The 113,567-nt window shown below is 55.3% G+C and carries 113 protein-coding genes, 2 tRNA genes and 1 other RNA gene (1 of these 116 cut by a window edge); 57 read left to right on the forward strand and 59 right to left on the reverse strand.

Features of this window, described 5'->3' with window-relative positions:
* Positions 1–62: 62 nt before the first annotated feature.
* Together V6940_RS13405 and V6940_RS13410 are read right to left on the reverse strand one after the other, a co-directional pair.
* Complete coding sequence (locus V6940_RS13405) at positions 63–1,616, reverse strand: peptide MFS transporter (RefSeq protein ID WP_333496199.1); 1,554 nt, start codon at positions 1,614–1,616, stop codon at positions 63–65.
* 450 nt (positions 1,617–2,066) lie between these two features.
* Positions 2,067–2,831, reverse strand: coding sequence for a siderophore-interacting protein (locus V6940_RS13410; protein ID WP_333496200.1), 765 nt, complete (start codon positions 2,829–2,831; stop codon positions 2,067–2,069).
* A 236-nt stretch (positions 2,832–3,067) separates the two neighbouring features.
* Between V6940_RS13410 and V6940_RS13415 the strand changes: the two genes are divergently transcribed.
* Positions 3,068–3,640: a PadR family transcriptional regulator gene (locus V6940_RS13415; protein WP_442910820.1), complete on the forward strand. Its 573-nt coding sequence runs from the start codon at positions 3,068–3,070 to the stop codon at positions 3,638–3,640.
* Here the strand turns inward: V6940_RS13415 and V6940_RS13420 are convergent.
* Positions 3,637–5,157 carry a methyl-accepting chemotaxis protein gene (locus tag V6940_RS13420; RefSeq protein ID WP_333496201.1) on the reverse strand — a complete coding sequence of 507 codons (1,521 nt, stop codon included), beginning with the start codon at positions 5,155–5,157 and terminating at the stop codon, positions 3,637–3,639. The two genes, V6940_RS13415 and V6940_RS13420, sit on opposite strands and share 4 nt — an antisense overlap.
* A 365-nt stretch (positions 5,158–5,522) precedes the next feature.
* Here V6940_RS13420 and ygjG point away from each other — a divergent pair, with 365 nt between their 5' ends.
* Positions 5,523–6,914, forward strand: coding sequence for a putrescine aminotransferase (gene ygjG, locus V6940_RS13425; RefSeq protein ID WP_333496202.1), 1,392 nt, complete (start codon positions 5,523–5,525; stop codon positions 6,912–6,914).
* A gap of 144 nt (positions 6,915–7,058) precedes the next feature.
* Entirely contained in the window at positions 7,059–9,077 is a 2,019-nt protein-coding gene (locus V6940_RS13430) for an NADPH-dependent 2,4-dienoyl-CoA reductase (protein ID WP_333496203.1), read from the forward strand.
* Between the two features lie 156 nt (positions 9,078–9,233).
* On the opposite strand, the gene rlmG is transcribed toward V6940_RS13430, so the two are convergent.
* On the reverse strand, positions 9,234–10,370 hold the full coding sequence (gene rlmG / locus V6940_RS13435; protein WP_333496204.1) for a 23S rRNA (guanine(1835)-N(2))-methyltransferase RlmG: 1,137 nt from the start codon (positions 10,368–10,370) through the stop codon (positions 9,234–9,236).
* A gap of 83 nt (positions 10,371–10,453) precedes the next feature.
* Here rlmG and V6940_RS13440 point away from each other — a divergent pair, with 83 nt between their 5' ends.
* From V6940_RS13440 to sstT, 4 genes are all read left to right on the forward strand, one after another.
* Positions 10,454–10,954 (forward strand): M48 family metallopeptidase, encoded by a 501-nt coding sequence (locus tag V6940_RS13440; protein WP_333496205.1) that lies wholly within the window; start codon positions 10,454–10,456, stop codon positions 10,952–10,954.
* A 72-nt stretch (positions 10,955–11,026) separates the two neighbouring features.
* Positions 11,027–12,013: a Gfo/Idh/MocA family protein gene (locus V6940_RS13445; protein ID WP_333496206.1), complete on the forward strand. Its 987-nt coding sequence runs from the start codon at positions 11,027–11,029 to the stop codon at positions 12,011–12,013.
* Between the two features lie 273 nt (positions 12,014–12,286).
* Positions 12,287–13,255 (forward strand): TerC family protein, encoded by a 969-nt coding sequence (locus V6940_RS13450; RefSeq protein ID WP_185667880.1) that lies wholly within the window; start codon positions 12,287–12,289, stop codon positions 13,253–13,255.
* A gap of 282 nt (positions 13,256–13,537) precedes the next feature.
* Positions 13,538–14,788 (forward strand): serine/threonine transporter SstT, encoded by a 1,251-nt coding sequence (gene sstT / locus V6940_RS13455; RefSeq protein WP_333496207.1) that lies wholly within the window; start codon positions 13,538–13,540, stop codon positions 14,786–14,788.
* Positions 14,789–14,807: 19 nt separating this feature from the next.
* Here the strand turns inward: sstT and V6940_RS13460 are convergent, their stop codons facing one another.
* The 3 genes from V6940_RS13460 to uxaC form a co-directional block, all read right to left on the reverse strand.
* Positions 14,808–15,359, reverse strand: a complete 552-nt coding sequence (locus tag V6940_RS13460) for a YgjV family protein (protein ID WP_333496208.1) — start codon at positions 15,357–15,359, stop codon at positions 14,808–14,810.
* An 81-nt stretch (positions 15,360–15,440) separates the two neighbouring features.
* Positions 15,441–16,928 (reverse strand): UxaA family hydrolase, encoded by a 1,488-nt coding sequence (locus V6940_RS13465; protein ID WP_333496209.1) that lies wholly within the window; start codon positions 16,926–16,928, stop codon positions 15,441–15,443.
* Between the two features lie 14 nt (positions 16,929–16,942).
* Positions 16,943–18,355: a glucuronate isomerase gene (uxaC, locus tag V6940_RS13470; RefSeq protein ID WP_333496210.1), complete on the reverse strand. Its 1,413-nt coding sequence runs from the start codon at positions 18,353–18,355 to the stop codon at positions 16,943–16,945.
* 475 nt (positions 18,356–18,830) lie between these two features.
* Between uxaC and V6940_RS13475 the strand changes: the two genes are divergently transcribed.
* The 11 genes from V6940_RS13475 (at position 18,831) to V6940_RS13525 (ending at position 26,065) form a co-directional block, all read left to right on the forward strand.
* Positions 18,831–20,135, forward strand: a complete 1,305-nt coding sequence (locus V6940_RS13475) for an MFS transporter (protein WP_333496211.1) — start codon at positions 18,831–18,833, stop codon at positions 20,133–20,135.
* Between the two features lie 129 nt (positions 20,136–20,264).
* Complete coding sequence (gene exuR, locus V6940_RS13480; RefSeq protein WP_333496212.1) at positions 20,265–21,041, forward strand: transcriptional regulator ExuR; 777 nt, start codon at positions 20,265–20,267, stop codon at positions 21,039–21,041.
* A gap of 305 nt (positions 21,042–21,346) precedes the next feature.
* Entirely contained in the window at positions 21,347–22,009 is a 663-nt protein-coding gene (gene yqjA, locus V6940_RS13485; protein WP_333496213.1) for a DedA family general envelope maintenance protein YqjA, read from the forward strand.
* Position 22,010: 1 nt separating this feature from the next.
* Positions 22,011–22,391 carry an EnvZ/OmpR regulon moderator MzrA gene (gene mzrA, locus V6940_RS13490; RefSeq protein ID WP_333496214.1) on the forward strand — a complete coding sequence of 127 codons (381 nt, stop codon included), beginning with the start codon at positions 22,011–22,013 and terminating at the stop codon, positions 22,389–22,391.
* Positions 22,392–22,538: 147 nt separating this feature from the next.
* Positions 22,539–22,907, forward strand: coding sequence for a DUF1090 domain-containing protein (locus tag V6940_RS13495; RefSeq protein ID WP_185667871.1), 369 nt, complete (start codon positions 22,539–22,541; stop codon positions 22,905–22,907).
* Positions 22,908–22,933: 26 nt separating this feature from the next.
* Complete coding sequence (locus V6940_RS13500; protein ID WP_185667870.1) at positions 22,934–23,239, forward strand: DUF883 family protein; 306 nt, start codon at positions 22,934–22,936, stop codon at positions 23,237–23,239.
* Between the two features lie 2 nt (positions 23,240–23,241).
* Positions 23,242–23,640, forward strand: coding sequence for a phage holin family protein (locus V6940_RS13505; protein ID WP_333496215.1), 399 nt, complete (start codon positions 23,242–23,244; stop codon positions 23,638–23,640).
* Complete coding sequence (locus V6940_RS13510; protein WP_333496216.1) at positions 23,637–23,927, forward strand: YqjK-like family protein; 291 nt, start codon at positions 23,637–23,639, stop codon at positions 23,925–23,927. Before V6940_RS13505 ends, V6940_RS13510 begins: the two co-directional genes overlap by 4 nt.
* A 193-nt stretch (positions 23,928–24,120) precedes the next feature.
* Positions 24,121–24,513 carry a DoxX family protein gene (locus V6940_RS13515; RefSeq protein WP_064542109.1) on the forward strand — a complete coding sequence of 131 codons (393 nt, stop codon included), beginning with the start codon at positions 24,121–24,123 and terminating at the stop codon, positions 24,511–24,513.
* 70 nt (positions 24,514–24,583) lie between these two features.
* Positions 24,584–25,570: a glutathione S-transferase family protein gene (locus V6940_RS13520; protein WP_220440909.1), complete on the forward strand. Its 987-nt coding sequence runs from the start codon at positions 24,584–24,586 to the stop codon at positions 25,568–25,570.
* Positions 25,571–25,699: 129 nt separating this feature from the next.
* Positions 25,700–26,065, forward strand: coding sequence for a DUF805 domain-containing protein (locus V6940_RS13525; RefSeq protein WP_185667866.1), 366 nt, complete (start codon positions 25,700–25,702; stop codon positions 26,063–26,065).
* A gap of 116 nt (positions 26,066–26,181) precedes the next feature.
* Here the strand turns inward: V6940_RS13525 and V6940_RS13530 are convergent, their stop codons facing one another.
* Positions 26,182–27,078, reverse strand: a complete 897-nt coding sequence (locus tag V6940_RS13530) for a LysR family transcriptional regulator (RefSeq protein WP_185667865.1) — start codon at positions 27,076–27,078, stop codon at positions 26,182–26,184.
* A gap of 104 nt (positions 27,079–27,182) precedes the next feature.
* Between V6940_RS13530 and V6940_RS13535 the strand changes: the two genes are divergently transcribed.
* Positions 27,183–27,884, forward strand: coding sequence for a pirin family protein (locus tag V6940_RS13535; RefSeq protein ID WP_185667864.1), 702 nt, complete (start codon positions 27,183–27,185; stop codon positions 27,882–27,884).
* A gap of 26 nt (positions 27,885–27,910) precedes the next feature.
* On the forward strand, positions 27,911–28,072 hold the full coding sequence (locus tag V6940_RS13540; protein WP_333496217.1) for a hypothetical protein: 162 nt from the start codon (positions 27,911–27,913) through the stop codon (positions 28,070–28,072).
* A 33-nt stretch (positions 28,073–28,105) separates the two neighbouring features.
* Here V6940_RS13540 and V6940_RS13545 read toward each other — a convergent pair whose 3' ends face one another.
* From V6940_RS13545 to V6940_RS13575, 7 genes are all read right to left on the reverse strand, one after another.
* Positions 28,106–29,410 (reverse strand): L-cysteine desulfidase family protein, encoded by a 1,305-nt coding sequence (locus V6940_RS13545; RefSeq protein ID WP_333496218.1) that lies wholly within the window; start codon positions 29,408–29,410, stop codon positions 28,106–28,108.
* Between the two features lie 19 nt (positions 29,411–29,429).
* A complete protein-coding gene (locus tag V6940_RS13550) occupies positions 29,430–30,755 on the reverse strand; it encodes a hypothetical protein (protein WP_333496219.1) in 1,326 nt (441 codons plus the stop codon).
* Between the two features lie 545 nt (positions 30,756–31,300).
* Positions 31,301–31,681: RNase P RNA component class A (gene rnpB, locus V6940_RS13555), an RNA gene on the reverse strand.
* Positions 31,682–31,713: 32 nt separating this feature from the next.
* On the reverse strand, positions 31,714–32,859 hold the full coding sequence (gene garK, locus V6940_RS13560) for a glycerate 2-kinase (protein ID WP_333496220.1): 1,146 nt from the start codon (positions 32,857–32,859) through the stop codon (positions 31,714–31,716).
* A 95-nt stretch (positions 32,860–32,954) separates the two neighbouring features.
* Positions 32,955–33,845 (reverse strand): 2-hydroxy-3-oxopropionate reductase, encoded by an 891-nt coding sequence (garR, locus tag V6940_RS13565; RefSeq protein WP_333496221.1) that lies wholly within the window; start codon positions 33,843–33,845, stop codon positions 32,955–32,957.
* A 30-nt stretch (positions 33,846–33,875) separates the two neighbouring features.
* Entirely contained in the window at positions 33,876–34,646 is a 771-nt protein-coding gene (garL, locus tag V6940_RS13570) for a 2-dehydro-3-deoxyglucarate aldolase (protein ID WP_220440907.1), read from the reverse strand.
* A gap of 26 nt (positions 34,647–34,672) precedes the next feature.
* Positions 34,673–36,013 (reverse strand): MFS transporter, encoded by a 1,341-nt coding sequence (locus tag V6940_RS13575; protein WP_185667857.1) that lies wholly within the window; start codon positions 36,011–36,013, stop codon positions 34,673–34,675.
* 413 nt (positions 36,014–36,426) lie between these two features.
* On the opposite strand from V6940_RS13575, the gene garD reads away from it, so the two are divergent.
* The gene (gene garD, locus V6940_RS13580) at positions 36,427–37,998 is read left to right on the forward strand and encodes a galactarate dehydratase (RefSeq protein WP_333496222.1); all 1,572 of its coding nucleotides are present in this window, start codon (positions 36,427–36,429) and stop codon (positions 37,996–37,998) included.
* A gap of 62 nt (positions 37,999–38,060) precedes the next feature.
* Here garD and V6940_RS13585 read toward each other — a convergent pair whose 3' ends face one another.
* Positions 38,061–38,876 carry a DeoR family transcriptional regulator gene (locus V6940_RS13585; RefSeq protein WP_333496223.1) on the reverse strand — a complete coding sequence of 272 codons (816 nt, stop codon included), beginning with the start codon at positions 38,874–38,876 and terminating at the stop codon, positions 38,061–38,063.
* 250 nt (positions 38,877–39,126) lie between these two features.
* Between V6940_RS13585 and kbaZ the strand changes: the two genes are divergently transcribed.
* The 6 genes from kbaZ to nagA are packed head-to-tail and all read left to right on the forward strand — an operon-like array spanning position 39,127 to position 44,154.
* Positions 39,127–40,416, forward strand: a complete 1,290-nt coding sequence (kbaZ, locus tag V6940_RS13590; RefSeq protein WP_333496224.1) for a tagatose-bisphosphate aldolase subunit KbaZ — start codon at positions 39,127–39,129, stop codon at positions 40,414–40,416.
* 26 nt (positions 40,417–40,442) lie between these two features.
* The gene (gene agaV, locus V6940_RS13595; RefSeq protein WP_333496225.1) at positions 40,443–40,916 is read left to right on the forward strand and encodes a PTS N-acetylgalactosamine transporter subunit IIB; all 474 of its coding nucleotides are present in this window, start codon (positions 40,443–40,445) and stop codon (positions 40,914–40,916) included.
* Between the two features lie 10 nt (positions 40,917–40,926).
* Positions 40,927–41,706, forward strand: coding sequence for a PTS N-acetylgalactosamine transporter subunit IIC (gene agaW, locus V6940_RS13600; RefSeq protein ID WP_333496226.1), 780 nt, complete (start codon positions 40,927–40,929; stop codon positions 41,704–41,706).
* Positions 41,696–42,574, forward strand: a complete 879-nt coding sequence (gene agaE, locus V6940_RS13605; protein WP_333496227.1) for a PTS N-acetylgalactosamine transporter subunit IID — start codon at positions 41,696–41,698, stop codon at positions 42,572–42,574. Before agaW ends, agaE begins: the two co-directional genes overlap by 11 nt.
* 15 nt (positions 42,575–42,589) lie before the next feature.
* The gene (agaF, locus tag V6940_RS13610; protein WP_333496304.1) at positions 42,590–43,024 is read left to right on the forward strand and encodes a PTS galactosamine/N-acetylgalactosamine transporter subunit IIA; all 435 of its coding nucleotides are present in this window, start codon (positions 42,590–42,592) and stop codon (positions 43,022–43,024) included.
* Entirely contained in the window at positions 43,021–44,154 is a 1,134-nt protein-coding gene (gene nagA / locus V6940_RS13615; protein ID WP_333496228.1) for an N-acetylglucosamine-6-phosphate deacetylase, read from the forward strand. The genes agaF and nagA overlap by 4 nt, the downstream gene beginning before the upstream one ends.
* On the opposite strand, the gene V6940_RS13620 is transcribed toward nagA, so the two are convergent.
* Positions 44,143–44,436, reverse strand: coding sequence for a hypothetical protein (locus V6940_RS13620; RefSeq protein WP_333496229.1), 294 nt, complete (start codon positions 44,434–44,436; stop codon positions 44,143–44,145). The genes nagA and V6940_RS13620 overlap by 12 nt on opposite strands.
* A gap of 18 nt (positions 44,437–44,454) precedes the next feature.
* Between V6940_RS13620 and V6940_RS13625 the strand changes: the two genes are divergently transcribed.
* Complete coding sequence (locus tag V6940_RS13625) at positions 44,455–45,609, forward strand: SIS domain-containing protein (RefSeq protein ID WP_333496230.1); 1,155 nt, start codon at positions 44,455–44,457, stop codon at positions 45,607–45,609.
* Between the two features lie 12 nt (positions 45,610–45,621).
* A complete protein-coding gene (gene kbaY / locus V6940_RS13630; RefSeq protein ID WP_333496231.1) occupies positions 45,622–46,500 on the forward strand; it encodes a tagatose-bisphosphate aldolase subunit KbaY in 879 nt (292 codons plus the stop codon).
* An 82-nt stretch (positions 46,501–46,582) separates the two neighbouring features.
* Here kbaY and rsmI read toward each other — a convergent pair whose 3' ends face one another.
* Positions 46,583–47,446: a 16S rRNA (cytidine(1402)-2'-O)-methyltransferase gene (rsmI, locus tag V6940_RS13635; protein ID WP_035891050.1), complete on the reverse strand. Its 864-nt coding sequence runs from the start codon at positions 47,444–47,446 to the stop codon at positions 46,583–46,585.
* Positions 47,447–47,508: 62 nt separating this feature from the next.
* On the opposite strand from rsmI, the gene V6940_RS13640 reads away from it, so the two are divergent.
* The 4 genes from V6940_RS13640 to dolP are packed head-to-tail and all read left to right on the forward strand — an operon-like array spanning position 47,509 to position 51,141.
* On the forward strand, positions 47,509–49,602 hold the full coding sequence (locus V6940_RS13640) for a penicillin-binding protein activator (RefSeq protein ID WP_333496232.1): 2,094 nt from the start codon (positions 47,509–47,511) through the stop codon (positions 49,600–49,602).
* Entirely contained in the window at positions 49,560–49,949 is a 390-nt protein-coding gene (locus V6940_RS13645; RefSeq protein WP_333496233.1) for a YraN family protein, read from the forward strand. Before V6940_RS13640 ends, V6940_RS13645 begins: the two co-directional genes overlap by 43 nt.
* A gap of 16 nt (positions 49,950–49,965) precedes the next feature.
* The gene (gene diaA / locus V6940_RS13650; protein WP_035891056.1) at positions 49,966–50,556 is read left to right on the forward strand and encodes a DnaA initiator-associating protein DiaA; all 591 of its coding nucleotides are present in this window, start codon (positions 49,966–49,968) and stop codon (positions 50,554–50,556) included.
* 9 nt (positions 50,557–50,565) lie between these two features.
* Positions 50,566–51,141 carry a division/outer membrane stress-associated lipid-binding lipoprotein gene (gene dolP, locus V6940_RS13655; protein WP_333496234.1) on the forward strand — a complete coding sequence of 192 codons (576 nt, stop codon included), beginning with the start codon at positions 50,566–50,568 and terminating at the stop codon, positions 51,139–51,141.
* A gap of 24 nt (positions 51,142–51,165) precedes the next feature.
* Here dolP and V6940_RS13660 read toward each other — a convergent pair whose 3' ends face one another.
* The 5 genes from V6940_RS13660 to V6940_RS13680 all read right to left on the reverse strand — a co-directional run bounded on the left by V6940_RS13660 (position 51,166) and on the right by V6940_RS13680 (position 58,053).
* Positions 51,166–51,804, reverse strand: coding sequence for an NAD(P)H-binding protein (locus tag V6940_RS13660; protein ID WP_333496235.1), 639 nt, complete (start codon positions 51,802–51,804; stop codon positions 51,166–51,168).
* A 105-nt stretch (positions 51,805–51,909) separates the two neighbouring features.
* Positions 51,910–55,053, reverse strand: coding sequence for a CusA/CzcA family heavy metal efflux RND transporter (locus tag V6940_RS13665; RefSeq protein WP_333496236.1), 3,144 nt, complete (start codon positions 55,051–55,053; stop codon positions 51,910–51,912).
* 10 nt (positions 55,054–55,063) lie between these two features.
* Positions 55,064–56,299, reverse strand: coding sequence for an efflux RND transporter periplasmic adaptor subunit (locus V6940_RS13670; RefSeq protein ID WP_333496237.1), 1,236 nt, complete (start codon positions 56,297–56,299; stop codon positions 55,064–55,066).
* Positions 56,299–56,643, reverse strand: coding sequence for a copper-binding protein (locus tag V6940_RS13675; protein WP_333496238.1), 345 nt, complete (start codon positions 56,641–56,643; stop codon positions 56,299–56,301). Before V6940_RS13675 ends, V6940_RS13670 begins: the two co-directional genes overlap by 1 nt.
* Before the next feature lie 24 nt (positions 56,644–56,667).
* Complete coding sequence (locus tag V6940_RS13680) at positions 56,668–58,053, reverse strand: Cu(I)/Ag(I) efflux RND transporter outer membrane protein (protein WP_333496239.1); 1,386 nt, start codon at positions 58,051–58,053, stop codon at positions 56,668–56,670.
* Between the two features lie 509 nt (positions 58,054–58,562).
* Here V6940_RS13680 and V6940_RS13685 point away from each other — a divergent pair.
* From V6940_RS13685 to V6940_RS13695, 3 genes are all read left to right on the forward strand, one after another.
* Positions 58,563–59,849, forward strand: a complete 1,287-nt coding sequence (locus V6940_RS13685; RefSeq protein WP_333496240.1) for an ABC transporter substrate-binding protein — start codon at positions 58,563–58,565, stop codon at positions 59,847–59,849.
* Positions 59,850–59,981: 132 nt separating this feature from the next.
* The gene (locus V6940_RS13690; protein ID WP_185667834.1) at positions 59,982–60,665 is read left to right on the forward strand and encodes a copper/silver response regulator transcription factor; all 684 of its coding nucleotides are present in this window, start codon (positions 59,982–59,984) and stop codon (positions 60,663–60,665) included.
* Positions 60,655–62,100, forward strand: coding sequence for a Cu(+)/Ag(+) sensor histidine kinase (locus tag V6940_RS13695; RefSeq protein ID WP_333496241.1), 1,446 nt, complete (start codon positions 60,655–60,657; stop codon positions 62,098–62,100). Before V6940_RS13690 ends, V6940_RS13695 begins: the two co-directional genes overlap by 11 nt.
* Here V6940_RS13695 and V6940_RS13700 read toward each other — a convergent pair.
* Positions 62,097–62,522, reverse strand: coding sequence for a YhbP family protein (locus V6940_RS13700; RefSeq protein ID WP_185667832.1), 426 nt, complete (start codon positions 62,520–62,522; stop codon positions 62,097–62,099). The two genes, V6940_RS13695 and V6940_RS13700, sit on opposite strands and share 4 nt — an antisense overlap.
* A 54-nt stretch (positions 62,523–62,576) precedes the next feature.
* On the opposite strand from V6940_RS13700, the gene V6940_RS13705 reads away from it, so the two are divergent.
* Entirely contained in the window at positions 62,577–62,861 is a 285-nt protein-coding gene (locus V6940_RS13705) for a GIY-YIG nuclease family protein (RefSeq protein WP_333496242.1), read from the forward strand.
* Here the strand turns inward: V6940_RS13705 and V6940_RS13710 are convergent.
* Both V6940_RS13710 and ubiT read right to left on the reverse strand, forming a co-directional pair.
* A complete protein-coding gene (locus V6940_RS13710; protein WP_333496243.1) occupies positions 62,848–63,351 on the reverse strand; it encodes a GNAT family N-acetyltransferase in 504 nt (167 codons plus the stop codon). The two genes, V6940_RS13705 and V6940_RS13710, sit on opposite strands and share 14 nt — an antisense overlap.
* Positions 63,345–63,869, reverse strand: a complete 525-nt coding sequence (ubiT, locus tag V6940_RS13715) for a ubiquinone anaerobic biosynthesis accessory factor UbiT (RefSeq protein WP_333496244.1) — start codon at positions 63,867–63,869, stop codon at positions 63,345–63,347. The genes V6940_RS13710 and ubiT overlap by 7 nt, the downstream gene beginning before the upstream one ends.
* Before the next feature lie 219 nt (positions 63,870–64,088).
* On the opposite strand from ubiT, the gene ubiU reads away from it, so the two are divergent.
* The 3 genes from ubiU (at position 64,089) to V6940_RS13730 (ending at position 67,114) form a co-directional block, all read left to right on the forward strand.
* Complete coding sequence (gene ubiU, locus V6940_RS13720; protein WP_220440893.1) at positions 64,089–65,084, forward strand: ubiquinone anaerobic biosynthesis protein UbiU; 996 nt, start codon at positions 64,089–64,091, stop codon at positions 65,082–65,084.
* Between the two features lie 8 nt (positions 65,085–65,092).
* On the forward strand, positions 65,093–65,971 hold the full coding sequence (locus V6940_RS13725; RefSeq protein ID WP_333496245.1) for a U32 family peptidase: 879 nt from the start codon (positions 65,093–65,095) through the stop codon (positions 65,969–65,971).
* Between the two features lie 135 nt (positions 65,972–66,106).
* Positions 66,107–67,114 (forward strand): luciferase-like monooxygenase, encoded by a 1,008-nt coding sequence (locus V6940_RS13730; RefSeq protein ID WP_185667826.1) that lies wholly within the window; start codon positions 66,107–66,109, stop codon positions 67,112–67,114.
* Positions 67,115–67,252: 138 nt separating this feature from the next.
* On the opposite strand, the gene mtr is transcribed toward V6940_RS13730, so the two are convergent.
* The 12 genes from mtr to V6940_RS13790 all read right to left on the reverse strand — a co-directional run bounded on the left by mtr (position 67,253) and on the right by V6940_RS13790 (position 81,123).
* Entirely contained in the window at positions 67,253–68,497 is a 1,245-nt protein-coding gene (gene mtr / locus V6940_RS13735; RefSeq protein ID WP_333496246.1) for a tryptophan permease, read from the reverse strand.
* Between the two features lie 145 nt (positions 68,498–68,642).
* Positions 68,643–70,613 carry a DEAD/DEAH family ATP-dependent RNA helicase gene (locus V6940_RS13740; RefSeq protein ID WP_185667824.1) on the reverse strand — a complete coding sequence of 657 codons (1,971 nt, stop codon included), beginning with the start codon at positions 70,611–70,613 and terminating at the stop codon, positions 68,643–68,645.
* On the reverse strand, positions 70,606–70,686 hold the full coding sequence (gene yrbN, locus V6940_RS13745) for a protein YrbN (RefSeq protein WP_100249910.1): 81 nt from the start codon (positions 70,684–70,686) through the stop codon (positions 70,606–70,608). Before yrbN ends, V6940_RS13740 begins: the two co-directional genes overlap by 8 nt.
* Positions 70,687–70,791: 105 nt before the next feature.
* Positions 70,792–71,676 (reverse strand): lipoprotein NlpI, encoded by an 885-nt coding sequence (nlpI, locus tag V6940_RS13750; protein WP_185667823.1) that lies wholly within the window; start codon positions 71,674–71,676, stop codon positions 70,792–70,794.
* Positions 71,677–71,786: 110 nt separating this feature from the next.
* Positions 71,787–73,922 (reverse strand): polyribonucleotide nucleotidyltransferase, encoded by a 2,136-nt coding sequence (gene pnp, locus V6940_RS13755; RefSeq protein ID WP_333496247.1) that lies wholly within the window; start codon positions 73,920–73,922, stop codon positions 71,787–71,789.
* 357 nt (positions 73,923–74,279) lie between these two features.
* On the reverse strand, positions 74,280–74,549 hold the full coding sequence (rpsO, locus tag V6940_RS13760) for a 30S ribosomal protein S15 (RefSeq protein WP_035891092.1): 270 nt from the start codon (positions 74,547–74,549) through the stop codon (positions 74,280–74,282).
* A 152-nt stretch (positions 74,550–74,701) separates the two neighbouring features.
* Positions 74,702–75,646, reverse strand: coding sequence for a tRNA pseudouridine(55) synthase TruB (gene truB, locus V6940_RS13765; protein ID WP_185667821.1), 945 nt, complete (start codon positions 75,644–75,646; stop codon positions 74,702–74,704).
* Positions 75,646–76,050: a 30S ribosome-binding factor RbfA gene (gene rbfA / locus V6940_RS13770; RefSeq protein ID WP_185667820.1), complete on the reverse strand. Its 405-nt coding sequence runs from the start codon at positions 76,048–76,050 to the stop codon at positions 75,646–75,648. The genes truB and rbfA overlap by 1 nt, the downstream gene beginning before the upstream one ends.
* A gap of 101 nt (positions 76,051–76,151) precedes the next feature.
* On the reverse strand, positions 76,152–78,845 hold the full coding sequence (infB, locus tag V6940_RS13775; RefSeq protein ID WP_333496248.1) for a translation initiation factor IF-2: 2,694 nt from the start codon (positions 78,843–78,845) through the stop codon (positions 76,152–76,154).
* A 24-nt stretch (positions 78,846–78,869) separates the two neighbouring features.
* Positions 78,870–80,357 (reverse strand): transcription termination factor NusA, encoded by a 1,488-nt coding sequence (nusA, locus tag V6940_RS13780; RefSeq protein ID WP_202217112.1) that lies wholly within the window; start codon positions 80,355–80,357, stop codon positions 78,870–78,872.
* A 28-nt stretch (positions 80,358–80,385) separates the two neighbouring features.
* On the reverse strand, positions 80,386–80,838 hold the full coding sequence (gene rimP / locus V6940_RS13785) for a ribosome maturation factor RimP (RefSeq protein ID WP_333496249.1): 453 nt from the start codon (positions 80,836–80,838) through the stop codon (positions 80,386–80,388).
* 208 nt (positions 80,839–81,046) lie between these two features.
* Positions 81,047–81,123 (reverse strand) — tRNA-Met (locus tag V6940_RS13790).
* 334 nt (positions 81,124–81,457) lie between these two features.
* Between V6940_RS13790 and argG the strand changes: the two genes are divergently transcribed.
* Entirely contained in the window at positions 81,458–82,801 is a 1,344-nt protein-coding gene (argG, locus tag V6940_RS13795; protein ID WP_333496250.1) for an argininosuccinate synthase, read from the forward strand.
* 123 nt (positions 82,802–82,924) lie between these two features.
* Here argG and V6940_RS13800 read toward each other — a convergent pair whose 3' ends face one another.
* Positions 82,925–83,830 carry an AraC family transcriptional regulator gene (locus V6940_RS13800; RefSeq protein WP_333496251.1) on the reverse strand — a complete coding sequence of 302 codons (906 nt, stop codon included), beginning with the start codon at positions 83,828–83,830 and terminating at the stop codon, positions 82,925–82,927.
* Positions 83,831–83,946: 116 nt separating this feature from the next.
* On the opposite strand from V6940_RS13800, the gene V6940_RS13805 reads away from it, so the two are divergent.
* Positions 83,947–84,483: a carboxymuconolactone decarboxylase family protein gene (locus tag V6940_RS13805; protein WP_333496252.1), complete on the forward strand. Its 537-nt coding sequence runs from the start codon at positions 83,947–83,949 to the stop codon at positions 84,481–84,483.
* A gap of 107 nt (positions 84,484–84,590) precedes the next feature.
* Here the strand turns inward: V6940_RS13805 and V6940_RS13810 are convergent.
* The 6 genes from V6940_RS13810 to rlmE form a co-directional block, all read right to left on the reverse strand.
* Positions 84,591–84,677 (reverse strand) — tRNA-Leu (locus V6940_RS13810).
* 13 nt (positions 84,678–84,690) lie between these two features.
* Positions 84,691–85,023, reverse strand: coding sequence for a preprotein translocase subunit SecG (gene secG / locus V6940_RS13815; protein WP_333496253.1), 333 nt, complete (start codon positions 85,021–85,023; stop codon positions 84,691–84,693).
* A 225-nt stretch (positions 85,024–85,248) separates the two neighbouring features.
* Positions 85,249–86,586: a phosphoglucosamine mutase gene (glmM, locus tag V6940_RS13820; RefSeq protein WP_185667812.1), complete on the reverse strand. Its 1,338-nt coding sequence runs from the start codon at positions 86,584–86,586 to the stop codon at positions 85,249–85,251.
* Entirely contained in the window at positions 86,579–87,427 is an 849-nt protein-coding gene (folP, locus tag V6940_RS13825) for a dihydropteroate synthase (protein WP_333496254.1), read from the reverse strand. Before folP ends, glmM begins: the two co-directional genes overlap by 8 nt.
* Positions 87,428–87,522: 95 nt before the next feature.
* Positions 87,523–89,454, reverse strand: coding sequence for an ATP-dependent zinc metalloprotease FtsH (gene ftsH, locus V6940_RS13830; RefSeq protein ID WP_220440886.1), 1,932 nt, complete (start codon positions 89,452–89,454; stop codon positions 87,523–87,525).
* 103 nt (positions 89,455–89,557) lie between these two features.
* Positions 89,558–90,184 (reverse strand): 23S rRNA (uridine(2552)-2'-O)-methyltransferase RlmE, encoded by a 627-nt coding sequence (gene rlmE, locus V6940_RS13835; RefSeq protein ID WP_035891117.1) that lies wholly within the window; start codon positions 90,182–90,184, stop codon positions 89,558–89,560.
* Between the two features lie 126 nt (positions 90,185–90,310).
* On the opposite strand from rlmE, the gene yhbY reads away from it, so the two are divergent.
* The gene (gene yhbY, locus V6940_RS13840; protein WP_185667939.1) at positions 90,311–90,604 is read left to right on the forward strand and encodes a ribosome assembly RNA-binding protein YhbY; all 294 of its coding nucleotides are present in this window, start codon (positions 90,311–90,313) and stop codon (positions 90,602–90,604) included.
* A gap of 154 nt (positions 90,605–90,758) precedes the next feature.
* Here the strand turns inward: yhbY and greA are convergent, their stop codons facing one another.
* Entirely contained in the window at positions 90,759–91,235 is a 477-nt protein-coding gene (gene greA, locus V6940_RS13845; protein ID WP_220440885.1) for a transcription elongation factor GreA, read from the reverse strand.
* Between the two features lie 246 nt (positions 91,236–91,481).
* On the opposite strand from greA, the gene dacB reads away from it, so the two are divergent.
* Positions 91,482–92,915 carry a serine-type D-Ala-D-Ala carboxypeptidase gene (gene dacB / locus V6940_RS13850; RefSeq protein ID WP_333496255.1) on the forward strand — a complete coding sequence of 478 codons (1,434 nt, stop codon included), beginning with the start codon at positions 91,482–91,484 and terminating at the stop codon, positions 92,913–92,915.
* 124 nt (positions 92,916–93,039) lie between these two features.
* Here the strand turns inward: dacB and cgtA are convergent, their stop codons facing one another.
* From cgtA to rplU, 4 genes are all read right to left on the reverse strand, one after another.
* Positions 93,040–94,215: an Obg family GTPase CgtA gene (gene cgtA, locus V6940_RS13855; protein ID WP_220440883.1), complete on the reverse strand. Its 1,176-nt coding sequence runs from the start codon at positions 94,213–94,215 to the stop codon at positions 93,040–93,042.
* A 15-nt stretch (positions 94,216–94,230) separates the two neighbouring features.
* Positions 94,231–95,196, reverse strand: a complete 966-nt coding sequence (locus V6940_RS13860; protein ID WP_333496256.1) for a DMT family transporter — start codon at positions 95,194–95,196, stop codon at positions 94,231–94,233.
* Between the two features lie 113 nt (positions 95,197–95,309).
* Positions 95,310–95,567, reverse strand: coding sequence for a 50S ribosomal protein L27 (gene rpmA / locus V6940_RS13865; RefSeq protein ID WP_035891128.1), 258 nt, complete (start codon positions 95,565–95,567; stop codon positions 95,310–95,312).
* 19 nt (positions 95,568–95,586) lie between these two features.
* Positions 95,587–95,898, reverse strand: coding sequence for a 50S ribosomal protein L21 (gene rplU / locus V6940_RS13870; RefSeq protein ID WP_003025032.1), 312 nt, complete (start codon positions 95,896–95,898; stop codon positions 95,587–95,589).
* A 256-nt stretch (positions 95,899–96,154) separates the two neighbouring features.
* Here rplU and ispB point away from each other — a divergent pair, with 256 nt between their 5' ends.
* The gene (gene ispB, locus V6940_RS13875; RefSeq protein ID WP_333496257.1) at positions 96,155–97,126 is read left to right on the forward strand and encodes an octaprenyl diphosphate synthase; all 972 of its coding nucleotides are present in this window, start codon (positions 96,155–96,157) and stop codon (positions 97,124–97,126) included.
* A gap of 194 nt (positions 97,127–97,320) precedes the next feature.
* Positions 97,321–97,596: a DNA-binding transcriptional regulator SfsB gene (gene sfsB / locus V6940_RS13880; protein ID WP_333496258.1), complete on the forward strand. Its 276-nt coding sequence runs from the start codon at positions 97,321–97,323 to the stop codon at positions 97,594–97,596.
* A 56-nt stretch (positions 97,597–97,652) separates the two neighbouring features.
* Here the strand turns inward: sfsB and murA are convergent, their stop codons facing one another.
* From murA to mlaF, 7 genes are all read right to left on the reverse strand, one after another.
* Positions 97,653–98,912 carry a UDP-N-acetylglucosamine 1-carboxyvinyltransferase gene (murA, locus tag V6940_RS13885; protein WP_333496259.1) on the reverse strand — a complete coding sequence of 420 codons (1,260 nt, stop codon included), beginning with the start codon at positions 98,910–98,912 and terminating at the stop codon, positions 97,653–97,655.
* A gap of 65 nt (positions 98,913–98,977) precedes the next feature.
* Positions 98,978–99,232 carry a BolA family iron metabolism protein IbaG gene (ibaG, locus tag V6940_RS13890; RefSeq protein ID WP_035891140.1) on the reverse strand — a complete coding sequence of 85 codons (255 nt, stop codon included), beginning with the start codon at positions 99,230–99,232 and terminating at the stop codon, positions 98,978–98,980.
* A 138-nt stretch (positions 99,233–99,370) separates the two neighbouring features.
* Positions 99,371–99,661, reverse strand: coding sequence for a lipid asymmetry maintenance protein MlaB (gene mlaB, locus V6940_RS13895; protein ID WP_185667803.1), 291 nt, complete (start codon positions 99,659–99,661; stop codon positions 99,371–99,373).
* Complete coding sequence (gene mlaC, locus V6940_RS13900; RefSeq protein WP_185667802.1) at positions 99,661–100,296, reverse strand: phospholipid-binding protein MlaC; 636 nt, start codon at positions 100,294–100,296, stop codon at positions 99,661–99,663. Before mlaC ends, mlaB begins: the two co-directional genes overlap by 1 nt.
* An 18-nt stretch (positions 100,297–100,314) precedes the next feature.
* Complete coding sequence (gene mlaD, locus V6940_RS13905; protein WP_185667801.1) at positions 100,315–100,869, reverse strand: outer membrane lipid asymmetry maintenance protein MlaD; 555 nt, start codon at positions 100,867–100,869, stop codon at positions 100,315–100,317.
* 4 nt (positions 100,870–100,873) lie between these two features.
* The gene (gene mlaE / locus V6940_RS13910; RefSeq protein ID WP_185667800.1) at positions 100,874–101,656 is read right to left on the reverse strand and encodes a lipid asymmetry maintenance ABC transporter permease subunit MlaE; all 783 of its coding nucleotides are present in this window, start codon (positions 101,654–101,656) and stop codon (positions 100,874–100,876) included.
* A 7-nt stretch (positions 101,657–101,663) separates the two neighbouring features.
* A complete protein-coding gene (mlaF, locus tag V6940_RS13915; RefSeq protein WP_185667799.1) occupies positions 101,664–102,476 on the reverse strand; it encodes a phospholipid ABC transporter ATP-binding protein MlaF in 813 nt (270 codons plus the stop codon).
* A 188-nt stretch (positions 102,477–102,664) separates the two neighbouring features.
* On the opposite strand from mlaF, the gene V6940_RS13920 reads away from it, so the two are divergent.
* From V6940_RS13920 to npr, 11 genes are read left to right on the forward strand one after another with little or no spacing between them, the layout of a single operon-like run.
* Positions 102,665–103,639, forward strand: coding sequence for a calcium/sodium antiporter (locus tag V6940_RS13920; protein ID WP_333496260.1), 975 nt, complete (start codon positions 102,665–102,667; stop codon positions 103,637–103,639).
* Positions 103,640–103,653: 14 nt separating this feature from the next.
* Entirely contained in the window at positions 103,654–104,640 is a 987-nt protein-coding gene (gene kdsD, locus V6940_RS13925) for an arabinose-5-phosphate isomerase KdsD (RefSeq protein ID WP_333496261.1), read from the forward strand.
* A gap of 15 nt (positions 104,641–104,655) precedes the next feature.
* Entirely contained in the window at positions 104,656–105,222 is a 567-nt protein-coding gene (kdsC, locus tag V6940_RS13930) for a 3-deoxy-manno-octulosonate-8-phosphatase KdsC (protein WP_333496262.1), read from the forward strand.
* Complete coding sequence (lptC, locus tag V6940_RS13935; protein WP_333496263.1) at positions 105,219–105,794, forward strand: LPS export ABC transporter periplasmic protein LptC; 576 nt, start codon at positions 105,219–105,221, stop codon at positions 105,792–105,794. Before kdsC ends, lptC begins: the two co-directional genes overlap by 4 nt.
* On the forward strand, positions 105,763–106,317 hold the full coding sequence (gene lptA / locus V6940_RS13940; protein WP_035891165.1) for a lipopolysaccharide ABC transporter substrate-binding protein LptA: 555 nt from the start codon (positions 105,763–105,765) through the stop codon (positions 106,315–106,317). The genes lptC and lptA overlap by 32 nt, the downstream gene beginning before the upstream one ends.
* 6 nt (positions 106,318–106,323) lie before the next feature.
* Positions 106,324–107,049, forward strand: coding sequence for an LPS export ABC transporter ATP-binding protein (gene lptB / locus V6940_RS13945; protein ID WP_035891167.1), 726 nt, complete (start codon positions 106,324–106,326; stop codon positions 107,047–107,049).
* 45 nt (positions 107,050–107,094) lie between these two features.
* Positions 107,095–108,528 carry an RNA polymerase factor sigma-54 gene (gene rpoN / locus V6940_RS13950; protein WP_333496264.1) on the forward strand — a complete coding sequence of 478 codons (1,434 nt, stop codon included), beginning with the start codon at positions 107,095–107,097 and terminating at the stop codon, positions 108,526–108,528.
* Between the two features lie 22 nt (positions 108,529–108,550).
* The gene (hpf, locus tag V6940_RS13955; RefSeq protein ID WP_185667793.1) at positions 108,551–108,838 is read left to right on the forward strand and encodes a ribosome hibernation promoting factor; all 288 of its coding nucleotides are present in this window, start codon (positions 108,551–108,553) and stop codon (positions 108,836–108,838) included.
* A 55-nt stretch (positions 108,839–108,893) separates the two neighbouring features.
* Entirely contained in the window at positions 108,894–109,382 is a 489-nt protein-coding gene (gene ptsN, locus V6940_RS13960; protein WP_035891171.1) for a PTS IIA-like nitrogen regulatory protein PtsN, read from the forward strand.
* A gap of 33 nt (positions 109,383–109,415) precedes the next feature.
* On the forward strand, positions 109,416–110,270 hold the full coding sequence (rapZ, locus tag V6940_RS13965) for an RNase adapter RapZ (protein ID WP_035891172.1): 855 nt from the start codon (positions 109,416–109,418) through the stop codon (positions 110,268–110,270).
* Complete coding sequence (gene npr, locus V6940_RS13970; protein WP_185667791.1) at positions 110,267–110,539, forward strand: PTS phosphocarrier protein NPr; 273 nt, start codon at positions 110,267–110,269, stop codon at positions 110,537–110,539. Before rapZ ends, npr begins: the two co-directional genes overlap by 4 nt.
* A 110-nt stretch (positions 110,540–110,649) precedes the next feature.
* Here the strand turns inward: npr and mtgA are convergent, their stop codons facing one another.
* Together mtgA and arcB are read right to left on the reverse strand one after the other, a co-directional pair.
* The gene (mtgA, locus tag V6940_RS13975; protein WP_333496305.1) at positions 110,650–111,369 is read right to left on the reverse strand and encodes a monofunctional biosynthetic peptidoglycan transglycosylase; all 720 of its coding nucleotides are present in this window, start codon (positions 111,367–111,369) and stop codon (positions 110,650–110,652) included.
* A gap of 225 nt (positions 111,370–111,594) precedes the next feature.
* A protein-coding gene (arcB, locus tag V6940_RS13980) for an aerobic respiration two-component sensor histidine kinase ArcB (protein WP_333496265.1) crosses the window boundary here: on the reverse strand, positions 111,595–113,567 show its 3' portion. The gene runs 367 nt beyond the window's last position; the window shows 1,973 of its 2,340 coding nt (coding positions 368–2,340); its start codon lies off the right edge, out of view; the stop codon is at positions 111,595–111,597.

The following is a 113,567-nucleotide window of genomic DNA, read 5'->3' on the forward strand; positions in this document are numbered from 1 at the left end:
CGGTGCACGCTGCGCAAAAAAAAGCCGGTACAGCATGTACCGGCTCAGCACTCAGAACGGGATTACGCGTTGGTGACTGGCTTTTGCTCCGCGCTGGATTTGGCGTTTTCCAGCATCCGGCGAACCGGCACAATCAGCACACATAGCACCGCCGCACAAATCAGCAGCGCGATAGAACAGCGGGCGAACAGGTCCGGCAGCATATCCAACTGGTCAGCCTTCACGTGGCCACCGATCAGACCCGCCGCCAGGTTACCCAGCGCACTGGCGCAGAACCACAGACCCATCATCTGGCCGCGCATTCTCTCCGGTGCCAGCAGCGTCATGGTCGCCAGGCCAATCGGGCTCAGGCACAGTTCGCCGAGCGTCAGCATCAGGATGCTGCCCACCAGCCACATTGGCGATACGCCAGCGCCGCCGTTACTCAGCACGTTTTGCGCCGCCAGCATCATCAGGCCAAAGCCTGCCGCCGCACACAGAATACCGATAACGAACTTGGTGATACTGCCTGGACGGACGTTTTTACGCGCCAGCGCAGGCCAGGCCCAGCTAAAGACCGGCGCCAGCAGAATGATAAACAGGGCGTTAATCGACTGGAACCACACCGCAGGGATCTCAAAATCACCGATCATGCGGTTGGTATAGTCGTTGGCAAACAGGTTAAAGGACGTTGGCTTCTGCTCGAAGGCCGACCAGAAGAACGCGGCGGAGACCAGCAGAATAAAGCACACCAGCAGACGCGCGCGCTCTTTACGGCTCAGGCCCGCGAAGGCAAACAGGTAGATGAAGTACAGCGCAACGGAAGCCGCAATCACGTACACCAGCACGCTGGCAACCGCCACTGGGTTAATCACAATGATGCCCTGGGCAATCAGCGTGATAATCACCGCCACGCCCACCGCTAACGCCAGCAGCCACGCGCCGACGCCGTTTTTCTTCGCCACCGGGCTGTTCCAGGTGGAGTCCAGACCCACTTCGCTGTCGTAGCGTTTCATCGCCGGTACGGCGAACACGCGGAAGATAACCAGCGCCACCAGCATCCCGATACCACCGATGCCAAAGCCCCAGTGCCAGCCGTGGGATTTAATCAGCCAGCCGGAAATCAGCGGCGCGATAAATGACCCCATGTTGATACCCATATAAAACAGCGAGAAGCCGCCGTCACGACGCGCATCGCCCTTTTTATACAGCGTACCGACCATTACCGAGATACAGGTCTTGAACAGACCAGAGCCCAGCACGATAAACATCAGGCCGATAAAGAACAGGTTGTCGCCCATAAAGGCCGACAGCGCGATCGACAGGTGGCCGAGCGCAATCAGGATGGAGCCGTACCACACCGCCTTTTGCTGGCCAAGCCAGTTATCGGCCAGCCAGCCGCCCGGCAGCGCCGCCAGGTACATGGTCCCCGCGAAGATCCCTACAATCGCCGAGGCGTTTTCACGCGCTAAGCCCATGCCGCCGTCATAGACGGTTGCCGCCATAAACAGAATCAGTAACGGGCGGATACCGTAAAACGAGAATCGCTCCCACATTTCGGTAAAGAACAGCGAACCCAACGGGTACGGGTGACCGAAAAAGGTTCGGCTTTCGTTTTTATTAACAGAGGAATGCATAGTTTCTCCAGAGAAGGTGCGTCGTAACGCAGGTAAGTCGTGTATGCGGGCTAACCATTTTTTAATTTTGTCGATGATTAACATCTGACGCGGTATTTTTTAACCATTTGATAACCATTAAGTGGTCGTGTCTAGCCCTGGACCCGGTATTTTTAGACGAAAAGTCGACAAAGTTCTAGTTTTACAGATTTTGTATTGGAAAACCGAATGTGGTGATTGACATCACATAATCATAGGTTTATGCAACAATAATCATTTAAAAACAATTAATTAGATAAAAATCAATCGCTAAATAAAGCCCTAATAACGGGGCAAAATAATCGCATAAAAAGTATGGAAAATGGGGGGTTCATCATAATGATGATGGGAGATCTAGATAAATCATGAGGAGAGAGATGGCAGGAAGAAGGTCGCGCTATCACATCATCGTATAGCGCAACCGGAATGCTGTTATTTCGCGTGCCAGTAGGCGCTTGAACGCACTAGCTGCGGGTCGATAGCGTCGGTCACAAAACCGTCGGTCAGATTTTTTACCGCCTTCCCTTCGCCGGTCAGCCAGATAAAGTAATCAGACTCCGGCACCGTGAGCTGTGCCAGGCGCGCGGCGACAGTGGCAGCATCGTAGCCAGCGATCCACTCGATATTAAAGCCATCAAACCCAGCCAGATAAGCGGTGTCCGCTTCGTCTTTTACCATCACCAGCGCCGTTACCTGCGGGCGCTCCGCTAGCGTCTGCAGCGCTTCCAGACGGCGACGCAGCGCTGGCATACCGGTTTCATCGCAAACATACAGCTGCCAGGCGTAATCTTCCGGCACCACCAGTGAACCACGCGGGCCGCCGATAAGCAGCGTATCACCTGCTTTTGCCTCCATTGCCCACTGGCTGGCAACGCCGCCATCGTGGATAAAGAAATCGTAGGCCAGCTCATGGCGTTCGGCGTTGTAAAGCGGCGTGTAGTCGCGAGCCTGCGGGCGCACACCTTCAGCCCACACAATGCCTTCGTCGGTCATCGTCGGTGGCGTCAGAGTGCTGCCAGCCTGCGGGAAAAACAGCTTGGTGTGATCATCAAAGCCACGTGAACTAAAACCATCCAGCGCCTCGCCACCCAGCACCACGCGCTGGAAAGCGTCGCCAATGCGCTCAACGCGCAGGACGGTCAGTTCGCGGAAACGGAGTTCATTGCGCACGCGCTGAGGGTATTTTTTCTCTTTCATTTGGCGTCTCTCTCACAAATAGATATATCTAAATCATTTGCAAATGATAATGATTGCCAATTAAGCAGAAAGCAAGCTATTTTTAAGATATATGAATAACGGCGCACAAAAAACTCACATCAAAAACAAAAATCCTTTAATATCAATCAATTAATAATTTTCTCACTTTCGATATTGCTAAAGATATAACTTTAGATATAAGTTAGATATATCTAAAAAACGTAAGGATAAACATCATGAGACCTTTCTCTGATTCTGAACATCGTGGCCGTGGTGGTCGCGGACATCGCGGTGAGTGTGAACATCGTGGCGGGCGTGGTGAAGGCCACGGCGGCGGCGGACGTCGCCAGCGCTTTTTCGGCCACGGCGAACTGCGCCTGGTGGTCCTCAGCATCCTGAAGGATAACGCCAGCCACGGCTATGAACTGATTAAAGCCATTGAGGCGCTAACCCAGGGTAACTACAGCCCAAGCCCGGGCGTTATCTACCCGACGCTTGACCTGCTCCAGGACCAGGGGCTAATTACCGTGCACGAAGAGGATGGCGGGCGTAAAAAAATCGCCATTACCACAGAAGGCATCCAGACGCTGGAAGAAAATCAGGAACCGCTGGAGCATATTCAGGCACGTCTGAAGTCCAGGATGGTCGGGCATGAGCTGCGCAAAAACCCGCAAATGAAGCGGGCGCTGGATAACTTTAAGGCAGTACTCGACCTGAAGGTGAATCAGGGCGAGATCGGCGACGCGCAGCTGAAGCAGGTGATCGGCATTATCGACCGCGCGGCGCTGGAGATCTCGCAGCTGGATTAATGCAGGACGGTGACCGCATCCTGTAAACGGCTGGCACGCTGTTTTACCATCGCCGACACGTTGGCGCTTTCCGCCACCAGTCCGGCATTTTTCTGGGTGATCTCATCCAGCTTCGCTACGGCACGCGTTAAATCAGACAGCCCCGTGGCCTGTTCAGACGTAGATTGACTAATCTGCGCAATCAGCTGGGTGACATTCTTTACCTGCGAGACAATGTCATCCATTGTGCGCCCGGCAGCATGAACCTGCTCGGAGCCCGACTGCACCTTGCTGGCGCTGGCCTCAATCAGCTGACGAATTTCGTTTGCCGCCGTCGCGCTACGGCTCGCCAGATGGCGAACTTCCCCGGCGACCACGGCAAACCCTCTCCCCTGCTCGCCCGCGCGCGCCGCTTCGACGGCAGCATTCAACGCCAGGATATTGGTCTGGAACGCGATATCGTTAATCAAGGTCGTGATAGAACCGATGCGCTGCGTGCTGTCAGCGATATCTTCCATGGTCTGCACCACCCGGTGCATCGCCTGGCCGCCCTGCGCCGCCGCGCCGCTAGCCGCCAACGAGAGCTTATCGGCTTCCGCCGCCGTCTGAGAGTTATTCTGCACCGACGCCGCCATCTGGCTCATGGTCGCGACCGTTTGCTGCACGTTGACCACCGTTTCCTGAGTACGCTGATTCAGATCTTCATTGCCTCGGGCCAGCACATCGCTGCCGTCGCTCACGCTATTCACCTGCGTCGAGACATCGTTTATCAACCAGCGGCACATCAACCCGAGCTGGCCGACCGCGCGTAGCGTTAGGCCCAGCTCATCGCTGCGCGGCAGCGGATCAACGCTGTTACGTTCACCGGTTGCCACGCTAAGCGCCTGTCGCGCCACATTTTCCACCGGGCGAACAATCTGCCACTCCAGTACCAGCGTGGTCAGTAAGAGGATCATCGCCGACGCCAGCACCGCCAGAATCGGCGCGCTCAGGGCCAGCAGGCTCACCGCAAGCAGCAGGTAGAACCCCAGCATAATGCTTCTGACCCGCCAGCGCAGCGGGATAGTCGACAGCTTGCCCCACCAGCGTTTACTGATAACACGACCTTTATAGAGACGCTTATTACTGCGTTCTTCGCGAAGCGCCTGATACAGCGGCTCAACCGCCGCCACCTCTTCCTCGCTGGCTTTGGTACGAATCGACATATAGCCAATCGTTTTGCCATTACGCACCTGGGGGATAGCGTTCGCACGTACCCAGTAATGGCCACCGTGTTTCGGGCGATTTTTGACGATGCCGCTCCACGGCTCGCCCTGCTTCAGAGTGCGCCACATATCGGCAAAAGCGGCTTTTGGCATATCAGGATGGCGCACCATGTTGTGCGGCTGGCTGAGCATCTCGTGGCGGCTATAGCCGCTCACCTTTATAAAAGCATCATTTACGTGGGTGATATAGCTGTTGAGATCGGTGGTGGACATCAAAGTGGTGTGGTCGTCCAGAAGCGATTCGGACGAATTCAGGTCGGGCAGGGTAGACATACGAACATCCTTTTCAGGTGCAAAGAGAAATGTATTACAATTGTTATATCGGAGGATATTAAATTAACCTTAATTGTTAATTTTGCGTTAGATCGCAAAATCAACAAAAGCCCTACTTTCCCCACGTCATTTTTTGCTGCTCAGCCGTGGCGCAAAACCTGCCCTTTTGTAGGGCAATACGCCCAACCACAACGCACCTCAGCGTGACCGCTTTCACACTCTCTCGGTTCGCTGGACGATTAAATATTGTACAAGTGCGATTTCCCCTGGTGTTTATCCCGATTTTCACCACCAACGCTGAGGTGGCGTAATCCCTGCAATACTTAAATCAGTATCGTGTGATACGTGATCCCCAGGAGCTTATTTTGAACAGGTTACCTTCCAGCGCATCGGCTCTGGCCTGCAGCGCACACGCACTGAATCTCATTGAAAAGCGAACGCTTGATCATGAGGAGATGAAAGCTCTTAACCAGGAGGTCAGGGAATACTTCAAAGAACATGTGAATCCGGGGTTTTTAGAGTACCGAAAATCTGTAACTGCCGGTGGGGATTACGGAGCCGTAGAGTGGCAAGCGGGAGGGTTAAATACGCTTGTCGACACCCAGGGTCAGGAGTTTCTCGATTGCCTGGGCGGTTTTGGTATTTTCAACGTGGGGCACCGTAATCCAGTTGTGGTTTCCGCCGTACAGAATCAACTCGCGAAACAACCGCTTCACAGCCAGGAACTCCTCGACCCGCTACGGGCGATGCTCGCCAAAACGCTGGCGGCGCTGGCGCCGGGCAAGCTTAAATACAGCTTCTTTAGCAACAGCGGCACCGAGTCGGTAGAGGCGGCGCTAAAGCTGGCGAAAGCCTACCAGTCGCCGCGCGGCAAGTTCACTTTTATCGCCACCAGCGGTGCGTTCCATGGAAAATCGCTCGGGGCGCTGTCGGCCACCGCCAAGTCAACGTTCCGCAAGCCGTTTATGCCGCTGCTGCCGGGCTTCCGCCACGTGCCGTTCGGTAATCTCGACGCTATGCGCACGATGCTGAGCGAATGCCAGAAAACCGGCGATGACGTGGCGGCGGTGATCCTCGAGCCAATCCAGGGTGAAGGTGGCGTCATTCTGCCACCACAGGGCTACCTGCCCGCCGTGCGTAAGCTGTGCGATGAGTTTGGCGCATTGCTTATCTTCGACGAAGTGCAAACCGGCATGGGGCGCACCGGTAAGATGTTTGCCTGCGAGCATGAGAACGTTCAGCCGGACATTTTATGCCTGGCGAAGGCGCTCGGCGGCGGCGTGATGCCGATTGGCGCGACTATCGCCACCGAAGAGGTGTTCTCGGTGCTGTTCGACAACCCGTTCCTGCACACCACCACCTTTGGCGGTAACCCGCTGGCCTGTGCGGCCGCGCTGGCGACCATCAACGTGCTGCTGACTGAAAATCTGCCCGCTCAGGCGGAGCAGAAAGGCGATATTCTGCTGGACGGTTTCCGGAGCATGGCGCGCGAATATCCGGATCTGGTCCGTGAAGCGCGCGGCAGAGGCATGCTGATGGCCATTGAGTTTGTCGATAACGAAATCGGCTATAACTTTGCCAGCGAGATGTTCCGCCAGCGCGTGCTGGTTGCCGGGACGCTCAACAACGCCAAGACCATTCGCATCGAACCGCCGTTAACCTTAACGATGGAACAGTGCGACCAGGTGCTTAAGGCAGCGCGTAAAGCGCTGGCGGCCCTGCGCGTCAGCCAGAGTCAGGTTGCCACCGAGCAGTAAACTCACGCCCCCTACCCTTTGGTGGGGGGCGTTCTTTGAATCCCATCACAATCATCGCATTCCCCTTTTCCCTTTTTCCCGCCGACGGCTAAATTAGTAACTCATCCGACCACATAACAATAATTTCACATACTGGACATCCTTATGAGCTATCCGTCGCTGTTCGCCCCGCTCGATCTCGGTTTTACCCAGTTGAAAAACCGCGTGCTGATGGGTTCCATGCATACCGGGCTGGAAGAGTATCCCGATGGCGCCGAGCGTCTGGCGGCGTTCTACGCGGAACGCGCGCGTCACGGCGTGGCGCTGATCGTCAGCGGCGGCATCGCACCGGATGCCACTGGCGTCGGGATGGCGGGCGGCGCGATGCTGAACGATGTGAGTCAATTGCCGCACCACCGCACCATTACCGATGCCGTCCATCAGGAAGGCGGCAAAATTGCGCTGCAGATTCTGCATACCGGGCGCTACAGCTACCAGCCAAACCTGGTGGCCCCTTCCCCACTTCAGGCCCCCATCAACCGCTTTACGCCGCGCGAACTCACCCACGAAGGTATCCTTGCGCTGATTGACGACTTCGCCCGCTGCGCCCAGCTGGCGCGGGAAGCGGGCTACGACGGCGTGGAGGTGATGGGCTCGGAAGGCTACCTGATTAACGAATTTCTCGCTGCGCGCACCAATCTGCGTGACGATCAATGGGGCGGCAGCTATGACAACCGCATGCGCTTCGCGGTAGAAGTGGTGCGCGCCGTACGCCTGCGCGTCGGGAAAGACTTTATTATTATCTATCGCCTGTCGATGCTCGACCTGGTAGATAACGGCGGCACCTTTGATGAAACCGTACGCCTCGCCCAGGCTGTCGAAGCCGCGGGGGCAACGATCATCAATACCGGGATCGGCTGGCACGAAGCGCGGATCCCGACCATCGCCACGCCGGTACCGCGCGGCGCATTTAGCTGGGTGACGCGTAAATTAAAAGGTGTGGTCACCGTTCCGCTGATTACCACTAACCGCATTAACGATCCGCAGGTGGCGGACGATATTCTGGCGCGTGGCGATGCCGATATGGTGTCGATGGCCCGTCCGTTCCTTGCCGATGCCGAACTGCTATCAAAAGCTCAGGCGGGGCGCAGCGATGAGATCAACACCTGTATCGGCTGCAACCAGGCCTGTCTGGATCAGATCTTTGTCGGCAAGGTAACCTCATGTCTGGTCAACCCCCGCGCCTGCCATGAAACCAAAATGCCGATCCTCCCCGCCACCACGCGTAAAAACCTGGCGGTCGTCGGTGCGGGCCCGGCGGGGCTGGCGTTCGCGATCAACGCCGCCGCGCGCGGTCATCAGGTGACGCTGTTTGATGCCAGCGCGGAGATCGGCGGGCAGTTTAATATCGCCAAGCAGATCCCCGGCAAAGAAGAGTTTTACGAAACGCTGCGCTACTACCGTCGAATGATCGACGTTACAGGCGTCGCGCTGAAGCTCAACCAGCGCGTCAGTGCCGACGATCTCCTCGGCTTTGATGAAGTGATCCTATCAACCGGGATCGCGCCGCGTACCCCGCCGATCGACGGTATCGATCACCCAAAAGTACTGACCTATCTGGACGTGCTGCGTGATAAAGCACAGGTTGGGCAGCGCGTGGCGATCATCGGCTGCGGCGGCATCGGTTTTGATACGGCGATGTATCTCAGTCAGCCGGGCAACCCCACCAGCCAGAATATCGCTGAGTTTTGCGTAGAATGGGGCATTGATACCAGCCTTCAGCAGGCGGGCGGCCTACGTCCGGAAGGGCCACATCTGGCCCGCAGCCCACGGCAGATTGTGATGCTGCAGCGTAAAGCCAGCAAGCCGGGCGAAGGGTTAGGCAAAACCACCGGCTGGATCCACCGCACCACCCTGCTTTCGCGCGGCGTGAAGATGATCCCGGCGGTCAGCTATCAGAAAATAGACGACGAAGGACTGCACGTTGAGATAGGTGGCGAAGCGCAGGTGTTCGCGGTCGATAACGTGATTATCTGTGCCGGTCAGGAGCCAAACCGTACGCTGCAGGAACCGTTACAAGCGGCAGGTAAGATGGTGCATCTTATCGGTGGTTGTGATGTGGCCAGTGAGCTGGATGCTCGGCGGGCGATTGCGCAGGGGACGAAGCTGGCGCTAGAGATATAGGCTGGATGAGGGGGTTACGCCGCCATCCAGTACTCTGCTTCACCTTGCCTGATGGCGCTACGCTTATCAGGCCTACAGGATCGTGCAAAATGCCTTCTGTAGGCCGGATAAGACGGTGACGCCACCATCCGGCAATGTGAAACCGTGCGAGGTTAATTAACGACGACGACCCAGCTTCACCGCTTTGAGGATCACAAACTTGTTGTTGGTGGCGATGGTTTCGCAGTTACCAAAGATCTTCTTCAGCTTGTGGAAGTAGTCCAGATGACGGTTCGCCACGATATACAACTCACCGTTAATTTTCAGGCAACGGCGGGCGTGGTGGAACATCTCCCACGCGATGTTATCGGTCAGCGCATGCTTCTGGTGGAACGGCGGGTTGCAGAACACCGCGTTAAAGCGGAACGGTTCTACGCCGGAGAGCGCGTTGTTAATCATAAACTCGCTGCGATCCAGCGCGTCTGGCAGGTTGGTTTCCACGTTCAGGCGGCTGGAAGCGACCGCCATCGGTGATTCATCAACAAACACCACGCTGGCTTCTGGGTTCTTTGCCAGCAGCGTCATACCCAGCACGCCGTTACCACAGCCAAGATCGACAATCTCGCCTTCCAGGTTTTCCGGCAGATGCTCCATAAAGAAGCGCGCGCCGATATCCAGCCCGGTACGGGAGAAAACGTTCGCGTGGTTGTGAATGGTCCAGTCAGTGCCTTCCAGCTTCCAGCTCAGGGTCTGCGCGGTGTCAGCCAGCGCTGGCTTGGTAAAGGTGCCGTTAATCAGGCGCGCCTTTTTCCATGCCAGCGTGGTAGTGGTTGGGCCCAGCACTTTTTCAAACAGTTCAAGCGTAGAAGTATGGATATCACGCGCTTTCGCACCGGCGATAATGCGCGTTTCTGGCGTCAACACGTCGCGCAACGCGCGCAACTGCTGTTCCAGCAATGCCATGGTTTTCGGCAGCTTAATCAGTACGACGCCCGGCGCCTGCGGGTATTCCGCAGTGCTGTCGAGGAACTTCACGCTCGACTCGGCAATGTCGTTGTGACGCAGGTTTTCACGCGTCGCCAGCTCGCTTAGATACGAGTCGCCAATGCTGTACGGCGTATGTTCCGCCAGCGCGCAGGCCAGCGCACCGAAGGTATCATTCAGGATTAATACAGGGCCGCTAATCTCAGTATCGTCCAGCTGTTGCAGCAGATATTCATCGGCTGCTTCCCACGCCAGCAGTGGGTTAACGTCGTCCGTCTCCGGGAAACGTTTAAGTGTCAGTGAACGGAAACCGTTGTCTGTGTGGCTCATCGGCCCTCCTGAATGGTAAAATTTCGGCGTATCCCTGAAAAGGGTGCGTGAGTATACACTTTTTATGATTGGCATGGGCAAAGATGAACCAACTAACTTACCTCCAGGGCTACCCGGAGCACTTGCTTGCTCAGGTTCGCACATTGATTAACGAGCGACGTCTGGGGGCAGTACTGGAAAAACGCTATCCGGGCACCCACGATTTCGCCACCGATAAAGCCCTCTGGCAGTACACTCAGGATCTGAAAAGCCAGTTCCTGCGTAACGCGCCGCCCATCAATAAGGTGATGTACGACAACAAGATTCACGTGCTGAAGAACGCGCTCGGGTTGCACACGGCGGTATCTCGCGTGCAGGGCGGCAAGCTGAAGGCCAAAGCCGAGATTCGTGTCGCTACCGTATTTCGCAACGCGCCGGAGGCTTTTTTGAAGATGATCGTGGTGCATGAGCTGGCGCATCTGAAAGAAAAAGAGCACGACAAAGCGTTCTATCAGCTGTGCTGCTATATGGAGCCGCAGTACCACCAGCTGGAGTTTGATACCCGTCTGTGGCTGACGCACCTTTCGTTAAAGGAATCTGCGTAGTCGCCCACTGGCAATGTCATAAAGGCGTGTTACATTGACGAAAGAATCCCTTTATGGAGCCAGAAGGCGTTTATGATACGTTTCGCAGTGATTGGGACAAACTGGATCACCCGCCAGTTTGTCGATGCCGCGCATGAGACCGGCAAGTACAAGTTGACCGCCGTCTATTCCCGCAGCCTTGAGCAGGCACAGACCTTCGCCAACGATTATCCCGTCGAACATCTGTTTACGTCGCTGGACGCCATGGCGCAAAGCGAAGATATTGACGCGGTGTATATCGCCAGCCCAAACTCACTCCACTTCCCGCAGACAACGCTGTTTTTACAGCATAAAAAGCATGTGATTTGTGAGAAGCCGCTGGCCTCCAACCTGCATGAAGTCGAGCAGGCTATTGCCCTTGCGCGAGAAAACCAGGTGGTGCTGTTCGAAGCGTTCAAAACCGCCAGCCTGCCTAACTTCCAGATTTTGCAGCAGTCGCTGGAGAAAGTGGGCCCGGTTCGTAAGGCGTTTATCAACTACTGCCAGTACTCCTCGCGCTACCAGCGCTACCTGGACGGCGAAAACCCAAATACCTTTAATCCGGCCTTCTCCAACGGTTCGATTATGGATATCGGTTTCTACTGCCTGGCCTCCGCGGTAGCCCTGTGGGGCGAACCGAAGCAGGTACAGGCGTCTGCCAGCCTGCTGGATAGCGGCGTTGATGCGCACGGTATCGCGGTGCTCGACTACGGCGATTTCAGCGTGACGTTGCAGCACTCTAAGGTCAGCGACTCTACTCTGCCGAGCGAAATTCAGGGCGAAGCCGGTGCGCTGGTGGTGGAGAAAATCTCCGAGTGCCAGAAAGTCTCCTTCATCCCACGCGGCAGCAAAGCGCAGGATCTCAGCCAGCCTCAGCATATTAATACTATGCTGTATGAAGCCGAGGAGTTTGCGCGCCTGGTCGAAATCAACGAAGTGGACCATCCTGCCCTTGAAGTGAGCCGTATCACCGCGAAGGTTCAGACGGAAATTCGTCGCCAGACCGGCGTTGTTTTCCCGGCGGATGTCCCTGCCGCGTAAAACAACGTAAAGCACATGTTACAGGCCATTGACGAAATCAATGGCTTGTCATATTTTGTTACGTGCAAAGGGGAGTAACTTCCTTGTCGGTGGATCGTCATTACGATACGTGCAAAACCGTATCCGGTCGCCGAGCAACGGAAAACGAATGCGCCACCGCATTCGTTTTTAGTTGTAAGTGAGACCTTGCCGGAAGGCGAGGTCTATGCATAAAAAAGCAGCGGCTATCGTCTTCTGACGTTAGCCGTTTTTTTATGCGTAAGGAAAAAATCTATGAATACAGTCGGCACACCGTTGCTGTGGGGCGGATTCGCTGTCGTCGTGGTGATTATGCTCGCTATCGACCTGTTCCTGCAGGGCCGTCGCGGCGCGCACACCATGTCCATGAAACAGGCAGCAGCCTGGTCGCTGGTATGGGTCACCCTCTCATTACTGTTTAACGCCGCGTTCTGGTGGTATCTGGCGGAAACTCAGGGCCGCGCGGTCGCAGACCCGCAGGCGCTGGCCTTCCTCACCGGCTACCTGATCGAGAAATCACTGGCGGTAGACAACGTCTTCGTCTGGCTGATGCTGTTTAGCTACTTCTCTGTGCCTGCGGCGCTGCAGCGCCGCGTGCTGGTTTACGGCGTACTGGGCGCGATCGTGCTGCGTACTATCATGATCTTCGCGGGAAGCTGGCTTATCTCCCAGTTCGAATGGCTGCTGTATCTTTTCGGGGCATTCCTGCTGTTCACCGGGGTTAAGATGGCGCTGGCGAAGGAAGATGAAGGCGGGATTGGCGACAAACCGCTGGTGCGCTGGCTACGCGGGCATTTGCGGATGACCGACAAGATCGAGAACGAGCACTTCTTTACCCGTAAGAACGGCGTGCTGTTTGCTACACCGCTGCTGCTGGTGCTGATTCTGGTTGAGTTGAGCGACGTTATCTTCGCGGTCGACAGTATTCCGGCTATCTTTGCGGTCACCACCGATCCGTTTATCGTACTGACCTCTAACCTGTTTGCGATCCTCGGTCTGCGTGCGATGTACTTCCTGCTGGCTGGCGTGGCAGAGCGCTTCTCCATGCTGAAGTACGGGCTGTCGGTAATCCTGGTGTTTATCGGTATCAAGATGCTGATCGTCGATTTCTACCATATCCCAATCTCGGTATCGCTGGGCGTGGTCGGCGGGATCCTGGCATTCACCCTGATTCTCAACGCCTGGGTTAACCACCGAAACGACCTGAAAAAACAGAAGATGTAACCCCCTTCCCGGCCGAGCGCAGCGACGCCGGGAACGGCTCCGAGCCTCCCCGGGGTCGGCGTGAACGCCTCGCCCGGGCGACTTTCATACTTCAATCTACGTCACACAATGTAAATTATTGGTTAAAAAATATGATGTGTGGCGTAAATTCCAGCATTTTACACTTCCCCAAACCACGACTTTCCTTATACTCGATCGAGCAAACACTTTTTTACATCCAGACATAAACGTAACAAATAATACGTCGCTGGAAAGACACAACTCATCACGTTAAGGAATGCAATGATGACACAACAACCCGCATCATCTGGCTTCATGCGTCTTCTGACCCAGGGTAGTCTGGTTAAACAGATCCTGGTTGGACTTATCCTCGGTATTCTCCTGGCGCTGGTTTCGAAACCTGCCGCTATCGCTACCGGCCTGCTTGGCACGCTGTTCGTCGGCGCGCTGAAAGCCGTTGCGCCAGTGCTGGTATTAACGCTGGTCATGGCCTCAATCGCTAACCACCAGCAGGGCCAGAAAACCAATATCCGCCCCATTTTATGGCTCTATCTGTTCGGCACCTTTGCCGCAGCACTGACCGCCGTTGTCGTGAGCTTTATCTTCCCTTCCACGCTGCAGCTTTCCACTAGCGCAACGGATATCACGCCGCCAACCGGTATTGTGGAAGTCATGCATGGGTTGCTGATGAGCATCGTCGCGAACCCAATCCACGCGCTGATTAACGCCAACTACATCGGCATTCTGGTGTGGGCGGTCGGTCTGGGCTTCGCGCTGCGCCACGGCAATGAGACCACCAAAAATCTGGTCAACGACCTGTCAAACGCGGTTACCTTTATCGTGAAGGTGGTGATTCGTTTTGCCCCTATCGGCATCTTCGGCCTCGTCTCTTCGACGCTTGCCACTACGGGCTTCTCCGCACTGTGGGGCTACGCGCAGATTCTGCTGGTACTGGTTGGCTGTATGGCGGTCGTCGCGCTGGTGATTAATCCACTGCTGGTCTATTTGCAGATTCGCCGCAACCCGTATCCACTGGTGCTGATGTGCCTGCGCGAAAGCGGCGTGACCGCCTTCTTTACCCGCAGCTCGGCGGCGAACATTCCGGTCAACATGTCGCTGTGTGAGAAGCTGAATCTGGACCGCGATACCTATTCGGTTTCTATTCCGTTGGGGGCAACGGTGAATATGGCGGGGGCGGCGATTACCATCACCGTACTGACGCTGGCGGCCGTACATACGCTGGGTATTGCTATCGATCTGCCAACTGCGCTGCTGCTGAGCGTCGTGGCATCGCTCTGCGCCTGCGGCGCTTCCGGCGTGGCGGGCGGTTCACTGCTGCTGATCCCGCTAGCCTGTAACATGTTCGGTATCCCGAACGAAATCGCCATGCAGGTGGTGGCGGTCGGCTTTATTATCGGCGTGCTGCAGGACTCTTGCGAAACGGCTATTAACTCCTCCACTGACGTGATGTTCACCGCTGCCGTATGCCAGGCAGAGGATGCGCGTCTGGCGAAGAACGCCCTGCGTAGCTAACGCTCTGACCCCTTCGCCATCAGGCGGAGGGGTTCTCTTCCTGCACTTTCTTCTCGACCTTAAACGGGTCAATCCCTTTACGCTGCATCCGCCAGAAGCGAATGATGTTCAGGCCGTTCATCACCAGGAAGCTGCCCTCAATCATCGTGCCGCCAATCGAGCCAAGCCAGAAGTTATGGATAACCCAGCAAAGCGTGGAGCACCACATCACGCAGCGTACCGTCAGCCCCTGACAGCGGAACAGCGCCCAGGTACTGGCCACCGTGCCGGCGATCGGCAGCAGTTCCATTGCATGGTGTAGTTTGCTAAGCCCAAGAATCAGCGTCAGCGCAATAAAGACAAACATTACCCAGATCCGGCGCGTGTAGACCGAAATAATGGTTCGGATAACGTTCAGCTCGGCGCTCATCCCGGCGGGAATCGCCCCCATCAGGAAGAAGTGCACGCCAATGGTGGCGCTGTAGAGCGAGAGCTGGAACTTAAAGCGTCGTTCATCGCGGTTGATGAAGGTAGTGATACCGATGATAAATGCCAGAACGCCAACGCCCTGGGCCAGCCAATACGCCGTCATGAGAGGTCCTTGTTAAACAGCATAAAAAAACGGCGTTTCACACAATGAAACGCCGTTTTATCGTATCAGATCACATTTTTATTACAACGTGACGCCGCTCTTAAAGATAGCCAGCTCGCGGAAATCATTGCGCTCGTTGCAGGTCTGCTTGCCGTTGGCGAAGTCGACGATAACGTCAACAAACTCTTCCAACAGCTGAGGCATCGCTTTACCGTGAATCAGTTGGCCAGCATTGAAGTCGATCCAATGTTTCTTCTTCTCAGCCAGTTCGCTGTTGGTGGCAATTTTCACCGTCGGCACAAAACCACCGTAAGGGGTACCGCGACCGGTACTGAACAGCACCATATGGCAGCCCGCGCCCGCCAGGGCACTGGTGGCTACCGCATCGTTACCCGGTGCGCTGAGCAGGTTCAGACCGTGCGTCTTCAGGCGTTCACCGTAGCGCAGAACGTCAACCACTTTGCTGGAACCCGCTTTCTGCGTGCAGCCCAGTGATTTATCTTCCAGCGTAGTGATACCGCCCGCTTTGTTGCCCGGCGATGGATTCTCGTAGATTGGCTGGTCGTGGGCAATGAAGTACTGCTTAAAGTCATTGACCATGGTCACCAGCTTGCCGAAGGTCTCTTCGTCACGACAGTGGCTCATCAGCAGCTGCTCGGCGCCAAACATTTCTGGCACTTCAGTGAGCACGGTGGTGCCGCCATTGGCAATCACGTAGTCGGAGAAACGACCCAGCATCGGGTTGGCGGTAATGCCGGACAGGCCATCAGACCCACCGCACTCCAGACCAAACTTCAGCTCGCTCAGTTTACCCGGCTCGCGTTTGTCATTGCGCATCACGCTGTACAGCTGATGGAGATGTTCGATCCCTGCTTCCACTTCGTCTTCCTGGTGTTGGCAGACCATAAAGTGAACGCGTTCAGGATCGAACTCCCCTAAGGTTTCACGGAAGGCGTCAACCTGGTTGTTTTCACAACCCAGGCCTACCACCAGCACCGCGCCCGCATTCGGGTGACGCACCATGTTTTGCAGCATGGTGCGGGTGTTGATGTGGTCATCACCCAACTGAGAGCAACCGTAGGTGTGGCTGAAGAGATGAACGCCGTCGATACCTTCGGCATCGTTGGTCTCTTTCAGGAAACGGTTCTGCATCTGGCGAGCCATGGCGTTCACGCAGCCCACGGTCGGCAGGATCCAGAGTTCGTTACGCACGCCCACGTCACCGTTCGCACGGCGGTAGATCTGCACGTCACGATCGACGGGCTGGGCAACCTCTGCCTGGAAATCAGGTTGGTAGCTATACGTGTCCAGATCGCTCAGATTGGTGCGCGTGTTGTGAGCATGAATATGCTCGCCCGCCGCCACATCCACCAACGTATGACCAATAGGTAAACCGTACTTAATGACGTTTTCACCCTTCGCAATATTGCATAAGGCGAACTTGTGGCCACGCGTTACCGCCTGACGCAGGGTAATCACCTGCCCATCAACGGTGACGTCGGTTCCTTCGGCCAAATCAGCGAGCGCGACTGCGACGTTATCCAGCGCATGGATCTTGATGTATTGCATACCAACCCCAGACCTTAGTTCAGTTCAATGGCGAAGTAGTCACGCGCATTGTTAAAGCAAATGTTTTTCACCATCTCACCCAGCAGCTGGATGTCAGCAGGCGCTTCGCCCGCAGCAACCCAACGGCCGATCATCTGGCAAAGAATACGACGGAAGTATTCGTGACGGGTGTAGGACAGGAAGCTGCGGCTATCGGTCAGCATACCGACGAAGCGGCTCAGGAGGCCCAGCTGCGCCAGCTGAGTCATCTGACGTTCCATACCGTCTTTCTGATCGTTGAACCACCAGCCGGAACCGAACTGCATCTTGCCCGGCATACCTTCACCCTGGAAGTTACCGATCATGGTGCCCAGCACTTCGTTATCGCGCGGGTTCAGGCAGTACAGAATGGTTTTTGGCAGCAGATTCTGTTCGTTCTGTTTGCTCAGGAGCTTAGACAGCTCTTCAGCCATTGGGCGGTCATTGATGGAGTCAAAGCCGACGTCCGCACCCAGCAGTTTGAACTGACGCAGGTTGTTATTACGCAGTGCGCCGATGTGGTACTGCTGTACCCATTCGCGACGTGCGTACTCAGCGCCCAGGAAGACCAGTACGGCGGTTTTGAACTGGGCAACTTCGTGCTCGCTCAGGGTTTCACCCGCCAGGCGACGTGCCAGGATGCTATCCAGTTCCGCTTCGTTAGATTCCGCGAACAGAACAACGTCCAGCGCGTGGTCAGACACTTTACAGCCGTGAGCAGCAAAGTGATCCAGACGCTTAGTCAGCGCAGTCTGCAGGTCCGCAAAGCGACGGATGTCGGTGTCAGACACTTCACCCAGTTTCGCCATGTAGTCGTTGAAGGTAGCCAGTTCGATGTTGAAGGCTTTATCCGGGCGCCAGCTCGGCAGCACTTTCACGTCAAAGGAACCGTCTTTCGCTACGGCCGCATGATGTTCCAGAGAATCGATCGGGTCATCGGTGGTGCCGACCATTTTCACGTTCATCTGCTTCATGATGCCGCGTGCGGAGAATTTATCCTGAGCCAGCAGCTCGTTGCACTCATCCCAGATTTCACCAGCAGTAGTCGGTGACAGCAGTTTACCGGTGATGCCGAATGGGCGACGCAGTTCGAGGTGAGTCCAGTGGTATAACGGGTTGCCGATGGTGTGCGGCACGGTGGCAGCCCACGCGTCAAACTTCTCGCGGTCAGACGCATCGCCGGTACACAGGCGTTCAGCTACGCCGTTGGTACGCATTGCGCGCCACTTGTAGTGGTCGCCTTTCAGCCAGATGTCATACAGGTTTTTAAAACGATAGTCTTCCGCAACCTGCTGTGGTGGCAGGTGGCAGTGATAGTCGAAAATCGGCTGATCTTTTGCGTAGTCGTGGTACAGACGGCGGGCAAATTCGGTGTCTAACAGAAAATCTTCAGTCATGAACGGGGTCATTATCGTCTTCCTCTCAACGAGTGGGTCAGATGTTTATCTGTAATGCTGTCAAAGTTATCACACCAATTTCGTTCAACCGAAGATTTTTTCGTGAGTTAGATCAATAAACCTTGACAAAAAATGACAGAAAAAATGATGAAACGCCCCTGCAAGCCGCGCCGCGCCTGGCCTGGCCTATCTACCCCTTAAACCGTACGGAAAATACCTCTTTTGTGACGGTATTCACCTTTTAAAGTTGTATGACAAGTTATCTTGCACCCCGTCGAAACACATTGAACGACGGAATGCAGTCGACGTGGTCGATACAGACACCTGATTGAGCGGTACGGATACCGAATTCAGCACGCGTACTTACTGGCAAGTTCGGGCCGTACCGGGAAGTTTACTCCGGTAAGCCCCTTCGAGAATGACATCTTCCGGCAACACGGGAGGATGGCTGCAGGACTCGCAGTTATAACAACACGATGAGGTTTACATGCGTAAAATTAAAGGGTTACGTTGGTACATGATCGCACTGGTGACGATGGGCACCGTGCTGGGCTACCTGACACGTAATACCGTGGCGGCAGCTGCGCCGACTCTGATGGCTGAGCTGCACATTTCCACACAGCAATACTCTTACATCATCGCTGCTTACTCTGCAGCTTACACCGTGATGCAGCCGGTTGCCGGCTACGTTCTGGACATTCTGGGTACCAAAATCGGTTACGCCTTCTTCGCCGTTGCCTGGGCTGTTTTCTGCGGCGCGACTGCGCTGGCAGGCAGTTGGGGCGGTCTGGCCGTCGCACGTGGTGCGGTCGGTGCGGCTGAAGCAGCCATGATCCCTGCGGGTCTGAAAGCGAGCTCCGAATGGTTCCCGGCAAAAGAGCGTTCTATCGCAGTAGGTTACTTTAACGTCGGTTCATCTATCGGCGGCATGATTGCACCACCGCTGGTAGTCTGGGCAATCGTGATGCACAGCTGGCAGATGGCGTTCATTATCTCCGGTGCGCTGAGCTTCGTCTGGGCAATGTGCTGGCTCATCTTCTACAAACATCCACGCGATCAGAAAAAATTAACTGACGAAGAACGTGAATACATCATTGGTGGTCAGGAAGCACAGCACCAGACCAACAATGCGAAGAAAATGTCTCCATGGCAGATCATTCAGACCCGTCGCTTCTGGGGTATCGCCCTGCCGCGCTTCCTGGCTGAACCAGCATGGGGTACCTTCAACGCCTGGATCCCACTGTTCATGTTCAAAGTCTACGGCTTTGACCTGAAAGAGATCGCCATGTTTGCCTGGATGCCAATGCTGTTCGCTGACGTAGGCTGCGTACTGGGTGGCTACCTGCCGCCGCTGTTCCAGCGCTGGTTTGGCGTGAACCTGATTGTGTCCCGTAAAATGGTTGTCACCATGGGTGCACTGCTGATGATTGGCCCTGGGATGATCGGTCTGTTCACCAGCCCATACATTGCTATCGCCCTGCTGTGCCTCGGTGGCTTTGCTCACCAGTCTCTGTCTGGTGCGCTGATTACGCTCTCTTCTGACGTCTTCGGTCGTAACGAAGTGGCTACCGCGAACGGTCTGACCGGGATGGCGGCGTGGATGGCGAGCACCATGTTTGCTCTGGTCGTCGGTGCGCTGGCTGACACTATCGGCTTCAGCCCGCTGTTTGCCGTGCTGGCTATCTTCGACCTGTTAGGGGCGCTGGTTATCTGGACCGTCCTGCAGAATAAGCAGGCTGACGACGGTGAATCCGGCGCGAATCGCCCTACGCAACAGGCGACGCAAAACTAAACTGTAACGGATGTCCGTTTTCACAAAAGCCGCCTTGTTACAGGCGGCTTTTTTCATGTCATAATGTGGTTAGCTGCTCGTAAAAGTGGTATAACAAATTTAATCTGCCGTACCCTGCCTGGAGAGCATATGGAAATCGCCGACTCACGTCGCTTGTATCAGCAACTGGCCGCTGAGCTAAAAGAACGCATTGAGCAAGGCGTCTACCTTGTGGGCGATAAACTGCCTGCAGAGCGCTTTATTGCCGATGAAAAGAGCGTCAGCCGCACCGTGGTTCGCGAAGCGATTATCATGCTGGAAGTCGAAGGGTATGTTGAAGTCCGTAAAGGCTCCGGCATTCACGTCATTTCCAATCAGCCGAAATACCATCAGATGCCGGACGAAACGCTGGAGTTTGCCAACTACGGTCCGTTTGAGCTGCTGCAGGCACGTCAGCTGATTGAGAGCAACATCGCGGAGTTTGCCGCTACCCAGGTCACCAAGCAGGACATCATGAAGCTGATGGAGATCCAGGAAAACGCACGCAAAGAGCAGTGCTTCCGCGACTCCCAGTGGGATCTCCAGTTCCACGTGCAGGTTGCTCTGGCAACACAAAACACCGCGCTTGCGGCCATCGTTGAAAAAATGTGGACCCAGCGCGTGCACAACCCGTACTGGAAAAAACTCCACGACCATATCGACGCTCGCACCGTAGATAACTGGTGTGACGACCACGACCAGATCCTGAAAGCGCTGATTCGCAAAGATCCGCATGCGGCAAAAATTGCCATGTGGCAGCATCTGGAAAACACCAAGCTGATGCTGTTCAACGAAACCAGCGATGATTTTGAGTTCAATGCCGACCGCTACCTGTTTGCGGAAAACCCGGTCGTTCACCTCGATACGGTCGCTATCGGCGGCAAATAAGCGCCCTTGTCACTGCTCCAGGCTTACCTGACTTTTCACGTGGGTAAGCCTTTGTAAATCCCCTAGCCACTCCCCGCCCGAAACCGCAAAATCGTTCTGCAACAAATTGCAATTTCTATGACGGAAAACCGCGCCATTTGTTACAATTGCATGCATTTTGCCTTTTTGTTGTTCAGCAGTAGATTATTTTGCCAAAACAGGGACTGTTCAGCGCGTATTTACCGCGATGCTATTAAAATAGAAACAAGCAAAGACCGTCGCAGCGCGTTCAGGCATTACGTTAATCGATGTACCAGGAATCGTGAATGGAACTACTAACCCAACTCTTAAATGCCTTGTGGAGCCAGGATTTCGAAACCCTCGCTAATCCGTCCATGATCGGTATGCTCTATTTTGTCTTATTTATGATCCTGTTCCTTGAGAACGGTTTGCTGCCGGCTGCGTTTTTACCGGGCGATAGCCTGCTGGTGCTGGTCGGCGTACTGATTGCTAAAGGCGCAATGGGCTTCCCGCAAACGGTCCTTTTGCTGACCGTCGCCGCCAGCCTCGGCTGCTGGCTTAGCTATATTCAGGGCAAGTGGCTGGGCAATACCCGTATCGTCCAGAACTGGCTTTCGCATCTTCCTGCCCACTACCACCAGCGTGCGCACCATCTATTCCATAAGCACGGGCTCTCTGCGCTGCTGATTGGTCGCTTTATTGCGTTCGTTCGTACCCTGCTGCCGACCATTGCCGGAATTTCAGGCCTGAACAACGCGCGCTTCCAGTTTTTCAACTGGATGAGCGGCCTGCTGTGGGTGCTGATTCTGACCACCCTTGGCTATCTGCTGGGTAAAACCCCGGTATTCCAGAAATACGAAGACGCGCTGATGTCGTGCCTGATGCTGCTGCCGGTGGTCCTACTGGTCGTCGGCCTGATTGGTTCACTGGCCGTCGTATGGAAGAAGAAATACGGTAATCGGGGCTAAGATGGTAGCAAACCGCATTCTGCTACGTCGATTTGCCGTTAGTCTGGGCATGATGCTGGTGCTATGCCTCATGCTTTGGCTATGGGCTGCACTGCAGCGCGAAGAATCTACGCTGGCCATTCGCCCGATGAATCAGGCCAGCATGCCCGACGGCTTCTCCATTTCTCATCATCTGGACGCTAACGGCATTCGCTTTAAGAGCATCACGCCGAAGGATGATGCCTTATTGATTACCTTTGAATCCAGCGAGCAGAGCGCCGCAGCAAAGCGCGTGCTGGATAACACCCTGCCGCACGTCTACGTGATTGCGCTGCAGGATGAAGATAACGACCCGGCAAGCTGGCTGTCCCTTCTTCGTGATACCTCGCATCGATTTGGTTAGCCACTTCCAGGAATCCGAATACTTTCACCCGCTTTGGTGATTTTGTATTTTACTTACTATGCTTAGTATTGTGGGTGACGCAACGGCGCTACTCACATACCGGAAAAAGTACATGCCGATGTACTACGCACAATGGAAGGTTCATACATGAAATACCGCATCGTTCTTGCTCTTGCCCTCGCGTCTCTTAGTGCGAGCGCAGCAGCAACATCACTGTGTCAGGAAAAAGAGCAGGACATTCAGCGTGAGATTGGCTATGCCGAGAAGCATAACAATCAGCACCGTATCGACGGCCTGAAAAAGGCGCTGAGCGAAGTCCAGGCACACTGTACTGACAGCAAGCTTCGCGCCGATCATCAGGAAAAAATTGCGGAACAGAAGGATGAAGTTCGCGAGCGCGAGCAGGATCTGAAGGAAGCAGAGCAGAAAGGCGATGCGGATAAAGTGGCAAAACGCGAGCATAAGCTGCAGGAAGCCAAAAAAGAACTTAACGCGCTGGAATCCCGCGCATATTGAGTGGAAATCCTTAAAGGAGAGATACGATGGCTAAAGATTCGACATCAGATCAGTTACGCGCAGAGCTGAAGGCCCTGTCCGATACCCTGGAAGAAGTCCTGAATGCTTCCACCGACAAATCCAAAGAGGAGATGAGCAAGCTGCGCAGTAAAGCAGAGAGCGCGCTCAAAGAGAGCCGTGACCGTCTGGGCGAAGCGGGTGAAGTGCTGACGAAGCAAACGCGTGAAGCGGCGGCGAAGGCCGACGGCTACGTGCGTGAAAACCCATGGACCGGCGTCGGTATTGGTGCGGCTGTCGGGCTGGTGCTGGGCGTACTGCTGACGCGTCGCTAAGCATGAGTCAATCTCAACACGCGCCGGGGCCGGGAAAGAACATTCTCGGCATTGGCCAGCGCATCGTTACCCTCGTGGTTCAGATGGTCGAAACGCGGCTGCGCTTAGCGGTCGTTGAGCTGGAGGAGGAGAAAGCCAACCTCATCCAGATCCTGTTAATGGCCGGGCTTACCCTGCTGTTCACCGCGTTCGGCCTGATGAGCCTGCTGGTGCTGATCATGTGGGCAGTCGACCCGCAATATCGCCTTATCGTGATGGTCGCCACCACGGCAACGCTGCTGCTGCTTGCGCTGATTGGCGGCATATGGACCCTGCGCAAAGCCCGCCGTTCTACCCTGCTGCGCCATACTCGCCACGAGCTGGCTAACGATCGCGCCCTGCTGGAGGATGATGAACCATGAGTCCACGACAGGAGCGAGAGGAACGCAAAGCGTATTTGCTGCGGGAAATTCAACAGCAACGGCTGGATATGAGCGCCAGCCGTCGCGACTGGCTGGAGGCCACTCAGCCCTACGATCGCGGCTGGGACCGCCTGGTAAGTCTGCGCTCATGGGTGATGGTCGCCAGCAGCGCGATGGCGGTGGTTTCTCTACGTCATCCGCGTTTTCTGGTGCGCTGGGCCCGTCGCGGCCTGGGCGTCTGGAGCACCTGGCGCATGGTCAGAAATATCCTGCGCCGTTCCGTTTAGTCCTCCCTACTCTGCTTTTTCCGCTGCCATACATCATTGCTCAGATTCTTTGAAGAACTTCAACAGTTTTCCTTGCTAACAATTGTTATACGTCACAGTTATATTTCTCTCCATCGACAGCAACTACGCGCTATCAACGTGTAAACGCTCAATAAAACGGTTTAACTGCCCGCAAGGTTCTCTGGAGAGAAAGATGAAAAAATTAGAAGATATTGGTTTCCTGGTCGCACGTATTCTGATGCCGATTCTGTTTATCACCGCTGGCTGGGGCAAAATCACCGGGTATGCGGGTACGCAGCAGTATATGGAAGCAATGGGTGTCCCAGGTTTCCTGCTGCCACTGACCATTCTGCTTGAGTTTGGCGGCGGTCTGGCGATTCTGTTCGGTTTCCTGACTCGTACCACCGCGCTGTTCACCGCAGGCTTCACCCTGCTGACCGCCTTCATCTTCCACAGCAACTTTGCTGAAGGCATGAACTCGCTGATGTTTATGAAAAACCTGACCATCGCTGGCGGCTACCTGCTGCTGGGTATCACTGGTCCAGGCGCATTCAGCATCGACCGCGTGCTGAATAAAAAGTGGTAAGCGCACTATACTGAATGAATAAAAAAGCGAGGAGATATCTCCTCGCTTTTGCTATCTGGAGGAGAACATCATGGGACAATTGATCGATGGCGTCTGGCAGGACGTCTGGTATGACACCAAATCCACCGGTGGACGTTTCCAGCGTTCGGTTTCCGCATTTCGTAACTGGCTGACCGCCGACGGTGAACCGGGCCCGACCGGCAACGGTGGTTTCGCCGCCGAGAAAGATCGCTACCACCTGTACGTCTCTCTTGCCTGTCCGTGGGCGCACCGCACGCTGATCCTGCGTAAGCTCAAAGGGCTGGAGCCGTTTATTTCGGTTTCCGTCGTGAACCCGCTCATGCTGGAAAATGGCTGGACCTTCGACGCCGATTTCCCGGCTGCCACTGGCGATACCCTTTATCAGCATCAGTTCCTTTACCAGCTCTATCAGCATGCCGACTCCAGCTACTCCGGGCGCGTAACCGTACCGGTACTGTGGGATAAAAAGAATCAGACCATCGTCAGCAACGAATCTGCGGAGATCATTCGCATGTTCAATACCGCCTTTGATGCGCTGGGTGCCAAAGCGGGCGATTACTATCCGGTCGCGCTGCGTGAGCAGATTGACGAGCTGAATAGCTGGATCTATGACACCGTGAACAACGGGGTCTACAAAGCCGGCTTCGCCACCAGCCAGGCGGCCTATGATGATGCCGTCGAGAAAGTCTTTAGCTCACTGGATCGTCTGGAGAAGATCCTCGGCCAGCATCGCTACCTGACAGGTAACCAGCTCACCGAAGCCGATATTCGCCTGTGGACGACGTTGATCCGCTTCGATCCGGTCTACGTGACCCACTTTAAATGCGATAAGCATCGCATCAGCGACTATCTGAATCTGCACGGCTTCCTGCGTGATATCTACCAGATGCCGGGCATCGCTGAAACCGTCGATTTCGACCATATCCGCAACCACTACTTCCGTAGCCACAAAACCATCAACCCGACCGGGATTATCTCCATCGGACCATGGCAGGATCTGGACGAACCGCACGGCCGCGACGAGCGTTTCCGCTAAGCACACCGGGCATCGGTCCTCGATGCCCAATTAATTCACGCCATCAATATTTACCACCTTTTCATTCACGACTATCCTTAGCTTGATCGCTTTAAAAACAAGTGATTAATGGTCAACTGAGGCATAAAAATGGATTGGTATCTCAACGTTCTACGTAATTACATTGGGTTTGGCGGCCGCGCCCGTCGCAAAGAGTACTGGATGTTTATTCTGGTGAACGTCATTTTGACGTTCGTGCTGGGGGTGATAGACAAGATGCTGGGCTGGCAGCGCGCTGGCGGCGAAGGGATCCTTACCACTATTTACGGCATTCTGGTCTTTATTCCGTGGTGGGCTGTGCAGTTCCGCCGACTGCACGACACCGATCGCTCGGCGTGGTGGCTGCTGCTACTGATCATTCCGGTGATTGGCTGGATTGTGATCATCATCTTTAACTGCCAGAACGGAACGCCTGGCGACAACCGTTTCGGACCGGATCCGAAGCGTCTTTCCTGATCCCGGCATCGCTTCGCGACAGTTCGGGTCTTGTAGGCCTGATAAGCATAGCGCCATCAGGCAATTCGGTGCTGGTTGCCGGATGGCGGCGTAAACGCCTTATCCGGCCTACAACTCTATTTCGCGGTTAACAGCTTTTGAATCTCACGCAGACACCAGGACTTCGCTTCCCCCATGCTGTCGCGACGCCAGGCCATGATGATATCAATCTCGCTGGTATATTCCGGGCTCACCACGCGTAAGCGACCCTGCGCGATATCTTCTTCGACCATCGGATACGGCATGGTCGCTACACCCAGGCCGGCTAACAGCGCCTGACGCTTCTCTTCCATCGACGTGACCGTCAAACGCGGTTGCTTATCCAGTAGCTGTACCGTCAACACCGGACGTTCGCGGGCGGTATCGGCAATCGCCACGCCGCGATACTTCACGCGCGTCACTTCCGACAGCGGTTCGGCTTCCTGATGGATAGGGTGATCCGGCGCGGCGACATACACGTTCATCACCGAATAGAGCTTGCGGGAGTTAATCTCCGTCGATGAGCGGAAATGCATATCCGGTGCAATCACGATATCCGCTCGCCCCTGCTCCAGGCGCTCCCAGGCACCCGCCAGCACTTCGGTAATAATCGACAGTTGGGTATTGGATTTGGTCGCCAGCTTTTCCACCAGTGGGAACAGCGCAGAGGTTGGAATAAGCGCTTCTGCTACGATGGTGAGATGGGTTTCCCAGCCGCGAGCCAGCGCTTCGGCATCGGTCGTCAGCTTATCGGCGGCTTCCAGCAGCACGCGACCGCGTTCCAGCAGCATGCGGCCCACGTTAGTGAATTTTGTTCGATGACCCGAGCGGTCAAACAGTACCACGTCCAGCTCTTCTTCCAGCTTTTGCATGGTGTAGCTTAATGCCGAAGGCACGCGTCCGAGCTCATCAGCCGCGGCGGCAAAGCTTCCGCGTCTATCGATGGCATCCATTACTCGTAGTGCTTCCAGCGTCAGTGCTCTCTCTTTAGCCATGGCGTGCTCATTCAGTAAATTTGAACATACCGGGCAGAATATCTGGCTAACAATGCAGCGTCCATACCTTTACCATTGTTTTAGTGTAAAGGAGGGTCAAGAAGATGATTACCACAAGAACAGCGAAACAGTGCGGACAGGCAGACTTCGGTTGGCTGCAGGCTCGCTACACCTTCTCTTTTGGGCACTACTTTGATCCGAAGCTGCTGGGCTACGCCTCACTGCGCGTGTTGAATCAGGAAGTGCTCGCACCGGGCGCCTCTTTCCAGCCGCGCACCTATCCAAAAGTCGATATTCTGAATCTGATTCTGGAAGGTGAAGCAGAATACCGCGATAGCGAAGGCCACCATATTCATGCCAAAGCCGGTGAAGCGCTGCTGATTGCCACTCAGCCAGGCGTCAGCTACAGCGAGCATAATCTGAGTAAAGACAAGTCGTTAACCCGGATACAAATCTGGCTCGACGCCTGCCCGGAGCGCGAGAACTCGCGCGTGCAGAAGATCAAACTGAAAGAGATCGATCATCAACTGTTAGCCTCGCCGGACGGCAGCCAGCATAGTTTACAGCTGCGCCAGCAGGTATGGCTGCACCATATCGAGCTTGCCAAAGGCGAGCAGGTCAGTCTGCAGCTGCACGGGCCGCGTGCCTATCTGCAGTCGATTCATGGCACGGTTCACGCGCTGGCTCACGAGGCGGAAAAACAGTCTCTGACCTGCGGTGATGGGGCATTTATCCGCGATGAGAGCAATATCACACTCGTGGCTGATACCCCGCTGCGCGCTTTGCTGATAGATTTACCGGTGTAACGATTTTCAGGGACACCGAAAACAACATGAGTAAGCGAAATAACAAAAAGCAGCACAAGGCCGTCGTCGTTAAAGCACCACAGCCGGTCAGCGCGCCAAAAAACTTTGGTTTTGAAGAGATGCTGAACGAGCTCGAAGCGATCGTTTGTGAAGCAGAACGTCATCAGGCAGAAGAACACGCCGCCTGAGAAGCTGCCCCGGCCAGACACCGGGGCTACTTTTTACGCGAGCTTGCTCGCCATAATCTGAATCACCTGCTTGTCCGTCTGCTGCATGGAGTGACAGGCCAGCGAGCAAAGGTTGCTAATCGACTGCTCTACATCGTTCGCCACAATCCCCTCATTCCCGGTTACCGCCGTTTCATCCAACGCCATCAGCACCGCTTTCCATGCCGACGAGACGCTGGTTGATACCTTCATCGCGCAACTGTTGGACGCGCCATCGCAGATAATGCCGCTGACGTCGCCAATCATGCTGCTGATGGCCATCGAGATGCTGCGGTAGCTGCCGTCAATAAGCCAGCAGATACCGGCCGCCGCCCCCATCGAGGCCGTGGTCGCGGCACAAAGCGCAGAAAGCATCGGCAGCTGGTGGTGGATATAAATGGCCGTCAGGTGCGAAAGAATCAGCCCGCGGGCCATTTTTTCCTGTGAGCAGCCCAGATGCTCCGCGACCACCACTACCGGCATAGTCGCAGCAATGCCCTGGTTGCCCGAGCCGGAGTTGCTCATTGCTGGCAGGCAAGCGCCCCCCATGCGTGCATCAGAGGCCGCCGAAGTGCGGATCATGATGTCGGTCAGCAGATCTTTTGCCAGCAGCCCACGCTCGCGCTGACGTTGCAGGGTCGCGCCAATATGCAGGCCGTACGGTGCACGCAGCCCTTCATGGGAGAGCGCGCTGTTCAACAGGGCGGCATCAAGGATAAAGCTTATCTTTTCAAACGGCACCTGCTCGGCAAACTCAACGACCTGCTCCAGGGTGACGTTTTCAAGGGATGTTGTCTGCTCTTCTTCTGCGCCTTCGCAATTGCTGGCATCCAGCAGCGTCACGCCATTTTTCACTACGCGAATCACCCGCGTATGACCACCGGCAATGGTCACCGTCGCCGATTCATCGAGGGTATAGACCGTGGCGCTGGCGTACAACACGTCATCGCACGGGTCCTCCATGGTCACCGACACCTTACCGCTGGCTAGCAGAACCTTGGCCGCCGTAATATCTTCCACCGATGCGCCCTTCAGGACCTCTAACCCGGCCTGTGCATCACCGCCCAGCGCACCCAGCGCGGCGGCAATCGGCAGCCCCACCATCCCCGTCCCCGGCACGGTAACGCCCATGCCGTTTTTCATCAGGTTCGGCGACACTTTAGCCTCGATATGGCTGATACGTCCCGCCAGATGGGATGCTGCAATCGCGCTTGCCAGCGCCAGTGAGACCGGTTCGGTGCAGCCCATTGCGGGCTTCACGTTCTGTTTTACCGCCTGAATCATGTTGTCCCAGAGCGGATTCATTGATACATCAACCATATTCAATACCACGCGTAAATCAGGAGAAGGCAAGGAACGGCGAGACGCAGAGCAGCAGGCCGGTGATGACGATAATCACCAGAGAGACGCCTTTGTATTTGTGCAGCGCCGGCACCTTGTAAACCAGCCAGGCCGGGATAAGACAGCCGACCATGCCGAAAATAGGGCTACAGATAGAGGTGAAACTCAGCACTGGCGCATTGAGCACGATAGCGCTCCAGGCCAGCAGGATGGCGAAGATCATGATCCCACGCTGCACCAGCGTCTGATTGATTTTGTCCTCTGGTATTTTCCGGCGCAGCAGGTTGATAACGATCCCCTGCGTCGCTTCGCGAAAGCCCAGATAAACACCGAAGAAGGCAGTCATCACAGCAAAGATATTGAGGATCACGCTCACCACGGTCACCCAGGCACCCGCGCTGCCGTTAATAAACTGGGCGGCAATCGCCAGCGCCGAGATGTTCTGCTCGTAAGCTTTCACCGCTTCATCGTGACCCATCGCCAGCGTAAAGGAGACGGCGTAGAAGAAGACCACCACGAACAGAATGCCGAAGGCGATGTTCATTGCCCGCAGCGCCTTGTGACGCGCCACTTCGCGGGATTTCTCCTTTGAGCGGTAGGAGATAACCATCGGGCTCAGGGTTTGAATAAACAGGATAGAGGTCAGGGTAAACGGCAGCGTGATAATGGCGTTTTTAATCAGCAGCCCCATCGGCGGCAGCGTTCCGGCGTTGTACAAATGCCACATGCCCACCATCGACACCCCAAGTGCCGCCACCACCAGCAGTTTGGTCAGCACCATAAAGCTGGAGACTTTAAACAGCAGCTTCTCCCCACGCGACGATATCGCCACCAGCACGCAGATCAGCACCAGGCCATAAAATGGGTTTTCGGAGAGCAGTCCGTCAGTCACACCAAAGGTATGCAGATAGGAGGCACTGTCGTTGGTGATCGCCGTGGAGTAAACGAACATCCAGATAACCAACATGATGAAGTAGAGCGCACCGAGTAAGATCCCCCAGTTTTTGCCGAGGTAGCCGCTGATAACGCTTGGGTAGTCTTTACACTCCGGTGATTCCGCCAGGGTGTTGATAAACAGGCGCTGGAACAGGTACATCGCCGGGTAGCCAACGATGGAGGAGAGCAGGAAGACCCACAGCCCCATCAGACCAACCTGAACCGGCAGGAACACGATCCCCGCCCCAATCGCCATCCCGATACTCATAATGACCCAGCCAACGTCGGTACTGTCGAATTTTATTGCCGCCTGCCATTCACTGTCTGACATGCCCGCTCGCGCGGCCGCTGACGACGTCGGTGCGGTTGCTATTGAGATTGTTTCCATAACAAATTCTCACTCTTAGTATGTAGGGGTTTATTGTTCTAATGCAGTTTGATATTCCAGGTAGTGCAGATATTACAGGCTTATTCACTGCCTTTTTTAGAGTGAGAAAATGATAGCGCGGGTTAAGGAGAAAAAACTTGCAACTCCATGCGCTGAGAAACGTCGAAAGTAGAAAACATTGCTACGATTAGCGCAAAATAAACCAATGTATTTCTCTTTAACTAAAAAAAGAGAGATTTCGGTTGTTTTCGCATCCAAAGATACAATCGTAATAAATTGTTTTATAAGGAATTTTAGTCGGATACTGGTTTCTTCAATGATGAACGCTACGCGGGTTTTGTGAGATAGCGCAATGAGCCGTGTTAACAAGGTGTGAAGTTAAAGAAAGGAAAATAATGACGGTTATCACACCATTGCATCAATTTAGTGAATAACTCTATTGTTTGTATGGATATGGTAAACAATCAGAATATAACGCTACTGAAAAGCTACGTTCTTCATTGGCAACGAAAAGCAAAAACCCCGCCGAGGCGGGGTTTTTTAAGAGGTGAAACTGACCGATAAGCCGGGTTCTGTCGTGGACAGTCATTCATCTAGGCCAGCAATCGCTCACTGGCTCAAGCAGCCTACCCGGGTTCAGTACGGGCCGTACCTTATGAACCCCTATTTGGCCTTGCTCCGGGTGGAGTTTACCGTGCCACGGACTGTTACCAGCCGCGCGGTGCGCTCTTACCGCACCCTTTCACCCTTACCTGATCCCGCTTGCGCGGGCCATCGGCGGTTTGCTCTCTGTTGCACTGGTCGTGGGCTGTTACACCCCCCAGGCGTTACCTGGCACCTTGCCCTATGGAGCCCGGACTTTCCTCCCCTCCGCCCGTCTCCCCCGAAGAGGACGACGACGAAGCGGCGACTGTCTGGTCAGCTTCGGCGCGCAGTATAGAGGGTTTGCGTGCCGATGTCACCCTTCGATCCGCATCCCCACCTGAATGGCGGTGGCGATGTTCCGGGAGGTCTGATAAATATTCTCCGCCGCATCGCGGAAAGCCTCTTCCAGCGAGCCAATGCGGTTCAGCACGCTGAATACCGAATCAATACCGTACTGGTGCACCACACCGACATCGCGCGTCAGGCTGCCGGCAATGCCGATAACCGGTTTATGGTATTTCTTCGCCACGCTGGCTACGCCTACCGGTACCTTGCCGTGAATGCTCTGGCTATCGAGGCGACCTTCGCCAGTAACCACCAGCGTGCAATCGTGAATATGCTCTTCCAGATTCAGCGCCTGGGTCACAATCTCAATGCCGCTGCGCAACTCTGCGCCCAGGAACGCCATCAGCGCCGCCCCCATTCCACCTGCGGCGCCAGAGCCCGGCACGGTTTTCACATCGATACGCAGCGAGGCTTTGATCGCCTCCGCATAGTGGGCCAGGTTGCGATCCAGTTCGACGATCATCGCCTCGGTCGCCCCTTTCTGCGGGCCAAAGATGCAGGAAGCGCCCTGCGGCCCCGTCAGCGGGTTCGTCACGTCGCAGGCTACGCGAATCGCACAGTGCTGCAGACGGGCGTCCAGGCCGGAAATATCAATGTGATTAAGGCTCATCAGGCTGCCGCCGCCAAAGCCAATCTCCTTGCCCTCGGCATCGCACAGCTTCGCGCCGAGCGCCTGTACCATACCGGCACCGCCGTCGTTGGTTGCGCTGCCGCCAATGCCGATAATAATGTTCTTCACCCCGCTCTCCAGCGCCTGGAGGATCAGCTCCCCGGTGCCGTAAGAGGTGGTAATCAGCGGGTTACGCTGTTCTGGTGGCACTAATGCCAGGCCGCTTGCGGCCGCCATTTCAATAAAAGCGGTATTTCCGTCGCCGGAGATCCCCCACTGTGCTTCCACGACTTCACCAAGCGGGCCGGTGACCGTTGATGTCACCGAACGCCCCTGCGTGGCCGCAATCATCGCCTCAACCGTTCCTTCTCCACCGTCGGCGACCGGCACTGACACGAATTGCGCTTCCGGAAAGATTTCCCGAAATCCTTTTTCTATTGCCTGAGCTACCTCGGTGGCAGAAAGGCTTTCTTTATAAGAGTCTGGGGCGATTACGATTTTCATATCTGAGCCTATTAGCGCACGACGCCGGAGGGCGTTTTACTGCTCCGGCCTACCCTGTAAGCCCGGCACGCAATGCGCCACCGGGCACAACGTCCTTAGCGAGTGACTTCCACTTTCGCCAGCTTCTCGTAATAGCACGCCAGAGCGCTATGGTCGGCGGTTCCCAGACCATCGGCACGCAGCGCCTGCATCATCTCCATCACCGCCGCGGTCAGCGGCAGCTGAGCGCCAACGCCGTGCGAGGTATCCAGGGCGTTAGCCAGATCTTTAATGTGCAGGTCGATACGGAAACCTGGCTTAAAGTTACGGTCCATCACCATCGGTGCTTTCGCGTCCAGCACGGTGCTGCCCGCCAGACCGCCGCGAATCGCCTGATAAACCAGATCCGGGTTGACGCCCGCTTTGGTCGCCAGGGTCAGCGCTTCAGACATCGCCGCGATGTTCAGCGCCACGATCACCTGGTTTGCCAGCTTGGTGACGTTACCCGCACCGATGTCGCCGGTATGCACCACCGAACCCGCCATCGCTTTCATCAGGTCGTAGTACTTATCGAAGATAGCTTTATCACCGCCCACCATTACCGACAGCGTACCGTCGATGGCTTTTGGCTCGCCGCCGCTGACCGGCGCATCGAGCATCTCAACGCCCTTCGCCTTTAACGCATCGCTAATTTCGCGGCTAGCCAGCGGAGCAATCGAACTCATGTCGATAAGCACGGTGCCCGGCTTCGCGCCTTCGATAATGCCATTTTCACCCAGCGCCACTTCTTTCACGTGCGGAGAGTTTGGCAGCATGGTGATGATCACATCGCACTGCTCGGCAATCGCTTTTGCCGTAGTTGCCGTTTCGGCACCGGCGGCGATCGCTTCAGCGATCGTTTCAGGATTACGGTCAGAAACCACCAGCGAGTAACCTGCTTTCAGCAGATTTTTACTCATCGGTTTACCCATGATACCCAGGCCAATAAAACCAACTTTCATCGTCATTTCCTCAAATGTGTATGTATTCGGTGGTGGTTACTTCTTGAAGGCGTCAGCCAGCTTCTGCGTACCGGCACGGAACACGCCCAGATCGCTGCCAACCGCCACAAAGGTTGCGCCCCATTCCAGGTAGCGGCGCGCATCGGCTTCTACCGGCGCCAGAATGCCGCTTGGCTTACCGTGCGCTTTGGCACGGGCGAAAATGTGTTGAATCGCCTGCTGCACTTCCGGATGAGAGGCGTTACCCAGATGACCTAACGCGGCAGCCAGGTCGCTTGGGCCGACGAAGATCCCGTCAACGCCGTCGGTAGCGGCAATAGCATCAACGTTGTCGACGCCCAGCTGGCTCTCGATCTGCACCAGGATGGTGATGTTCTTATTGGACTGCGCGAAGTAATCCGGCACGGTGCCAAACATGTTGCCGCGATGCGAAACGGATACGCCGCGAATGCCTTCTGGCGGATAGCGGGTAGAAGAGACCGCCTGCGCGGCTTCTTCTTCGGTTTCTACAAACGGAATCAGGAAGTTGTAGAAACCGATATCCAGCATGCGCTTGATAATCACCGGCTCGTTGGTCGGGATACGCACCACCGGCGCGCTCGCGCTGCCTTTTAAGGCCATCAGCTGCGGGATGAGCGTCGTCACGTCGTTCGGCGCATGTTCACCGTCCAGTACCAACCAGTCGAAACCGGCCAGTCCTAACACTTCGGTGCTGATTGGGCTGGAGAGTGCAGACCAGCAGCCAATCTGAACCTGTTTGGCAGCCAGTGCCGCTTTGAATTTGTTAGGGAAAATCGCGTTATCCATTTTCATTACCTTAAGTTAGTCGTGGCTTACTTACGCAGTTCCAGACGTTTGATGTCGCCCACCACAAACAGGTAGCAAACCATCATCATCAGCGCAGAGCAGCCTACAAAAATCAGTGCGCCATTAAAGGAGTGCAGCTCACTCACGATATAGCCAATCACCAGTGGCGTGACGATAGACGCCACGTTACCGAAGACGTTAAACAGCCCGCCGCACAGCCCAACAATCTCTTTCGGTGCCACATCGGAGATAACCGGCCAGCCGAGTGCGCCAAAGCCTTTACCGAAGAAAGCCAGCGCCATCAGGGTTACCACCAGCGCGGTGTTATCGGTGTAGTTACACAGAATAATCGTCGATGCCAACAGCATGCCCAGTACGATAGGCAGCTTACGAGCAAAGGTCAGCGTACAGCCACGGCGGATCAGGTAGTCAGAGAACAGACCGCCCAGCACACCACCAGCAAAGCCACACAGTGCCGGGATAGACGCCACCAGCCCCACTTTCAGAATCGACATCCCTTTATCCTGCACCAGGTAAATCGGGAACCAGGTGAGGAAGAACCAGGTAATGGTGTTCAGGAAGTACTGACCAAAGAAGATACCTAACATCATACGGCTGCTGAGCAACTGCTTGATGTACTCCAGCTTCGGACCTTTTGCCGCATCACTGCCCGGCTTTTTATGGTCCATATCGACCACGGCGCCGTTATCCGCAATAAACTTCAGTTCATCTTTAGACATACGCGGATGGTCAGTCGGGTTATGAACAAATTTCACCCACATCCCGGTCAGCACGAAGCCAATCGCCCCCATCACGGTAAAGACGTGTTCCCAGCCCCAGGCAAAGGTCAGCCAGCCCAGCAGTGGAGAGAACAGCGCTAACGAAAAATACTGCGCAGAGTTAAAAATAGCGGACGCGGTGCCACGCTCTTTGGTTGGGAACCAGGCCGCCACGATACGGGCGTTCGCCGGGAAAGATGGCGCTTCGGAGAAGCCCAGCATAAAGCGCATAAAGAACATGGAGACGCCTGCCCACGCTAATGGGAAGAAGCCAACAAAGCCCTGCAGGAAAGTGAACAGCGACCAGAAGAACAGGCTGTAGGTGTACACTTTCTTCGAACCAAATTTATCCAGTAACCAACCACCGGGGATCTGCATGAGCAAATAAGCCCAACCGAACGCAGAGAATATATACCCCATTTCTACCGCACTCAGTCCCAGCTCTTTCGCCACCGATGTACCGGCAATGGAGAGCGTGGCGCGGTCAGCATAGTTAACGGCCGTAACAATAAAAATAACTAACAAAATTAAATAACGAGTCGGCATTCCTTTCGTTGATCCAGAAACATCAGCAGTATCATGTATCATTTTATTATCCTCGGGGGTACAGAGCACCTTAATTGTATTTTTATTATTAAGGCATATTTCGCTGATTATTAATTGATAACAAGCGACTAAATAAACCAATAAGACACTATGAAATCGGGATTCAGTATAATCAGGAAACCAGCGCCATACATTGTGCAAACACACAATCTCAACGCTTTTAAAAATCTTTTAATTATACATATGCACATAACACTGGGCGCTGATGCACAATTTCACGCTTTGATACCCTTGCGCCACGCGGCATCACAATAATAAGTGATCTCAATCACATTTTTAAACTTAAACACCTGACATGCTTTATTCCATAATCAAAGTGTTATTATTTTCAATAATGAAAAGTCTGACACTTATACCTTTTATTTTTTGCCCCGCTGGCTGGAGAATACTGGACAATGGCTAACATTGAAATCAGACAAGAATCGCCGACTGCTTTTTATATTAAAGTGCACGACACTGATAATGTGGCGATTATTGTTAACGATAACGGACTAAAAGCAGGAACGCGTTTTCCTGATGGTCTGGAATTAATTGAGCATATTCCCCAGGGGCATAAAGTGGCTCTGGTGGATATTCCCGAACGTGGCGAGATTATCCGCTACGGCGAGGTCATCGGCTATGCCGTTCGCGATATCGTGAAGGGCAGCTGGATTGATGAGTCCACGGTCATTCTGCCGGAAGCGCCGCCGTTGAACACACTCCCGCTGGCCACCAAGGTGCCGGAAGCGTTGCCGCCGCTGGAAGGTTACACCTTCGAAGGCTACCGCAACGCCGACGGCAGCGTCGGTACCAAAAACCTGCTGGGTATCTCCACCAGCGTGCACTGCGTGGCGGGCGTGGTGGATTACGTGGTCAAGATTATTGAACGCGATCTGCTGCCAAAATACCCGAACGTCGATGGCGTGGTGGGCCTTAATCACCTGTACGGCTGCGGCGTGGCAATTAATGCCCCGGCGGCCATCGTGCCAATCCGCACCATCCATAACATCGCCCTGAACCCGAACTTTGGCGGCGAAGTGATGGTGGTCGGCCTTGGCTGCGAAAAACTGCAGCCAGAACGCCTGCTGCAAGGGACCGAAGATGTGCAGAGCATCCCGGTCGACAGCGCCAGCATTGTGCGCCTGCAGGACGAACAGCATGTCGGCTTTAGATCGATGGTCGACGACATTCTGCAGGTGGCCGAACGTCACCTGGAAAAACTGAACAAGCGCCAGCGTGAAACCTGCCCGGCATCTGAACTGGTCGTTGGGATGCAGTGCGGCGGCAGCGATGCCTTCTCCGGCGTCACCGCCAACCCGGCGGTGGGCTACGCCTCTGACCTGCTGGTACGCTGCGGCGCAACCGTCATGTTCTCGGAAGTGACCGAAGTACGTGATGCCATCCACCTGCTCACCCCGCGCGCCATCAACGAAGAAGTCGGTAAACGCCTGCTCGAAGAGATGGCCTGGTACGATAACTACCTCGATATGGGCCAAACCGACCGCAGCGCCAACCCGTCTCCGGGCAACAAAAAAGGCGGTCTGGCAAACGTGGTAGAAAAAGCGCTGGGCTCTATCGCCAAATCAGGCAAGAGCGCCATTGTGGAAGTGCTGTCGCCGGGCCAACGCCCGACCAAACGCGGCCTGATTTATGCCGCTACCCCGGCAAGCGATTTCGTCTGCGGCACCCAGCAGGTGGCCTCCGGCATTACCGTGCAGGTCTTCACCACCGGCCGTGGTACGCCGTACGGCCTGATGGCGGTGCCGGTCATTAAGATGGCCACCCGCACCGAGCTGGCGAACCGCTGGTATGACTTAATGGATATTAACGCCGGGACCATCGCGACAGGCGAAGAGACGATTGAGGATGTAGGCACGAAGCTGTTTGAGTTTATCCTGGATGTCGCGAGCGGGCGGAAGAAAACCTTCTCGGATCAGTGGGGGCTGCATAACCAGCTGGCGGTGTTTAACCCAGCGCCGGTGACCTGATGCGCTAAACGCACGCCTGCCTGATAACAACCGGGGTAGCCCTGACGCTACCCCGGTTTTTTTTATTCGTCTACCGCAACCAGCGTGACGTCGATACCGCTTTTACGCAACCCTTCCAGACTTTCCGCCGGGATACCTTCATCCACGATGATCATATCCACACGCTGCATATCAATGATCTTATGCAGGCTGGAGTGGTTAAACTTGCTGGAGTCGGTGACGACAATAATTTTCTCCGCCACTTCGCTCATCCGCCGATTCAGCCGCGCCTCATCTTCGTTATGGGTGCTGATCCCGCGATCAAGATCGATAGCATCCACACCCAGAAACAGCATGTCGAAATGGTAATTCTGCAATGACTGCTCCGCCTGATCGCCATAGAACGATTGCGACTGACGACGCAGGTGTCCACCGGTCATTAGCAGTTCAACCCCTTCGGCATCCAGCAGCGCATTGGCTACGTTCATGCCGTTTGTCATAGCAATCACATCCGTATGCTGGCGCAGTTGGCGCGCAATTTCATAGGTGGTGGTTCCCGAGTCGAGAATGATACGGTGCCCAGGCTTTATCAACTGCGCAGCCGCTTCGGCAATGCGCCGCTTAATCGCGGTGTTCCGAGAACTTTTATCTTCCACCGAAGGCTCATTGCCAGGCGGATTACCATCACAGATTAACGCGCCACCGTAGGCACGTACCGCAATGCCCTGCTTTTCCAGAAACGCCAGGTCATTACGAATCGTAACGGTCGACACGCCAAAATGGGTGGAGAGGTCGTTAACCTGAACGCTTCCCTGCTGGCGCAAGCGCTGAATAATGAGTTCACGCCTCTCACTGGTCCCCGTGATGCGCTTTTCTGCGGACGAATCCGTACTGCTCATAGTGAGTCCCTTAAATTGAACTTTCGTTTCATTTCTATTTATCTATTAACGCCTTTCTTTTAATGGAATGCAAGTCTCAGAAACGGAGACTGCGCGGCACCTCTCACCGCCTTCACTTTCATTATGTTTCTTTTGTGAAACAGATCTGAAAATGAAAATCTTTCGTTTTATTTTCCGCATGGCTTGATACAGTATCAAATGAAATAAAACGAAAGGCTATAATCAAAAATAATCGTATGCGGAGAGGAAAGTGAAACATCTTATTGAAATGGTGCAGCAACACAAACGGGGAAACGCAAAGGGCATTTATGCCGTTTGTTCAGCGCATCCACTGGTTCTGGAAGCGGCGATGCATCTGGCCCGGCAAAACCACAGCCCATTACTGATTGAAGCCACCTCTAACCAGGTCGATCAGTTTGGCGGCTATACCGGTATGACGCCTGTCGATTTCCACCGTTTCATTCACCAACTCGCTGATTCCCTAAACCTGCCGCGCGAACAGCTGATTCTCGGCGGCGATCACCTCGGCCCAAACCGCTGGCAAACGCTGCCTGCCGAAGCGGCAATGGCGAATGCCGATGAACTGATCAAAAGCTATGTCGCAGCCGGATTTAAAAAAATCCATCTCGATTGCAGCATGTCCTGCGCCGACGACCCCGTCCCATTAACCGATGCGATCGTCGCAGGGCGCGCCGCACGGCTTGCCGCCATTGCCGAAGAGACCTGTAAAACGCACTTCGGTCACTCTGACCTCGTGTACGTCATTGGTACCGAGGTTCCGGTACCGGGCGGCGCACATGAAGCACTTACTGAACTTGCCGTCACCACACCGGAAGCGGCGCAGGCCACGCTGCAGGCCCACCACAACGCGTTTGAAGCCAGGGGGCTTGGCGATCTCTGGCCACGCATCATTGCGTTAGTCGTACAGCCCGGCGTGGAGTTCGACCACACCAACGTTATCGACTACCAACCGCAGAAGGCCGTAGCCCTGAGCAAGATGGTGGAATCACATCCGACGTTGGTCTTTGAAGCGCACTCTACCGACTACCAAACGGCGCACGCGCTGCGCCAGTTGGTTGTTGACCACTTTGCCATTCTGAAAGTCGGCCCAGGGCTCACCTTCGCCCTGCGCGAAGCGCTATTCTCACTGGCGGCGATTGAAGAAGAGTTGCTGCCCGCTAAGGCCATTTCCGGACTGCGCCGCGAGCTGGAAAACGTCATGCAGGATCGCCCCGAATACTGGCAGAGCCACTACCACGGCGACAGTAATACACGCCGACTGGCTCGCAGCTATAGCTACTCGGATCGCATGCGCTACTACTGGCCCGATGCCCAGGTCGACAGCGCCTACGAACGACTGGTACGCAACCTCGCGGATACCCCGATTCCACTGCCGCTGATAAGCCAGTACCTCCCTTTGCAATATGCCAAAGTCCGCGAAGGCAGCCTGAGTGCCGCACCGCACGCGCTCATTATTGACCACATTCAAGACGTTTTACGCCAGTACCACGCCGCCTGTCAGGGTAGCGAAACCCGATAGCGAATAAAAATTTAGAGGAAAAAGCTATGCCTAACATTGTGTTAAACCGTATTGATGAGCGCTTAATTCACGGCCAGGTTGGCGTGCAATGGGTGGGGTTTGCGGGGGCAAACCTGGTGCTCGTCGCCAACGATGAAGTCGCACAGGATACCGTGCAACAAAACCTGATGGAGATGGTACTGGCCGAAGGGATCGCCGTACGTTTCTGGACGCTGCAAAAGGTGATCGACAATATCCATCGCGCAACGGATCGCCAGAAGATCCTGCTGGTGTGTAAAAACCCAGCCGATTTCCTCACGCTGGTTGAAGGCGGGGTGCCCGTTAAACGTATCAACGTCGGCAATATGCACTACGCCGAGGGCAAAAAGCAGATTGCCAAAACCGTCTCCATCAATGCTGAAGACACCCGGGCTTTCAACGGGCTGAAAACGGAAGGCGTGGAGTGCTTCGTCCAGGGAGTGCCAACCGAACCGGCGTTAGATCTCTATAAGCTCATCTGAGGCAAATACGATGGAAATCAACTTACTACAGGCTTTTGCATTGGGCATCCTCGCCTTTATCGCAGGCCTGGATATGTTTAACGGTTTAACGCATCTGCATCGCCCAGTGGTACTGGGGCCGTTGGTCGGCCTGATTCTCGGCGACCTGCACACCGGTATTCTCACCGGCGGGACGCTGGAGCTGGTCTGGATGGGTCTGGCGCCGCTTGCCGGTGCCCAGCCGCCTAACGTCATTATCGGTACCATCGTCGGCACCACGTTCGCCATTACCACCGGTGTGAAACCCGACGTCGCCGTTGGCGTAGCCGTGCCGTTCGCCGTGGCGGTACAGATGGGTATCACCTTCCTGTTCTCCATCATGTCAGGTGTCATGTCACGCTGCGACCGCATGGCCTCGAACGCGGATACTCAGGGCATTGAGCGCGTTAACTACCTGGCGCTGCTGGCACTTGGCACCTTCTACTTCTTATGCGCCTTTTTACCGATTTACTTCGGTGCAGAGCATGCCAAAACCGCGATAAGCGTTCTGCCCGAACGTTTGATCGATGGCCTTGGCGTGGCGGGCGGCATCATGCCTGCTATCGGCTTTGCCGTGCTGCTGAAAATCATGATGAAAAACGTCTACATCCCTTACTTCATCATCGGCTTTGTCGCTGCCGCATGGCTCAAACTACCGGTGCTGGCGATTGCCGCTGCGGCGCTGGCGATGGCCATGATCGACCTGCTGCGCAAGAATCCGGAACCTAAAGTGTCTCAGGCACAGAAAGAGGAATTTGAAGATGGCATCTAATCAAACCACCCTGCCGAATGTTGCCGGAAGCGAAGAGACGCTGCTGAGCGGGGTAAACGAAAACGTCTATGAAGATCAGTCAATTGGCGCTGAATTAACGCGTAAGGACATCAACCGTGTGGCCTGGCGTTCCATGCTGCTGCAGGCCTCTTTTAACTACGAACGTATGCAAGCATCGGGCTGGTTATATGGCCTGCTGCCCGCCCTGAAAAAGATCCACACCAATAAACGCGACCTGGCGCGTGCAATGAAAGGGCATATGGGGTTCTTCAACACCCACCCCTTCCTGGTCACGTTTGTCATCGGCATTATTCTGGCGATGGAACGTTCCAAACAGGACGTTAACAGTATTCAAAGCACCAAAATCGCGGTCGGCGCACCGTTAGGCGGCATCGGTGATGCTATGTTCTGGCTCACGCTGCTGCCTATCTGCGGTGGTATTGGCGCAAGCCTGGCGCTTCAGGGATCCATTCTGGGGGCCGTGGTCTTTATTGTGATGTTCAACGTCGTGCACCTGGGCCTGCGCTTTGGCCTTGCCCACTATGCTTATCGCATGGGGGTCGCCGCGATTCCGTTAATTAAGGCGAACACCCAGAAGGTCGGTCATGCGGCATCTATCGTTGGGATGACGGTGATTGGCGCACTGGTTGCCACCTACGTCCGCTTAGCCACAACGCTTGAGATTACCGCCGGAGATGCCGTCGTCAAACTGCAGACCGACGTGATTGATAAGCTGATGCCCGCGTTCCTGCCATTGGTCTACACCATGACCATGTACTGGCTGGTACGCCGTGGCTGGAGCCCGTTGCGTCTGATTGGTATTACCGTGTTGCTGGGCGTTGTCGGTAAATTTTCCCATTTCCTGTAAGCAAAAGAGGTCATGATGTTAGGCATTATTCTTTGTGGGCACGGCGGGTTCGCCAGCGGGCTGGAACAAGCTATGAAGCAGATTCTGGGTGAGCAGCCGCAGTTTATCGCCATTGATTTCCCGGAAACCTCCACCACTGCGCTGCTAACTTCGCAACTGGAAGCTGCAATGGCGCGGTTGGATGCCCAGCAGGAGATCGTTTTCCTGACGGACCTTTTAGGCGGAACACCTTTCCGCGTTGCCTCCACGCTTGCCATGCAAACCGCGGGCTGTGAAGTGATTACCGGCACCAACCTCCAGCTGTTGCTGGAAATGGCAATGGACCGCGATGGGTTAAACAGCACGGAGTTTCGTCTCCAGGCTCTGGAGTGCGGACATCGCGGACTGACCAGCCTGGCCGATGAGCTCAAAAACTGCCGCGAAGAGGTTCCGGCAGAGGAAGGTATATGACCCAGGTACTGCGCGCACGCAGGGTATTGAGCGAAAGCGGCTGGCTGGACGACCATCAGGTCAGTCTCGTTGACGGGAAGATAGCGCAAATCACGCCAATTCCCGCCGGTATAGCCACCCGCGACGTTGACCTGCTGTGCCCGGCTTATCTTGACCTGCACGTTCACGGCGGCGCAGGCGTAGATGTGATGGATGACGATCCCCATACGCTGGAGACGCTGGCGATACATAAAGCCTGCGAGGGCGTCGGCGCCTGGCTCCCCACCACCGTCACCGCCCCGCTTCCTGCGATCGAAAGCGCGCTCGGGCGAATCGCCCAGCGCATGCAGGCAGGGGGCAAGGGAGCGATGGTGCTGGGAAGCTACCTTGAGGGGCCGTACTTTACGCCTCAGAACAAGGGCGCACATCCACCCGAGCTGTTTCGCGAGCTGGACACCCACGAGCTGGATAGGTTGATTGCCCACTCGCAAAACACGCTTCGCGTGGTCGCGCTGGCGCCGGAAAAAGCCGGGGCGCTGGAGGCCATTGCACATCTGAAGCGATGCGGCGTTCGTGTGATGCTCGGCCATAGCGCCGCTACCCACGCGCAGACCGTTGCCGCCTTTGATGCCGGTGCAGACGGGCTGGTGCACTGCTTCAACGGCATGACCGGCCTGCATCACCGGGAGCCCGGTATGGTCGGCGCGGGCCTGACCGATCCGCGCGCCTGGCTTGAGCTGATTGCCGATGGCCACCATGTGCACCCAGCGGCCATGCGGCTTTGTGCCCACTGCGCCCCGGAACGTACGATCCTTATCACCGATGCGATGCGAGCTGCCGGAATGCCAGACGGGCGCTACGACATCTGCGGCTATGACGTTGAGATGCGCGATGGCATCGTACGCACCTCGTCCGGCGGCCTGGCGGGCAGCACGCTCTCGGTCGATACGGCGGTCAGAAACATGGTGGCGATGGCAGGTGTCAGCGTAGAAGAGGCAATCCGTATGGCCTCTTCACATCCCGCAAAGCTTCTCGGCGTGGATGACTACCTGGGGTCGATTGGCGTAGGGAAGCTGGCAAACCTGATTGCGCTAAACCACTCGCTTCAGGTGCAGCAAATCTGGATCAAGGGCATACCGCTAAACCTTTAAACTTTCACTATCTATCGAAGGGGTCCCTGCGCTGACGCGTGGGGACCTTTCTTTTTCTTTCTTATCATCCGCCATTCCTTCGCCGCTAAAAACATAACGCATTGAATAAAAAAGACTAAATAAAAAGAAATCGCTTTCATCTCTAATTTTTCGTTTTATTTTTATTTTCATTATTGAACTTTCGATTTCTTTTCTGTAGATTTCTTTTAAAGACTTAAGCATTAAAGTGAAACGAAACGAAAGATAAACATGGGCAGCAACATTCTCTGATGCTGAGTTCATACGATTAAGGATTGCGTTATGTCAGAAACCTACACCCCGTCTCGCACCAGAACCCGTTCCTGGACTGAAGAAGAAATCCATCAGCAGCCGGTCAGCTGGCTTCGCTCCCTGGCACATATTGATGAGAACCGCCAGGCCATCGACGACTTTCTTACTCCGCTGTTGGATCGACACGATCTACAGATCGTCCTCACTGGCGCAGGCACCTCAGCCTTTATTGGCGACATAATCGCCCCATGGCTCAGCCATCATAGCGGCAAAGATTTTCGCTCGATCCCCACCACCGATTTGGTGTCTAACCCGCTGGATTACCTGAGAACCGAAGGCCCGCTGCTGCTGGTGTCATTCGCACGCTCCGGTAACAGCCCTGAAAGCGTGGCGGCCGTCGATCTGGTCAATCAGCTGGTTCCTGAATGCTATCACCTGGTGATCACCTGCAACGAAGCGGGAAGCCTGTACCTGAACGCCCAACAAAGCGCCAATGCGCTGGTATTGCTGATGCCCGCCGAAACCCACGATCGTGGCTTTGCCATGACCAGCAGCATCACCACCATGATGGCAAGTTGCCTGTCGGTCTTCGCTGCAAAGGCTATCAACAGCCATACCTTCCAGGATGTCGCCAGACGCTGCCAGACCATTCTTAACGAACTGGGCGACGGCGCGAACGGCGTGTTCGGTCAGCAGCCCTGGAAACGCATTGTCTACCTGGGAAGCGGCGGCCTGCAGGGCACCGCACGTGAATCCGCGCTTAAGGTACTGGAGTTAACTGCCGGTAAAATTGCCGCATTCTATGACTCCTCCACCGGCTTCCGTCACGGCCCTAAATCACTGGTCGATAGTGAAACGCTGATCGTGATGTTCGTCTCCAGCCATCCTTACACGCGCCAGTACGATCTGGATCTACTGGCAGAGCTGCACCGTGACCAGCTCGCTATGCGCGTTGTGGCTATTTCGGCTGAAGCCGACGAGGCGATCGTCGCCGGTCCTCACATTCTTCTGCCGCCGTCGCGCCTATTCAGCGACGTCGAGCAGGCTTTCTGTTTCCTGATGTACGCCCAGATTTTTGCGCTGTCGGAGTCCATCAACGCCGGCATCACGCCGGATACGCCTTCCGCTAGCGGCACGGTTAACCGCGTAGTGCAGGGCGTTAACATTCACCCATGGCGCGGCTAAGAGGATTAAATAATGGCTATTATTTCCACGAAATATCTGCTTCAGGACGCTCAGGCAAAAGGCTATGCGGTCCCCGCGTTTAACGTGCATAACGCCGAAACGATCCAGGCGATCCTTGAGGTATGCAACGAGATGCAATCCCCGGTGATCCTCGCCGGCACCCCAGGAACGTTTAAGCACATTGCCTTCGAAGAGATTTACGCCCTGTGTGAAGCCTACTCTGCCAGCTACCACTTTCCGCTGGCGCTGCACCTCGATCACCACGAGTCGCTGGCTGACATTCGCCATAAAGTCAACGCAGGCGTACGCAGCGCGATGATTGATGGCAGCCACTTCCCGTTTGATGAAAACGTGAAGCTAGTGAAATCAGTGGTCGATTTTTGCCACCACAACGACTGCAGCGTTGAAGCAGAGCTGGGGCGGCTTGGTGGCGTGGAAGATGATATGAATGTCGATGAAGAGAGCGCTTTCTTTACCGACCCACAGGAGGCGCGTCGCTTCGTTGAACTGACCGGCGTAGACAGCCTGGCTGTCGCCATCGGCACCGCCCACGGCCTTTATACCAAGCGCCCAAAAATCGACTTCAAGCGTCTGGCTGAGATCCGCAAGGTGGTAAATGTTCCGCTGGTCCTGCACGGTGCCAGCGACGTTCCCGACGAGTTTGTTCGCCAGGCAATTGAGCTGGGCATCTGCAAAGTTAACGTCGCAACCGAACTCAAAATCGCCTTTGCCGATGCGGTGAAGCAGTGGTTCGCTGAGAACCCGGAAGGTAACGATCCACGCTACTACATGCGAGTGGGGATGGATGCCATGAAGGAAGTGGTCAGAAACAAAATCAACGTCTGCGGCTCGGCGCAGAGAATTCAGACGGGCGTAGCGGCTACGGCCTAAGCGATGATACAAAGGGGCCCGGAAATCCCGAGCCTCTTTTGTATTTCAGGTTCTATATTGCACAGGTTTTCAGGCTTTTTCCCTACTCCCCCTGCTGCTCCAGCGCGTACTTATACAGCGCATTCTTCTTCACGCCGTGGATTTCCGCCGCTAGCGCCGCCGCCTTCTTCAGCGGCAGTTCAGCCTGTAACAACGCCAGGGTGCGCAGCGCATCGGCAGGCAGTTCGTCTTCCTGCGCTTTGTGCCCTTCCACAATCAGCACCATCTCGCCTTTACGGCGGTTTTCATCTTCTTTCACCCACGCCAGCAGCTCGCCTACCGGCGCACCGTGAATGGTTTCCCAGGTTTTGGTCAGCTCGCGTGCCAGCACCACGTAGCGGGATTCGCCCCAAACGGCGACCATATCCTCCAGGCTGTCGAGCAGACGGTGAGTGGATTCATAGTAAATCAGCGTACGCGGCTCGGCTTCGATAGCTTTCAGCGTATCGCGGCGGCCTTTAGACTTAGCCGGCAGGAAACCTTCATAGCAGAAACGGTCTGACGGCAGCCCAGCGGCGCTCAGGGCAGCAATCGCCGCGCACGGCCCCGGCAGCGGCACCACGCGGATACCCGCTTCGCGGCAGGTACGCACCAGATGGTAGCCAGGGTCGTTGATAAGCGGCGTTCCGGCGTCAGAAACCAGCGCGATGTTCTGCCCTTCCTTCAGTTTCGCCACCAGCGTTTCCGCTTTTTGTTGCTCATTGTGATCGTGTAAGGCAAACAAACGGGCGTTAATGGCGAAGTGTTGCAGCAATAAACCTGTATGACGGGTGTCTTCAGCCGCAATTAAATCAACAGCTTGCAATACTTCGAGCGCTCGTTGGGTAATATCAGCCAAATTTCCGATAGGAGTAGGTACAATAAAGAGTTGGCCTTGAGAATTATCCGCCGATTCGTGTTGTTTCATTGTTTCGTCCGTATTGCCGATTTAATATTGAGCATTGCGTAAAAAATATTACTGGATACAAAATGGTACCCTCAACATTTTCTCGTATGAAAGCCGCGCGCTGTCTGCCGGTCGTCCTGGCAGCGCTGCTGTTTGCAGGCTGTGGCACCCAGGCCCCCGATCAGAGTGCAGCCCAACTTCAGGGCGCGACGCAGGCTGACTCCGGCTTTTATCTGCAGCAGATGCAGCAAAGCTCGAATGATAGCAAGACCAACTGGCAATTACTCGCCATTCGTTCATTGCTGAAGGAAGGCAAGAGCCAGCAGGCGCTGGAGCTGTTCAATCAGCTACCGCAGCAGCTGAACGCTGCTCAGCGTCAGGAACAGGCGCTGCTAGCGGTTGAACTGAAGCTGGCGCAGAAAGACTACGCTGGTGCACAGGCGCTGCTGCAAAAGCTGAAGGCCGATGATTTCGACAGTGCGCTGCAGGCGCGTTTCTGGCAGGACACCATCAGCGCCGAGCAGGGTAAACCGTCCCTGACGCTGCTGCGTGCCCTGATTGCCCAGGCACCGCTGCTGACCACTCAGCCGGAAAGACAGCAAAACAGCGACGCCACGTGGCAGGCGCTTTCCTCCATGACCCAGGAGCAAGCCAACGCGCTGGTGATCAACGCGGATGAAAACGTGTTGCAAGGCTGGCTCGATCTGCAGCGCGTCTGGTTCGATAACCGCAACGATCCCGATATGCTGAAAGCCGGTATTAAAGACTGGCAGACCCGTTATCCGCAGAACCCAGGCGCGAAAGTGCTGCCATCACAGCTGGCGAACGTGCAGAACTTTAAACCCGCATCGGTCAACAAAATCGCTCTGCTGCTGCCGTTAAACGGCCAGGCCGCGGTGTTTGGCCGTACCATTCAGCAAGGCTTTGAAGCGGCGAAGAACGGCACCATGCCGGTGAGCGGCAGCGCGGTACCGGAACAGGTCGCTCAGGCAGCGACCGCCGCCGTGGTTAGCCCATCTCAGGCTGAAGTTACCGACCTGACTTCACCGCAAAGCCAGGCGCCGGTTCAGGCGCCAGCAGCGGCTCCAGTTCAGGCCGCACAGGCCAACAGCGCAGCCGCGCCTGCCACTCAGGCACCCGCGGCCGACGCGGCTCCGGCTCAAACACCGGCAGTGCAGCCCGTCGCGAGCGTAGCGGCGAATCCGTCCGCCGAGCTGAAAATCTACGATACCTCTTCGCAACCGCTGAACCAGATTCTGGCGCAGGCGCAGCAGGACGGCGTCAGCCTGGTGGTTGGCCCGTTGCTGAAAAACAATGTTGAAGAGCTGATGAAAACCAACACCACGCTGAACGTGCTGGCGCTGAACCAGCCGGAAGCGGTAAGTAACCGTGCTAACATCTGCTACTTCGCGCTGTCACCGGAAGATGAAGCCCGCGATGCGGCGCGTCATATTCACGATCAGGGCAAACAGTCTCCACTGCTGCTGGTACCGCGTAACGCCCTCGGCGATCGCGTTACCCAGGCCTTCGCCGACGAGTGGCACAAAATCGGCGGTGGTACGGTCTTACAGCAGAAGTTCGGTTCCCTGTCCGAGCTGAAAGGCGGCGTGAACGGTGGTTCCGGTATCTCGCTGTCCGGCACCCCGGTTATCTCCGCACAGTCTCAGCCGCAGGGCGTTACCATCGGTAACCTGACCATTCCAGCCGCACCGACCGACGCGCAAATCACCGGCAGCAATAAGGTAGACGCGGCGTATATCCTGGCAACCCCGGAAGAGATCGCCTTTATCAAACCGATGATTGCGATGCGTAACGGCAGCCAGAGCGGCGCAATGCTGTACGCCAGCTCACGCAGCGCACAGGGCACCGCTGGTCCGGACTTCCGTCTGGAGATGGAAGGCCTGCAGTACAGCGAAATCCCAATGCTTGCCGGCAGCAACCCGGCGCTGATGCAGCAAGCGCTGCGCGCGGTGAACAATGACTATTCGCTGGCGCGTCTGTACGCCATGGGCGCGGATGCCTGGGCGCTGGCCAACCACTTCGCACAGATGCGGGGCGTGCCGGGCTTTGAGCTGAACGGCAATACCGGCGATCTCAGCGCCACTCAGGACTGCGTGATTAACAGGAAGTTATCATGGCTCAAATACCAGCAGGGGCAGATCGTTCCCGCCAGTTAACGACAAAACAGGTTGGCGACGCCGCGGAACAGCGCGCGCGTCGCTGGCTTGAAGGCCAGGGACTGGTGTTTATCGCCGCCAACGTGCGCGAACGCAGCGGCGAAATTGATTTGATTATGCGGGAAGGGACGGTCACGGTTTTCGTGGAAGTTCGCTATCGCAGCTCGGGGTTTTACGGCGGTGCTGCCGCCAGTGTGACCCGGAGCAAACAAAACAAACTGTTACAGACTGCCCGCTTGTGGCTTGCCCGCCACAATGGGAGTTTTGACACTGTGGATTGCCGTTTCGATGTGATAGCCTTCACCGGCAATGAAATCGAATGGTTTTCAAACGCTTTTAGCTCATAGAATGTAAAGGGATATCGTGCTCGAAAGAATCAAAGTGTGCTTCACCGAAAGCATTCAAACCCAAATCGCCGCGGCGGAAGCGCTCCCGGACGCTATCTCCCGAGCTGCGATGACCCTGGTACAGTCGCTGCTGAACGGCAACAAAATTCTCTGTTGTGGTAACGGTTCATCCGCCGCCAACGCACAGCATTTTGCTGCCTGCATGATTAACCGTTATGAAACAGAGCGTCCCGGTTTACCCGCGATTGCACTTAATTCGGATAATGTGGTCTTAACGGCAATAGCGAACGATCGCCTGCATGATGAAATCTATGCCAAGCAGGTGCGCGCGCTGGGTCACGCTGGTGATGTTCTGCTGGCTATTTCAACCCGTGGTAACAGTCGCGATATCGTCAAAGCGGTAGAAGCGGCTGTCACGCGTGACATGACCATCGTCGCCCTGACCGGCTACGATGGCGGCGAACTGGCGGGCCTGCTCGGTCAACAGGATGTGGAAATCCGCATTCCGTCGCACCGCAGCGCCCGTATCCAGGAGATGCACATGCTCACGGTAAACTGTCTGTGTGATTTGATTGATAACACCCTTTTCCCACACCAGGACGACTAAGGAGAACAAATGAAGGTGATTTCGACCCTCGCGGTCCTTATTTCCGCACTGCTGCTCCAGGGATGTATTGCAGCCGCCGTTGTCGGCACGGCTGCAGTCGGTACCAAGGCCGCAACTGACCCCCGTACGGTGGGAACTCAGGTGGATGACAGCACGCTGGAAGTTCGTGTGAACAGCGCCCTGTCTAAAGATGAGCAAATTAAGAAGGAGGCGCGTATTAACGTGACCGCCTACCAGGGCAAAGTGCTGCTGACCGGTCAGTCGCCGGATCTGAGCCTGGCGACGCGTGCGAAGCAGATTGCCGTTGGCGTTGATGGTGCAACTGAAGTGTTCAACGAAGTGCGTCAGGGCCAGCCAATTAGCCTCGGTACCTCGTCTTCCGATACCTGGATTACCACCAAAGTCCGCTCCCAGCTGCTGGCGAGCGATCAGGTGAAATCCTCTAACGTGAAGGCGACTACCGAAAATGGTGAAGTGTTCCTGATGGGTCTGGTCACCGACCGCGAAGGTAAAGCCGCGGCCGATATCGCCAGCCGCGTGAGCGGCGTGAAGCGCGTGACGACCGCGTTCACCTTTATTCAGTAAGTCCTTACTATCTGCCCGGCAGGCTCACTGCCGGGCTATTTCTCTGAGCTTACGCGACGACAGAATCTCTACCTGTGTATTTCCCGGGTGCTTTGCCGTACTCAGCATCGCCTTTGCCACATCATGTGCTTCAATCGCCTTCCAGTTTCCCGGCAGCAAGCTAAACAGCGGCGCCAACAGACGCTCGTTCAGGCGCGGTTTACCGCGTTGACCGAGCAGCATTGAAGGTCGCGCGATAACCAACTGCGGCCAGCCCTGGTCTATCAGCGCCGCTTCCATTTCTCCCTTCACCCGATTGTAGAAAAAGGGGGAGTTCGCGTTTGCGCCCATTGCGCTGACCACCAGCAGCTGCTGTGCGCCCAGCCGCAGGCCGGCCTGGGCGGTTTCCAACACCAAATCGTAGTCGACGTGGCGGAAAGCGGCCTTCGAGCCCGCGTCGCGTATCGTAGTGCCGAGGCAGCAGAAAACGGTATCGACAGGCGACGTGACCTTCGCCAGCGCCGCGCTGAGATCCGGGTCGTGCGGGTTAGCGATACCGAAGGCGTGCTCCAGCGGATGACGGGTAGGCGCGACGATGGATTCCACCTGCGGCTCCCGGCGAAGCAAGTTAAGTAAGTGCCCACCAACAAGGCCGGTGGCACCGGTAATAAGGACGTGGTGCATGAGGGTCTCCGTATTATGGTTCACCGTTTGTAGGCTGGATAAGGCGGAACGCCGCCCTCCGGCAAGGTGCGCCATCGTTGCCTGATGGCGCTGCGCTTATCAGGCCTACATGCTGCGCCTGTGCCGATACAACCATATCAATTTATAGGCCGCCGGAATGATAAACAGCGACAGCAGCGGCGCGGTGATCATGCCACCAATCATCGGCGCGGCAATGCGGCTCATCACTTCGGAACCGGCCCCGGTTCCCCATAGTATGGGCAATAGCCCGGCAATAATCACGGCAACCGTCATCGCTTTTGGCCGCACGCGCAGCACGGCCCCATGATACAACGCCTCGTCCAGCGCCTGCGGGCTAAAGGTGTCGGCCTTTTGCAGCCGCGGCTCGGCTTCAATCGCATGACGCAGATACATCAGCATCACCACGCCAAACTCCGCCGCCACCCCCGCCAGGGCGATAAACCCGGTTCCCGTTGCCACCGACATATGGAACCCCTGCCAGTAGAGGAACCAGATACCGCCCACCAGCGCAAACGGCAGGCTCATCAGAATCAGCAATGCTTCATCCACCCGGCGGAAAGCCAGATAGAGCAGGATGAAGATGATCATCACCGTCATCGGCACCATCAGCTTGAGCTTCTTATTGGCATGTTCCAGCAGCTCAAACTGCCCGGAAAACGCCACGCTGGTGCCCGGCTTCAGGGTTACGCTGCGGCTAATCGCCGTTTGCAGGTCATGCACGACGGAGACCATGTCGCGGTCACGGGCATCAATGTAAATCCAGCTCGCCGGACGCGCGTTCTCGGTTTTCAGCATCGTCGGGCCGGAAACCACCTTCACATTAGCCACATCGCCGAGCGTAATTTGCTGCTTCGTCGGCGTGAGAATCGGCAGCTGGCGCAATGCCGTCGGACCGTCGCGGAAACCTTGTGGATAGCGGATATTAATCGGATAGCGTGCTACGCCTTCCACCGTTTCCCCCACCGTCGCCCCGCCGATTGCCGACGAGACAAACAGCTGCACATCGCCCACGGTCATGCCGTAACGCGCGGCTTTCTCCCGGTTGATATCAACGTCAATATAGCGCCCGCCCTCCAGCCGTTCAGCCAGCGCGGAGACTACGCCCGGCACGGTTTTGGCCACCGTTTCAATACGCTGGGCGGCTTCATCAATATCCGCCAGTGACGTCCCGGAAACCTTGATCCCAATCGGGCTTTTAATCCCGGTGGAGAGCATATCAATACGGTTACGAATCGGCGGCACCCACAGGTTCGCCAGCCCCGGCAGCCGCACGGTGGCATCCAGCTCGTCGATAATCTTGTCGAGCGTCATCCCCGGTCGCCACTGATCCTGCGGCTTGAGCTGAATGGTGGTTTCAATCATCTCCAGCGGCGCGGAGTCGGTCGCGGTTTCCGCTTTCCCTGATTTACCAAACACCGATGCCACTTCCGGCACCGTCTTAATCAGCTTATCGGTCTGCTGGAGCAGCACCGCCGCCTGCCCCGGTGAAATCCCCGGTAGCGTCGAAGGCATATACAGCAGGTCGCCTTCGTTAATTTTCGGCAGAAACTCGCCGCCGACTTTACTGAGCGGCCACACGACGGTGAAGATAGACAGCAGCGCCACCAGCAAGGTGAGCTTCGGCCACTTCAGCACCTTCAGCAGCAGCGGGTGGTAGATCGCAATCAGGAAGCGGTTCAACGGATTGCGCGATTCCGCCGGGATCTTACCTTTGATCCAAAAGCCCATCAGGATAGGGATCACCACGATCGCCAGCGCCGCCGCCCCCGCCATGGCGTAGGTTTTGGTAAACGCCAGCGGGCCAAACAGACGTCCTTCCTGCCCTTCGAGAGTGAAGATCGGGATAAATGACAGCGTGATAATCAGCAGGCTGATAAACAGCGCAGGCCCCACTTCCACCGCCGCATCGGTGATCTCCTTCCAGCGGGTAGCGTTATCCATCGATTCATCGGGATGTGCCTCCTGCCAGTGTTCGAGCCGCTTGTGGGCGTTTTCGATCATCACGATCGCCGCATCCACCATCGCACCGACGGCAATGGCAATCCCGCCCAGCGACATGATGTTGGCGTTCAGCCCCTGGAAATGCATCACGATAAAGGCGATGCACAGCCCCAGCGGCAGCGAGACGATCGCCACCAGCGCCGAGCGCACGTGCCAGAGGAATAGCGCGCAGACCACCGCCACTACGATAAACTCTTCAATCAGCTTGGAGCGCAGGTTGTCGATGGCCCGGTCAATCAGCTGGCTGCGGTCGTAGGTGGTGACCACCTCAACCCCTTCCGGCAGGCTTTTTTGCAACGAGGCGAGCTTCTCTTTCACCGCCGAAATCACTTCACGGGCGTTCTTACCCGAACGCAGCAGTACCACGCCGCCTGCCACTTCGCCCTCGCCGTTCATTTCAGCGATGCCGCGGCGCATTTCCGGGCCGACCTGCACCCGCGCCACGTCTTTCAGGTAAACCGGTACGCCGTTCGCTTCGGCCTTCAGGACGATATGGTTGAAGTCTTCCAGGCTTTTGAGATAGCCGGTGGCGCGTACCATATATTCCGCTTCGGCCATCTCCACCGATGAGCCGCCCGCCTCCTGGTTGGAGGTGGTGAGCGCCTGCTTCACATCGCTAAGACTGATACCGTATTGGGCGAGCTTCATCGGGTCGACCTGCACCTGATACTGCTTCACCACGCCGCCAACGGAGGCCACTTCCGCCACGTTCGGGATGGTTTTCAGCTCATATTTCAGGAACCAGTCCTGCAGCGAACGCAGTTCGGCAAGGTCGTGCTTACCGCTTTTGTCCACCAGCGCATATTCAAAGATCCAGCCCACACCGGTAGCATCCGGGCCAATCTCCGAACTGACGCCCTGCGGCAGCTTGCCCTGCACCTGGTTGAGGTACTCCAGCACGCGCGAGCGCGCCCAGTAGAGGTCGGTACCGTCCTCAAAAATCACGTACACGTAGGAGTCGCCAAACTGCGAGAAGCCGCGCACCGTTTTCGCGCCCGGCACCGACAGCATGGTGGTGGTGAGCGGGTAGGTCACCTGATTTTCAACAATCTGCGGTGCCTGCCCCGGATAGCTGGTTTTAACAATCACCTGTACGTCAGAGAGGTCCGGCAGCGCATCTACCGGCGTATTGACGATGGTCCAGCCGCCCCAGAGGCTCAAAAACAGCACGCCCATCATCACCAGAAAACGGTTGGCGACCGAGCGCCGGATAATCCATTCAATCATCACCGTCTCCTTAATGCCCGGCGTGGGCATCAGCGGTATGCCGCATTCTGTCCAGCGCGCCGCTGATGTTCGCTTCTGAGTCAATCAGGAACAGACCGTTCAGCACCACCGATTCCCCTTCCGACAACCCAGCACCAATGCCGGCCTGATGCTGAGATTCATGCAGCACCTGGATTTTTTTCGGCACAAACTCACCGTTGCTCGCAACAGTAATCACCCGCTGCTCATCGCCGGTATCAATCACCGCCTGAGACGGGATCAACAGCATCTCGTCGCTTTGCGCGTTCAGCTTCAGGTAGGCGTTCATCCCCGGCTTCAGCAGTTCATCCGGGTTATTGACCTGCAAACGCACCTGCAACGTGCGCGTAGTTTGATCGACGCTCGGCAGGATAGACCATTTCTGGATCGGGAAGGTTTTGTCCGGATAGGCCGGGATAGCCACCGTAAACTGGGTGGAATCTTTGAGCAGATAAGCGATCGATTCCGGCACGGCAGCGGTGATCCACACCGGATCCATGCCCTGAATCTGCGCCACCACGCTGTCTTTGGCGATGTTCATGCCGCTTTTCAGGCTAAAGGCCGTCAGTACGCCGTCGATAGGCGCGGTAAGGGTAAAGCGCGTCTGTACGCGGCGTGTGCTGCGCATCCGCTGGATATCCGCTTCCGGCATGCCCGCCAGCCGCAGACGTTCCAGCACGCCATCGAGCTGGCTTGCCGTGCCGCCTGAGCTCGCCAGCAGCAGGTATTCGCTCTGTGCTTCCACCCACGAAGGTATGGTGACCTCAACCAGCGGCGTGCCCTTACGCACTTTGTCGCCCACCGTCAGCGGGGAGACCTTCTCGATAAATCCTTCGGCGCGCGCCTGGACAATCACAAACTGGTATTCGTTGTAGCTGACGTTCGCGGGAAGGGTCTGGCCATAGTTGAGGCGGCCCTTGCTGACTTTCTCCGTACGCAGCCCCAGGTTGTGCACCTGGGTGGGATCGATACGGACGCCGCTTGACTGCGCATCCCCACCCTCATCGGCGTATTTCGCCACCAGGTCCATGTCCATAAACGGCGATTTACCCGGCTTATCGAAGCGCACGTCGGGCTTCATTGGATCGTACCAGTACAGCACCTTACGCTCGGCAGACTGAGATTCAGCCTGAGCGTTCGGCGCCATAAAGCGGCTTATCGCCGCCGTCGCCAGGCCGCCAATAATCAGGCTGCAGACAATGGCGGCCGTATATTTTAATTTAGCCATCAGATTGACTTAATATCCTGAAGCAGCGAGATGTTCCCCTGCTGAACGAAGGAGAAGTTCACGTGACTGCCCTCTTTCAGCTGGTTAATAGCGTCGGTGGGCGCGGTATAGGTAAAGCGCATGGTCATCGCCGGCCAGCCAATGGCGGGAATGGCTTCGTGAGCAATGGTGATTTTTTTCGTCGTTTTATCCACGGACTGCACCACGCCGGTACCCTGAATCACCGCCTGAGGGGTATTCATTTCCATCATCTGGCCATGTCCGTCATGCTGCATTTCGGCTGCCTGAACGTTCAGCGTCATCGCCATCAACATTCCGCCAACCAGCATCGTTACGTTACGCATATCGAGAATCTCCTGAATAAAGGGTTACGCTTTCCAGCCGCCACCGAGTGCGGTGAATAAATTAATTTCGTTAACCTGTTGGGAATAAAGTAAATCGAGGATCGCCTGCTGCGTGGTGAAGATAGAGCGCTCAGCATCGAGCACTTCGATATAGCTCACCGCACCGCTGGCATATAATCCGCGGGCGCGCTGCAGGGTAATTTGCAGCGACGCTAAGTAACGCTGCTGCGCTACCAGCTGGCCTTCGATGCTTTCGCGCAGCGACAACGCATCGGCCACGGCTTTAAAGGCTGCCTGAATTTTCTGTTCGTAGTTCACCACCGCCTGACGCTGCTTCACGTTGGCGAGCGCCAGGTTGGCTTCGTTGCGCCCGGCGTTGAAAATGGGCAGATCCACCTTCGGCACGAAGTTCCACATTCCGCTTGCCGCATTGAACAGGCTGGAGAGCGACGAACTGCTGCTCGAAATACCGCTGGTTAACGTTATCGATGGGAAGAACGCCGCACGGGCCACGCCGATATTGGCATCGGCTGCGCGAAGTTGGTGCTCGGCCTCCATGATATCCGGACGCTGAAGCAGAATGGTCGACGGCAGGTTAGCTGGCAGCGGCAGTGGCTTCACCGCCGTGACGTTCTGCGCGTCGTCGCTTAGCGGGGTGTTGTAGGTACCCAACAGCTGCTGCAGCGCGTGATTGGCCTGCGCCAGCTCACCTTCCCGCTGAGCAATATCGGCACGGGTGCTTTCAATCACTCCGCGCGCCTGCTCCAGCGCCAGCACGTTGGTGCTGCCGGTAACCAGCTGTTGTTCCACGAACGCGTAGGACTGCTGGTAGTTACGCAGCGTCTCTTTGGCTATTGCCAGCTGGGCTGCTAGCCGCCTCTGGTTGAAGTATGCCTGCGAGACGTTCGTCACCACCACAATCTGCGCCGCGCGCTGGGCGGCCTGGCTGGCGAAGAAGCTCTGACGGTCCGCTTCGCTCATGTTTTTCAGCTTGCCGAAAAAGTCGAGCTCAAAGCTCAGGTTAAGGCCCGCGCTATAGCTTTTAGTGGTGGCGTTTTTTCCCTGCAGGTCGCCTTCATAGCTGCCGCCCGTCGAACCATCAAGCTGCGGGTAGCGGCCGGCGTCGGTCACGTTGTACTGCGCGCGCGCGGCTTCGACGTTCAGCACCGCCATGCGTAAATCACGGTTGTTGTGCAGGGCGACATCAATCAGGTGTTTCGCCTGTGGGTCGACGAAAAAGGTCTGCCAGCCGGTTTCCTGCCACTGGCCACCGCTCGGCACCAGCGCCCCCTGAGACAGCGAAAACTGCTGAGGTACTACGTTTTCCGGCTGTCGGTAATCCGGCGCCAGCGAGGTGCATCCGGCCAGAATGAACGCCATCATCAGCGTCAGTTGTTTTACTTTAAACATGTCACGTCCTGTTCAGCCGAATCAAAAGGGGCTGGCTATGTGGCTACTTTACGGAGGTGACTCTGTTTGCTCGGTGACAGGTTAATGACAAAGCTGTCATTTACGCGCGGTGGCACGTGATCGATGTGGCGAAAAATAAGCCACAATCGCGGTGGGAAATAATAATGGGCCAAAAAATCGCTATTTTTTGCTGCAATATTCATTGGCGATCACGCTTTCACGGAAAAAGGCTAGCGCGCTCACGAATTTATTCTCTTGCTCCCCCTCGTGTTTATTTAGCAAAAAACGACAACGGTAATCTTTTCATATGGTTATATTCCAGAAAGTAAATATCGCCTGATTTTCCTTGTGAACTCATCCACATAATTATCTGATATTCATGGAATTACATTTTCGAAACATTGTTTCATCCTTGCCACGCTCCTATCATCATTTTCGTTCCTTTTTTCACCAATCCTTACCTCTGTTCAGGGATGGCAAATATCTACCGTAAAAATCGGAGTCAATATATGCAATTCAAAACCAAAGCGCTGGGTTTGGCCCTGTTAATTAGCCTTTCACATAATGCTTTCAGCGAAGAACTGGATGTCTGGATCCGCGCCAGCAACGATTCAAAAGTGATTTACCAACAGCTTGCGGACCAGTTTAAAAAAGAGACCGGGATATCGATTAAATACTTCAATGCGGTAACCGACTTTGACCAGCGTCTGGCACGGGCAGCCACCGGCAACGCGCTGCCGGACGTGGTATTCAACGATGCGATTATCGTCGGCCAGATGGTGCAGCTTGGCATCGTGGATGAAATTAAGCCGGGCGAGCTAAAGGGCGGCAGTGATGTCTATGAGGCGGCGTGGAAATCCACCCAGCTGCCGGACGGCAAATATTACGGCGTCCCAACCTCCGCGCATACCTACGCGCTGTTTATTCGTCAGGACTGGCTGAATAAGCTCAATCTGAAAGCCCCGACCACCTGGGAGGAGCTGAAAAACGTGGCGAAGGCGTTTACCCATGATGACCCGGACGGCAACGGTAAAAACGACACCTATGGCTTTACCATGCCATTAGCGACCACCCGCGGCTATGCCAGCTCGTTCTCGTCCTCCTATCTGTGGCAGGCGGGAGCGAACTACCTGGTGGCAACGCAGCCGGGGAAATTTAAAGCGGCGCTGGACAGCAAAGAGATGGTCACTGCGATGACGTTTATGCGCGGGATGGTGTGCGAAGGGCTGGCGCAGCCGGGGGCGATTAATCACACCACCGCCGATGCCAACACCTCGTTCCGTTCCGGGCAGACCGGAATGTACTCTTCCGGTCCTTACCACATCGCACTGTTCGATAAAGATCCGGGCAAAGAAACCTACACCGTCGTGCCGCCTCCGGCAGGGCCCGGTGGCGCCATCTCCATGGCGGAAGGCACCACGGCATTTCTGATGAAGACCAGCCAGCATAAAGCGGCGGCGAAGCGGTTCCTTGAGTTTTTGATCTCGCCTGCGGGGCAGAAGATCGGCATGGCGACCGACAGCACCTCAATGCCGATCGTCCGTCTGCCAATTAACAAGACGCTGAACATCAAGGATTACCACGACGATCCGCGCTGGGAAGTGTTCGCGGAAACCTACGCCAAAGAGGGTCGCTATATGCCGCAGATCCCAAACTGGATCCCGGTGCGGCAAATCACCGCCGATGGCTTTAATAAAATCTACGCCAGCTGCGATGGCGATATTCCTGCCGTGCTGAAGGAGATTAACGGCAAGGTGAACGAGGAGTTGAAGCGCCAGAACGCCTGGGCGGAATAGCCCCCGGCGTCGCGCCGCTCGGCCGGGCGACTGAGGCCTTAAATGACAATACTGTCATTTAAGGCCTCAGTCGTTGCCATCAATATTCGCTCCATTAGAATGGCTCCATCACACAGCGGCGATGGAGGGCAGATGAAAATTCTGGTGGTGGAAGACGAGGTCAAAACGGGCGAATACCTGGCCAAGGGGCTGACGGAAGCGGGCTTTGTGGTGGATCACACCGACAACGGCCTCAACGGTTATCACCTGGCAATGACCGCCGATTACGACCTGATTGTGCTGGATATTATGCTGCCTGACGTCAACGGCTGGGATATCGTGCGGATGCTGCGCGCGGCCAACAAAGGGATGCCAATCCTGCTGCTCACCGCGCTTGGCACCATTGAGCATCGGGTGAAAGGGCTGGAACTGGGCGCCGATGATTATCTGGTGAAACCCTTCGCTTTTGCCGAACTGCTGGCGCGTGTCAGAACGCTGCTGCGCCGTGGGGCGGCGGTGATCGTTGAGAGCCAGTTGCAGGTTGCCGACCTCACGCTCGACAGAGTCTCCCGCAAGGTAACCCGCGGCGATACGCGCATCACCTTGACCAGCAAAGAGTTTACGCTGCTGGAGTTCTTCCTTCGTCATCAGGGCGAGGTGTTGCCGCGTTCGCTGATTGCCTCCCAGGTCTGGGACATGAATTTCGACAGCGATACTAACGCCATCGACGTCGCCATCAAGCGCCTGCGCGCCAAAATTGATAACGACTTTACCCCGAAGCTGATTCAGACCGTACGCGGCGTCGGCTACGTGCTTGAGGTTCGCGATGAAGGTTAACGCGCGCCGCCGCCCGTTCTCGCTCGCCACCCGCCTGACCTTTTTTATCAGCCTGGCGACCATTCTTGCGTTTGCCGCTTTCACCGGAATGATGCTGCATTCGGTGGAAAAACACTTCGCCGAGCAGGATGTGAATGACCTCAAGCAGGTGAACGCGACGCTTAATGCGCAGCTCACCGTGCCGGATATCTCAGAGGCCGAGAAGCTCACCAATATCCAGAGCGCGCTGGCGGGCTATCGTAATATCGTCGTGCTGTTGCGCAGCGAGAACAATCCGCTGCTGTATCGCTCACCCAGCGGACCGGATCTGTCGCCGATCTTTGCGTCTCCCCAGTTTTCGCAGGCGTTGAAATCCCAGCGCATGTTCCGCTGGGTTGGCAGCAGTATGCCGCCGATGGAGGGCCACGACGCCAGCGCCATGCCGACGGCGACCTACCGGGTTATCGCCTCAACGATCCAGAGCGATCGCCAGCGCTATACGCTGCTGACCGCGCTATCGATAGACTTCCATCTGCACTATCTCAAAGAGCTCAAACGCAACCTGATGATGATCGCCGCCGTCATCAGCCTGTTTATCGTGGTGATCGTGCTGATCGCCGTTCGTAAAGGCCACCAGCCGCTGCGCGACGTCAGCCTGGAGATCAAAAACATCACTTCGGAAAATCTCGACGTGCGGCTGGATCCTACCCGCGTGCCAATCGAGCTGGAGCAACTGGTTATCTCGTTTAACCAGATGATCGGCCGGATCGAGGATGTGTTCCGACGTCAGGCCAACTTCTCCGCCGATATCGCCCACGAGATGCGCACGCCAATCACCAATCTGGTCACCCAGACCGAGATAGCGCTCAGCCATCCCCGAACGGTCAAAGAGCTGGAAGACGTGCTTTATTCCAGCCTTGAGGAGTACAACCGGATGGCGAAAATGGTCAGCGATATGCTGTTTCTGGCGCAGGCGGATGAGAATCTGCTGGTGCCGGAGAGCGTGCCGCTGGATCTGCAGACGGAAACCATGAAGGTGTTTGAGTTCTTCGAAGCCTGGGCAGAAGAGCGCGACGTGGCGCTACGCTTTGTCGGCCAACCGTCGCTGGTGATGGGCGATCCGCTGATGATCCGCCGGGTCATTAACAATCTGCTCTCCAACGCCATCCGCTACACCCCGCGCGGGATGTCGGTCACCGTCCAGGTGAGCGCGCATGACGATAGGGTCGTCTACAGCGTGGAAAATCCAGGTACGCCGATTGCCGAGGAGCATTTGCCGCGCCTGTTCGATCGCTTCTACCGGGTTGATCCTTCACGGCAGCGGAAAGGGGAAAACAGCGGAATTGGGCTGGCAATCGTGAAGTCGATCATCCGGGCGCATCATGGGAAAATTAGCGTGACGTCAGATACCGCCGCCACGCGCTTTATCATTGAACTGCCGACGCTAAAGGCTTAGTCGCGCAGCCAGTGCAGCTTCTTGCCGAAGCCGAGCGTGTTATCGGTGAACTTCAGTTCATCAAGACGTAGTTCCCACACCGGCGCGGAGAGCATCCGGGCAACGGGGAAACGTTTGACGTAGAGTGCGCGTTTTTCATCGGCTTCGTCACCGCTCAGCAGGCGAATTTCGCCTTTGAACTGCACGCCGCGAATCAACGCCACGGTCTTTGGCTGGCCATTGATCGTCCCGGCGACCGGCGCCTGCTGTCCCGTCATCTGGCCATGGCGCGTGGTCTCTTCGCTTAGCAGGTAAAAGGCAACGCGCTGCGCGTCGTAAACGTAGAACGCGTTCGCGCACCATAACTCGCCTTCCTTTGCGACGCACCAGCTAACGACATGCTGTTTTGCCAGCCACTTGCTAATGGCAGTGAGGGTTTCCATCCGTTATCTCCGTTATGCTATGGTGCGTTCACCCACATAGACAGGTTGCCACACGTGCGTTGGTTTCTTTATCTCGTCCGTACCGAGGACGATAAATTGTACACCGGTATCACCACCGATGTTGAACGACGGTTCCACCAGCATCAAAGCGGTAAAGGGGCGAAAGCACTGCGCGGCAAAGGTGAGCTGCGGCTGGCGTTTTCTGGTGAGGTTGGCGAGCACTCGCTGGCGCTACGCCTGGAGTACCGCATTAAGCAGCTAACGAAGCGCCAGAAAGAGCGCCTCGTCGCAGGTGACGGTTCATTCGAAACGTTACTGGGCAGTCTTAAACACGATTGAAGTGGTCAGAATACTCCACCAGCCCGTGAACGCCGTTCAGCGCATCGTCCGCCAGACCGTGAACCATAAACGCCTCTTCGGTGCCAGGCCAGCGACAGCGCAGGTCATACTGTGCCGCGCGCTCAAAGCCAAAACGACCGTAGAGTTCAGGTTCACCCAGCGTCACTACCGCCGCGTAGCCAAATTCATTGAGCGAATCCAGCCCTTCATAGACCAGTTGACGCGCCAGCCCCTGACCACGGTAGGCTTCGTCTACCGCCAGCGGTGCCAGACCCACCCACTGTAACTCTTCGCCTTCAATGCTGACCGGGCTAAACGCGACGTAGCCAACGACATGGCCTTCGTCGTCTGTGGCCACCAGCCCCAGCGTAATCAGGCCGTCTTCGCGCAGCTCGCGGACCAGATTGGCTTCGCCGTCACGGTTGAAGGTACGGCGCAGCAGCGCGTCGATACCTGGAGCATCAATTCCAATTTCTACTCGAATCAGCATGGCTCACCTACCGATGTATGTTTAGTTTCTGATGGTGATTTTAGGCCAGCCTCTACGAAATCAGCCAGCTGCATCAGCATCATGCGCAGCGCTTTCGGCATCTGCTCAAGCTCAATGGCATCCATCAGGTTTTTGACATAAAGACCCAGCTCCGTATCCCCTTCAATCACCAGGCGGCGCTGGAAGAAGAGCGTATCCGGGTCCTGTTTGCGCGCGGCGATCATTAACAGATCGCTCGCCTCTGCGCTAAAGCTCACGTCCGCCTGAGCGGCATCGCTGACGATTAAGCGCCCGTTCTCAACGGAGGTAAACCAGGTGAGGCCAATATCACGCACCTCAATACTCAGCCAGCGGCCGTCAAGAAAATCCAGTTCACCGTCATCCAGCGCCTGGCGGAACTGCCAGCTTAACACCTGCTGAAGGACCTGCCGTTTAAGCGCGAACGGCGTGAATTTCACCGGAACGCTCATCAGAGTCGGTGCGACATGGACCAGACGTGAACGCAGTTTATCCAACACAAGCTTTACTCCCTGAATGCAATAGTTCCGTTATTTTGCCATATCAGTTAAACGACATAGCGGCGTAAATCAACAATTATGTCGTGAGGTAGAGGGATTATTGGCGTCATCAATACGCTTTTGTCTGCCTCAAATCAAAAATGATTAGCGATAGGTTAACTAAAATCTCCATTCATTAACAATAATGCGCCCTGCTGGGCCGCTAACTCAGGAATAATTATGGAGTTGCTCTGCCCTGCCGGAAACCTCCCGGCGCTAAAGGCGGCTATCGAAAACGGAGCCGATGCGGTGTACATCGGGCTGAAGGACGATACCAACGCCCGCCATTTCGCCGGTCTTAATTTTACCGAAAAGAAACTGCAGGAAGCCGTTAACTTCGTGCATCAGCATCGCCGTAAGCTGCACATCGCGATTAACACCTTTGCCCACCCGGACGGCTACGTCCGCTGGCAGCGCGCCGTGGATATGGCCGCGCAGCTGGGCGCCGATGCGCTGATCCTCGCCGACCTCGCCATGCTTGAGTATGCCGCAGAGCGCTACCCACATATTGAGCGCCATGTCTCCGTTCAGGCATCAGCAACCAACGAAGAGGCGATTAACTTCTACCACCGTAACTTTGATGTGGCCCGCGTGGTCCTGCCGCGCGTGCTGTCTATTCACCAGGTGAAGCAGCTCGCTCGCGTCACGCCGGTGCCGTTAGAGGTATTTGCCTTTGGTAGCCTGTGCATTATGGCCGAAGGCCGCTGCTATCTCTCATCTTACCTGACCGGTGAGTCGCCGAACACCGTTGGCGCCTGCTCACCTGCACGCTACGTGCGCTGGCAGCAAACCCCACAGGGGCTGGAGTCTCGCCTTAATGAAGTGCTGATCGATCGCTATCAGGATGGCGAGAACGCTGGCTACCCGACGCTGTGCAAAGGGCGCTATCTGGTCGACGGCGAGCGCTATCACGCGCTGGAAGAGCCTACCAGCCTCAACACCCTGGAGCTGCTGCCGGAGCTGCTGGCCGCTAATATCGCCTCAGTGAAAATCGAAGGCCGCCAGCGTAGCCCGGCGTACGTCAGCCAGGTGGCGAAGGTGTGGCGTCAGGCAATTGACCGCTGCATGGCTGACCCGCAGAACTTCGTCCCGCAGGCCGCATGGATGGAGACGCTCGGCTCGATGTCGGAAGGCACCCAGACTACCCTCGGCGCTTATCACCGTAAATGGCAGTAGGAACAGCAATGAAATATTCATTAGGGCCGGTGCTTTACTACTGGTCAAAAGAGACGCTGGAAGATTTTTACCAGCAGGCCGCTAACAGCAGCGCCGATACCATCTACCTCGGTGAAGCAGTGTGCAGCAAACGTCGCGCGACCAAAGTCGGCGACTGGCTGGATATGGCGAAATCCCTCGCCGGCAGCGGCAAACAGGTCGTGCTGTCTACGCTGGCGCTGGTCCAGGCATCATCCGAACTGGGCGAGCTTAAGCGTTACGTGGAAAACGGTGATTTTCTGGTTGAGGCCAGCGATCTTGGGGTGGTGAACCTGTGCGCTGAACGTAAGCTGCCGTTCGTCGCCGGTCACGCGCTGAACTGTTACAACGCCGTTACCCTGCGTATATTGCAAAAACAAGGGATGGTGCGCTGGTGTATGCCGGTGGAGCTGTCTCGCGACTGGCTGGTGAACCTGCTCAATCAGTGTGAAGAGCTGGGCATCCGCGATAAGTTTGAGGTGGAAGTACTGAGCTACGGCCATCTGCCGCTGGCCTACTCCGCCCGCTGCTTTACCGCGCGTTCGGAAGATAAGCCAAAGGATGAGTGCGAGACCTGCTGCATCAAATACCCGAACGGGCGCAGCATGCTGTCGCAGGAAAATCAGCAGGTATTCGTACTGAACGGCATTCAGACCATGAGCGGCTACGTTTACAACCTCGGTAACGAACTGATGTCGATGCACGGATTGGTCGATATGGTACGCCTGTCGCCGATGGGCAATGAGACCTTCGCCATGCTCGACGCCTTCCGCGCCAACGAAAACGGCGCAGCCCCGCTGCCGCTGACCGCCAATAGCGACTGTAACGGTTACTGGAAGCGTCTGGCAGGGTTGGAATTGCAGGCCTGATAAAACCGCTCACTTTGTTAACAACAATGGTCAGATTTTAATGCATTATTAAAGATGCAGCTTTTCTGGCCGGGGATATCCCGGCTGGAACAAGACCTTCAATCTGATGACTATGCTGTAGCAAAGTGAGCCTTTATGACTGACAAAACCGTTGCATTCTCGGTGCTCGATCTTGCGCCGATCCCTCAGGGTTCCTCCGCGCGAGAAGCCTTTTCCCATTCGCTCTCTCTGGCACAGCTCGCCGAAAAGCGCGGCTACCACCGCTATTGGCTGGCAGAACACCACAACATGGTGGGTATCGCCAGTGCGGCAACCTCGGTGCTGATTGGTTATCTCGCCGCCCACACCACCACGCTGCATCTGGGTTCCGGCGGCGTGATGCTGCCTAACCACTCGCCGCTGGTGATTGCCGAGCAGTTCGGTACGCTCAACACGCTCTACCCTGGCCGTATCGATCTCGGCCTGGGCCGTGCGCCGGGTAGCGATCAGCCAACGATGCGCGCGCTGCGCCGTCATATGAGTGGCGATATCGATAACTTCCCGCGCGACGTTGCGGAACTGGTGGACTGGTTTGATGCGGTCGACCCAGACCCGCAGGTACGTCCGGTACCGGGCTACGGCGAGAAGATCCCTGTGTGGCTGCTCGGTTCCAGCCTGTACGGCGCGCAGCTTGCTGCACAGCTCGGCCTACCGTTTGCTTTCGCCTCACACTTCGCCCCGGATATGCTGTTCCAGGCGCTGCATCTCTATCGCACCAACTTCAAACCGTCGGCGCGGCTGGAAAAACCGTATGCGATGGTATGCATCAATATCATCGCCGCCGACAGCAACCGCGATGCCGAATTCCTCTTTACCTCCATGCAGCAAGCGTTCACGAAACTGCGTCGTGGAGAGACCGGGCAGCTGCCACCGCCGATTCAGCAGATGGAGCATTTCTGGACCCCGTCGGAGAAATACGGCGTTGACCAGGCGCTACGGATGTCGCTGGTGGGTGATAAAGCGAAAGTGCGACACGGTCTGGAGTCAATTCTGCGGGAAACGCAGGCGGATGAGATTATGGTTAACGGCCAGATTTTCGATCATCAGGCGCGGCTGCATTCGTTTGGGCTGGCGATGGATGTGAAGAAAGAATTGTTGGGGTAGCGCGGTGTGCCCCCTCACCCTAACCCTCTCCCCAGGGGGAGAGGGAACCGCTGGATGCGGTCTTTGATGAAGAAAGCGCTCGGACAGGTTTGCCCCCTCGCCCCTTTGGGGAGAGGGCCGGGGTGAGGGGCGAATACCTTACTGATAAACCGGCAGCAGATTAAAGCTCGACAGCACATGCACCAGCGCGTTACCCACACCAAAGACCAGAATCAGCGCAATCATCGGCTTACCACCCCAGACGCGGAATTTCGGGCTTCCGAAGCGCTTACGGGATTTACGTGCCAGCAGCGCCGGGACAATCGCCGCCCAAATGGTCGCCGCCAGCCCTGCATAGCCAATGGCATACAGGAAACCGTTCGGCCACAGCAGGCCACCGATAATCGGCGGCAGGAAGGTCAGTAGTGCGGTTTTGAAACGGCCCAGCGCAGAGTCATCAAATTTGAACAGATCTGCCAGATAGTCAAACAGACCCAGCGTCACGCCAAGGAACGAACTCGCCACCGCAAAGTTTGAGAACACGACCAGCAGCAGATCCAGGCTACGGCTATTGAGCACGCCGCTCAGCGCCTGCACCAGCACATCAATATTACCGCCCTTCTGCGCAATGCCGATAAACTCCGGACGCGGGATATTGCCCATCGTCCCCAGCAGCCATACGGTATAAAGCACCAGCGCCAGCAGCGTACCGTACACCAGGCATTTCACGATGGTCTTAGGATCTTTGCCGTAGTACTTCATCAGGCTCGGTACATTACCGTGATAGCCAAACGAGGCCAGACAGAACGGCAGCGTCATCAGCAGGTAAGGCGTATAGCTGGCGTGGCTCTCAGCCACGTTAAACAGCGTCGCGGGCGTGACGTGCCCCATCAGGCTGCCGAAGGTCAGGAAGAAGGTAATGACCTTGGCGCCCAGCACAATGGCAGTCATGCGGCTCACCGCTTTGGTGCTCAACCACACCACAAACGCCACTAGCAGCGCAAAACCAAAGCCTGCGGCCCGAGGCGGGACGTGCAGCGACATCTCCGCGAAGGTGTGATGCAGAATCGAGCCGCTCGCCGAGATATAGGCGTAGGTCAGAATGTAGAGCACGAAGGCAATGGAGATGCCGTTCACCACGTTCCAGCCCTTGCCCAGCAGATCTTTGGTAATGGTGTCGAAGCTCGAACCAATACGGTAGTTGAGGTTCGCTTCGAGAATCATCAACCCCGAATGCAGCATGCAGAACCAGGTAAACACCAGCGCCGCCATCGACCAGAAGAACCACGCCCCGGACATGACCACCGGCAGAGAGAACATCCCCGCACCAATGATTGTGCCGCCGATGATCACCACGCCGCCAAGCAGCGAAGGTGACGTTTGGGTGGTGGTTAGTGTCGCCATACAGCCTTTTCTCCAGTGTATTATTTTGCTACTGCATTTTAATGTGTCGCACTGTACCAGTACACGAGTACAAATGAAATAAAAAAAGCCCCAATCATAACGATCGGGGCTGTATATATTACTTTACGCTTTTAAACCGTGAGGCTTATGCGTCACCGCCGAAACGACGACGACCGGTAGAGTCATCACGACGTGGAGCAGCGCCTGCATCATCACGGCGCGGCGCACGGTTACCACCGTCACGACGTTCACCGCTGAAACGACGACCATCACCACGACCGCCTTCACGACGCTCACCGCCGAAACCACGACCGCCTTCACGACGTTCGCCACCGAAGCTACGACCGCCTTCACGACGTTCGCCGCCGAAGCTACGACCGCTACGCTCTGGACGAGGCTGCGCGTCGCCGATCAGCTGCATGTTCATCGGTTTGTTCAGGATGCGGGTGCGAGTAAAGTGCTGCAGTACTTCGCCCGGCATGCCTTTTGGCAGTTCGATAGTAGAGTGGGTACCGAACAGCTTGATGTTACCGATGTAACGGCTGCTGATGTCGCCTTCGTTCGCGATAGCGCCAACGATGTGACGAACTTCAACGCCGTCATCACGACCCACTTCAATGCGGTACAGTTCCATATCGCCAACGTCACGACGTTCGCGTTTAGGACGATCTTCACCACCGCGTTCTGCACGGTCGCCACGTGGGCCACGGTCATTGCGGTCGTTACGGTCACGACGTTCGAAACGATCGTCACGGTCACGGAACTCACGCTTAGGACGCATTGGCGCATCTGGTGGAACGATCAGAGAACGTTCGCCCTGTGCCATTTTCAGCAGCGCAGCGGCCAGCGTTTCAACGTCCAGCTCTTCGCCTTCAGCCGTCGGCTGGATTTGCGCCAGCAGTGCACGGTACTGATCCAGATCGCTGCTTTCCAGCTGCTGCTGTACTTTCGCGGCGAATTTTTCCAGACGGCGTTTGCCCAGCAGATCTGCGTTTGGCAGCTCAACTTCTGGAATGGTCAGCTTCATAGTGCGTTCGATGTTGCGCAGCAGACGACGCTCGCGGTTCTCAACGAACAGCAGCGCACGGCCAGCACGACCCGCACGACCGGTACGACCGATACGGTGAACGTAAGACTCGGAGTCCATTGGGATGTCGTAGTTAACAACCAGGCTGATACGCTCAACGTCCAGACCACGTGCCGCAACGTCGGTTGCGATCAGGATATCCAGACGACCGTCTTTCAGACGATCCAGAGTCTGCTCACGCAGGGACTGGTTCATGTCACCGTTCAGCGCGGCGCTGTTATAGCCGCTACGTTCCAGGGCTTCAGCCACTTCCAGGGTCGCGTTTTTGGTACGAACGAAGATAATCGCCGCATCAAAATCTTCCGCTTCCAGGAAACGTACCAGCGCTTCGTTTTTGCGCATGCCGTACACAGACCAGTAGCTCTGGCTGATGTCCGGACGGGTCGTTACGCTGGACTGAATGCGTACTTCCTGTGGATCTTTCATAAAGCGACGGGTAATACGACGGATAGCTTCCGGCATGGTTGCAGAGAACAGAGCGGTCTGATGACCTTCTGGAATCTGAGCCATGATGGTTTCAACGTCTTCGATAAAGCCCATACGCAGCATTTCATCAGCTTCGTCCAGTACCAGACCGCTCAGTTTAGAGAGATCCAGGGTACCGCGCTTCAGGTGGTCAAGCAGACGACCTGGAGTACCGACGACAATCTGTGGCCCTTGACGCAAGGCGCGTAACTGCACGTCATAACGCTGGCCGCCGTACAGGGCAACCACGTTTACGCCGCGCATATGTTTAGAGAACTCGGTCATTGCTTCAGCCACCTGAACCGCCAGTTCGCGGGTCGGGGCCAGCACCAGAATCTGTGGTGCTTTCAGCTCAGGATCGAGATTGTTCAGCAGTGGCAGGGAAAACGCTGCGGTTTTACCACTACCTGTCTGGGCCATGCCCAGAACGTCACGACCGCCCAGCAGGTGCGGAATGCACTCAGCCTGGATCGGAGATGGTTTTTCGTAACCCAGATCGGTAAGGGCTTCAAGGATAGGAGCCTTCAGGCCCAGATCTGCAAAAGTGGTTTCGAATTCAGCCATGTAGTACAAGTGCCTCAATATTAATGGCGGCCAGTCTACATAACTCATCATGAAATTGATCTGCAATTTTCATTGAAAAGTGTGAACCGGCTCAAAGTAGGTGTATTAACGAACAACAACGCCCTCACCCGCGAAGGTGATGGCAATCAAAAAGATTACGGGCTGATGTAGTCGTCAGCTATTGCTGGTCCGATTCTGCCAGGTCATCTTGGTCCTGGCCCAGGAGCGATAATTCCAACAATGCGTATCGGTGCTCAACGTAGTTGTGTACGTTGTTGGCAACCGCCAGTTTGAACAGTGCCGTAGCGCTGTCCTTGTCCCCAAGACTTAGGTAATACTTACCTAAATAGAAGTTGGTTTCACTGAGATGCTCAGCGAGCGAGGTGTTATCCGTTGCGTCCGCCTTCAGGCGTTCCATTAACGTTTTTTCGTCAATGTTGCCTAAGTAGAACTCGACAATGTTCCATCCCCACTGTTCTTTATCCGATTTGTCGAAGCGTTGCTTCAACGCATCTTTCGCCTGCTTCTCATCGAGCTTCTGCTCAGCGAGATAAAGCCACAGACTGCGGAAAGGATCATTGGGATCGTCTTGATAAAACGCCAGCAGATCATCTTGCGCTAACTTCGCACGGCCACCGTAATAAAGCGCGATGCCGCGATTCAAGTGCGCATAATTGTAAGTTGGATCAAGCTCAAGTACAGAATCAAACGCTTCATAGGCAGCATCAAAATTGCCTGCCTGCGTTAAATAAATGCCTAAGTAGTTGAATACTTCAGGCATATCAGGTCGGATTGCCAGCGCTTGCGAGAAATCGTTACGCGCTAATGCCCTCAGACCGAGACTATCATACAACACTCCGCGCTCATATAAAAGCTGTGCGCGTTCGTCATCGGTTAAAGCCCGACTGGCAAGAATTTGTTCCATGCGTGCCAGGATCACTTCCTGCTGTAAAGTCGGTTGCAATGGCACTGCGAGGACTTCACTCTTACGCCAGGCAGAGTTGCTGCATCCTGCCAGCGTGAGTGCTGTCGCAACGAAACACCAGCGCAAAAAAGGCTTCATTTCCCACTCCCGAAGACAACAATTGGATGAACGTCCTGTCCCCCGCCTGCAAACAAGGCATCCGGCCAGCTAAATGTGCCCTCCGCAAACGCGGAGGGCAAAGGCAAACCTTACTCGCCCTGCTCTGCTGCCGGAGCTGGTGCTGCGGCGGCTGGCTGGGACTGCTCGGTTGCTTCTTTAATGCTCAGACGGATACGGCCCTGACGGTCAACTTCCAGAACCTTAACCGGTACTTCCTGATTCATCTGCAGGTAGTCAGTCACTTTCTCAACGCGCTTGTCAGCGATCTGAGAGATGTGTACCAGACCTTCTTTACCGCCACCGATGGCAACGAACGCGCCAAAGTCAACGATACGGGTCACTTTACCGTTGTAGATACGACCTACTTCGATTTCTGCAGTGATCTCTTCGATACGACGGATAGCGAACTTAGCTTTCTCACCGTCGGTCGCAGCGATCTTCACGGTACCGTCATCTTCGATTTCGATGGTGGTGCCGGTTTCTTCGGTCAGGGCACGGATAACAGAACCGCCTTTACCGATAACGTCTTTGATCTTGTCTGGATTGATCTTGATGGTGTGAATACGTGGAGCGAACTGAGAAATGTCGCCACGTGGCGCGTTAATCGCCTGTTCCATCACGCCCAGGATGTGCAGACGTGCACCTTTAGCCTGGTTCAGAGCAACCTGCATGATCTCTTTGGTGATACCTTCAATTTTGATATCCATCTGCAGTGCAGAGATACCGTCGCGGGAACCCGCTACTTTGAAGTCCATATCGCCCAGGTGGTCTTCGTCGCCCAGGATGTCAGACAGAACAACAAAGTTGTCGCCTTCTTTCACCAGACCCATCGCGATACCCGCAACGGCAGCTTTGATAGGCACGCCTGCGTCCATCAGCGCCAGGGAAGCACCACATACGGAAGCCATAGAAGAAGAACCGTTAGATTCGGTGATTTCAGAAACCACGCGAACGGTGTACGGGAATTTGTCCAGCTCTGGCATTACTGCCAGCACGCCGCGTTTCGCCAGGCGACCGTGACCAATCTCACGACGCTTAGGAGAACCGACCATACCGGTTTCGCCTACGCAGTACGGAGGGAAGTTGTAGTGGAACAGGAAGTTGTCAGTACGCTCGCCCATCAGCTCGTCGAGGTTCTGTGCATCACGGGTGGTGCCCAGGGTCGCAGTCACCAGCGCCTGAGTTTCGCCACGGGTGAACAGCGCGGAACCGTGAGTACGTGGCAGAACGCCAGTACGTACGTCCAGACCACGGATCATGTCTTTTTCGCGGCCATCGATACGCGGCTCGCCTGCCAGTACGCGGCTACGAACAACGTTTTTCTCGATAGCGTGCAGGATTTCACCCAGTTCGTTAGCGTCCAGCGTTTCGTCTTCTGCTACCAGCTGAGCGATGGTTTCAGATTTGATCACGTCAACCTGAGCATAACGCTCTTGTTTGTCGGTGATGCGGTAAGCGTCGCTCAGGCGAGATTCTGCCAGCGCAGCAACGCGCGCGTTCAGCGCTTCGTTGACGGCTTCTGGCTGCCAATCCCAACGTGGTTTGCCCGCTTCTTTTACCAGCTCGTTGATCTCTTTGATAACAACCTGCTGCTGCTCGTGACCGAATACCACGGCACCCAGCATCTGGTCTTCGCTCAGCAGTTCAGCTTCGGATTCAACCATCAGTACGGCAGCTTCGGTACCAGCAACAACCAGATCCAGCTTGCTCTCTTTCAGTTCGTCCTGAGTCGGGTTCAGTACGTACTGGTCGTTGATGTAACCAACACGAGCAGAACCGATTGGGCCGTTGAACGGCAGGCCGGACAGGGACAGGGCAGCGGATGCACCAATCATGGCAACGATGTCTGGGTTAACCTGTGGGTTAACGGAAACGACGGTCGCGATAACCTGAACTTCGTTAATGAAGCCTTCTGGGAACAGCGGGCGAACCGGGCGGTCAATCAGACGCGCGATCAGGGTTTCGCCTTCGCTTGGACGGCCTTCACGACGGAAGAAGCTACCTGGGATACGGCCAGCAGCGTAGGTACGCTCCTGATAGTTAACGGTCAGCGGGAAGAAGTCCTGGCCTGGTTTGGTTTTTTTCTGGCCGACAACGGTAACGAATACCGCGGTGTCATCCATGCTAACCATAACAGCGGCAGTCGCCTGACGCGCCATCATGCCGGTTTCCAGCGTGACGGTGTGTTGGCCGTACTGGAACTTACGAACGATCGGATTAAGCAAAATTCTATCCTTTCTTATTAAATGGCGGCACACCCTCTGGCGTACCGGCCGATGAAACCGATCTTCTTTGCATCCTCGCGACTAATGACAACCCTAACCCGATGCGGGTAAAGCCTCTCATTAGCCGCGCGAACCTCTGCAACGAAGAATATGCACAACAACAATACATTATACCCGTTATCTTTCAAAATACTGCTGTGTCGGTAATTTCAGCTCAATTTTGTCTAAACGAAATGTAGACAGGGAGGATTACCGGGGCGCAGGCAGCATTTCTACGGGCACTCAATTCTTTTAAATTGCCGTCGTCTGGTGGAAAAAAGGGGCCATAAAGGCCCCTCTTTCTGAAACTCGCTAGAATTAGCGACGCAGACCCAGACGCTCGATCAGCGCGGTGTAGCGTGCAACATCTTTACGTTTCAGGTAGTCGAGCAGTTTACGACGCTGAGAAACCATGCGCAGCAGACCACGACGGCTGTGGTGATCTTTTTTGTGCTCTGCAAAGTGACCCTGCAGGTGGTTGATCTGTGCAGTCAGCAGTGCAACCTGAACTTCGGTAGAACCGCTGTCGTTTGCGCCACGACCGAACTCAGAAACGATTTGTGCTTTAGCTTCAACGCTTAGAGACATTTTGAACTCCAAATTTAAAAGAAAGAAAGGGTGCCGATCTCTAATTCAGCAACCCCTGATATAACGCTTGCCAATTGTTAAACAATTAAGCAGGCGTTAAGCCGCGACATTCTACTCGCAGCGCTCTGTTATCGCAAGCCACACAATCTGGCTTACTCGGCGTATTCGACCACCAGACGGCGTGGTGCCACGCGGCCTTCATCGTCGATTTCACCCATGCCGAGGAATTTACCCTCTTCGCCTTCCGTCACGCGTACCAGACCTTCCAGCGGCGCGCCTGACGTCCGCACCGGATTACCATTTTTAAAGTAAACCGATGAGGTTAAAGGGATATTGACTATCGGATAGTCTGAAGCCGGACTGTCCATCGGCATTAATAGCGGGTCGAGCAGTTCCGCTGCTGGAACGCCCTGCTGCTCGGCCTGTTCGACCAATGCCTGCAGCTGTTCCAGCGTAACCATACGATCAACCGGGTATTTGCTGACCGCCAGACGACGCAGGAAAATCACGTGTGCGCCGCAGCCGAGCTTCTCACCCAGATCGTCGATAATGGTTCGAATATAGGTGCCTTTTGAGCAGTGAATCTCCAGCTCCAGCTCGTTGCCTTCGTGGCGAATAAACAGCAGCTCATAGACGGTAATCGGGCGGGCTTCACGCGGTACGTCGATGCCCTGACGCGCATATTCGTACAGCTTCTTGCCCTGATACTTCAGCGCCGAATACATGGATGGCACCTGTTGGGTGTCTCCACGGAAGCTCTCCAGCGCTTCGGCCAGTTCCGCATCGCTAAAGGTCACCGGGCGCTCTTCCACGATTTGCCCGTCGGCGTCCGAGGTATCGGTGCGCTGGCCCAGGCGGGCAATCACACGATAACGCTTGTCGGAGTCCAGCAGGTACTGGGAGAACTTGGTGGCTTCACCGAGGCAAATTGGCAGCATACCGGTAGCCAGCGGGTCCAGCGCGCCGGTATGCCCGGCGCGGTTGGCGTTATAAATACGCTTTACCTTCTGCAGCACATCATTGCTGGATGCGCCTTGCGGTTTATCCAGCAACAATACGCCGTGAATATCACGGCCGCGACGACGAGGACGACTCATCAGTCCTCCTTGCTGTCGTCCGCTGGGTTCACACGACGTTCGTCGTCATGCTTCACCACGCTGGTTACCAGGTTAGACATGCGCATACCTTCAACCAGCGAGTTGTCGTAGAAGAAGGTCAGTTCCGGCACGATACGCAGGCGCATCGCTTTCCCGAGCAGGGAGCGGATAAAACCAGAGGCTTCCTGCAGCGCTTTGATGCCGGATTTAATTGCCGCTTCATCTTTATCGTTCAGGAAGGTCACAAACACTTTGGCATAGGCCAGGTCACGGGACATTTCGACACCGGAAACGGTGGTCATCATACCCAGACGAGGATCTTTAATTTCGCGCTGCAGGATGATTGCGATCTCTTTTTGCATCTCCTGGGCCACGCGCTGCGGGCGACCAAATTCTTTCGCCATAATAAATTCTCCAGACAAAAAAGGGGCTATCAGCCCCTTTTGAAATAATTGCCGGGTTGCACGAGGCGATCCCGGCCTACAATCGACAATCTTAACGAAGATTAAGCGATGGTACGTTGGATTTCGATGATTTCGAACACTTCGATCATATCGCCAACGCGAACGTCGTTGTAGTTCTTAACGCCGATACCACATTCCATGCCGTTACGGACTTCGTTAACGTCATCTTTGAAGCGGCGCAGGGATTCCAGCTCGCCTTCATAGATAACCACGTTGTCGCGCAGAACGCGGATTGGGTTGTGACGCTTGATGGTACCTTCGGTAACCATACAGCCCGCGATCGCACCGAATTTCGGTGATTTGAACACGTCACGAACTTCAGCCAGACCAATGATCTGCTGTTTCAGTTCTGGGGACAGCATGCCGCTCATTGCCGCTTTCACTTCGTCGATCAGGTTATAGATGACGGAGTAGTAGCGCAGATCCAGGCTTTCTGACTCGATAACTTTACGTGCAGAGGCATCAGCACGTACGTTGAAGCCAACCAGGATAGCATTGGATGCTGCAGCCAGGGTCGCGTCGGTTTCGGTGATACCACCTACGCCAGAACCGATGATCTTCACTTTCACTTCGTCGGTAGACAGTTTCAGCAAGGAGTCGGAGATCGCTTCCACAGAACCCTGTACGTCGGCCTTCAGTACGATGTTCACTTCGTGAACTTCGCCTTCGGTCATGTTGGCGAACATGTTCTCGAGTTTAGATTTCTGCTGACGAGCCAGTTTAACTTCACGGAATTTACCCTGACGATACAGAGCAACTTCACGCGCTTTCTTCTCGTCACGAACGACGGTCACTTCGTCACCGGCAGCCGGAACACCGGACAGACCCAGGATTTCCACTGGAATGGATGGACCCGCTTCCAGTACTTCCTGACCCAGTTCGTTACGCATCGCACGAACGCGACCGTATTCGAAGCCACACAGCACGATATCGCCCTTGTTCAGGGTACCTTCACGAACCAGGACGGTAGCGACTGGGCCACGACCTTTATCCAGGAAGGATTCGATAACCGCACCGCTTGCCATACCTTTACGAACCGCTTTCAGCTCCAGAACTTCAGCCTGCAGCAGGATAGCATTCAGCAGGTCGTCGATACCGGTACCCGCTTTTGCAGATACTGGGATGAACTGCGATTCGCCGCCCCACTCTTCCGGCATAACACCGTACTGAGACAGTTCGTTCTTCACGCGATCCATATCGGCTTCTGGCTTATCGATTTTGTTCACAGCAACAACCAGAGGCACCTGCGCCGCTTTCGCGTGCTGGATTGCTTCGATGGTCTGCGGCATCACGCCGTCGTCAGCTGCAACAACCAGAACAACGATATCCGTTGCCTGAGCACCACGAGCACGCATGGAGGTAAACGCGGCGTGACCCGGGGTATCCAGGAAGGTGATCATCCCGTTTTCAGTTTCAACGTGATATGCACCGATGTGCTGGGTAATGCCGCCCGCTTCGCCAGAGGCCACTTTCGTAGAACGAATGTAGTCCAGCAGAGAGGTTTTACCGTGGTCAACGTGACCCATGATGGTCACAACTGGTGCGCGCGGTTCAGCCGCTGCACCGGTGTCACGGTCGCTCATTACCGCTTCTTCCAGCTCGTTTTCACGACGCAGGATAACTTTGTGGCCCATCTCTTCGGCAACCAGCTGTGCGGTTTCCTGGTCGATGACCTGGTTGATGGTGGCCATTGCGCCCAGCTTCATCATCGCTTTGATGACCTGAGAGCCTTTCACCGCCATCTTGTTAGCCAGATCGCCAACGGTGATGGTTTCGCCAATCACAACGTCACGGTTAACGGCCTGAACTGGCTTCTGGAAGCCCTGTTGCAGTGCGGAACCTTTACGCTGCTTGCCGCCTTTACCACCGCGAACAGCGGCGCGCGCTTCTTCACGATCGGCTTTGGATTCGGCGTGTTTGTTACCTTTCTTAGCAGGGCGAGCCGCTTTCGTGCTGCGAGTACGGCCACGGCCGCCTTCAACTTCACGGTCGTTTTCGTCTTCAGCCTGGCGGGCGTGCTGAGAAGTGGTGACGTGGTAGTCGCTGGTGTCTTCAGACGGTTCAGCGGCGGTATTCACACCATTCTTCTCGTTTTCTTCTGCCATACGGCGAGCTTCTTCCGCTACGCGGCGCGCTTCTTCTTCAAGCTTGCGACGTGCTTCTTCTTCCGCTTTGCGCTTCAGCTCGGCAGCTTCATTTTCACGGCGGGCTTTTTCGGCCTGGGCAGTTTTGGTCATATCGTCGGTCTGTTGATTGCTCACTTTGTCTTTTTCCGCAGCTTCACGTTTCGCTTTATCAGCGGCTTCACGATTAGCTTTTTCTGCGGCCTCACGTTCAGCTTTTTGTTGCGCCTCGCGTTTAGCTGCTTCTTCAGCTTCACGACGGGCTTGCTCTTCCGCTTCACGCTGCGCCTGCTCTTCCGCGGCCAGGCGTTCAGCCTCTTGCGGATCGCGTTTCACAAAGGTGCGTGTCTTGCGGACTTCGATTTGTACCGATTTGCTTTTTCCACCGGTACCTGGAATGTTGAGAGTACTGCGCGTTTTGCGCTGCAAAGTCAACTTATCTGGAGCAGAACCATTTTCACGGTTCAGATGCGCCAGTAAGGTTTGCTTCTCTTGTGCGGACACAGAGTCATCAGCGCCCTTCGGGATGCCCGCATCAGCAAATTGCTGTACCAGGCGATCCACGGAGGTCTGTATTTCTGCAGCCAGCGTTTTTACGGTTACATCTGTCATACTGTTCCTTCCTGCTACAGTTTATTACGCTTCGTCACCGAACCAGCAGATATTACGGGCAGCCATAATTAGCTCACCGGCTTTCTCGTCGGTTAAGCCTTCGATATCCACCAGATCATCAATACCTTGTTCGGCGAGATCTTCCAGCGTACAAACACCACGGGCAGCCAGTTTGAAGGCCATCTCACGATCCAATCCTTCCAGATTCAGCAGATCGTCAGCCGGTTTATTATCACCGAGGCTCTCTTCCTGGGCCAGTGCCAGAGTGGTCAGTGCGTTTTTAGCACGCTCGCGCAGTGCTTCAACGGTGTCTTCATCCAGGCCATCAATAGCCAGCAGTTCTTTCATTGGCACGTAGGCCAGTTCTTCCAGCGTGGAGAAGCCTTCTTCAACCAGCACGGTAGCGAAATCTTCATCAATATCGAGATATTTAGTGAAGGTATCGATAGCCGCGTGTGCTTCAGCCTGGTGCTTCGCCTGCAGGTCATCAACGGTCATGACGTTGAGTTCCCAGCCGCTCAGCTGAGAAGCCAGACGGACGTTCTGACCGTTACGGCCAATCGCCTGCGCCAGGTTACCCGCTTCAACCGCGATATCCATGGTGTGTTTGTCTTCGTCAACCACAATGGATGCCACGTCAGCCGGAGCCATCGCGTTGATCACGAACTGCGCCGGGTTGTCGTCCCACAGCACGATATCGATACGTTCGCCGCCCAGCTCGGTAGAGACCGCCTGAACACGCGCGCCGCGCATACCAACGCAAGCACCGACTGGGTCGATACGTTTGTCGTTGGTCTTCACAGCGATTTTGGCACGAGAGCCCGGATCGCGAGCAGCGGCTTTGATTTCGATAACTTCTTCACCGATTTCTGGCACTTCAATGCGGAACAGTTCGATCAGCATTTCTGGCTTAGAACGGGTGACGAAGAGCTGCGCGCCGCGCGCTTCCGGACGTACGGAGTACAGAACGCCGCGAATACGGTCGCCTGGACGGAAGTTTTCACGCGGCAGCATGTCTTCACGCAGGATAACCGCTTCAGCGTTGTTACCGAGGTCCAGAGAGATGTTGTCGCGGTTAACTTTCTTCACCACGCCGGTGATGATCTCACCTTCATGCTCACGGAACTGGTCAACAACCATTGCGCGTTCAGCTTCACGTACTTTCTGTACGATAACCTGTTTTGCCGTCTGGGTCGTGATACGGTCGAAGGTGACAGATTCGATCTGATCTTCAACGTATTCGCCCACGTTCAGGCTTTCGTCTTCGAAGCGTGCCGCTTCGAGGGTGATTTCTTTAGTCGGCTGGGTCACTTCTTCGACAATAACCCAACGACGGAAGGTGTCGAAATCACCGCTACGACGGTCAATTTCAACGCGAACGTCGATCTCTTGTTCGTATTTTTTCTTCGTTGCTGTAGCCAGCGCACTTTCCAGCGCTTCAAAAATTTTCTCGCGTGGCAGTGATTTTTCGTTGGAAACGGCTTCAACAACGGCCAAAATTTCTTTGTTCATCGCGGGCTTTTCACCTCAATCCAGACTGTTAAAAGTGGGGAACCAGGTTCGCCTTCTGGATGTTACTCAGCGCGAACACTTCATCTTTACCGTCGACTGTCACGGTGATCATCTCACCGTCTACCGCTTTAATAATGCCCTGCCATTTACGACGGTTCTGAACCGCCATACGCAGGACCAGCGCAACCTCTTCACCCATGAAACGCACATAGTGTTCAGCAGTGAACATAGGACGGTCGAGGCCCGGAGAGGAAACTTCCAGGTTGTAAGCCACAGTAATAGGATCTTCAACGTCCATCACCGCACTTACCTGGTGGCTCACATCAGCACAATCATCAACATTGATGCCATCTTCACTATCAATATAGATGCGCAGTGTGGATGTGCGACCGCGAATAAATTCGATGCCGACCAGTTCGTAGCCCAGGGCTTCAACCGGCGCTGTAATCATCTCTGTTAATTTTTGCTCTAATGTGGACAAACCCACCCCCAAGACATAAAAAAAGGGCCTAAAGCCCAGTTATTCTGTAGTCAGATAACAAAAAACCCCGATAAATCGGGGCTTTAGATAACTGAACCCTATAGCCGCAACTGCGGCCTGGAGAACCTTCCGAAAGAATTTTTTTTCAAATCCAGCTACGAAGGCCTAAGTCTCCACAGTATATTTGAAAATGAACTCTAAGGGAAAGTGGTTGCGGGGGCCGGATTTGAACCGACGACCTTCGGGTTATGAGCCCGACGAGCTACCAGGCTGCTCCACCCCGCGCCTGAAACGTGGCAAATTTTACTCGTTTTGAGCAAAAAGTGCAAATAATGCTGGGATTTGGTACCGAGGACGGGACGTAAAATCGACCTACAGTATAGTGACCTCGATCACAGCTTGTCAACCTCACATTCTATGCAGAAGAAATGCGTACGCCATCGCGGTATGGTAATGGTGGCGACCGGCGCTGACGGCGCGGATTTTTTGAATAAAAATGCATGAATCCCTTCCGGTGCCAGCCAAAACATGATTAAATGAAAACTCATTTATTTTGCATAAAAATTCACTGACAGCGAAAGCAACTTCTCCTTCAGTCAATCAAGCAGGGTTTTACTTTATGACGACGATTCTCAAGCATCTTCCAGCAGGTCAACGTATTGGTATCGCCTTCTCTGGCGGTCTCGACACCAGCGCAGCGCTGCTGTGGATGCGACAAAAAGGAGCTGTCCCTTATGCATATACTGCAAACCTGGGCCAGCCTGACGAAGAAGATTATGATGCGATCCCTCGTCGTGCTATGGAATATGGCGCAGAGAACGCTCGCCTGATCGACTGCCGTAAACAGCTGGTTGCTGAAGGTATCGCCGCGATTCAGTGTGGTGCCTTCCATAACACCACCGGCGGTCTGACCTACTTCAACACCACCCCGTTGGGCCGTGCCGTGACCGGTACTATGCTGGTTGCCGCGATGAAAGAAGATGGCGTTAATATCTGGGGTGACGGCAGTACTTATAAAGGTAACGATATCGAACGTTTCTATCGTTACGGCCTGCTGACCAACGCCGAGCTGCAAATCTACAAGCCGTGGCTCGATACCGACTTTATCGACGAGCTTGGCGGCCGTCATGAAATGTCTGAATTCATGATTGCCTGCGGCTTTGACTACAAGATGTCCGTTGAGAAAGCCTACTCCACCGACTCCAACATGCTGGGCGCCACTCACGAAGCGAAAGACCTTGAGTTCCTGAACTCCAGCGTGAAGATTGTTAACCCGATCATGGGCGTGAAGTTCTGGGACGAGAACGTGAAGATCCCAGCGGAAGAGGTGACCGTACGCTTTGAGCAAGGCCACCCGGTAGCGCTGAACGGTAAAACCTTCAGCGACGATGTCGAAATGATGCTGGAAGCAAACCGCATCGGCGGCCGCCACGGTCTGGGCATGAGCGACCAGATTGAAAACCGTATCATCGAAGCGAAGAGCCGTGGCATCTACGAAGCCCCGGGGATGGCGTTGCTGCACATTGCCTACGAGCGTCTGCTGACCGGTATCCACAACGAAGATACCATCGAGCAGTATCACGCTCACGGCCGTCAACTGGGTCGTCTGCTGTATCAGGGCCGCTGGTTTGACTCTCAGGCGCTGATGCTGCGTGACTCTCTGCAGCGTTGGGTTGCCAGCCAGATTACCGGTGAAGTGACGCTGGAACTGCGTCGCGGTAACGACTACACCATCCTGAACACCGTGTCTGACAACCTGACCTACAAGGCTGAGCGTCTGACGATGGAAAAAGGCGAGTCCGTGTTCTCTCCAGACGATCGTATCGGCCAGCTGACCATGCGTAACCTGGATATCACCGATACCCGCGAGAAGCTGTTCGGCTACGCGAAGACCGGTCTACTGACCGCCTCTTCCGCTACCGGCCTGCCGCAGGTTGAGAACCTGGAAAACAAAGGCAAATAAGCCTGCGTTGAGAAAGTAAAAGGCCGCATTTGCGGCCTTTTTTGCGTCTGGGGATTGCCTGGGGTCACAGAGTTCGCGGCGTCACTGTGGCTGGCTGGGCTACCAAAAAATCAAGGGCGTGCCCTATCGACGCCGCCATTCTCCTGGCGTCTGGCCATAGTGCTTTTTGAAGGTTTTTGAGAACGATGCCAGCGACTGGAATCCGCAGCGTTCAGCAATGACATCGAGCCGGGCCTGTCGGTCCTGGTGCAGCAATCGGGCGGCCATCGCCATACGTAACTGGGTAAGCCAGACCTGCGGCGTCAGGTGATAAGCGCGGGAAAAGTGGCGGGCAAAGGTCGCGCGCGATAAAAAGGCACGGGCAGCCATGCTTTCCATCGTCCAGGGCTGTTCCGGCGTGGCCAGAACGGCTAACACCGCGGGCATCAAGCGTTCATCACGCATCAGACGCAGTAAACCGCCCGGCGGCTCCTCTGCACCCAACAGTGTTCGTAGCAGCAGAACCAGCAGCGTATCGCCGAGGCTTCGCACAATCGCACTGCCGCCGGGATGCTCGGCCAGGCTTTCGCGCACCAGCACGTTGAGCAGAAACTCCAGCTCCGGGCAATCTTCACGCTCGTGGGTGTGCAGATGAATTAGCTCCGACTCTTCGGCGAACAGCCAGCTAACGTGTGGACCAAAATAGAACTCGCCGCACAGCATCTCCAGCGCATCACTCTCGCTGCCGGTACGCATTTCGGTTAGCGTGCCGTTAAAACGGTGAGCCACCGGCAGAACCTGCCCCCACTCCACCAGGCTTTCCATCAGATGCGGCGAGCCGTGGGGCAACAGGATGACATCTCCCGCACGCATGTGCCGGGTTTGATTCCCCACGGTAAGACGCCCTTCCCCCCGCAGCACAAAATGCCAGGGCACGATGCCGGCACGCATCTGATCATGCCCCGCCTGCCAGCGCCCACCGAAGCGGCAGTGAAGGTTCACTTCGCAGCGCGGAGCCAGCAGCGTCAAGAGATGGCTAAGGCTATCCATAATACTCCTGAGACGATAAGACAAAAAGATGAGACGAAGAGCGCCAGTCTAGCACGATCAACTCCTCTAAGATGACGTCATTGCCACTACAAACCCTCTAGTAACAGGAGTATGTCATGAGCCGTTTAGCAGAAATTCGTGAACAAGATGCAACAGGTAAAGCCGCAGAGATTTTTGGCGGGATTAAAAAAGCGATGGGGAAAGTGCCAAATGCCTACCTGACCATCGGTGGGCATTCACCGGAGTCGCTGCAACAGGCGCTGGCGCACAACGCCATGCTGCATAAGGGGAGTCTGAACGCGAAGGAGCTGGAAACCATCAACCTGGCGGTGAGCGAAGCCACCGGCTGCGATTACTGCCTGGCAGCCCACAGCATGATGGCGAAAAAAGCCGGCTTCAGCAGTGAACAGATTCGCGAACTGCGCCGTGCAGAGTATGCCGAAGATGTCCATCTCGACGCGCTGGCTAAATTCTCGCAAACGCTGGTGACCACCACGGGTACGCTGCCGGAAGCCGATGTTGTCGCTCTGCGTAACGCCGGGTTCAGCGACCGTCAGGTGATCGAAGCCATCAGCGCCATCAGCGCTATTCTGTTTACCAATATGGTGAACCGAGTGAACGACACCGTGGTTGACTTCCCAAAGGCTGACTAAGCCGAAGCGTGCCGGATAACGGCGTTGCCTTATCCGGCCTATAAAATCACGGTGGTTTTCTACAGACGAAAAAAAAGACGCTTTTCAGCGTCTTTCTTTCGGAATATTGGTACTGAGGATGGGACTCGAACCCACAAGCCCGTTAGGGCACTACCACCTCAAGGTAGCGTGTCTACCAATTCCACCACCTCAGCACGGATACTACTATTAATGCGGGATATCGCTGGTCGGCTGTGCCGGTGCCGCTGGCTGAGTAGTTTGCTCAGTCTTAGGCGCAGTCAGATTTTCCCACTCGCTTCCTTTATTGGTCTTGTTACTGTTGATGTTGCCCAGTACCAGACTGATAATGAAGAACAGCGTCGCAAACACAGCGGTCATGCGGGTCATGAAATTACCAGAACCACTAGAACCAAACAGCGTAGCGGAAGCGCCTGCTCCAAAGGAGGCTCCCATATCAGCGCCTTTACCTTGCTGCAGCATAACGAGGACCACAAGGCCAATCGCTACAATAAGGAAAACAACTAAAAGAGCTTCGTACATAATCAACCTGTTCCTTGCGGGGACACCGCGTACCAAGTGCTTCTACCAATAAAGCGGGATGTTTATGTTTCCCACTGAAGCGGGTGTGAATACTAACCAAAGCGAATGACCTTCGCAAGGGCAATTTCGACACATTGTATCAACTGCGGAAAAAAACAGCAAAACAACGCATAATCAGCAATAAAAAGGCGGCAAGCGCCACCTTTTTAATCACTTACATCTCGGTTATACCGCTTTTACCGCATCGGCAATGCGGTGTGCGAACGCGGTGACCTGCGCTTCTTCTTCACCTTCCACCATGACGCGAATCAGCGGCTCGGTGCCGGATTTACGCAGCAGCACGCGACCACGGTTACCCAGCGCCGCTTCCACTTCCGCTGCCGTCGCTTTCACGACCTCATTTTCCAGCGGGTTGGATTTACCGTCGGTGTAGCGTACGTTAACCAACACCTGCGGGAACATCTTCATGCCGCTGCACAGATCGTGCAGGCTCATGTGGTTGCGCACCATCGCCGCAACGACCTGCAGGCCAGCCACGATGCCGTCACCGGTAGTGGTTTTATCCAGCAGGATAACGTGACCGGAGTTTTCCGCCCCGATACGCCAGCCTTTCTCCTGCATTTTTTCCAGCACGTAGCGGTCGCCCACTTTCGCGCGGGTGAATGGAATACCCAGCTGCTTCAGCGCCACTTCCAGACCCATGTTGCTCATCAGCGTACCTACCGCACCACCGCGCAGCTGGCCCTGTCGCAGCGCTTCGCGTGCGATGATGTACATGATCTGATCGCCATCGACTTTGTTGCCTTCATGGTCAACCATGATGACGCGGTCGCCGTCGCCGTCCAGCGCGATCCCCAGATCGGCTTTTTCCGCCAGCACGCGCGCCTGCAGCGCACGCACGTCGGTGGCACCCACTTCTTCGTTGATGTTCACACCGTTTGGCTCACAGCCAATAGCAATCACGTTCGCCCCCAGCTCGCGCAGTACGTTCGGCGCAATGTGGTAGGTGGCGCCGTTCGCGCAGTCAACGACGATTTTCAGGTGGTTGAGGCTCAGTTCGTTCGGGAAGGTCCCTTTGCAGAACTCGATGTAGCGGCCCGCAGCATCGACGATGCGGCTGGCTTTACCCAGCTCGGCTGAGTCCACACAGGTGATCTCTTTTTCCATTTCGGCTTCAATCGCTTCTTCCACTTCGTCCGGCAGTTTGGTGCCGTCGATGGAGAAGAACTTGATGCCGTTGTCATAGAACGGGTTATGCGAGGCAGAGATAACGATGCCAGCTTCCGCGCGGAAGGTGCGGGTCAGATAAGCAACCGCAGGCGTTGGCATCGGGCCGGTGAAGGAGGCAGATAAGCCCGCTGCCGCCAGACCCGCTTCCAGCGCAGACTCCAGCATATAGCCAGAGATGCGGGTATCTTTACCGATAATGATTTTACGCGAGCCGTGGCTTGCCAGCACTTTACCCGCCGCCCAACCGAGTTTCAGGACAAAATCAGGAGTGATTGGCGCATCGCCTACGCGGCCACGGATCCCATCGGTACCAAAATACTTGCGATTACTCATAACGTTTTTTTCCCTTCGCAGACAGCGTGGCTTCGACCACACGCATCGCCTCAACAGTTTCTTTGACATCGTGGACGCGAACGATATGCGCGCCCTGCATAGCTGCAATCACCGCACACGCCAGGCTGCCGCTAAGGCGTTCTGATGGCCCCACATTCAGCAGTTGGCCAATCATCGATTTCCGCGACATGCCGACGAACAGCGGCAGACCGAAATGATGAAATTCTGACAGGCGAGCGAGTAATGCGTAATTGTGGGAGAGATTTTTACCGAAACCGAACCCCGGGTCGAGCAACAATTTATCTTTTCCGATACCCGCCTTTTCACAACGCGCGATCTGCTCCACAAAGTACTGATTCACCTCGGCAAAGACATCGTCGTATTTCGGCGCTTCCTGCATGGTTTTTGGATTGCCCTGCATGTGCATCAGCGACACCGGCAGCCCGGTTTCCGCTGCGGCTTCCAGGGCGCCCGGTTCGCTGAGCGAGCGGATATCGTTGATGATATGTGCGCCGACGCGGGCTGATTCACGGATCACCTCAGGTTTGGAGGTATCCACAGAAATCCACACTTCGAAGCGCTGGGCAATCTCTTCAACCACCGGGATCACTCGCGCCAGTTCTTCTTCAACGCTGACGTCCAGCGCCCCAGGGCGCGTCGATTCGCCGCCGACATCGATGATCGTCGCGCCGGCGTTAATCATCAGGTTCGCATGTTTCACCGCCTCAACCAGCGTATTGTGCGTGCCGCCGTCGGAGAACGAATCCGGCGTAACGTTGAGGATCCCCATCACGTGTGGATGGGAAAGATCCAGGATGGAGCCCTGGGCGGTGAGTTTCATAGCGAATCCTTCTGAGTTCTTATTGGTGGCATAAAAAAACCCTGGAGCAAGCCCCAGGGTTTCAGGTGAAGCACAGTCATCAACGATGGGATAACTTATTTGTCGCCCAGCTGCTCTGACATGGTGCCAGAGTCCGGAGCACGCGGTTCATCAACCGGACGTGGCGCACTTGGTTTACCCGTGTTGCCAGAGTTATTGGATGAACCTGGTTCTTCCCAGCCTGCTGGCGGACGCACGTCGCGGCGAGCCATCAGGTCGTCAATCTGCGGTGCATCGATGGTCTCATATTTCATGAGCGCATCTTTCATTGCATGCAGAATATCCATGTTGTCGTTCAGAAGCTGGCGAGCACGAGCGTAGTTACGTTCGATAAGCGCTTTAACTTCCTGGTCGATGATACGCGCGGTTTCATCGGACATGTGTTTCGCTTTCGCGACGGAGCGGCCCAGGAATACTTCGCCCTCTTCTTCCGCGTACAGCAGCGGACCGAGTTTGTCGGAGAAGCCCCATTGGGTCACCATGTTACGCGCCAGGTTAGTCGCAACTTTAATGTCGTTCGACGCACCGGTAGAAACATGTTCTACGCCGTAAATAATTTCTTCTGCCAGACGACCGCCGTACAGGGTGGAGATCTGACTTTCCAGTTTCTGACGACTAGCGCTGATAGCGTCGCCTTCAGGCAGGAAGAAGGTCACACCCAGCGCACGACCGCGTGGGATAATCGTCACTTTATGCACCGGATCGTGTTCCGGTACCAGGCGACCGATAATGGCGTGGCCTGCTTCGTGGTAAGCGGTAGATTCTTTCTGCGCTTCCGTCATCACCATAGAGCGACGTTCCGCACCCATCATGATTTTGTCTTTCGCTTTTTCGAACTCAACCATCGATACCACGCGCTTGTTGCCGCGCGCTGCAAACAGTGCCGCTTCGTTCACCAGGTTCGCCAGATCTGCACCGGAGAAACCAGGGGTACCACGAGCAATGATTGCTGCATCAATATCAGGTGCCAGCGGTACGCGACGCATATGCACTTTCAGAATCTGTTCACGACCACGAACGTCCGGCAGACCGACCACAACCTGACGGTCGAAACGACCTGGACGCAGCAGGGCTGGGTCAAGTACGTCTGGACGGTTAGTCGCTGCGATAACGATGATACCTTCGTTACCTTCGAAGCCATCCATCTCAACCAGCATCTGGTTCAGCGTCTGCTCACGTTCATCGTGACCGCCACCCAGACCTGCGCCACGCTGGCGGCCTACGGCGTCGATTTCATCGATGAAGATGATGCACGGTGCCGCTTTCTTAGCCTGCTCGAACATGTCACGCACACGAGATGCACCGACACCCACGAACATTTCTACGAAGTCAGAACCGGAAATGGTGAAGAACGGTACTTTCGCTTCGCCAGCAATCGCTTTTGCCAGCAACGTTTTACCGGTACCCGGAGGGCCAACCATCAGCACGCCTTTCGGGATTTTACCGCCCAGCTTCTGGAAACGGCTCGGTTCACGCAGGTACTCAACCAGCTCACCCACCTCTTCTTTCGCTTCGTCGCAGCCTGCAACATCGGCAAAGGTGGTTTTAATCTGGTCTTCCGTCAGCATGCGCGCCTTGCTCTTACCGAACGACATGGCACCTTTGCCACCGCCGCCCTGCATTTGGCGCATGAAGAAGATCCAGACGCCGATCAGCAGCAGCATCGGGAACCAGGAAATGAAGATAGAAGCCAGCAGGCTTGGTTCTTCAGGCGGCTCACCAACCACTTTGACGTTTTTCGTCAGCAGGTTGTCAAGCAGCTTCGGATCGTTAACCGGGATGTAAGTCGTGTAACGGTTACTATCTTTCTTGGTAACGTTGATCTCACGTCCGTTGATACGCGCTTCGCGAACCTGGTCGTTATTGACCTCTTGCAGGAAGGTAGAATAATCCACCTTATGGCCGTTCGATTCGCTGGGCCCAAAGCTCTGGAATACTGACATCAGCACAACGGCAATGACCAGCCAGAGTATTAGGTTTTTCGCCATGTCACTCAAGGGATTAACCTCATATTACAACTGTGTTAAAAACAGCGTCAGGATACTCTATATCCAGTTTCTTTCAAACTTTCGTTTGAAAAACCACCGTCTATCACTTTCGCCCGGTCGCTACAATGTACACTTCACGTGAACGCGCACGAGAAGAGTCCGGCTTACGAACTTTAACCTTCGTAAACAGGGAGCGAATTTCCCTTAGATACTCATCGAAGCCTTCGCCCTGGAACACTTTCACAACAAAATTTCCGCCCGGCGCTAACACATCACGAGCCATTTCAAGCGCCAGTTCCACCAGATACATGGCCCGGGGGATGTCAACCGCCGGCGTTCCGCTCATGTTTGGTGCCATATCTGACATGACAACTTGTACTTTACTGTCACCAACGCGTTCCAGTAATGCCTTCATCACGAGTTCATCACGAAAATCGCCCTGAAGGAAGTCCACACCAACGATTGGATCCATAGGTAGAAGATCGCAAGCGATAATGCGGCCTTTGCCACCAATCTGCGTGACCACATACTGTGACCAGCCTCCCGGTGCGGCACCGAGGTCGACAACCGTCATCCCCGGTTTAAAAAGTTTGTCACTTTGCTGTATTTCATCAAGTTTAAACCAGGCACGGGAACGTAACCCCTTTTTCTGTGCCTCTTGAACATATTTATCGCTAAAGTGTTCCTGAAGCCAGCGGCTTGAACTGGCAGAACGCTTTTTACCTGTCATTTAACATTCCCATCGGGGCAGTTCATCGTAGCCTTTCGGCGTAAATTTCTACGCATCGTTTGGCGATATATGGGAGATGGCGGTAGAATGACCCGTTTTCAATCCCAACGTAAGCAAAAATATACGATGAATCTGAGTACTAAACAAAAACAGCACCTGAAAGGTCTCGCACATTCGCTCAAGCCTGTCGTTATGCTTGGCAACAATGGTTTGACCGAAGGGGTACTGGCCGAGATTGAACTAGCGTTAGAGCACCATGAACTTATCAAGGTGAAAGTCGCCTCGGAAGACAGAGAGACCAAAACTTTGATTGTGGACGCTATCGTTCGCGAAACCGGCGCCTGTAATGTACAGGTCATCGGTAAGATACTGGTGCTTTATCGCCCTGGTAAAGAACGCAAAATCTCGTTGCCACGTTAAGAATATCCTAATTTCTGACACAACATTGTGTTAAATGAGGGATTTTCTCTACGAGGGCTAGCAACATGCCACGCTCTTATGCTTGATAAAAGGCCGCTATGCGGCCTTTTTCTTATCTTTACACTTGCTCAATAATTTCAGTGTTGAACAAATTTTACAGATAATCCACGTTGATGATTTCGAATTCAACTTCACCACCCGGGGTACGGATAGTTACCACATCATCCTGCTCTTTGCCGATCAGCCCACGCGCAATCGGCGAGTTGACGGAAATCAGGTTCTGTTTGAAGTCGGCTTCGTCATCACCCACGATGCGATAAGTCTGCTCTTCGTCGTTATCCAGGTTCAGCACCTTCACGGTGGCACCGAAGATCACGCGACCGTTGTTCGGGATCTTGGTGATATCGATAACCTGCGCATTAGACAGCTTCGCTTCGATATCTTTGATACGACCTTCGCAGAAGCCCTGCTGCTCGCGGGCAGCGTGATACTCTGCGTTCTCTTTCAGGTCGCCGTGCTCGCGCGCTTCAGCGATAGACGCAATGATTTCTGGACGGCGAACTGACTTCAGAAAGTCCAGCTCTTCACGCAGTTTTTCTGCACCACGAAGGGTCATCGGAATAGCTTGCATTGTTATACCTCTTAAACATTCCTGTAGGGAGCGGTTCGCCCCGCTCCGGCTGCTAAGCCCGCCTGGGTCGCTATCAACACCAGGCCAGAAGCAAAAGAAAACCGACCCGGGTACGAAGTCCCAGGTCAGCAGCAATTTTTAATTTGATACGTATTTTACCCCGAAGTTCACTACGGGTCATCGTTTACTTTACAGGGCGTTGCGCCGTAGTATGACGGCTTGTTTCCAGGTTGTTAGCGCGAGAATATGCGATTTCCTAGATTTATCATCGGATTGACTACCAGTATAGCGTTTAGCGTTCAGGCCGCGAATGTTGATGAATATATCAATCAGCTTCCCGACGGGGCCAACCTCGCGCTTCTGGTACAGAAAGTGGGCGCACCCGCGCCGCTGATTGATTATCACGGTCAGCAGATGGCGCTGCCGGCCAGTACCCAAAAGGTGCTCACCGCGCTGGCCGCCCTGCTCCAGCTTGGCCCGGATTTCCGCTTTACCACCACGCTTGAGAGCAAAGGCAGCGTGGACAACGGCACCCTGAAGGGCGACTTAATTGCGCGATTCGGCGGCGATCCGACGTTAAAACGCCAGGATATTCGCAATATGGTCGCCACCTTGAAAAAGTCAGGCGTACAGAATATTGACGGTAACGTGCTGATCGATACCTCCATCTTCGCCAGCCACGATAAAGCCCCAGGCTGGCCGTGGAACGATATGACCCAGTGCTTTAGCGCCCCCCCAGCGGCCGCTATTATCGACCGCAACTGCTTCTCGATTTCACTTTATAGCGCCCAGAAAGCTAACGATCTGGCGTTTATTCGCATTGCCTCTTACTACCCGGTGACCATGTTCAGCCAGGTACGTACGCTGGCCAAAGGCTCGCCGGAAGCACAATACTGCGAGCTGGACGTCGTACCTGGCGACCTGAACCGCTATACGCTCACCGGCTGCCTGCCACAGCGCGCTGACCCGCTGCCGCTGGCATTCGCCATTCAGGATGGCGCCAGCTACGCCGGGGCGATTATCAAAGACGAGTTGAAGCAGGCCGGGATCACCTATACCGGTACCCTGCTGCGCCAGACGCTGGTAAACGAGCCGGGGACGGTCATTGCCAGCAAGCAGTCGGCGCCGCTGCACGACCTGCTGAAAATCATGCTGAAAAAGTCAGACAACATGATTGCTGACACCGTATTTCGCATGATTGGTCATTCACGCTTTGGCGTACCGGGCACCTGGCGCGCGGGTTCCGACGCGGTTCGCCAGATTCTGCGTCAGCAGGCCGGCGTGGATTTAGGCAACACGATTATCGCTGACGGCTCCGGCCTGTCGCGCCATAACCTGCTGGCGCCAGCTACCATGATGCAGGCGCTGCAGTACATCGCACAGCATGATAACGAGCTGGACTTCATCTCAATGCTGCCGCTTGCCGGACACGACGGTTCGCTACAGTACCGCGCAGGTCTGCATCAGGCTGGCGTAGATGGGAAGGTTTCGGCAAAAACCGGTTCACTGCAGGGCGTATACAACCTGGCGGGCTTTATCACTACCGCTAGCGGGCAGCGCATGGCGTTTGTGCAGTATCTGTCGGGATACGCGGTACCGCCGGCGGATCAGCGTAATCGACGCATTCCGCTGGTACGCTTTGAGAGCCGGCTGTACAAAGATATCTATCAGAATAACTGATAAAAAAAGGGCCGCAGACGCGGCCCTTTTTATTTGATATTTGTAGCCCGAACAAGGTGTGATAACACCCGCTCAGGGAGCTCCCGGCGTCACTTCGTTCGGCCGGGCTACAGAGGACGTTGAATTAACGTTTGTAGATGAACTCAACGCCTTCTTCGTCGTCTTCATCCCAATCGTCATCCCACTCTTCGTCTTCAGCTTCTGCGGCGACTTCGTCCAGCTGCTGACGATGGTAGTCATCCCACATGAACTCGACTTTCTCTGGCTGTTTCGCTTCTTCGGCCTGAGCAATTGGGTTCTCGATGATGAAGTTCATCACGTCCCAGCACAGGTCTTTCACGCCGACCTGGCTTGCCGCGGAGATCAGGTAGTACTTATCTTCCCAACCCATTGCTTCGGCAATCGCTTTGGCTTTAGCTTCAGCTTCCGCTTTATCCATGGTGTCGATCTTGTTGAAAAGCAGCCAGCGTGGCTTACTCGCCAGCTTCTCGCTGTATTTCTCAAGCTCACCAATGATGATTTTTGCGTTTTCAGCCGGATCGGAACCGTCGATCGGATCGATATCGATGATGTGCAGCAGTACGCGGCAGCGCTCAAGGTGCTTCAGGAAGCGGATACCGAGGCCAGCGCCTTCGGATGCGCCTTCAATCAGCCCTGGAATATCGGCGATCACAAAGCTCTTCTCGTTGTCTACACGTACCACGCCAAGGCTTGGTACCAGGGTAGTAAACGGATAGTCAGCCACTTTAGGCTTCGCTGCGGAAACCGCACGGATAAAGGTCGATTTACCGGCATTTGGCATACCCAGCATACCCACGTCAGCCAGCAGCATCAGTTCGAGCTGCAGGTCGCGCTTATCGCCCGGTGTACCCATGGTCTTTTGACGCGGCGTACGGTTAACGGACGATTTGAATCGGGTGTTACCCAGGCCGTGCCAGCCACCTTTAGCGACCATCAGACGCTGACCGTGTTTGGTCATGTCGCCCATGGTTTCACCAGTGCCCTGATCGATAACACGCGTACCGACCGGCACCTTGATGGTGACGTCTTTACCGCGTTTACCGGTACAGTCACGGCTTGCACCGTTCTGACCGCGTTCAGCGCGGAAGGATTTTTCGAAACGGTAGTCGATCAGGGTGTTCAGGTTCTCATCGGCTTCCATCCAGACGTCGCCGCCGTCACCGCCGTCGCCGCCGTCAGGGCCGCCACGTGGAATATATTTTTCACGGCGGAAGCTTACGCAACCATTACCGCCATCACCTGCTACGACCAGGATCGTTGCTTCATCAACAAACTTCATTTTACTCTCCGTAAATCATTCGCCTGCGCGGGGTAACGGAACAACCGCTTCACGCTTACGCCACCGCCCCCAAAGACGATGACCAATGGCGGAATACATCGCGCCCGCAACCACGACAAACGCACCGAGGTAACCAATAAGGTTCAACATCGGTCTGGCGAAGAAATCGGGCCAGGCCATTGATAATAAATCTGAAAATAACAGTGTAAACAGGGGAGTCAGCGTGATTAACGCGCTCACCTGTGCCGCCTGCCAGCGCGCCATGGCTTCCGCCAGCGCACCATAACCGACCAGTGTGTTCAGACCACAGAAGATCAGACAGGCTAGCTGCCAGTCGCTCAACTGCCCGATAACCTCAGGCTTCGCTAATGGCAGCAATGCAATAGTACATAAAGTGTACAATAAAAAGAGGATCTGTTGTGATGCCAGACACCGCAATAACACCTTTTGCGCGACGCCGTAGCTCACCCAAACCATCGCCGCACTGACCCCAAAAATCACACCCCAGGTGTAATCAGTCAGACGGGTAAAAATTTCAATCAGGCTGGTGTTAAAGAACATCACCAGCCCGCAGATAAGCATGATTGCGCCGACTATCTGCGTACCGCGCATCTTCTCTTTGAGGATAAAGACGCTGGCGATCATCATCCCGACGGGCGAGAGTTGACCGATAACCTGAGATGCCGTCGGACTCACGTACTGCAGCGACGAGCTAAACAGGACAAAGTTACCGAACAGCCCGCCGGTAGCGATAAGCAGCAGTACAAGCCAGCGTGGGTCGCGAAACAACCGCAAAGAGGGCAGCTTGCGCTTCCAGGACAAAATGAGGCCCAGGCCACAGCTTGCCATCAGAAAGCGGTAGAAGACGATTGTGGGCGGCTCCATGACCTCCAGAACCTGCTTCATGGCAATCGGAAGTGCGCCCCAGCATACTGCTGTGGTGAGCGCCAATAGAATGCCAATGCCCGCCTGCTGCTTCATACCGGATTCCCTGCCCTGAAACGGTGGTACAACCCATCATTTTTCTGGCGTCGAATGTAAAAAGCCCCGCAACACGTTGCGGGGCTTTCATCCGTTACCGGGACGCGAAAAACTTATTCAGCAACGATGCTGATATAACGACGGTTTTTCGGGCCTTTCACTTCGAATTTCACTTTACCGTCTGCTTTAGCAAACAGAGTGTGGTCTTTGCCGCAGCCTACGTTAGAGCCAGCGTGGAACTGAGTACCACGTTGACGAACGATGATGCTACCAGCCAGAACGGATTCGCCGCCAAAGCGTTTTACGCCAAGACGTTTAGCTTCTGAGTCGCGACCGTTACGAGTCGAGCCACCAGCCTTTTTATGTGCCATTTAATCTGCTCCCCTTAACTTAAGCGCTGATGCCAGTAATTTTCACATCAGTGAACCACTGACGATGGCCCTGCTGCTTACGGTAGTGTTTACGACGACGAAACTTAACGATTTTAACTTTCTCGCCACGACCGTGAGCAACAACTTCAGCTTTGATAACGCCGCCATCAACGAAAGGAACGCCGATTTTGACTTCTTCACCGTTTGCGATCATCAGAACTTCAGCGAATTCAACAGATTCGCCAGTTGCGATGTCCAGCTTTTCCAGGCGAACGGTCTGACCTTCGCTAACTCGGTGTTGTTTACCACCACTTTGGAAAACCGCGTACATATAAACTCCGCTTCCGCGCACAACTTTATGTGATTCAGAGTGCGCTATAAATATTCACAATAGGGCGCGAATATTACGCAAAACGCGAGTCTTTGACAAGTGCTACCGTCAATACATGCAGAAAAAAAATACAACCTGCACAGCAACGTTTATCTGGGGCGTTTTTTCAGTACAATCGTATCTACAACGCTAACGTAAAACCTTCGTTATCCCATATGGATAAGTGGTAAACAGGACATTAAGCCCGGCTTTTGCGATGAATCTACAACAAATCAATGAGTTAACCGCGCAGGATATGGCGGGTGTCAATGCGACGATTCTTGAGCAGCTCAACTCGGACGTCCAATTGATCAATCAGCTTGGCTATTACATCGTCAGCGGCGGCGGGAAACGGATTCGTCCGATGATCGCTGTACTGGCCGCCCGTGCCGTTGGCTATCAGGGAAATGCCCACGTCACTATCGCTGCGCTGATCGAATTTATTCATACCGCAACGCTGCTGCACGACGACGTTGTCGATGAGTCCGATATGCGTCGCGGCAAAGCGACGGCAAATGCGGCCTTTGGCAACGCAGCCAGCGTGCTGGTTGGCGACTTTATCTATACGCGCGCCTTCCAGATGATGACCAGCCTTGGTTCACTAAAGGTGCTGGAAGTGATGTCTGAAGCGGTTAACGTCATTGCCGAAGGCGAAGTCCTTCAGCTGATGAACGTTAACGACCCGGACATCACCGAAGAGAACTACATGCGCGTTATCTACAGCAAAACCGCGCGTCTGTTCGAAGCGGCAGCGCAGTGTTCAGGTCTGCTTGCCGACTGCACACCGGAGCAAGAGAAAGGGCTGCAGGACTATGGCCGCTATCTCGGCACGGCTTTCCAGTTGATTGACGATCTGCTCGACTACAGCGCCGACGGTGAAACGCTGGGTAAAAACGTGGGTGACGACCTCAACGAGGGCAAACCGACGCTGCCGCTACTGCACGCTATGCGTAACGGCACCCCGGAGCAGGCGCAGTTGATTCGCGGTGCTATCGAACAAGGCAACGGCCGCCATCTGCTTGAACCAGTGCTGGAAGCGATGGCCGCCTGCGGTTCACTGGAGTGGACGCGTCAGCGCGCCGAGGAAGAAGCTGACAAAGCGATTGCTTCCCTGGCGTCTCTGCCGGATACGCCGTGGCGCGATGGGCTTATCGGGCTGGCCCATATCGCCGTTCAGCGCGATCGTTAATCCCCGGTTCGCGTTCCTGCGATAACACCAAAAAGTTCCCGAAAGCGCCGAAAGGCGCTTTTTTTTGCCATAAATTTGATGTTTTCCTAATTTAATTAAACTTACTAGAACTCTTTATGAACTTACCGAAAAGAACGCTACAGTATATTCTTCACTCAACGTAATGAGTTAATGACCGTTTTCAGGGAGGAAGTATGGAGCAGTTTAGTGACTGGCATCCCGCCGACATTATCGCGGGGTTACGTAAAAAAGGCACATCAATGGCAGCAGAATCACGTAAGAACGGGCTAAGTTCATCCACCTTAGCCAACGTGCTTTCGCGCCCGTGGCCGAAAGGCGAGATGATCATTGCCAAAGTGCTGGAAACGGACCCATGGATTATTTGGCCATCGCGCTACCACGATCCGGTCACCCATGTGTTTATCGACAGAACACTGTCTATTCGGCACAGTAAGCAGGAAAATAAGTGAGATATTAAGAGAGAAGCGCCCACCAGGATCTGTGGGCGCTTGAATAACCGTTGCGATTACTCGCCTTTGATACGTTCGATATTCGCGCCTAAGCCGCGCAGTTTATCTTCAATACGCTCGTAGCCGCGATCGATGTGATAGATGCGGTCAACGATTGTGGTGCCCTGGGCGATACAGCCCGCCAGCACGAGGCTTGCAGAGGCGCGCAGGTCAGTTGCCATCACCTGAGCCCCGGAGAGCTGCTCAACGCCGTGGCAAATCGCGGTGTTGCTTTCGATTTCTGCACGTGCGCCCATACGGATAAGTTCTGGAATGTGCATGAAGCGGTTTTCGAAGACCGTTTCAGTGATCACGCCAGTGCCTTCCGCAACCATGTTCAGCAAGGTGAACTGGGCCTGCATGTCAGTCGGGAATGCCGGGTGTGGCGCGGTACGCACGTTCACCGCTTTCGGGCGCTTGCCGTGCATGTCCAGGCTGATCCAATCTTCACCGACTTCGACGTCGGCACCGGCTTCACGCAGCTTCGCCAGAACGGCATCCAGAGTATCCGGCTGCGCGTTGCGGCAGACAATTTTCCCACCGGAAATAGCAGCCGCCACCAGGAAGGTGCCGGTTTCAATACGGTCAGGCAGAACGCGGTAGACACCGCCACCCAGACGCTTAACACCTTCGATGGTGATGCGGTCGGTACCCTGACCCGTTACCTTAGCGCCCATGGCGTTGAGGAAGTTCGCCGTATCGACGATTTCCGGCTCGCGTGCGGCGTTTTCAATGATGGTGGTACCTTCTGCCAGCGTCGCGGCGGACATGATGGTAACGGTCGCGCCAACGCTGACCATGTCCATCACGATATTCGCGCCTTTCAGACGGCCGTTAACGCTTGCTTTGACGTAGCCTTCTTCCAGCTTAATTTCTGCGCCCAACTGCTCGAGACCAGAAATATGCAGGTCGACCGGGCGCGCACCGATGGTGCAACCACCCGGCAGAGAAACCTGACCCTGGCCAAAACGCGCCACCAGCGGCCCCAGCGCCCAGATAGAAGCACGCATGGTTTTCACCAGGTCGTATGGCGCACAGAAGACGTTTACCGATCCCGCGTCAATCCACACCGAGCCGTTACGCTCAACTTTTGCACCCAGCTGAGTCAGCAGCTTCATGGACGTATCAACGTCTTTCAGCTTTGGTACGTTCTGGATTTCTACCGGGTCTTCTGCCAGCAAAGCGGCAAAAAGAATCGGCAGGGCAGCATTTTTAGCACCGCTAATGGTGACCTCGCCCTGAAGGCGGGTTGGCCCCTGCACACGAAATTTATCCATCAAATCTAATCTCTGTTAAGTATTCACGTTCGCCACCGGAAAAGTGCGCACACTTTTCCCCTGGCTCAAAAACCGTTGAGTTTGCGATCGCGTGCCCACTCTTGTGGGGTGTACGCCTTGATCGACAGGGCATGAATGCGGTTGTCCGCAAGGTACTCCATCAGCGGGCCATAGATCGTCTGCTGCTTCTTAACCCGGCTCATGCCATCAAACATCTCACCCACGGCAATAACCTGGAAGTGGCTGCCATCGCCAGAAACGAGAACTTCCTGAAGGGAGAGTGCGTTCATCAGCACGGTCTGAATTTCATTATTTTCCATAGGTTCGCATTTCATTTGAGAGTGAAAACAAGCCCCACATCTTAGAGGAAAGTGGCGCGGTCTTAAACAAGCAAAAAGCCCCATCGTTGAGATTGATGGGGCTTTGTCAGAAACCACAACAGTAACGTGCTGAAACTGTTAGGGGATCATGCCTTCCGGCAGGTTGTACAAGCTTTTCAGGGTCACCAGTTTTTCGCTTACCCCTTCCAGGCTCGGGGTACGACCCTGTGCGCGGATAAGCTCAACCAGATGCACCAGCAGCGCCAGGCCAGCCGTATCGACACGGCTCAGGCCACTGAGGTCGAGAACCGACACGCCCTGTGTGGCTTCACTTCTGGCATCCCACAGGGACACCAGAAAATCCTGATCCAGTTCACCGTGCAGCGCCAGGCGTTCACCGTCGCGCTTCCAGCTTAGCGGTTCGGCCATTATTTTTTCTGATCCAGGGTGATTGGCTGTGCAGAAATGGATTTCAGCTGTGCGGTCAGGCCATCAATGCCCTTAGTGCGCAGCAGGTCGCTCCATTCGTTCTGCTTGGTGGTGATCATGCTCACCCCTTCCGCAATCATGTCATACGCCTGCCAGTTACCCGTCTGAGTATTTTTACGCCACTGGAAGTCCAGGCGCACCGGAGGGCGGCCGTTAGGGTCGATGATGGTGACGCGGATAGGTACGATGGTCGCATCACCCAGCGGCTGCTCTGGCGCAATCTGGTAGGTCTGGCCGTGGTACATCGCCAGCGCCTGACCGTATGCCTGCTTCAGGTATTCACGGAACGCGGTGAAGTAGGCGTCACGCTGCGCAGGGGTCGCGTCTTTGTAGTAACGGCCCAGCACCAGCGCACCGGCGTATTTCACCTGTACGTACGGCAGCAGTTCCTGATCGACCACATCGCGCAGGTAGTTCGGATTAGAACGAATCTTCGGTTGTTCATTCTTCAGGCGATCGAACGTCTTCTGTGCCGCTTCATTCATCAGCTTATAAGGGTTGGTTTGGTCTGCCGCAGTGGCCGCCGTCAACGGCGCAATCACCAGCATGGCAACCATCAGTAAACGTTTAAACATGTCGAGTATCTCCTGAGATTAATTCGTCGCGCCAGTCGCAGGCGTCGCCGTACCAGTATGTCCATCTGCAGAACCCTGCGCATCGCCTGAATTCTGATTGTCGCTGCCTTTGCTGTTGTAAAGGAATTGGCCAATCAGGTCTTCCAGTACCATCGCTGATTTCGTGTCCTGGATGATACCGCCATCTTTAAGGATAGACGTTCCCAGTTCAGGGTCTTCAAAGCCGACGTTCAGCGCCAGATACTGTTCCCCAAGCAGGCCAGAAGTACGAATGGCCAGCGAACTGGTATCAGGGATATGGTTATAGCGATCTTCAATGTCGATAGCGACGCGCGGTAAGTAGGTTTTCGGATCCAGTTCAATATCCGCAACGCGACCAATCACTACGCCGCCAATTCGCACCGGTGAACGGTTTTTCAGGCCGCCGATGTTATCGAAGGTGGCGTAAATGCGGTAGGTTGGTTCGGATTTCATTGACGATACGTCCGCCGCCTTCAGGCAGATAAACAGCGCCGCCAGCAGGGCAACCAACAAAAAAATACCGACCCAGATTTCACTCTTTTTCGTTTGCATTCACTCAATTCCCAAACATCAGTGCCGTCAGCACAAAGTCCAGCCCAAGAACCGCCAGCGAGGAGTGCACCACGGTGCGCGTCGTCGCCCGGCTAATTCCGGCAGAAGTGGGGATCGCATCGTAACCGTTAAATAACGCAATCCATGTCACCGTAATGGCGAAAACAACGCTCTTGATCAGGCAGTTCACCAGATCCAGACGCCAGTCCACCGCATTTTGCATTGCCGACCAGAAGAACCCGGCATCAATGCCTTTCCAGCTTACGCCGACCAGCGAACCGCCCCAGATGCCGACCGCCACGAAGATAATAGTCAGCAGAGGCAGGGAGATAACGCCCGCCCACAAGCGAGGGGAGATAACGCGACGCAGCGGATCCACCGCCATCATCTCCATGCTGGAAAGCTGTTCGGTAGCGCGCATCAGGCCAATTTCCGCGGTCAGCGCAGAACCCGCACGCCCGGCAAACAGCAGCGCGGCAACCACCGGCCCCAGTTCACGCAACAGCGATAGCGCCACCAGCATGCCAAGACTGGTCTCAGCGCTGTAGGTGGTCAGCACCAGGTAGCCCTGCAGCCCCAGCACCATGCCGATAAACACGCCCGACACGATGATGATGACCAGAGAGAGCACGCCGACGTTATACAGTTGGCGAACCAGCAGCGGCGCGTGTTTGCGGAACTCCGGCTTGCCGACAACGGCATTGAATAACATTAACCCAGCGCGCCCGAACGTCGCGACGGTCTTAATCCCGCGGTGTCCAAGCGCTGCCAGTGCATTTAACAGCATGAGTAGATTAGCTCCCTGTGCCGATGAGATCGCGGCGATAGTCGCCCGCAGGATAACGGAACGGCACCGGGCCGTCGGCAATACCGTCGAGGAACTGACGCACTCGAGGATCGCTATTTTCCTGCAATGAAGAGGCGCTGCCGTGCGCGACAATTTTCTGGTCCGCCACGATATAAGCGTAATCCGCAATGCTCAGCACTTCCGGCACATCGTGAGAAACCACAATACAGGTGACACCCAGCGCACTGTTGAGTTCAGAAATCAGCTTCACCAGCACGCCCATAGTGATAGGGTCCTGGCCGACGAAAGGCTCGTCGAACATGATGAGATCGGGTTCCAGCGCAATGGCGCGCGCCAACGCAGCACGACGGGCCATACCGCCGGACAATTCCGATGGCATCAGCTTTGCAGCACCGCGCAGACCAACGGCCTCCAGCTTCATCATCACCGTGCTTTTCAGCAGCGGCGCCGGTAGACGGGTATGCTCGCGAATCGGATACGCCACATTGTCGAACACGTTCATGTCGGTAAACAGCGCACCGGACTGAAACAGCATGCTCATACGCTTACGTACGGTATAGAGGCGGGAGCGCGACATCTTCGGCACGTTCTCACCATCAAAGAGGATCTCTCCGCTATCTGGGGGGATCTGCCCGCCAATCAGGCGCAGCAGCGTGGTCTTGCCAATCCCCGACGGGCCCATAATCGCGGTGATTTTTCCGCGCGGCACCGAGAGCGAGATATTGTCGAAAATGACCCGACTGCCACGTGAAAACGTGACGTCTCGCACCTCGACCAGATTCTCGATATTTTGGCTCATAGGCTTACCTTTCCAGGTCCTTAAGTAGAGCAAACTCCTGCTTGCCCCCGCATTCTTACAGAATCCTAACCGCTCTGGTTAACGAAATCTGGCATTTGTTTTACTTTTCCAGCGCATAAAGTCAAAATTAGGAATTCGTTACGTCCAGACGTGCGGACCGACGATTATACCCGAATAAAGGACTTTAGATGCTTTTAGCTACGGCTCTGTTAATAATTGGTTTACTTCTGGTGGTCTACAGCGCCGACCGCCTTGTGTACTCCGCCTCGATTCTGTGCCGTGCTTTAGGTGTTCCTCCTCTGATTATAGGTATAACCGTTGTCAGCATCGGCACCTCACTGCCGGAAATCATCGTCTCTGCCGCCGCCTCGCTGCACGGACAGGTCGATCTGGCCATCGGCACCGCCGTCGGCTCCAACATCGTCAACATTTTGCTGATCCTCGGGCTGACCGCCCTGTTCCACCCATTTACCGTGCATTCTGATATTCTGCGGCGCGAATTACCGCTAATGTTGGTAGTGAGCCTGGTAGCAGGCTATGTGTTGTATGATGGCGAACTGTCATGGTTTGACGGCGTCTTTTTATTTATTCTGGCCGGGCTCTGGCTGTTGTTTATCATTAAAATAGCCCGTCTCGCCGAGCGCGAGGGTAACGACAAATTTACCCAGGAGCAGTTGGCCGAACTGCCGCGTGATGGGTCGCTGCCCGTAGCCTGCCTCTGGCTCGGCGTGGCGCTGATTATCATGCCAATGGCAACCCAGATGGTGATTGATAATGCCACCGTGCTGGCCAATTACTTCGCAATGAGCGAACTGACCATTGGCCTGACGATTATCGCGCTGGGTACCAGCCTGCCGGAGCTGGCGACCGCCATTGCTGGCGTACGTAAAGGTGAAAACGATATTGCGGTCGGCAATATCATCGGCTCGAATTTCTTTAATATTGCTATCGTGCTGGGGCTCCCCGCCCTTATCGCGCCAGGGGCATTTAACCCTCTCGCGTATACCCGGGACTACGGCGTGATGATGCTGGTCAGCGTGGTCTTCGCCCTGCTGTGCTGGCGCCGCCGTCAGGTAGGCCGCGTCGCGGGCGTGTTGTTGATCGGCGGGTTTGTGGTATGGCTGGCGCTGCTCTACTGGGGCACGCCGCTTTTCATCGAATGAACTGGGATAACACTATGTCGCAAATAGATTTGCCGTCAGATTTCAACTTCCAGCAGGCAGGAAGAGACGTTCTGGCGATTGAACGGGAAGGGCTGGAACAGCTAGATCAATACATTAACCAGGATTTCAGCGCCGCCTGCGAGAAGATCTTCTACTGCACCGGCAAAGTGGTGGTCATGGGGATGGGCAAGTCCGGGCACATTGGCCGCAAGATGGCAGCCACCTTCGCCAGCACCGGTACCTCCGCCTTCTTCGTTCACCCAGGCGAAGCGGCGCACGGCGATTTAGGCATGGTCACGCCGCAGGACGTCGTTATCGCCTTATCCAACTCCGGCGAGTCCAATGAAATTCTGGCGCTAATTCCAGTATTAAAACGTCTTCGCGTGCCGCTTATCTGCATGACCAGTCGTCCAGACAGCAGCATGGGCCGCGCGGCGGATATTCATTTATGCGTCAAGGTTCCGCGAGAAGCCTGTCCGCTCGGGCTGGCCCCAACCTCCAGCACCACGGCAGCACTGGTGATGGGCGATGCGCTGGCGGTAGCGTTACTGAAAGCACGCGGCTTTACCGCTGAAGATTTTGCCCTGTCGCACCCCGGCGGCGCACTGGGTCGTAAGCTTCTGCTGCGCGTTAACGATATTATGCATACCGGCGATGAGATTCCGCACGTTAGCGTTGACGCGTCGCTGCGCGATGCGCTGCTGGAGATCACCCGTAAAAATCTGGGCATGACTGCCATCTGCGATGACAATATGCAGATCAAAGGTATTTTCACCGACGGTGACCTGCGACGCATTTTCGATACCGGCGCCGATGTGCGCAGTCTCGGCATCGCTGACGTGATGACCCCGGGAGGTATTCGCATTCGTCCAGGCATGCTGGCCGTCGATGCGCTGAACCTGATGCAATCCCGTCATATCACCTGCGTGCTGGTTGCCGATGGCGACCATCTGCTAGGTGTGATACATATGCACGACCTACTGCGCGCAGGCGTAGTGTAATCAAGGATATAAAGAATGAGTAATGCTGTCGCATCGGTCGCCACCTGTTATGGCCCGGTGAGTCCACAATTTATGGCAAAGGCGGAAAAAATCCGCCTGCTGATCCTCGACGTTGACGGGGTGCTTTCTGACGGGCTTATCTATATGGGCAATAGCGGCGAAGAGCTGAAAGCTTTTAACGTCCGCGACGGCTACGGCGTGCGTTGCGCCCTCACCTCTGATATCGACGTGGCGATTATTACCGGGCGAAAGGCTAAACTGTTAGAAGACCGCTGCGCCACGCTTGGCATCACCCATCTTTACCAGGGGCAGTCGGATAAACTGATCGCCTACCGCGAGCTGATAGCAAAACTGAATCTCCAACCGGATGAAGTTGCCTACGTTGGCGATGACCTGATCGACTGGCCAGTGATGGCAGAAATTGGCCTTAGCGTCGCCGTCGCAGATGCACATCCTCTGCTGCTGCCGAAAGCCGATTACGTAACACGTATTGCGGGCGGTCGTGGTGCGGTTCGTGAAGTCTGCGACCTGCTGCTAATGGCGCAAGGGAAGCTGGAAGAAGCCAAAGGGCAATCGATATGAGTAAAACCAGACGTTGGGTTATCATTGTGCTATCGCTGGTTGCGCTTGTCCTGATCGGCCTGAACCTGGCCGATAAAGACGACACGAGCCAGGCCGTCATTAACGCAAACGATCCAACCTACCAAAGTGAACATACCGATACCGTGGTGTACAGCCCCGAGGGCGCGCTCAGCTACCGGTTAATCGCCGAGCACGTGGAGTATTTTTCCGATCAGGCGTTGTCATGGTTTACCCACCCGTTTTTGACAACCTATGACGCCAACAAGGTGCCGACCTGGTCGATCAAAGCAGATAAAGCCAAACTCACTAATGACCGCATGCTGTATCTCTATGGGCACGTTGAAATCAACGCGCTGACAGAAGACGCACAACTGCGTAAGATTACGACGGATAATGCCCAGGTGAACCTGACGACTCAGGACGTTTCCTCTGACGATCTGGTAACGTTATACGGAACAACATTTAATTCCAGCGGCCTGAAAATGCGCGGCAATTTACGCAGCAAAAACGCCGAGCTGATTGAAAAGGTTAGAACCTCTTATGAAATTCAGAACAAACAAACTCAGCCTTAAGCTGGCACTTGCCGGTTCCTTGCTGGCCGCCAGCCTGCCGGCAATGGCGCTTACCGGCGATACCAATCAGCCGATTCATATCGAATCCGATCAGCAGTCGCTGGATATGCAAGGCAACATCGTGACCTTCACCGGTAACGTCGTGGTGACCCAGGGCAGTATCAAAATCAACGCCGATAAGGTCGTCGTGACCCGCCCGGCGGACCAGAAAGGCAAAGAAGTCATCGACGGTTACGGTAACCCGGCAACCTTCTACCAGATGCAGGACAACGGCAAGCCGGTAAAAGGCCGCGCCTCGAAAATGCATTATGAGCTGGCAAACGACTTCGTGGTGCTGACCGGCAACGCTTACCTTGAACAGCTGGATAGCAACATCAAAGGCGACAAGATCACTTATCTGGTCAAAGAGCAGAAAATGCAGGCGTTTAGCGACAAAGGTAAACGCGTAACCACCGTGCTGGTTCCATCGCAGCTGCAGGACAAGTCCAAAGACCAGGCCCCGGCACAGAAGAAGAGTAACTAATTCGTTATGGCGACATTAACTGCAAAAAATCTGGCGAAGGCCTACAAAGGCCGCCGCGTGGTGGAAGATGTCAGTCTGACCGTGAATTCCGGTGAGATTGTGGGTCTGCTTGGGCCAAACGGCGCGGGCAAAACCACCACCTTCTACATGGTGGTCGGGATCGTTCCGCGTGATGCCGGCAATATCATCATCGATGATGAAGACATCAGCCTGCTGCCGCTGCACGCCCGCGCGCGCCGCGGTATCGGCTATCTGCCGCAGGAAGCCTCCATTTTCCGTCGTCTGAGCGTCTACGACAACCTGATGGCGGTGCTGCAGATCCGTGACGATCTGAGCAATGAACAGCGTGAAGACCGCGCCAAAGAGCTGATGGAAGAGTTCCACATCGAGCATCTGCGCGACAGCCTTGGCCAGGCGCTTTCCGGCGGTGAACGTCGCCGCGTTGAAATTGCCCGTGCGCTGGCGGCAAACCCGAAATTTATCCTGCTGGATGAACCGTTTGCCGGCGTTGACCCGATCTCGGTTATCGATATCAAACGCATCATTGAACACCTCCGCGATAGCGGCCTTGGCGTGCTGATCACCGACCACAACGTACGTGAAACGCTGGCCGTGTGTGAACGCGCCTATATCGTCAGCCAGGGGCACCTGATTGCCCACGGTACCCCTCAGGAGATCCTACAAGACGAACATGTTAAACGCGTGTATCTTGGGGAAGACTTCAGACTCTGATAGGGTAGTGGTTTACGACGTTAGCGGGAGATATTCGTTCTGAACATGAAGCAAGGTTTGCAATTAAGGCTCAGCCAACAGCTTGCCATGACGCCACAGCTGCAGCAGGCAATCCGTCTGCTGCAACTGTCTACGCTGGAACTTCAGCAGGAACTCCAGCAGGCGCTGGAGAGCAACCCCCTGCTTGAGCAAACCGATCTTCACGAAGAAGTAGAGACTCAGGAAACCGTCGATAACGAAACGCTGGACAGCGTCGATGCGCTGGAAAAGCCCGATATGCCCGAAGAGCTGCCGCTCGACGCCAGTTGGGACGAAATCTATACCGCCGGAACCCCTTCCGGGACCGGTGCTGATTATCAGGACGATGAATTACCGGTTTATCAGGGTGAAACCACCCAGTCGCTTCAGGATTATCTGATGTGGCAGGTTGAGCTGACACCGTTTACCGATACCGACCGGGCGATTGCCACCTCGATCGTCGACGCGGTGGATGATACCGGCTATCTCACCGTCACGGTGGAAGATATTCTGGAAGGGATTGGCGACGAAGAGGTTGGCCTCGATGAAGTGGAAGCCGTGCTCAAGCGGATCCAACGCTTCGATCCGGTCGGCGTCGCCGCCAAAGATCTTCGCGATTGCCTGCTGATCCAACTTTCCCAGTTCTCCCCCACTACGCCGCGTATCGCTGAAGCCCGTCTGATTATCAGCGATCATCTCGATCTGCTCGCCAACCACGATTTCCGTTCGCTGATGCGCGTCACGCGATTGAAAGAGGACGTGTTGAAAGAGGCGGTGGATCTGATCCAGTCGCTGGATCCGCGCCCGGGCCAGTCGATCCAGACCGGTGAACCGGAGTATGTGATCCCAGACGTACTGGTGCGCAAGGTGAACGATCGCTGGGTCGTTGAGCTGAACGCCGACAGCATTCCGCGTCTGCAGATCAACCAACACTACGCGGGAATGTGCAACAACGCCCGTAACGATGCCGACAGCCAGTTTATCCGTAGCAATCTGCAGGACGCAAAATGGCTGATTAAGAGCCTTGAGAGCCGTAACGACACGCTGCTGCGGGTAAGCCGCTGCATCGTTGAACAGCAGCAGGCCTTTTTCGATCTCGGCGAAGAGTATATGAAACCGATGGTGCTGGCGGATATCGCCCAGACCGTCGAGATGCACGAGTCCACAATTTCGCGTGTTACCACGCAAAAGTATTTGCATAGCCCACGAGGCATTTTCGAGCTTAAGTATTTCTTCTCCAGTCACGTGAGTACCGAGGGCGGCGGCGAAGCCTCTTCCACGGCGATTCGCGCGCTGGTTAAGAAATTAATTGCCGCGGAGAACCCCGCAAAACCACTGAGCGACAGTAAACTGACCACCATGCTCTCTGAACAGGGTATCATGGTGGCACGGCGTACCGTTGCAAAGTACCGAGAGTCTTTATCCATTCCGCCGTCTAACCAGCGTAAACAACTGGTTTGACACAACTGATAAGGAAGACACTATGCAACTCAACATCACTGGACACAACGTCGAAATTACCGATGCGATGCGCGAATTTGTGAATACGAAATTCGTTAAGCTCGAACAGTATTTCGAGAGGATCAATCAGGTCTACATTGTGTTGAAGGTGGAGAAATTGACGCACATCTCGGATGCAACGTTGCATGTTAACGGGGGCGAACTTCATGCTAGCGCGGAAGGCAAGGATATGTACGCCGCCATCGACGGTTTGATCGACAAACTGGCGAGACAGTTAAACAAGCATAAAGACAAACTAAAACAACATTGATTGTCCGAGCAGTCGCCCGATATGCCCGCATACCGGGCGATGCTTAGGTGAAATTATGACAAATAACGATTCGGCTCTTCAACTGAGCAATGTCCTTAACCAGGAATGTACCCGCAGTGCTGTGCACTGTCAGAGTAAGAAACGCGCGCTGGAAATCATCAGCGAGCTGGCGGCAAAACAGCTGAGCCTGCCTCCGCAAGTCGTCTTTGAGGCGATTTTGACCCGCGAGAAGATGGGCAGTACCGGTATTGGTAACGGTATCGCTATTCCTCACGGCAAGCTGGAAGAGGATACGCTGCGCGCAGTTGGCGTGTTTGTGCAGCTGGAAACCCCGATCGCCTTTGATGCTATCGACAATCAGCCCGTCGATTTACTCTTTGCGCTCCTGGTGCCGGCAGACCAGACCAAAACCCACCTGCACACGCTGTCCCTGGTGGCAAAACGTCTGGCGGATAAAACTATTTGCCGTCGTCTGCGCGCCGCGCAGAGCGATGAAGAGCTGTATCAAATCATCACCGATACGGAAACTCACGATGATGCATAATGGACATCACATCGTACTGAGGAGAAACGGTACATGGTACTGATGATCGTCAGCGGCCGCTCTGGCTCGGGAAAATCGGTCGCCTTACGCGCGCTGGAAGACATGGGCTTCTACTGCGTCGATAACCTGCCGGTCGTGCTGCTGCCAGAACTGGCAAAAACGCTCGCTGACCGGGAAATATCGGCCGCCGTCAGCATCGACGTGCGTAACATGCCCGAATCACCAGAAATCTTTGAGCGGGCCATGGAAAACCTGCCGGATAACTTCTCTCCGCAGCTGCTGTTCCTTGATGCCGATCGCAACACCCTGATTCGCCGCTACAGCGACACTCGCCGCCTGCACCCTCTCTCCAGTAAGAATCTGTCGCTGGAAAGCGCCATTGATGAAGAGAGCAACCTGCTGGAACCGCTGCGCTCCCGTGCTGACCTGATCGTCGATACCTCCGAGATGTCGGTTCACGAACTGGCTGAGATGCTGCGTACTCGCCTGCTGGGCAAACGCGAGCGCGAGCTGACGATGGTGTTCGAATCTTTCGGCTTCAAGCACGGTATTCCGATTGATGCCGACTACGTCTTCGACGTCCGTTTCCTGCCGAACCCGCACTGGGATCCTAAGCTGCGTCCGATGACCGGCCTGGACAAACCGGTGGCCGCGTTCCTCGACAGGCACACGGAAGTTCACAACTTTATCTATCAAACGCGCAGCTATCTTGAGCTATGGTTACCTATGCTGGAAACCAATAACCGTAGCTATCTGACCGTGGCGATTGGTTGTACCGGCGGTAAACACCGTTCGGTCTACGTTGCCGAACAGCTGGCTGACTACTTCCGCTCGCGCGGCAAGAACGTGCAGTCTCGTCATCGGACGCTGGAAAAACGCAAATCATGACCGTAAAGCAGACCGTTGAGATAACCAACAAGCTGGGCATGCACGCCCGCCCGGCGATGAAGCTGTTTGAGCTAATGCAAAATTTCGACGCAGAGGTTCTGCTGCGTAACGATGAAGGTACCGAAGCGGAGGCGAATAGCGTGATTGCGCTGCTGATGCTCGACTCGGCCAAAGGCCGTCAGATTGAGGTCGAGGCCACCGGGCCGCAGGAAGAAGAGGCGCTGGCCGCGGTGATTGCGCTGTTTAACGCCGGGTTCGATGAAGACTAGTCCCGTAGGCCGGATAAGCGTTTACGCCGCCATCCGGCAATATCGCGGTGCCGTACAATGCCTGATGGCGCTACGCTTCTCAGGCCTACAACATTCACCGCAGCCTGCGGTTAATACAGCTTATTCTCCCGCATAAACCCTTCCCCGCCCAATTGGCGCATCTGACGTAAAATCCACGCCTGACGGCTGCGCACATACCCTGACGGCGCATTAGCTTTAAAACGAATCGGGTTAGGCAGCACCGCGGCCAACAGCGCGGCTTCCGCCATCGTCAGCTTGCTCGCAGGCTTATGGAAATAGCGCTGAGACGCGGCTTCCACGCCAAAAATACCGTCGCCGAATTCGGCAATATTCAGATAGACGGTCAGAATACGCTTCTTACTCCAGACCGTCTCCATGCCCAGCGTCAGACCGGCTTCCAGCCCTTTACGTACCCAGCTGCGCCCATCCCACAGGAACAGGTTCTTCGCCGTCTGCTGCGACAGCGTAGAGGCGCCGCGAATCCGGTTTTCATTACGCTCGTTATGCGCCAGCGCTTTCTCAATCGCCGAGACGTCAAAACCCCAATGATCCGGGAATTTCTGATCCTCAGCGGCGATCACCGCCAGCCCCATATACGGCGAGATAGCATCCATGCTAACCCAATCAGAGTGCGCCACGTAGCCAAAGTCGCCCGTCATCCAGGCGCCAATTTGACGCTCAATCATCACTGCAGAGAATGGAACCGGCAGAAAACTGAACGCGGCAATGCCGCCGCCCCAGAAAAGCGCCAGCAGCAGCAGTAGTCGCCAGAACAGTTGTTTTAGCCCCGCTACCTTTCTCAAAGCCATCTTCTTCACGCTAACTCTCTGACGCCGATTAATATTTCTGATTAAGTCGTTATGCTTCACACATTTTACTGATTCACGTAACAAACATTTTAAGTTTTGCTATCTTATTGAGCGTGCAATCGTATTTTAGGTTGTGTCAAAAACAAAAAATAGAGCTAATCAGCTGACGCAGCCACCAGTTCCCTGGTGTTGGCGCAGTATTCGCGCACCCCGGTCAAGCCGGGGTCATTTTTTACCGGCGTTCGCTACCCACGCTTTCAGCACCGCGACGTCCTGCTGCCACTCAGACTTCATCTCTTCAACCCATTCACCCACGTTATCCCACCAGGCAGGTAAATCCGGTGACTGGATCTGCTGCCCCAGTTGCTGCAGGTGGCGCAGACCGACGGAGCCAGCTGCACCTTTAATCTTATGACCTTCCTCGACGATGCCTTTCTGGTCACGCGCGGTCAGGTTCGACTCCAGCACCGCCAGATAGCCCGGCATCATCTTCTCGAAGACCGCCAGACCGTCGGTGATCAGCTTCGGCCCGACCAGATCGATGTACTGCTCCAGCATTGGAATATCCAGTAGCTGCTGCGATTTACTGCTTTCTACAGGCGTCACGGCACTCTCCTCTTCGTCTTCAACGGTGTCCCAGAACTTCTTGATCATCGCCGTCAGGGCCGGTACCGAGAGCGGTTTACTCAGCACATCGTCCATCCCGGCTTCCAGATACTCTTTCTTATCTTTCAGCACGTTTGCCGTCAGCGCGACCAGCGGCGGCAGATCGTCGGCGTGGTATTTGCGCGTCAGCTCGCGGGAAATATCCAGCCCGGTCATATCCGGCAGCTGGATATCCAGCAGCACCAGGTCATATTCACCGGGGGTAAACATTTCCAGCGCATCTTTACCGGTCATCGCCACGTCGACGCTGTTACCCAACTTCTCAAGTACCGAGCGGGCAACAATGACGTTCAGCTCAATGTCTTCCACCAGCAGGACATGCAGCGCCGGCAGCGGCATTTCATCGCCCTCAAACGCGTCTTCAACCTCTTCCGCCACCGCCGGTGCATGTACCGTCAGGGTGAAGGTGGCGCCATGCCCCGCCAGGCTTGAGACTTCAATATCGCCGCCCATGCTTTTCGCCAGACGGCGGGAGACCGCCAGACCGATACCGGTGCCGGTAGCTGGTTTGCCCCCCTGGCTGTCTTTCACCTGATAATACATGGCGAAGATTTTATCCTGCTCTTCCTGCGGGATCCCGATACCGGAGTCTTCAACTTCAAAGTGGAGCATATCGCCTGCGTCATAGCGCACGCGCACCGTCACGCTCCCCTGCTGGGTAAACTTCACGGCGTTGCTGATAAGGTTCCACAGAATCTGGCGCAGTCGGGTACCGTCGGTAATCACCTTATGCGGCAGCGGCAGCGTTGGCTCCATCACGAAGCGTAGCCCTTTTTGCTGAGCCTGCAGACCGGAGAGGTTTTCCAGATCAGCCAGGAAACCGGTGAAATCGACCGGTTGATTATCCAACTGAACTTTCCGGCGTTCCATTTTGTCCATGTCGATAATATCGTTGAAGATATTGCCCAGCGTAACGGCCGAGACATGAATGGTTTTCAGGTATTTTTCCTGCTCGGTAGTCAGGTTGGTGTCAAGCAGGATACGGCTTAAGCCGACGATGCCATTTAGCGGCGTACGCAGCTCGTGGCTGATGGTGGAGATAAAGGTGGTTTTGTCGCGGCTGGCGCGCTCAAGCGCGTCCTGATAGCGCTTACGCTCGGTAATATCGCGACCAAAGCCCATCAGGCCATGACGTTTACCGACGCGGTCGTAGTACGGCACTTTACGAATCTCAAAGCAGGCTTTACGCCCATCAGGGTAATCGAGCCACTGTTCGTAGGTCAGTGAAACGTTATGACGGAATACTTTCTCATCGGTTTCAATAACCTTCGCCGCCGCTTCCGGGGTATAGACCTCTTCCGGGTGCAGGTGAATCAGCTGTTTTTCGCTTTTGCCAGTCAACAACTCCATCGCTCGGTTACAGCCGGAAAACTCTTTATCTTCATTACGATAGAAGACTAAATCAGGAGATGCATCCAGGAATGAGCGCAGGAAAGAGGATTGCTGTTCGAGGCGGATCTGCGTCTCTTCACGTTCCTGTACCTCAACGCGCAGCTGTTCGAGCGTCGCAAGGCGTTCAGCTTCGGCCTTTT

Source organism: Kluyvera sp. CHPC 1.251 (assembly GCF_036759945.1).
Taxonomy (GTDB): Bacteria; Pseudomonadota; Gammaproteobacteria; order Enterobacterales; family Enterobacteriaceae; genus Kluyvera; species Kluyvera sichuanensis.

Excerpts from the sequence above, each read along its gene's own strand:
- V6940_RS13405 (WP_333496199.1), bottom strand. The coding sequence starts at position 1,616 with ATGCATTCCTCTGTTAATAAAAACGAAAGCCGAACCTTTTTCGGTCAC.
- V6940_RS13410 (WP_333496200.1), bottom strand. The coding sequence starts at position 2,831 with ATGAAAGAGAAAAAATACCCTCAGCGCGTGCGCAATGAACTCCGTTTC.
- V6940_RS13415 (WP_442910820.1), top strand. The coding sequence starts at position 3,068 with ATGAGACCTTTCTCTGATTCTGAACATCGTGGCCGTGGTGGTCGCGGA.
- V6940_RS13420 (WP_333496201.1), bottom strand. The coding sequence starts at position 5,157 with ATGTCTACCCTGCCCGACCTGAATTCGTCCGAATCGCTTCTGGACGAC.
- V6940_RS13430 (WP_333496203.1), top strand. The coding sequence starts at position 7,059 with ATGAGCTATCCGTCGCTGTTCGCCCCGCTCGATCTCGGTTTTACCCAG.
- rlmG (WP_333496204.1), bottom strand. The coding sequence starts at position 10,370 with ATGAGCCACACAGACAACGGTTTCCGTTCACTGACACTTAAACGTTTC.
- V6940_RS13440 (WP_333496205.1), top strand. The coding sequence starts at position 10,454 with ATGAACCAACTAACTTACCTCCAGGGCTACCCGGAGCACTTGCTTGCT.
- V6940_RS13445 (WP_333496206.1), top strand. The coding sequence starts at position 11,027 with ATGATACGTTTCGCAGTGATTGGGACAAACTGGATCACCCGCCAGTTT.
- V6940_RS13450 (WP_185667880.1), top strand. The coding sequence starts at position 12,287 with ATGAATACAGTCGGCACACCGTTGCTGTGGGGCGGATTCGCTGTCGTC.
- sstT (WP_333496207.1), top strand. The coding sequence starts at position 13,538 with ATGATGACACAACAACCCGCATCATCTGGCTTCATGCGTCTTCTGACC.
- V6940_RS13460 (WP_333496208.1), bottom strand. The coding sequence starts at position 15,359 with ATGACGGCGTATTGGCTGGCCCAGGGCGTTGGCGTTCTGGCATTTATC.
- V6940_RS13465 (WP_333496209.1), bottom strand. The coding sequence starts at position 16,928 with ATGCAATACATCAAGATCCATGCGCTGGATAACGTCGCAGTCGCGCTC.
- uxaC (WP_333496210.1), bottom strand. The coding sequence starts at position 18,355 with ATGACCCCGTTCATGACTGAAGATTTTCTGTTAGACACCGAATTTGCC.
- V6940_RS13475 (WP_333496211.1), top strand. The coding sequence starts at position 18,831 with ATGCGTAAAATTAAAGGGTTACGTTGGTACATGATCGCACTGGTGACG.
- exuR (WP_333496212.1), top strand. The coding sequence starts at position 20,265 with ATGGAAATCGCCGACTCACGTCGCTTGTATCAGCAACTGGCCGCTGAG.
- yqjA (WP_333496213.1), top strand. The coding sequence starts at position 21,347 with ATGGAACTACTAACCCAACTCTTAAATGCCTTGTGGAGCCAGGATTTC.
- mzrA (WP_333496214.1), top strand. The coding sequence starts at position 22,011 with ATGGTAGCAAACCGCATTCTGCTACGTCGATTTGCCGTTAGTCTGGGC.
- V6940_RS13495 (WP_185667871.1), top strand. The coding sequence starts at position 22,539 with ATGAAATACCGCATCGTTCTTGCTCTTGCCCTCGCGTCTCTTAGTGCG.
- V6940_RS13500 (WP_185667870.1), top strand. The coding sequence starts at position 22,934 with ATGGCTAAAGATTCGACATCAGATCAGTTACGCGCAGAGCTGAAGGCC.
- V6940_RS13505 (WP_333496215.1), top strand. The coding sequence starts at position 23,242 with ATGAGTCAATCTCAACACGCGCCGGGGCCGGGAAAGAACATTCTCGGC.
- V6940_RS13510 (WP_333496216.1), top strand. The coding sequence starts at position 23,637 with ATGAGTCCACGACAGGAGCGAGAGGAACGCAAAGCGTATTTGCTGCGG.
- V6940_RS13515 (WP_064542109.1), top strand. The coding sequence starts at position 24,121 with ATGAAAAAATTAGAAGATATTGGTTTCCTGGTCGCACGTATTCTGATG.
- V6940_RS13520 (WP_220440909.1), top strand. The coding sequence starts at position 24,584 with ATGGGACAATTGATCGATGGCGTCTGGCAGGACGTCTGGTATGACACC.
- V6940_RS13525 (WP_185667866.1), top strand. The coding sequence starts at position 25,700 with ATGGATTGGTATCTCAACGTTCTACGTAATTACATTGGGTTTGGCGGC.
- V6940_RS13530 (WP_185667865.1), bottom strand. The coding sequence starts at position 27,078 with ATGGCTAAAGAGAGAGCACTGACGCTGGAAGCACTACGAGTAATGGAT.
- V6940_RS13535 (WP_185667864.1), top strand. The coding sequence starts at position 27,183 with ATGATTACCACAAGAACAGCGAAACAGTGCGGACAGGCAGACTTCGGT.
- V6940_RS13540 (WP_333496217.1), top strand. The coding sequence starts at position 27,911 with ATGAGTAAGCGAAATAACAAAAAGCAGCACAAGGCCGTCGTCGTTAAA.
- V6940_RS13545 (WP_333496218.1), bottom strand. The coding sequence starts at position 29,410 with ATGGTTGATGTATCAATGAATCCGCTCTGGGACAACATGATTCAGGCG.
- V6940_RS13550 (WP_333496219.1), bottom strand. The coding sequence starts at position 30,755 with ATGGAAACAATCTCAATAGCAACCGCACCGACGTCGTCAGCGGCCGCG.
- garK (WP_333496220.1), bottom strand. The coding sequence starts at position 32,859 with ATGAAAATCGTAATCGCCCCAGACTCTTATAAAGAAAGCCTTTCTGCC.
- garR (WP_333496221.1), bottom strand. The coding sequence starts at position 33,845 with ATGACGATGAAAGTTGGTTTTATTGGCCTGGGTATCATGGGTAAACCG.
- garL (WP_220440907.1), bottom strand. The coding sequence starts at position 34,646 with ATGGATAACGCGATTTTCCCTAACAAATTCAAAGCGGCACTGGCTGCC.
- V6940_RS13575 (WP_185667857.1), bottom strand. The coding sequence starts at position 36,013 with ATGATACATGATACTGCTGATGTTTCTGGATCAACGAAAGGAATGCCG.
- garD (WP_333496222.1), top strand. The coding sequence starts at position 36,427 with ATGGCTAACATTGAAATCAGACAAGAATCGCCGACTGCTTTTTATATT.
- V6940_RS13585 (WP_333496223.1), bottom strand. The coding sequence starts at position 38,876 with ATGAGCAGTACGGATTCGTCCGCAGAAAAGCGCATCACGGGGACCAGT.
- agaV (WP_333496225.1), top strand. The coding sequence starts at position 40,443 with ATGCCTAACATTGTGTTAAACCGTATTGATGAGCGCTTAATTCACGGC.
- agaW (WP_333496226.1), top strand. The coding sequence starts at position 40,927 with ATGGAAATCAACTTACTACAGGCTTTTGCATTGGGCATCCTCGCCTTT.
- agaE (WP_333496227.1), top strand. The coding sequence starts at position 41,696 with ATGGCATCTAATCAAACCACCCTGCCGAATGTTGCCGGAAGCGAAGAG.
- agaF (WP_333496304.1), top strand. The coding sequence starts at position 42,590 with ATGTTAGGCATTATTCTTTGTGGGCACGGCGGGTTCGCCAGCGGGCTG.
- nagA (WP_333496228.1), top strand. The coding sequence starts at position 43,021 with ATGACCCAGGTACTGCGCGCACGCAGGGTATTGAGCGAAAGCGGCTGG.
- V6940_RS13620 (WP_333496229.1), bottom strand. The coding sequence starts at position 44,436 with ATGAACTCAGCATCAGAGAATGTTGCTGCCCATGTTTATCTTTCGTTT.
- V6940_RS13625 (WP_333496230.1), top strand. The coding sequence starts at position 44,455 with ATGTCAGAAACCTACACCCCGTCTCGCACCAGAACCCGTTCCTGGACT.
- kbaY (WP_333496231.1), top strand. The coding sequence starts at position 45,622 with ATGGCTATTATTTCCACGAAATATCTGCTTCAGGACGCTCAGGCAAAA.
- rsmI (WP_035891050.1), bottom strand. The coding sequence starts at position 47,446 with ATGAAACAACACGAATCGGCGGATAATTCTCAAGGCCAACTCTTTATT.
- V6940_RS13640 (WP_333496232.1), top strand. The coding sequence starts at position 47,509 with ATGGTACCCTCAACATTTTCTCGTATGAAAGCCGCGCGCTGTCTGCCG.
- V6940_RS13645 (WP_333496233.1), top strand. The coding sequence starts at position 49,560 with ATGGCTCAAATACCAGCAGGGGCAGATCGTTCCCGCCAGTTAACGACA.
- dolP (WP_333496234.1), top strand. The coding sequence starts at position 50,566 with ATGAAGGTGATTTCGACCCTCGCGGTCCTTATTTCCGCACTGCTGCTC.
- V6940_RS13660 (WP_333496235.1), bottom strand. The coding sequence starts at position 51,804 with ATGCACCACGTCCTTATTACCGGTGCCACCGGCCTTGTTGGTGGGCAC.
- V6940_RS13665 (WP_333496236.1), bottom strand. The coding sequence starts at position 55,053 with ATGATTGAATGGATTATCCGGCGCTCGGTCGCCAACCGTTTTCTGGTG.
- V6940_RS13670 (WP_333496237.1), bottom strand. The coding sequence starts at position 56,299 with ATGGCTAAATTAAAATATACGGCCGCCATTGTCTGCAGCCTGATTATT.
- V6940_RS13675 (WP_333496238.1), bottom strand. The coding sequence starts at position 56,643 with ATGCGTAACGTAACGATGCTGGTTGGCGGAATGTTGATGGCGATGACG.
- V6940_RS13680 (WP_333496239.1), bottom strand. The coding sequence starts at position 58,053 with ATGTTTAAAGTAAAACAACTGACGCTGATGATGGCGTTCATTCTGGCC.
- V6940_RS13685 (WP_333496240.1), top strand. The coding sequence starts at position 58,563 with ATGCAATTCAAAACCAAAGCGCTGGGTTTGGCCCTGTTAATTAGCCTT.
- V6940_RS13690 (WP_185667834.1), top strand. The coding sequence starts at position 59,982 with ATGAAAATTCTGGTGGTGGAAGACGAGGTCAAAACGGGCGAATACCTG.
- V6940_RS13695 (WP_333496241.1), top strand. The coding sequence starts at position 60,655 with ATGAAGGTTAACGCGCGCCGCCGCCCGTTCTCGCTCGCCACCCGCCTG.
- V6940_RS13700 (WP_185667832.1), bottom strand. The coding sequence starts at position 62,522 with ATGGAAACCCTCACTGCCATTAGCAAGTGGCTGGCAAAACAGCATGTC.
- V6940_RS13710 (WP_333496243.1), bottom strand. The coding sequence starts at position 63,351 with ATGCTGATTCGAGTAGAAATTGGAATTGATGCTCCAGGTATCGACGCG.
- ubiU (WP_220440893.1), top strand. The coding sequence starts at position 64,089 with ATGGAGTTGCTCTGCCCTGCCGGAAACCTCCCGGCGCTAAAGGCGGCT.
- V6940_RS13725 (WP_333496245.1), top strand. The coding sequence starts at position 65,093 with ATGAAATATTCATTAGGGCCGGTGCTTTACTACTGGTCAAAAGAGACG.
- V6940_RS13730 (WP_185667826.1), top strand. The coding sequence starts at position 66,107 with ATGACTGACAAAACCGTTGCATTCTCGGTGCTCGATCTTGCGCCGATC.
- mtr (WP_333496246.1), bottom strand. The coding sequence starts at position 68,497 with ATGGCGACACTAACCACCACCCAAACGTCACCTTCGCTGCTTGGCGGC.
- V6940_RS13740 (WP_185667824.1), bottom strand. The coding sequence starts at position 70,613 with ATGGCTGAATTCGAAACCACTTTTGCAGATCTGGGCCTGAAGGCTCCT.
- yrbN (WP_100249910.1), bottom strand. The coding sequence starts at position 70,686 with ATGAAAATTGCAGATCAATTTCATGATGAGTTATGTAGACTGGCCGCC.
- nlpI (WP_185667823.1), bottom strand. The coding sequence starts at position 71,676 with ATGAAGCCTTTTTTGCGCTGGTGTTTCGTTGCGACAGCACTCACGCTG.
- rpsO (WP_035891092.1), bottom strand. The coding sequence starts at position 74,549 with ATGTCTCTAAGCGTTGAAGCTAAAGCACAAATCGTTTCTGAGTTCGGT.
- truB (WP_185667821.1), bottom strand. The coding sequence starts at position 75,646 with ATGAGTCGTCCTCGTCGTCGCGGCCGTGATATTCACGGCGTATTGTTG.
- rbfA (WP_185667820.1), bottom strand. The coding sequence starts at position 76,050 with ATGGCGAAAGAATTTGGTCGCCCGCAGCGCGTGGCCCAGGAGATGCAA.
- infB (WP_333496248.1), bottom strand. The coding sequence starts at position 78,845 with ATGACAGATGTAACCGTAAAAACGCTGGCTGCAGAAATACAGACCTCC.
- nusA (WP_202217112.1), bottom strand. The coding sequence starts at position 80,357 with ATGAACAAAGAAATTTTGGCCGTTGTTGAAGCCGTTTCCAACGAAAAA.
- argG (WP_333496250.1), top strand. The coding sequence starts at position 81,458 with ATGACGACGATTCTCAAGCATCTTCCAGCAGGTCAACGTATTGGTATC.
- V6940_RS13800 (WP_333496251.1), bottom strand. The coding sequence starts at position 83,830 with ATGGATAGCCTTAGCCATCTCTTGACGCTGCTGGCTCCGCGCTGCGAA.
- V6940_RS13805 (WP_333496252.1), top strand. The coding sequence starts at position 83,947 with ATGAGCCGTTTAGCAGAAATTCGTGAACAAGATGCAACAGGTAAAGCC.
- secG (WP_333496253.1), bottom strand. The coding sequence starts at position 85,023 with ATGTACGAAGCTCTTTTAGTTGTTTTCCTTATTGTAGCGATTGGCCTT.
- glmM (WP_185667812.1), bottom strand. The coding sequence starts at position 86,586 with ATGAGTAATCGCAAGTATTTTGGTACCGATGGGATCCGTGGCCGCGTA.
- folP (WP_333496254.1), bottom strand. The coding sequence starts at position 87,427 with ATGAAACTCACCGCCCAGGGCTCCATCCTGGATCTTTCCCATCCACAC.
- ftsH (WP_220440886.1), bottom strand. The coding sequence starts at position 89,454 with ATGGCGAAAAACCTAATACTCTGGCTGGTCATTGCCGTTGTGCTGATG.
- rlmE (WP_035891117.1), bottom strand. The coding sequence starts at position 90,184 with ATGACAGGTAAAAAGCGTTCTGCCAGTTCAAGCCGCTGGCTTCAGGAA.
- yhbY (WP_185667939.1), top strand. The coding sequence starts at position 90,311 with ATGAATCTGAGTACTAAACAAAAACAGCACCTGAAAGGTCTCGCACAT.
- greA (WP_220440885.1), bottom strand. The coding sequence starts at position 91,235 with ATGCAAGCTATTCCGATGACCCTTCGTGGTGCAGAAAAACTGCGTGAA.
- dacB (WP_333496255.1), top strand. The coding sequence starts at position 91,482 with ATGCGATTTCCTAGATTTATCATCGGATTGACTACCAGTATAGCGTTT.
- cgtA (WP_220440883.1), bottom strand. The coding sequence starts at position 94,215 with ATGAAGTTTGTTGATGAAGCAACGATCCTGGTCGTAGCAGGTGATGGC.
- V6940_RS13860 (WP_333496256.1), bottom strand. The coding sequence starts at position 95,196 with ATGAAGCAGCAGGCGGGCATTGGCATTCTATTGGCGCTCACCACAGCA.
- rpmA (WP_035891128.1), bottom strand. The coding sequence starts at position 95,567 with ATGGCACATAAAAAGGCTGGTGGCTCGACTCGTAACGGTCGCGACTCA.
- rplU (WP_003025032.1), bottom strand. The coding sequence starts at position 95,898 with ATGTACGCGGTTTTCCAAAGTGGTGGTAAACAACACCGAGTTAGCGAA.
- ispB (WP_333496257.1), top strand. The coding sequence starts at position 96,155 with ATGAATCTACAACAAATCAATGAGTTAACCGCGCAGGATATGGCGGGT.
- sfsB (WP_333496258.1), top strand. The coding sequence starts at position 97,321 with ATGGAGCAGTTTAGTGACTGGCATCCCGCCGACATTATCGCGGGGTTA.
- murA (WP_333496259.1), bottom strand. The coding sequence starts at position 98,912 with ATGGATAAATTTCGTGTGCAGGGGCCAACCCGCCTTCAGGGCGAGGTC.
- ibaG (WP_035891140.1), bottom strand. The coding sequence starts at position 99,232 with ATGGAAAATAATGAAATTCAGACCGTGCTGATGAACGCACTCTCCCTT.
- mlaB (WP_185667803.1), bottom strand. The coding sequence starts at position 99,661 with ATGGCCGAACCGCTAAGCTGGAAGCGCGACGGTGAACGCCTGGCGCTG.
- mlaC (WP_185667802.1), bottom strand. The coding sequence starts at position 100,296 with ATGTTTAAACGTTTACTGATGGTTGCCATGCTGGTGATTGCGCCGTTG.
- mlaD (WP_185667801.1), bottom strand. The coding sequence starts at position 100,869 with ATGCAAACGAAAAAGAGTGAAATCTGGGTCGGTATTTTTTTGTTGGTT.
- mlaE (WP_185667800.1), bottom strand. The coding sequence starts at position 101,656 with ATGCTGTTAAATGCACTGGCAGCGCTTGGACACCGCGGGATTAAGACC.
- mlaF (WP_185667799.1), bottom strand. The coding sequence starts at position 102,476 with ATGAGCCAAAATATCGAGAATCTGGTCGAGGTGCGAGACGTCACGTTT.
- V6940_RS13920 (WP_333496260.1), top strand. The coding sequence starts at position 102,665 with ATGCTTTTAGCTACGGCTCTGTTAATAATTGGTTTACTTCTGGTGGTC.
- kdsD (WP_333496261.1), top strand. The coding sequence starts at position 103,654 with ATGTCGCAAATAGATTTGCCGTCAGATTTCAACTTCCAGCAGGCAGGA.
- kdsC (WP_333496262.1), top strand. The coding sequence starts at position 104,656 with ATGAGTAATGCTGTCGCATCGGTCGCCACCTGTTATGGCCCGGTGAGT.
- lptC (WP_333496263.1), top strand. The coding sequence starts at position 105,219 with ATGAGTAAAACCAGACGTTGGGTTATCATTGTGCTATCGCTGGTTGCG.
- lptA (WP_035891165.1), top strand. The coding sequence starts at position 105,763 with ATGAAATTCAGAACAAACAAACTCAGCCTTAAGCTGGCACTTGCCGGT.
- lptB (WP_035891167.1), top strand. The coding sequence starts at position 106,324 with ATGGCGACATTAACTGCAAAAAATCTGGCGAAGGCCTACAAAGGCCGC.
- rpoN (WP_333496264.1), top strand. The coding sequence starts at position 107,095 with ATGAAGCAAGGTTTGCAATTAAGGCTCAGCCAACAGCTTGCCATGACG.
- hpf (WP_185667793.1), top strand. The coding sequence starts at position 108,551 with ATGCAACTCAACATCACTGGACACAACGTCGAAATTACCGATGCGATG.
- ptsN (WP_035891171.1), top strand. The coding sequence starts at position 108,894 with ATGACAAATAACGATTCGGCTCTTCAACTGAGCAATGTCCTTAACCAG.
- rapZ (WP_035891172.1), top strand. The coding sequence starts at position 109,416 with ATGGTACTGATGATCGTCAGCGGCCGCTCTGGCTCGGGAAAATCGGTC.
- npr (WP_185667791.1), top strand. The coding sequence starts at position 110,267 with ATGACCGTAAAGCAGACCGTTGAGATAACCAACAAGCTGGGCATGCAC.
- mtgA (WP_333496305.1), bottom strand. The coding sequence starts at position 111,369 with ATGGCTTTGAGAAAGGTAGCGGGGCTAAAACAACTGTTCTGGCGACTA.